Source organism: Enterobacter cloacae complex sp. ECL72 (genome assembly GCF_019056635.1).
Taxonomy (GTDB): domain Bacteria; phylum Pseudomonadota; class Gammaproteobacteria; order Enterobacterales; family Enterobacteriaceae; genus Enterobacter; species Enterobacter hormaechei_C.
The window spans coordinates 1,320,810-1,430,227 of record NZ_CP077659.1 but is presented as its reverse complement, the minus strand read 5'-3'; the positions used below and the strand labels follow the sequence as shown (position 1 = coordinate 1,430,227).

Annotated in this window: 130 protein-coding genes and 4 pseudogenes (1 of these 134 only partly in view); 40 read left to right on the top strand and 94 right to left on the bottom strand. The window is 53.3% G+C overall.

The window, feature by feature from the left end; all coding sequences use genetic code 11:
• The 3 genes from KTH07_RS06925 to KTH07_RS06915 form a co-directional block, all read left to right on the top strand.
• A protein-coding gene (locus KTH07_RS06925) for a thiamine ABC transporter permease (protein WP_075606906.1) crosses the window boundary here: on the top strand, positions 1-565 show its end. It extends 965 nt beyond the left edge of the window; only the last 565 of its 1,530 coding nucleotides appear in the window; its start codon lies off the left edge, out of view; the stop codon is at positions 563-565.
• Positions 565-1,185, top strand: coding sequence for an ATP-binding cassette domain-containing protein (locus tag KTH07_RS06920; RefSeq protein WP_015570760.1), 621 nt, complete (start codon positions 565-567; stop codon positions 1,183-1,185). The genes KTH07_RS06925 and KTH07_RS06920 overlap by 1 nt, the downstream gene beginning before the upstream one ends.
• A 73-nt stretch (positions 1,186-1,258) precedes the next feature.
• Positions 1,259-2,566, top strand: coding sequence for a sulfurtransferase (locus tag KTH07_RS06915; RefSeq protein ID WP_032620353.1), 1,308 nt, complete (start codon positions 1,259-1,261; stop codon positions 2,564-2,566).
• Here KTH07_RS06915 and KTH07_RS06910 read toward each other — a convergent pair.
• Both KTH07_RS06910 and KTH07_RS06905 read right to left on the bottom strand, forming a co-directional pair.
• Positions 2,563-3,180: a CDP-alcohol phosphatidyltransferase family protein gene (locus KTH07_RS06910; protein ID WP_017693605.1), complete on the bottom strand. Its 618-nt coding sequence runs from the start codon at positions 3,178-3,180 to the stop codon at positions 2,563-2,565. The two genes, KTH07_RS06915 and KTH07_RS06910, sit on opposite strands and share 4 nt — an antisense overlap.
• On the bottom strand, positions 3,170-3,742 hold the full coding sequence (locus KTH07_RS06905) for a carboxymuconolactone decarboxylase family protein (RefSeq protein ID WP_023303511.1): 573 nt from the start codon (positions 3,740-3,742) through the stop codon (positions 3,170-3,172). The genes KTH07_RS06910 and KTH07_RS06905 overlap by 11 nt, the downstream gene beginning before the upstream one ends.
• Positions 3,743-3,817: 75 nt before the next feature.
• Here KTH07_RS06905 and KTH07_RS06900 point away from each other — a divergent pair, with 75 nt between their 5' ends.
• A complete protein-coding gene (locus tag KTH07_RS06900; RefSeq protein WP_017384679.1) occupies positions 3,818-4,234 on the top strand; it encodes a pyrimidine (deoxy)nucleoside triphosphate diphosphatase in 417 nt (138 codons plus the stop codon).
• Here the strand turns inward: KTH07_RS06900 and KTH07_RS06895 are convergent.
• Positions 4,194-4,466 (bottom strand): YnjH family protein, encoded by a 273-nt coding sequence (locus tag KTH07_RS06895; protein ID WP_003857857.1) that lies wholly within the window; start codon positions 4,464-4,466, stop codon positions 4,194-4,196. The genes KTH07_RS06900 and KTH07_RS06895 overlap by 41 nt on opposite strands.
• 225 nt (positions 4,467-4,691) lie before the next feature.
• On the opposite strand from KTH07_RS06895, the gene gdhA reads away from it, so the two are divergent.
• Entirely contained in the window at positions 4,692-6,035 is a 1,344-nt protein-coding gene (gene gdhA, locus KTH07_RS06890) for an NADP-specific glutamate dehydrogenase (RefSeq protein WP_023303510.1), read from the top strand.
• A gap of 92 nt (positions 6,036-6,127) precedes the next feature.
• On the opposite strand, the gene KTH07_RS06885 is transcribed toward gdhA, so the two are convergent.
• From KTH07_RS06885 to KTH07_RS06875, 3 genes are all read right to left on the bottom strand, one after another.
• The gene (locus KTH07_RS06885) at positions 6,128-8,050 is read right to left on the bottom strand and encodes a DNA topoisomerase III (protein ID WP_032619841.1); all 1,923 of its coding nucleotides are present in this window, start codon (positions 8,048-8,050) and stop codon (positions 6,128-6,130) included.
• A gap of 4 nt (positions 8,051-8,054) precedes the next feature.
• Positions 8,055-9,098: a selenide, water dikinase SelD gene (gene selD / locus KTH07_RS06880; protein ID WP_015570773.1), complete on the bottom strand. Its 1,044-nt coding sequence runs from the start codon at positions 9,096-9,098 to the stop codon at positions 8,055-8,057.
• Between the two features lie 116 nt (positions 9,099-9,214).
• Complete coding sequence (locus KTH07_RS06875; protein WP_023303509.1) at positions 9,215-9,766, bottom strand: NAD(P)H nitroreductase; 552 nt, start codon at positions 9,764-9,766, stop codon at positions 9,215-9,217.
• Between the two features lie 167 nt (positions 9,767-9,933).
• On the opposite strand from KTH07_RS06875, the gene sppA reads away from it, so the two are divergent.
• The 4 genes and pseudogenes from sppA (at position 9,934) to KTH07_RS06855 (ending at position 14,994) form a co-directional block, all read left to right on the top strand.
• On the top strand, positions 9,934-11,790 hold the full coding sequence (sppA, locus tag KTH07_RS06870) for a signal peptide peptidase SppA (RefSeq protein WP_023303508.1): 1,857 nt from the start codon (positions 9,934-9,936) through the stop codon (positions 11,788-11,790).
• A gap of 62 nt (positions 11,791-11,852) precedes the next feature.
• Positions 11,853-12,869 (top strand): asparaginase, encoded by a 1,017-nt coding sequence (gene ansA, locus KTH07_RS06865; RefSeq protein ID WP_023303507.1) that lies wholly within the window; start codon positions 11,853-11,855, stop codon positions 12,867-12,869.
• A gap of 9 nt (positions 12,870-12,878) precedes the next feature.
• Positions 12,879-13,520: a bifunctional nicotinamidase/pyrazinamidase gene (pncA, locus tag KTH07_RS06860; RefSeq protein WP_017384686.1), complete on the top strand. Its 642-nt coding sequence runs from the start codon at positions 12,879-12,881 to the stop codon at positions 13,518-13,520.
• 219 nt (positions 13,521-13,739) lie between these two features.
• Positions 13,740-14,994 (top strand): annotated as a pseudogene (locus tag KTH07_RS06855) (glycoside hydrolase family 18 protein).
• Between the two features lie 50 nt (positions 14,995-15,044).
• On the opposite strand, the gene KTH07_RS06850 reads toward KTH07_RS06855, so the two are convergent.
• Both KTH07_RS06850 and msrB read right to left on the bottom strand, forming a co-directional pair.
• On the bottom strand, positions 15,045-15,317 hold the full coding sequence (locus KTH07_RS06850; protein WP_017384688.1) for a YeaC family protein: 273 nt from the start codon (positions 15,315-15,317) through the stop codon (positions 15,045-15,047).
• A gap of 41 nt (positions 15,318-15,358) precedes the next feature.
• On the bottom strand, positions 15,359-15,772 hold the full coding sequence (gene msrB / locus KTH07_RS06845) for a peptide-methionine (R)-S-oxide reductase MsrB (protein ID WP_017384689.1): 414 nt from the start codon (positions 15,770-15,772) through the stop codon (positions 15,359-15,361).
• A gap of 341 nt (positions 15,773-16,113) precedes the next feature.
• Here msrB and gapA point away from each other — a divergent pair, with 341 nt between their 5' ends.
• Together gapA and KTH07_RS06835 are read left to right on the top strand one after the other, a co-directional pair.
• Entirely contained in the window at positions 16,114-17,109 is a 996-nt protein-coding gene (gapA, locus tag KTH07_RS06840; RefSeq protein ID WP_006809136.1) for a glyceraldehyde-3-phosphate dehydrogenase, read from the top strand.
• Between the two features lie 74 nt (positions 17,110-17,183).
• Positions 17,184-18,068, top strand: coding sequence for a D-hexose-6-phosphate mutarotase (locus KTH07_RS06835; protein ID WP_015570781.1), 885 nt, complete (start codon positions 17,184-17,186; stop codon positions 18,066-18,068).
• A 67-nt stretch (positions 18,069-18,135) separates the two neighbouring features.
• On the opposite strand, the gene KTH07_RS06830 is transcribed toward KTH07_RS06835, so the two are convergent.
• Positions 18,136-18,882: a MipA/OmpV family protein gene (locus tag KTH07_RS06830; protein WP_017384691.1), complete on the bottom strand. Its 747-nt coding sequence runs from the start codon at positions 18,880-18,882 to the stop codon at positions 18,136-18,138.
• 432 nt (positions 18,883-19,314) lie between these two features.
• On the opposite strand from KTH07_RS06830, the gene yeaG reads away from it, so the two are divergent.
• Positions 19,315-21,249, top strand: a complete 1,935-nt coding sequence (yeaG, locus tag KTH07_RS06825) for a protein kinase YeaG (RefSeq protein ID WP_032619842.1) — start codon at positions 19,315-19,317, stop codon at positions 21,247-21,249.
• 89 nt (positions 21,250-21,338) lie between these two features.
• Positions 21,339-22,622, top strand: coding sequence for a YeaH/YhbH family protein (locus tag KTH07_RS06820; RefSeq protein WP_045325006.1), 1,284 nt, complete (start codon positions 21,339-21,341; stop codon positions 22,620-22,622).
• Positions 22,623-22,882: 260 nt separating this feature from the next.
• On the opposite strand, the gene KTH07_RS06815 is transcribed toward KTH07_RS06820, so the two are convergent.
• The 25 genes and pseudogenes from KTH07_RS06815 to KTH07_RS06695 form a co-directional block, all read right to left on the bottom strand.
• Positions 22,883-23,203, bottom strand: coding sequence for a hypothetical protein (locus tag KTH07_RS06815; protein WP_022650865.1), 321 nt, complete (start codon positions 23,201-23,203; stop codon positions 22,883-22,885).
• Positions 23,203-23,442, bottom strand: coding sequence for a hypothetical protein (locus KTH07_RS23450; protein WP_022650864.1), 240 nt, complete (start codon positions 23,440-23,442; stop codon positions 23,203-23,205). Before KTH07_RS23450 ends, KTH07_RS06815 begins: the two co-directional genes overlap by 1 nt.
• Before the next feature lie 82 nt (positions 23,443-23,524).
• Positions 23,525-24,838, bottom strand: a complete 1,314-nt coding sequence (locus tag KTH07_RS06805) for a hypothetical protein (RefSeq protein ID WP_075606905.1) — start codon at positions 24,836-24,838, stop codon at positions 23,525-23,527.
• Positions 24,839-24,897: 59 nt separating this feature from the next.
• Positions 24,898-25,818 carry a DUF6453 family protein gene (locus KTH07_RS06800; RefSeq protein WP_234834302.1) on the bottom strand — a complete coding sequence of 307 codons (921 nt, stop codon included), beginning with the start codon at positions 25,816-25,818 and terminating at the stop codon, positions 24,898-24,900.
• 46 nt (positions 25,819-25,864) lie between these two features.
• On the bottom strand, positions 25,865-29,746 hold the full coding sequence (locus KTH07_RS06795) for a DUF1983 domain-containing protein (RefSeq protein WP_214580933.1): 3,882 nt from the start codon (positions 29,744-29,746) through the stop codon (positions 25,865-25,867).
• Positions 29,747-29,798: 52 nt separating this feature from the next.
• Positions 29,799-30,386, bottom strand: coding sequence for a tail assembly protein (locus KTH07_RS06790; RefSeq protein ID WP_077022318.1), 588 nt, complete (start codon positions 30,384-30,386; stop codon positions 29,799-29,801).
• Positions 30,386-31,096, bottom strand: a complete 711-nt coding sequence (locus KTH07_RS06785) for a C40 family peptidase (RefSeq protein WP_022648880.1) — start codon at positions 31,094-31,096, stop codon at positions 30,386-30,388. The genes KTH07_RS06790 and KTH07_RS06785 overlap by 1 nt, the downstream gene beginning before the upstream one ends.
• Positions 31,097-31,098: 2 nt before the next feature.
• On the bottom strand, positions 31,099-31,857 hold the full coding sequence (locus KTH07_RS06780) for a phage minor tail protein L (protein WP_126530069.1): 759 nt from the start codon (positions 31,855-31,857) through the stop codon (positions 31,099-31,101).
• The gene (locus KTH07_RS06775) at positions 31,854-32,192 is read right to left on the bottom strand and encodes a phage tail protein (RefSeq protein WP_022648882.1); all 339 of its coding nucleotides are present in this window, start codon (positions 32,190-32,192) and stop codon (positions 31,854-31,856) included. Before KTH07_RS06775 ends, KTH07_RS06780 begins: the two co-directional genes overlap by 4 nt.
• A gap of 2 nt (positions 32,193-32,194) precedes the next feature.
• A complete protein-coding gene (locus KTH07_RS06770) occupies positions 32,195-35,686 on the bottom strand; it encodes a phage tail tape measure protein (protein ID WP_045342757.1) in 3,492 nt (1,163 codons plus the stop codon).
• A gap of 58 nt (positions 35,687-35,744) precedes the next feature.
• Positions 35,745-36,086: a hypothetical protein gene (locus KTH07_RS06765; protein WP_072049625.1), complete on the bottom strand. Its 342-nt coding sequence runs from the start codon at positions 36,084-36,086 to the stop codon at positions 35,745-35,747.
• Positions 36,087-36,172: 86 nt separating this feature from the next.
• The gene (locus KTH07_RS06760; RefSeq protein WP_045342758.1) at positions 36,173-36,457 is read right to left on the bottom strand and encodes a DUF4035 domain-containing protein; all 285 of its coding nucleotides are present in this window, start codon (positions 36,455-36,457) and stop codon (positions 36,173-36,175) included.
• A gap of 8 nt (positions 36,458-36,465) precedes the next feature.
• Positions 36,466-36,849: a phage tail assembly chaperone gene (locus KTH07_RS06755; protein WP_045342760.1), complete on the bottom strand. Its 384-nt coding sequence runs from the start codon at positions 36,847-36,849 to the stop codon at positions 36,466-36,468.
• A 32-nt stretch (positions 36,850-36,881) separates the two neighbouring features.
• Positions 36,882-37,301: pseudogene (locus KTH07_RS06750) on the bottom strand (phage tail tube protein); the annotation flags it as partial.
• Positions 37,302-37,359: 58 nt separating this feature from the next.
• Positions 37,360-37,707: a DUF3168 domain-containing protein gene (locus tag KTH07_RS06745; RefSeq protein ID WP_045342761.1), complete on the bottom strand. Its 348-nt coding sequence runs from the start codon at positions 37,705-37,707 to the stop codon at positions 37,360-37,362.
• Complete coding sequence (locus KTH07_RS06740; protein WP_045342762.1) at positions 37,704-38,153, bottom strand: HK97-gp10 family putative phage morphogenesis protein; 450 nt, start codon at positions 38,151-38,153, stop codon at positions 37,704-37,706. The genes KTH07_RS06745 and KTH07_RS06740 overlap by 4 nt, the downstream gene beginning before the upstream one ends.
• The gene (locus KTH07_RS06735) at positions 38,150-38,488 is read right to left on the bottom strand and encodes a phage head closure protein (RefSeq protein WP_045342763.1); all 339 of its coding nucleotides are present in this window, start codon (positions 38,486-38,488) and stop codon (positions 38,150-38,152) included. The genes KTH07_RS06740 and KTH07_RS06735 overlap by 4 nt, the downstream gene beginning before the upstream one ends.
• An 8-nt stretch (positions 38,489-38,496) precedes the next feature.
• Positions 38,497-38,823, bottom strand: a complete 327-nt coding sequence (locus KTH07_RS06730; protein WP_032665373.1) for a head-tail connector protein — start codon at positions 38,821-38,823, stop codon at positions 38,497-38,499.
• A gap of 43 nt (positions 38,824-38,866) precedes the next feature.
• A complete protein-coding gene (locus KTH07_RS06725; protein ID WP_023296252.1) occupies positions 38,867-40,078 on the bottom strand; it encodes a phage major capsid protein in 1,212 nt (403 codons plus the stop codon).
• A gap of 9 nt (positions 40,079-40,087) precedes the next feature.
• A complete protein-coding gene (locus KTH07_RS06720; protein WP_045342764.1) occupies positions 40,088-40,936 on the bottom strand; it encodes a head maturation protease, ClpP-related in 849 nt (282 codons plus the stop codon).
• A gap of 13 nt (positions 40,937-40,949) precedes the next feature.
• Positions 40,950-42,254: a phage portal protein gene (locus KTH07_RS06715; protein WP_045342765.1), complete on the bottom strand. Its 1,305-nt coding sequence runs from the start codon at positions 42,252-42,254 to the stop codon at positions 40,950-40,952.
• Positions 42,254-43,990, bottom strand: a complete 1,737-nt coding sequence (locus KTH07_RS06710) for a terminase large subunit (protein ID WP_045342766.1) — start codon at positions 43,988-43,990, stop codon at positions 42,254-42,256. Before KTH07_RS06710 ends, KTH07_RS06715 begins: the two co-directional genes overlap by 1 nt.
• Positions 43,990-44,487: a phage terminase small subunit P27 family gene (locus KTH07_RS06705; protein ID WP_045326830.1), complete on the bottom strand. Its 498-nt coding sequence runs from the start codon at positions 44,485-44,487 to the stop codon at positions 43,990-43,992. Before KTH07_RS06705 ends, KTH07_RS06710 begins: the two co-directional genes overlap by 1 nt.
• Before the next feature lie 157 nt (positions 44,488-44,644).
• A complete protein-coding gene (locus KTH07_RS06700; protein WP_044703918.1) occupies positions 44,645-44,995 on the bottom strand; it encodes an HNH endonuclease in 351 nt (116 codons plus the stop codon).
• The gene (locus KTH07_RS06695) at positions 44,995-45,582 is read right to left on the bottom strand and encodes a hypothetical protein (RefSeq protein WP_371822106.1); all 588 of its coding nucleotides are present in this window, start codon (positions 45,580-45,582) and stop codon (positions 44,995-44,997) included. Before KTH07_RS06695 ends, KTH07_RS06700 begins: the two co-directional genes overlap by 1 nt.
• A gap of 167 nt (positions 45,583-45,749) precedes the next feature.
• Here KTH07_RS06695 and KTH07_RS06690 point away from each other — a divergent pair, with 167 nt between their 5' ends.
• On the top strand, positions 45,750-45,983 hold the full coding sequence (locus tag KTH07_RS06690) for a hypothetical protein (protein ID WP_045332655.1): 234 nt from the start codon (positions 45,750-45,752) through the stop codon (positions 45,981-45,983).
• Between the two features lie 137 nt (positions 45,984-46,120).
• Here the strand turns inward: KTH07_RS06690 and KTH07_RS06685 are convergent, their stop codons facing one another.
• The 16 genes from KTH07_RS06685 to KTH07_RS06610 form a co-directional block, all read right to left on the bottom strand.
• Positions 46,121-47,578 (bottom strand): glycosyltransferase family 2 protein, encoded by a 1,458-nt coding sequence (locus KTH07_RS06685; RefSeq protein ID WP_075606901.1) that lies wholly within the window; start codon positions 47,576-47,578, stop codon positions 46,121-46,123.
• A 192-nt stretch (positions 47,579-47,770) separates the two neighbouring features.
• Positions 47,771-48,637, bottom strand: a complete 867-nt coding sequence (locus tag KTH07_RS06680) for a DUF6236 family protein (RefSeq protein ID WP_045350166.1) — start codon at positions 48,635-48,637, stop codon at positions 47,771-47,773.
• A gap of 277 nt (positions 48,638-48,914) precedes the next feature.
• The gene (locus KTH07_RS06675) at positions 48,915-49,064 is read right to left on the bottom strand and encodes a hypothetical protein (protein ID WP_250369565.1); all 150 of its coding nucleotides are present in this window, start codon (positions 49,062-49,064) and stop codon (positions 48,915-48,917) included.
• 1 nt (position 49,065) lies between these two features.
• Entirely contained in the window at positions 49,066-49,335 is a 270-nt protein-coding gene (locus KTH07_RS06670; RefSeq protein ID WP_047717865.1) for a hypothetical protein, read from the bottom strand.
• Positions 49,336-49,342: 7 nt separating this feature from the next.
• Complete coding sequence (locus tag KTH07_RS06665; protein WP_058681854.1) at positions 49,343-49,972, bottom strand: glycoside hydrolase family 19 protein; 630 nt, start codon at positions 49,970-49,972, stop codon at positions 49,343-49,345.
• Positions 49,972-50,253 carry a phage holin family protein gene (locus KTH07_RS06660; protein ID WP_022648766.1) on the bottom strand — a complete coding sequence of 94 codons (282 nt, stop codon included), beginning with the start codon at positions 50,251-50,253 and terminating at the stop codon, positions 49,972-49,974. Before KTH07_RS06660 ends, KTH07_RS06665 begins: the two co-directional genes overlap by 1 nt.
• Complete coding sequence (locus KTH07_RS06655) at positions 50,240-50,635, bottom strand: phage holin family protein (protein WP_022648767.1); 396 nt, start codon at positions 50,633-50,635, stop codon at positions 50,240-50,242. Before KTH07_RS06655 ends, KTH07_RS06660 begins: the two co-directional genes overlap by 14 nt.
• A 155-nt stretch (positions 50,636-50,790) precedes the next feature.
• Positions 50,791-51,369, bottom strand: coding sequence for a DUF1133 family protein (locus tag KTH07_RS06650; protein ID WP_075606899.1), 579 nt, complete (start codon positions 51,367-51,369; stop codon positions 50,791-50,793).
• A gap of 12 nt (positions 51,370-51,381) precedes the next feature.
• Entirely contained in the window at positions 51,382-52,371 is a 990-nt protein-coding gene (locus tag KTH07_RS06645) for a DUF968 domain-containing protein (RefSeq protein WP_075606898.1), read from the bottom strand.
• Positions 52,368-53,024 (bottom strand): phage antirepressor KilAC domain-containing protein, encoded by a 657-nt coding sequence (locus KTH07_RS06640; RefSeq protein WP_371822105.1) that lies wholly within the window; start codon positions 53,022-53,024, stop codon positions 52,368-52,370. The genes KTH07_RS06645 and KTH07_RS06640 overlap by 4 nt, the downstream gene beginning before the upstream one ends.
• An 84-nt stretch (positions 53,025-53,108) precedes the next feature.
• Positions 53,109-53,498 (bottom strand): RusA family crossover junction endodeoxyribonuclease, encoded by a 390-nt coding sequence (locus KTH07_RS06635; protein WP_045326198.1) that lies wholly within the window; start codon positions 53,496-53,498, stop codon positions 53,109-53,111.
• The gene (locus tag KTH07_RS06630; RefSeq protein ID WP_075606896.1) at positions 53,495-53,815 is read right to left on the bottom strand and encodes a LexA family transcriptional regulator; all 321 of its coding nucleotides are present in this window, start codon (positions 53,813-53,815) and stop codon (positions 53,495-53,497) included. Before KTH07_RS06630 ends, KTH07_RS06635 begins: the two co-directional genes overlap by 4 nt.
• Positions 53,812-54,765, bottom strand: a complete 954-nt coding sequence (locus KTH07_RS06625; RefSeq protein WP_075606895.1) for a conserved phage C-terminal domain-containing protein — start codon at positions 54,763-54,765, stop codon at positions 53,812-53,814. The genes KTH07_RS06630 and KTH07_RS06625 overlap by 4 nt, the downstream gene beginning before the upstream one ends.
• Positions 54,749-54,934 (bottom strand): DUF4222 domain-containing protein, encoded by a 186-nt coding sequence (locus KTH07_RS06620; protein ID WP_032673528.1) that lies wholly within the window; start codon positions 54,932-54,934, stop codon positions 54,749-54,751. Before KTH07_RS06620 ends, KTH07_RS06625 begins: the two co-directional genes overlap by 17 nt.
• Before the next feature lie 163 nt (positions 54,935-55,097).
• On the bottom strand, positions 55,098-55,658 hold the full coding sequence (locus KTH07_RS06615) for a YmfL family putative regulatory protein (protein ID WP_006809184.1): 561 nt from the start codon (positions 55,656-55,658) through the stop codon (positions 55,098-55,100).
• Between the two features lie 22 nt (positions 55,659-55,680).
• Positions 55,681-55,932: a hypothetical protein gene (locus tag KTH07_RS06610; RefSeq protein ID WP_071842884.1), complete on the bottom strand. Its 252-nt coding sequence runs from the start codon at positions 55,930-55,932 to the stop codon at positions 55,681-55,683.
• Between the two features lie 34 nt (positions 55,933-55,966).
• On the opposite strand from KTH07_RS06610, the gene KTH07_RS06605 reads away from it, so the two are divergent.
• The 3 genes from KTH07_RS06605 to KTH07_RS06595 are packed head-to-tail and all read left to right on the top strand — an operon-like array spanning position 55,967 to position 57,510.
• Positions 55,967-56,719 carry a S24 family peptidase gene (locus tag KTH07_RS06605; protein ID WP_032103837.1) on the top strand — a complete coding sequence of 251 codons (753 nt, stop codon included), beginning with the start codon at positions 55,967-55,969 and terminating at the stop codon, positions 56,717-56,719.
• A gap of 47 nt (positions 56,720-56,766) precedes the next feature.
• On the top strand, positions 56,767-57,201 hold the full coding sequence (locus KTH07_RS06600) for a hypothetical protein (RefSeq protein ID WP_063161758.1): 435 nt from the start codon (positions 56,767-56,769) through the stop codon (positions 57,199-57,201).
• Entirely contained in the window at positions 57,202-57,510 is a 309-nt protein-coding gene (locus KTH07_RS06595; protein WP_234834305.1) for a hypothetical protein, read from the top strand.
• A 27-nt stretch (positions 57,511-57,537) separates the two neighbouring features.
• On the opposite strand, the gene KTH07_RS06590 is transcribed toward KTH07_RS06595, so the two are convergent.
• Positions 57,538-57,747 (bottom strand): hypothetical protein, encoded by a 210-nt coding sequence (locus KTH07_RS06590; RefSeq protein ID WP_032103842.1) that lies wholly within the window; start codon positions 57,745-57,747, stop codon positions 57,538-57,540.
• A gap of 1,206 nt (positions 57,748-58,953) precedes the next feature.
• On the opposite strand from KTH07_RS06590, the gene KTH07_RS06585 reads away from it, so the two are divergent.
• From KTH07_RS06585 to KTH07_RS06535, 11 genes are all read left to right on the top strand, one after another.
• Complete coding sequence (locus KTH07_RS06585) at positions 58,954-59,313, top strand: hypothetical protein (RefSeq protein ID WP_045345726.1); 360 nt, start codon at positions 58,954-58,956, stop codon at positions 59,311-59,313.
• Entirely contained in the window at positions 59,313-60,335 is a 1,023-nt protein-coding gene (locus KTH07_RS06580) for a chromosome partitioning protein ParB (protein ID WP_217310900.1), read from the top strand. The genes KTH07_RS06585 and KTH07_RS06580 overlap by 1 nt, the downstream gene beginning before the upstream one ends.
• A complete protein-coding gene (locus KTH07_RS06575) occupies positions 60,322-60,792 on the top strand; it encodes a hypothetical protein (RefSeq protein ID WP_217310899.1) in 471 nt (156 codons plus the stop codon). Before KTH07_RS06580 ends, KTH07_RS06575 begins: the two co-directional genes overlap by 14 nt.
• Positions 60,789-60,983 carry a hypothetical protein gene (locus KTH07_RS06570; RefSeq protein ID WP_126543104.1) on the top strand — a complete coding sequence of 65 codons (195 nt, stop codon included), beginning with the start codon at positions 60,789-60,791 and terminating at the stop codon, positions 60,981-60,983. The genes KTH07_RS06575 and KTH07_RS06570 overlap by 4 nt, the downstream gene beginning before the upstream one ends.
• Complete coding sequence (locus tag KTH07_RS23590; protein ID WP_126543105.1) at positions 60,980-61,183, top strand: Lar family restriction alleviation protein; 204 nt, start codon at positions 60,980-60,982, stop codon at positions 61,181-61,183. Before KTH07_RS06570 ends, KTH07_RS23590 begins: the two co-directional genes overlap by 4 nt.
• A complete protein-coding gene (locus KTH07_RS23445) occupies positions 61,180-61,518 on the top strand; it encodes an ead/Ea22-like family protein (protein ID WP_234704207.1) in 339 nt (112 codons plus the stop codon). Before KTH07_RS23590 ends, KTH07_RS23445 begins: the two co-directional genes overlap by 4 nt.
• A gap of 1 nt (position 61,519) precedes the next feature.
• On the top strand, positions 61,520-61,942 hold the full coding sequence (locus KTH07_RS06555; RefSeq protein ID WP_039268806.1) for an HNH endonuclease: 423 nt from the start codon (positions 61,520-61,522) through the stop codon (positions 61,940-61,942).
• Positions 61,939-62,715: a DUF551 domain-containing protein gene (locus KTH07_RS06550; protein WP_071882635.1), complete on the top strand. Its 777-nt coding sequence runs from the start codon at positions 61,939-61,941 to the stop codon at positions 62,713-62,715. The genes KTH07_RS06555 and KTH07_RS06550 overlap by 4 nt, the downstream gene beginning before the upstream one ends.
• A gap of 381 nt (positions 62,716-63,096) precedes the next feature.
• Positions 63,097-63,360, top strand: coding sequence for an excisionase (locus KTH07_RS06545; RefSeq protein WP_022650818.1), 264 nt, complete (start codon positions 63,097-63,099; stop codon positions 63,358-63,360).
• Positions 63,335-64,477, top strand: a complete 1,143-nt coding sequence (locus tag KTH07_RS06540) for a phage integrase Arm DNA-binding domain-containing protein (protein WP_032619909.1) — start codon at positions 63,335-63,337, stop codon at positions 64,475-64,477. The genes KTH07_RS06545 and KTH07_RS06540 overlap by 26 nt, the downstream gene beginning before the upstream one ends.
• Before the next feature lie 219 nt (positions 64,478-64,696).
• The gene (locus tag KTH07_RS06535) at positions 64,697-65,197 is read left to right on the top strand and encodes a YbaK/prolyl-tRNA synthetase associated domain-containing protein (RefSeq protein ID WP_015570783.1); all 501 of its coding nucleotides are present in this window, start codon (positions 64,697-64,699) and stop codon (positions 65,195-65,197) included.
• A 20-nt stretch (positions 65,198-65,217) separates the two neighbouring features.
• Here the strand turns inward: KTH07_RS06535 and yoaI are convergent, their stop codons facing one another.
• Complete coding sequence (gene yoaI / locus KTH07_RS23440; protein ID WP_017384693.1) at positions 65,218-65,319, bottom strand: small membrane protein YoaI; 102 nt, start codon at positions 65,317-65,319, stop codon at positions 65,218-65,220.
• A gap of 286 nt (positions 65,320-65,605) precedes the next feature.
• Between yoaI and KTH07_RS06530 the strand changes: the two genes are divergently transcribed.
• From KTH07_RS06530 to KTH07_RS06520, 3 genes and pseudogenes are all read left to right on the top strand, one after another.
• Positions 65,606-66,937: a glycoside-pentoside-hexuronide (GPH):cation symporter gene (locus tag KTH07_RS06530; protein WP_015570785.1), complete on the top strand. Its 1,332-nt coding sequence runs from the start codon at positions 65,606-65,608 to the stop codon at positions 66,935-66,937.
• A gap of 15 nt (positions 66,938-66,952) precedes the next feature.
• Positions 66,953-68,989: pseudogene (locus KTH07_RS06525) on the top strand (TIM-barrel domain-containing protein).
• A gap of 106 nt (positions 68,990-69,095) precedes the next feature.
• Positions 69,096-69,542 carry a DUF441 domain-containing protein gene (locus KTH07_RS06520; RefSeq protein ID WP_003857881.1) on the top strand — a complete coding sequence of 149 codons (447 nt, stop codon included), beginning with the start codon at positions 69,096-69,098 and terminating at the stop codon, positions 69,540-69,542.
• On the opposite strand, the gene KTH07_RS06515 is transcribed toward KTH07_RS06520, so the two are convergent.
• On the bottom strand, positions 69,526-70,317 hold the full coding sequence (locus KTH07_RS06515) for a helix-turn-helix transcriptional regulator (RefSeq protein WP_017384695.1): 792 nt from the start codon (positions 70,315-70,317) through the stop codon (positions 69,526-69,528). The two genes, KTH07_RS06520 and KTH07_RS06515, sit on opposite strands and share 17 nt — an antisense overlap.
• Before the next feature lie 99 nt (positions 70,318-70,416).
• Here KTH07_RS06515 and KTH07_RS06510 point away from each other — a divergent pair, with 99 nt between their 5' ends.
• A complete protein-coding gene (locus KTH07_RS06510) occupies positions 70,417-71,604 on the top strand; it encodes a CynX/NimT family MFS transporter (protein WP_017384696.1) in 1,188 nt (395 codons plus the stop codon).
• A 31-nt stretch (positions 71,605-71,635) separates the two neighbouring features.
• Here the strand turns inward: KTH07_RS06510 and KTH07_RS06505 are convergent, their stop codons facing one another.
• Complete coding sequence (locus tag KTH07_RS06505) at positions 71,636-72,343, bottom strand: CTP synthase (RefSeq protein WP_023296323.1); 708 nt, start codon at positions 72,341-72,343, stop codon at positions 71,636-71,638.
• A 151-nt stretch (positions 72,344-72,494) separates the two neighbouring features.
• Here KTH07_RS06505 and KTH07_RS06500 point away from each other — a divergent pair, with 151 nt between their 5' ends.
• A complete protein-coding gene (locus KTH07_RS06500) occupies positions 72,495-72,839 on the top strand; it encodes a DUF488 domain-containing protein (protein WP_015570789.1) in 345 nt (114 codons plus the stop codon).
• Here KTH07_RS06500 and KTH07_RS06495 read toward each other — a convergent pair whose 3' ends face one another.
• A complete protein-coding gene (locus KTH07_RS06495; RefSeq protein WP_015570790.1) occupies positions 72,840-73,145 on the bottom strand; it encodes a hypothetical protein in 306 nt (101 codons plus the stop codon).
• 80 nt (positions 73,146-73,225) lie between these two features.
• Positions 73,226-73,480, bottom strand: a complete 255-nt coding sequence (locus KTH07_RS06490; protein ID WP_015570791.1) for a DUF333 domain-containing protein — start codon at positions 73,478-73,480, stop codon at positions 73,226-73,228.
• Positions 73,481-73,791: 311 nt separating this feature from the next.
• On the opposite strand from KTH07_RS06490, the gene KTH07_RS06485 reads away from it, so the two are divergent.
• From KTH07_RS06485 to yoaJ, 3 genes are read left to right on the top strand one after another with little or no spacing between them, the layout of a single operon-like run.
• Positions 73,792-74,820, top strand: a complete 1,029-nt coding sequence (locus tag KTH07_RS06485) for a sensor domain-containing diguanylate cyclase (RefSeq protein ID WP_045331148.1) — start codon at positions 73,792-73,794, stop codon at positions 74,818-74,820.
• 45 nt (positions 74,821-74,865) lie between these two features.
• Entirely contained in the window at positions 74,866-74,964 is a 99-nt protein-coding gene (locus KTH07_RS06480) for a YoaK family small membrane protein (protein WP_015570793.1), read from the top strand.
• Positions 74,965-75,039: a protein YoaJ gene (yoaJ, locus tag KTH07_RS23585; protein ID WP_015570794.1), complete on the top strand. Its 75-nt coding sequence runs from the start codon at positions 74,965-74,967 to the stop codon at positions 75,037-75,039. It abuts the gene before it with no gap.
• A 53-nt stretch (positions 75,040-75,092) separates the two neighbouring features.
• Here the strand turns inward: yoaJ and KTH07_RS06470 are convergent, their stop codons facing one another.
• Positions 75,093-75,341 carry a GlsB/YeaQ/YmgE family stress response membrane protein gene (locus KTH07_RS06470; RefSeq protein WP_003857896.1) on the bottom strand — a complete coding sequence of 83 codons (249 nt, stop codon included), beginning with the start codon at positions 75,339-75,341 and terminating at the stop codon, positions 75,093-75,095.
• A gap of 369 nt (positions 75,342-75,710) precedes the next feature.
• Between KTH07_RS06470 and yncL the strand changes: the two genes are divergently transcribed.
• The gene (yncL, locus tag KTH07_RS06465; protein ID WP_071524166.1) at positions 75,711-75,803 is read left to right on the top strand and encodes a stress response membrane protein YncL; all 93 of its coding nucleotides are present in this window, start codon (positions 75,711-75,713) and stop codon (positions 75,801-75,803) included.
• Positions 75,804-75,927: 124 nt separating this feature from the next.
• The gene (locus tag KTH07_RS06460; RefSeq protein WP_023296321.1) at positions 75,928-77,427 is read left to right on the top strand and encodes a cyclic diguanylate phosphodiesterase; all 1,500 of its coding nucleotides are present in this window, start codon (positions 75,928-75,930) and stop codon (positions 77,425-77,427) included.
• A gap of 4 nt (positions 77,428-77,431) precedes the next feature.
• Here the strand turns inward: KTH07_RS06460 and KTH07_RS06455 are convergent, their stop codons facing one another.
• The 5 genes and pseudogenes from KTH07_RS06455 to KTH07_RS06435 all read right to left on the bottom strand — a co-directional run bounded on the left by KTH07_RS06455 (position 77,432) and on the right by KTH07_RS06435 (position 82,210).
• The gene (locus KTH07_RS06455) at positions 77,432-77,677 is read right to left on the bottom strand and encodes a YmjA family protein (RefSeq protein WP_015570796.1); all 246 of its coding nucleotides are present in this window, start codon (positions 77,675-77,677) and stop codon (positions 77,432-77,434) included.
• A gap of 75 nt (positions 77,678-77,752) precedes the next feature.
• Positions 77,753-77,923, bottom strand: a pseudogene (locus tag KTH07_RS06450) (NADP-dependent isocitrate dehydrogenase); the annotation flags it as partial.
• Between the two features lie 165 nt (positions 77,924-78,088).
• A complete protein-coding gene (locus KTH07_RS06445) occupies positions 78,089-79,387 on the bottom strand; it encodes a DUF2254 domain-containing protein (RefSeq protein WP_075606894.1) in 1,299 nt (432 codons plus the stop codon).
• Positions 79,388-79,452: 65 nt separating this feature from the next.
• Positions 79,453-81,450, bottom strand: a complete 1,998-nt coding sequence (locus KTH07_RS06440; RefSeq protein ID WP_042863324.1) for a choline BCCT transporter BetT — start codon at positions 81,448-81,450, stop codon at positions 79,453-79,455.
• 202 nt (positions 81,451-81,652) lie between these two features.
• Entirely contained in the window at positions 81,653-82,210 is a 558-nt protein-coding gene (locus KTH07_RS06435) for a recombinase family protein (RefSeq protein ID WP_058663376.1), read from the bottom strand.
• A gap of 190 nt (positions 82,211-82,400) precedes the next feature.
• Here KTH07_RS06435 and KTH07_RS06430 point away from each other — a divergent pair, with 190 nt between their 5' ends.
• Positions 82,401-83,081, top strand: coding sequence for a phage tail protein (locus KTH07_RS06430; RefSeq protein ID WP_227456055.1), 681 nt, complete (start codon positions 82,401-82,403; stop codon positions 83,079-83,081).
• Here KTH07_RS06430 and KTH07_RS23435 read toward each other — a convergent pair.
• The 25 genes from KTH07_RS23435 to KTH07_RS06300 all read right to left on the bottom strand — a co-directional run bounded on the left by KTH07_RS23435 (position 83,047) and on the right by KTH07_RS06300 (position 104,128).
• Positions 83,047-84,153, bottom strand: coding sequence for a tail fiber domain-containing protein (locus KTH07_RS23435; RefSeq protein ID WP_230861112.1), 1,107 nt, complete (start codon positions 84,151-84,153; stop codon positions 83,047-83,049). The genes KTH07_RS06430 and KTH07_RS23435 overlap by 35 nt on opposite strands.
• 59 nt (positions 84,154-84,212) lie before the next feature.
• On the bottom strand, positions 84,213-84,446 hold the full coding sequence (locus KTH07_RS06415) for a hypothetical protein (protein ID WP_010429924.1): 234 nt from the start codon (positions 84,444-84,446) through the stop codon (positions 84,213-84,215).
• Between the two features lie 107 nt (positions 84,447-84,553).
• The gene (locus KTH07_RS06410) at positions 84,554-85,225 is read right to left on the bottom strand and encodes a hypothetical protein (RefSeq protein ID WP_042863329.1); all 672 of its coding nucleotides are present in this window, start codon (positions 85,223-85,225) and stop codon (positions 84,554-84,556) included.
• Positions 85,226-85,540 (bottom strand): hypothetical protein, encoded by a 315-nt coding sequence (locus tag KTH07_RS06405; protein WP_042863330.1) that lies wholly within the window; start codon positions 85,538-85,540, stop codon positions 85,226-85,228.
• A gap of 41 nt (positions 85,541-85,581) precedes the next feature.
• Positions 85,582-89,124, bottom strand: coding sequence for a host specificity protein J (locus KTH07_RS06400; RefSeq protein WP_075606893.1), 3,543 nt, complete (start codon positions 89,122-89,124; stop codon positions 85,582-85,584).
• A 64-nt stretch (positions 89,125-89,188) separates the two neighbouring features.
• Positions 89,189-89,791, bottom strand: a complete 603-nt coding sequence (locus KTH07_RS06395) for a tail assembly protein (RefSeq protein WP_042863333.1) — start codon at positions 89,789-89,791, stop codon at positions 89,189-89,191.
• Positions 89,772-90,488, bottom strand: coding sequence for a C40 family peptidase (locus tag KTH07_RS06390; protein ID WP_217310898.1), 717 nt, complete (start codon positions 90,486-90,488; stop codon positions 89,772-89,774). The genes KTH07_RS06395 and KTH07_RS06390 overlap by 20 nt, the downstream gene beginning before the upstream one ends.
• A gap of 2 nt (positions 90,489-90,490) precedes the next feature.
• A complete protein-coding gene (locus tag KTH07_RS06385; RefSeq protein WP_058663338.1) occupies positions 90,491-91,240 on the bottom strand; it encodes a phage minor tail protein L in 750 nt (249 codons plus the stop codon).
• Between the two features lie 82 nt (positions 91,241-91,322).
• Positions 91,323-91,679, bottom strand: coding sequence for a phage tail protein (locus tag KTH07_RS06380; RefSeq protein ID WP_042863336.1), 357 nt, complete (start codon positions 91,677-91,679; stop codon positions 91,323-91,325).
• Entirely contained in the window at positions 91,679-94,651 is a 2,973-nt protein-coding gene (locus KTH07_RS06375) for a phage tail tape measure C-terminal domain-containing protein (RefSeq protein WP_075606892.1), read from the bottom strand. The genes KTH07_RS06380 and KTH07_RS06375 overlap by 1 nt, the downstream gene beginning before the upstream one ends.
• Positions 94,641-94,850, bottom strand: coding sequence for a hypothetical protein (locus KTH07_RS06370; protein ID WP_050861122.1), 210 nt, complete (start codon positions 94,848-94,850; stop codon positions 94,641-94,643). Before KTH07_RS06370 ends, KTH07_RS06375 begins: the two co-directional genes overlap by 11 nt.
• A gap of 29 nt (positions 94,851-94,879) precedes the next feature.
• Complete coding sequence (locus tag KTH07_RS06365) at positions 94,880-95,224, bottom strand: hypothetical protein (RefSeq protein ID WP_010433126.1); 345 nt, start codon at positions 95,222-95,224, stop codon at positions 94,880-94,882.
• A 58-nt stretch (positions 95,225-95,282) separates the two neighbouring features.
• Positions 95,283-95,756, bottom strand: coding sequence for a hypothetical protein (locus KTH07_RS06360; protein WP_042863340.1), 474 nt, complete (start codon positions 95,754-95,756; stop codon positions 95,283-95,285).
• Between the two features lie 17 nt (positions 95,757-95,773).
• On the bottom strand, positions 95,774-96,184 hold the full coding sequence (locus KTH07_RS06355) for an HK97-gp10 family putative phage morphogenesis protein (protein WP_080317436.1): 411 nt from the start codon (positions 96,182-96,184) through the stop codon (positions 95,774-95,776).
• A gap of 5 nt (positions 96,185-96,189) precedes the next feature.
• Complete coding sequence (locus tag KTH07_RS06350; protein ID WP_042863341.1) at positions 96,190-96,570, bottom strand: hypothetical protein; 381 nt, start codon at positions 96,568-96,570, stop codon at positions 96,190-96,192.
• A complete protein-coding gene (locus KTH07_RS06345; protein ID WP_042863343.1) occupies positions 96,551-96,892 on the bottom strand; it encodes a head-tail adaptor protein in 342 nt (113 codons plus the stop codon). The genes KTH07_RS06350 and KTH07_RS06345 overlap by 20 nt, the downstream gene beginning before the upstream one ends.
• Positions 96,889-97,212 carry a head-tail connector protein gene (locus KTH07_RS06340; protein ID WP_042863344.1) on the bottom strand — a complete coding sequence of 108 codons (324 nt, stop codon included), beginning with the start codon at positions 97,210-97,212 and terminating at the stop codon, positions 96,889-96,891. The genes KTH07_RS06345 and KTH07_RS06340 overlap by 4 nt, the downstream gene beginning before the upstream one ends.
• Entirely contained in the window at positions 97,193-97,645 is a 453-nt protein-coding gene (locus KTH07_RS06335; RefSeq protein ID WP_080496805.1) for a hypothetical protein, read from the bottom strand. Before KTH07_RS06335 ends, KTH07_RS06340 begins: the two co-directional genes overlap by 20 nt.
• Before the next feature lie 59 nt (positions 97,646-97,704).
• The gene (locus KTH07_RS06330) at positions 97,705-99,000 is read right to left on the bottom strand and encodes a phage major capsid protein (protein ID WP_042863346.1); all 1,296 of its coding nucleotides are present in this window, start codon (positions 98,998-99,000) and stop codon (positions 97,705-97,707) included.
• A 68-nt stretch (positions 99,001-99,068) separates the two neighbouring features.
• Complete coding sequence (locus tag KTH07_RS06325) at positions 99,069-99,983, bottom strand: S49 family peptidase (RefSeq protein ID WP_075606891.1); 915 nt, start codon at positions 99,981-99,983, stop codon at positions 99,069-99,071.
• Between the two features lie 33 nt (positions 99,984-100,016).
• Entirely contained in the window at positions 100,017-101,276 is a 1,260-nt protein-coding gene (locus tag KTH07_RS06320; RefSeq protein WP_050861117.1) for a phage portal protein, read from the bottom strand.
• Entirely contained in the window at positions 101,276-101,455 is a 180-nt protein-coding gene (locus KTH07_RS06315) for a hypothetical protein (protein WP_010433111.1), read from the bottom strand. Before KTH07_RS06315 ends, KTH07_RS06320 begins: the two co-directional genes overlap by 1 nt.
• Positions 101,449-103,164, bottom strand: coding sequence for a terminase large subunit (locus tag KTH07_RS06310; protein ID WP_075606890.1), 1,716 nt, complete (start codon positions 103,162-103,164; stop codon positions 101,449-101,451). Before KTH07_RS06310 ends, KTH07_RS06315 begins: the two co-directional genes overlap by 7 nt.
• Positions 103,165-103,198: 34 nt before the next feature.
• Positions 103,199-103,633 (bottom strand): P27 family phage terminase small subunit, encoded by a 435-nt coding sequence (locus KTH07_RS06305; protein WP_042863351.1) that lies wholly within the window; start codon positions 103,631-103,633, stop codon positions 103,199-103,201.
• A 135-nt stretch (positions 103,634-103,768) separates the two neighbouring features.
• Positions 103,769-104,128, bottom strand: coding sequence for an HNH endonuclease (locus tag KTH07_RS06300; protein ID WP_075606889.1), 360 nt, complete (start codon positions 104,126-104,128; stop codon positions 103,769-103,771).
• A 374-nt stretch (positions 104,129-104,502) separates the two neighbouring features.
• On the opposite strand from KTH07_RS06300, the gene KTH07_RS06295 reads away from it, so the two are divergent.
• Complete coding sequence (locus KTH07_RS06295) at positions 104,503-104,823, top strand: hypothetical protein (protein WP_045351067.1); 321 nt, start codon at positions 104,503-104,505, stop codon at positions 104,821-104,823.
• Between the two features lie 472 nt (positions 104,824-105,295).
• On the opposite strand, the gene KTH07_RS06290 is transcribed toward KTH07_RS06295, so the two are convergent.
• From KTH07_RS06290 to KTH07_RS06260, 7 genes are all read right to left on the bottom strand, one after another.
• Positions 105,296-105,733 (bottom strand): hypothetical protein, encoded by a 438-nt coding sequence (locus KTH07_RS06290; protein WP_052686676.1) that lies wholly within the window; start codon positions 105,731-105,733, stop codon positions 105,296-105,298.
• A gap of 134 nt (positions 105,734-105,867) precedes the next feature.
• The gene (locus tag KTH07_RS06285) at positions 105,868-106,305 is read right to left on the bottom strand and encodes a hypothetical protein (protein ID WP_075606888.1); all 438 of its coding nucleotides are present in this window, start codon (positions 106,303-106,305) and stop codon (positions 105,868-105,870) included.
• A 328-nt stretch (positions 106,306-106,633) separates the two neighbouring features.
• The gene (locus tag KTH07_RS06280; RefSeq protein ID WP_075606887.1) at positions 106,634-107,173 is read right to left on the bottom strand and encodes a hypothetical protein; all 540 of its coding nucleotides are present in this window, start codon (positions 107,171-107,173) and stop codon (positions 106,634-106,636) included.
• A complete protein-coding gene (locus KTH07_RS06275; protein ID WP_100249784.1) occupies positions 107,170-107,706 on the bottom strand; it encodes a lysozyme in 537 nt (178 codons plus the stop codon). The genes KTH07_RS06280 and KTH07_RS06275 overlap by 4 nt, the downstream gene beginning before the upstream one ends.
• Positions 107,706-107,921, bottom strand: a complete 216-nt coding sequence (locus tag KTH07_RS06270) for a class II holin family protein (protein ID WP_010433101.1) — start codon at positions 107,919-107,921, stop codon at positions 107,706-107,708. The genes KTH07_RS06275 and KTH07_RS06270 overlap by 1 nt, the downstream gene beginning before the upstream one ends.
• Positions 107,922-107,991: 70 nt before the next feature.
• On the bottom strand, positions 107,992-109,044 hold the full coding sequence (locus tag KTH07_RS06265) for a site-specific DNA-methyltransferase (protein WP_075606885.1): 1,053 nt from the start codon (positions 109,042-109,044) through the stop codon (positions 107,992-107,994).
• Between the two features lie 149 nt (positions 109,045-109,193).
• Positions 109,194-109,385 carry a hypothetical protein gene (locus KTH07_RS06260; protein WP_010433097.1) on the bottom strand — a complete coding sequence of 64 codons (192 nt, stop codon included), beginning with the start codon at positions 109,383-109,385 and terminating at the stop codon, positions 109,194-109,196.
• Positions 109,386-109,418: the final 33 nt, after the last annotated feature.

Genomic DNA, 109,418 nt, shown 5'->3' with positions numbered 1-109,418 from the left:
GTCCAGCCTGACAGCGCTGGCCATCCTCATGCTCTGGCTTGAGTGGGGACCCCAGCGCGGCGCGGTGTGGGTCTGGCTGCCGCTCGCCCTCCCGGCGCTGCCCCTCGTGTCCGGGCAATATGCCGTGGCGCTGTGGCTGGGCATCGACGGCCAGTACGCTGCGGTGCTCTGGAGCCATATGCTCTGGGTTCTCCCGTGGATGCTCCTGGTGCTGCAACCGGCCTGGCGCAGGCTCGATCCCCGGCTTATCTTCACCGCCAGAACGCTGGGCTGGCGACAGGCGAAAATTTTCTGGTTCGTGAAATGCCCCCTGATGATTCGTCCGGCCCTGCTGGCCTTTGCCACCGGCTTTTCCGTGAGCATGGCCCAGTACATGCCGACCCTCTGGCTGGGAGCGGGACGTTTCACCACCCTGACGACGGAGGCGGTCGCCCTCAGCAGCGGCGGCAGCATTCCGATCCTCGCCAGCCGGGCGCTGGGTCTGTTGCTGTTGACCAGCAGCGTATTTGCCCTTGCCGCGCTGCTCTCCCGGCTCGTGGGCCGTCACAGACAAGGATTACGTTAATGCTGAACGTGAAAAATCTCACCATTGCGCCACTCTTCCGTGAGGTCAACTTCCGCGTCCCGGCGGGGGAGATTGTCACGCTGATGGGGCCCTCCGGGAGCGGGAAATCGACCCTTTTCGCCTGGATGGTGGGGGCGTTATCCGCTGATTTTAAGGCGCACGGCGAGCTGTGGCTGAACGATCGCCGCTGCGATATGCTTCCCGTGGAAACGCGCGGGATCGGCATTCTGTTTCAGGATGCCCTGCTGTTTGACGCCTTCAGCGTGGGGCAAAACCTGATGCTGGCGCTGCCGGCGCACATCGTCGGGCGCGCCCGCCGCAACGCGGTAGAACAGGCCCTGGACACTGCCGGGCTGGCAAACCACTACGCCAGCGATCCGGCGACCCTGTCCGGCGGCGAGCGCGCCCGGGTCAGCCTGTTGCGCGCTCTTCTCGCCCAGCCGCAGGCATTGCTGCTCGACGAGCCGTTCAGTCGACTGGATAAAACGCTGCGCGCCTCATTCCGGGCGTGGGTATTCGAGGTTACTCGCCAGCGCAGGATCCCGGTGGTGCTGGTCACGCATGATGAGGACGATATTCCGCCCGGCGGCGAGGTGATTGAGATTTCTCGCTGGCAATAATGTGCTAACGCAATGTTTTTGGCTTCAGGAGAGACGACAATGCCCCCCTCTTTTAATGACGTCAGGTTTTTCGATGAAACGTGTTTCTCAACTGACCGTGCTGGCCCTGATCTGCGGCCTCGCCTCACTCTCCTCCACGGCGGCTGATATGCCCCACTCCCTCACGCTGGACCAGCTCCAGGCGCAAAACGGCGCGGTAATTGATACGCGCGTCAGTGCGTTCTATAACGGCTGGCCGCAGACCCTGAGCGGAACGTCCGGGCATGAACCCGCCGCGCTTAATCTCTCTGCCAGCTGGCTTGGGGCAATGAGCGATGAACAGCTCAGCGGCTGGGCAAAACAACATCGGCTTACGCCAGACATGCCGGTCGCGCTCTATGGCAACGATGATGACAACCAGACCGTCAAAGCGCGGCTGGAGAAAGCGGGCTTTACCCACGTCTCCACCCTGAGCGATGCCCTGCAACAATCCGACCGTCTGCAACGTCTGGCACATTTCGAACAGCTGGTTTATCCGCAGTGGATCCGCCAGTTGCAGCAGGGCAAACCCGTTACCGCCGCACCAGCCGGAGAATGGAAGGTGATCGAGGCTGGCTGGGGTGCGCCGAAGCTTTATCTCCTGAGCCACATTCCCGGTGCGGGCTATATCGACACCAATGAAGTGGAAAGCGAACCGCTGTGGAATAAGGTCTCTGACGAAAAGCTGAAAGCGATGCTGGCGAAGCACGGGATCCGTCACGATACCACCGTCATTCTGTACGGTCGCGACGTGTATGCCGCCGCGCGCGTGGCGCAGATCATGCTCTACGCGGGCGTGAAGGATGTGCGAATTCTGGATGGCGGCTGGAAGGCGTGGTCCGACGCCAGCCTGCCCGTTGAGCGCGGAACGCCTGCAAAGGTGAAGCCAGCCCCTGATTTTGGCGCGCCGATCCCGAGCCAGCCCCGGCTGATGGTGGATATGGAGCAGGCCCGGGGAATGCTGCACCGTCAGGACGCCTCGCTGGTGAGCATTCGTTCCTGGCCAGAGTTTATCGGTGAAACCAGCGGCTACAGCTATATCAAGCCAAAAGGTGAGATTGCCGGTGCGCGCTGGGGCCATGCGGGCAGCGACGCGACCCACATGGAAGATTTCCACAATCCGGATGGCACCATGCGCAGCGCCGATGATATTGCCGCCATGTGGAAAACATGGAATATCCTGCCGGAGCAGCACGTTGCGTTTTACTGTGGTACCGGCTGGCGCGCGTCTGAAGCCTTTATGTACGCCCGCGCGATGGGCTGGCAGAACGTTGCCGTCTACGACGGCGGCTGGTACGAATGGAGCAGCCATCCGCAGAACCCGGTCTCCACCGGGGAGCGCGGACCGGAAAGCGCACGCTAGCGGGGAAGTGATTTCAGCGTGATATAACCGCTCCAGATGCGCGTTGTGGTGGTCAGCCAGCACAACGCGCCAAATGTCCAGGCAAACAGCGCGAAATGCGCCGGAAACAGGCAGCACAGCACAAACAGCGCGATGGTCTCCGTTCCTTCCGTTAATCCTCCAATGTAATAAAGCGACTTGTGCGCATAGCCGGGATTGTCGATATCATGCTTCCCCGCCAGCGCGGCAAAGGCCAGGAAGCTGCTGCCCGTCCCCATAAACGCGAACAGCAGCCAGGCGGCGGCGATCGCGTTATCAGCCGGAGCGGCCAGCGCAAAGCCAAACGGCACCAGGGCGTAGAACAGGAAGTCGAGGGCGATATCAAGAAATCCTCCCGCGTCCGTCAGGCCACGGCGACGCGCCAGCGCGCCGTCCAGACCATCCAGCAGCCGGTTCAGCACAATGGCGATCAGCGCCGCCGGATACCAGCCCAGAGCCAGAAACGGTAACGCCAGCACGCCAATCGCAAACCCGGCGAGCGTTAAGCCATCAGGCGTGATAAACGGTTTATCCAGCGTGGCGGCCAGCTGATTTAACCCGGGTTTCAGTCGGGGGTGCAGATGTTTATCCAGCATGCGGTTTACCTTTAAACTTGGCGCACAGCCCCTGAGCCGGGATATCCAGCGCGGCGTTAAAGCGGGCGGAAAGATTCTGAAAGGCAATCAGAGCCGTCATTTCGGTGATGGTCTCTTCCGTAAAGTGGCGCTTCAGCAGACTTTTGATATTTTCATCCACCTGAGGTGGCGTGGCGGTGACCGCTTCCGCATAGGCCAGCGCCGCGCGCTCCTCTTCGCTGAACAGGGTGGAATTTTGCCAGTCGCTGACGGCCTGCACTTTATCCAGCGCCCCGCTCCGCTCGGCCAGACGCAGGCTGTTGGCATCAATACAAAATGCGCAGTGGCAGATCTGCGAGACCCGCGTCATTAGTAGCGATCGCAGAACCGGCGTCAAACGCGCCTTGCGCCGCTCCAGATAGCCGACAAACAGCGCCACCAGCCAGAAAAGACGCGGCATGCGCCCCCACCAGCGCGTGGGGTTCAGCACCGCGCCGAAGTGTTTTTTCTGCATGGCGGCGATGGGGCTGAGGCTGACGGGAAGGGTTTCCATGGGCGCAACCCAGGCGGATGTCTCTTTCACCTGATTCTCCTGATGACTGGACTCTTTGGAAGGGCACGATAATATGTCGTTTTTCGCTATTAATTATTGACGAACATGCTGAAAACACTCGATGTGGTTGCGGCCATCCTCGAAAAAGAGGGCAAGATTTTGCTGGCGCAGCGTCCCGAACATGCCGATCAGCCAGGAATGTGGGAATTTGCAGGCGGGAAGGTTGAAGCCGGTGAGACCCAGCCGGAAGCGCTGATCCGCGAACTGCGCGAAGAACTCGGCATTGAAGCCGTGCCCGCGCGGTATGTGGCAAGCCACCAGCGGGAGGTGTCGCAGCGGCTGATTCACCTCCACGCCTGGCATGTGCCTGAATTTAGCGGTCAGCTGAAGGCGCATTATCACTCGGCGCTGGTATGGTGCACGCCAGAAGACGCGTTCACGTATGCTTTAGCCCCGGCGGATATACCGCTGCTGGAAGCGTTTATTCTTTTACGCGACGCCAGACCAGCGGATTTGTACTGAGGGTGCGTTCATCACGCTGGCACTGCAACAGCACGCCATCTGCCCTGACTACTGCGCCTTCGGAATAGTTTTGATCCTGATAGATACAGCACTGATTACACGGCTGCGCACGCTGGCCGCCAGCGCTAAAAACCTCTGGCGGCACGTTGACCTCGACATCCGGGCGAATGCGGTCAGCCTGTGCCCCGGCGGACACCATCAAACATAACGCGGCCATTGCGTAACGGTTCATAGACTTTATTTCCTTTGCATCGTTTATATCTATAACGGTCGATCCGGACGGGATCTTTAATTTATCTCGTCATCGCTTTTGGTTATGACGCGCGCCCTGTCATTAATTTCCCTTGCGGCATAAATTTCTGCTTGCCTCTCAAAGCGGTGCGGGTGGTATAGTCAAAAAAACGACACAAAACATCTACGCCACACGCATAAATTATTATAAGAGGTTATTATATCTATGGATCAGACACGCTCTCTGGAAAGCTTTCTTGCCCATGTTCAGCAGCGCGACCCGCACCAAAGCGAGTTTGCCCAGGCCGTTCGTGAAGTCATGACCGCCCTGTGGCCCTTCCTTGAGGAAAATCCGCGTTACCGTCAGATGGCGCTGCTTGAACGTCTGGTAGAGCCGGAGCGCGTCATCCAGTTCCGCGTGGCGTGGGTGGACGACCGCAATCAGGTGCAGGTCAACCGCGCGTGGCGCGTGCAGTTTAACTCCGCCATTGGGCCGTTTAAGGGCGGGATGCGCTTCCACCCCTCGGTGAACCTGTCGATTCTGAAATTCCTCGGCTTCGAGCAGACCTTTAAAAATGCGCTCACTACCCTGCCGATGGGCGGCGGTAAAGGCGGGAGTGATTTCGATCCGAAAGGCAAGAGCGAAGGCGAAGTGATGCGCTTCTGCCAGGCGCTGGTCACTGAGCTCTATCGCCACCTTGGGCCGGACACCGACGTTCCTGCCGGGGATATCGGCGTGGGGGGGCGTGAAGTGGGCTTTATGGCCGGGATGATGAAAAAGCTCTCCAACAACAGCGCCTGCGTCTTTACCGGCAAAGGTCTGTCGTTTGGCGGTAGCCTGATTCGCCCGGAAGCGACGGGTTATGGTCTGGTCTATTTCACCGAAGCGATGCTTAAGCGTCACGGGCTGAGCTTCGAGGGGATGCGCGTGGCGGTCTCCGGCTCCGGCAACGTGGCGCAGTACGCTATCGAGAAAGCGATGGCGTTTGGCGCGCGCGTGGTGACCGCCTCCGATTCCAGCGGTACCGTGGTGGATGAAGCTGGCTTTACGGCAGAAAAACTGGCGCGTATGTGCGAAATCAAAGCCAGCCGTGACGGTCGGGTAGCGGATTATGCCCGTGAATTTGGCCTGACCTATCTGGAAGGTAAACAGCCGTGGGGCGTGCCGGTGGATATCGCCCTGCCGTGCGCGACGCAAAACGAACTGGACGTGGATGCCGCCCGGACGCTGATTAGCAATGGCGTGAAAGCGGTAGCGGAAGGGGCAAATATGCCCACCACCATTGAAGCGACCGACCTGTTCCTGGATGCGGGCGTACTGTTTGCGCCAGGCAAGGCGGCGAACGCTGGCGGCGTGGCAACATCCGGTCTGGAAATGGCGCAAAACGCCGCGAGAATGGGCTGGAAGGCAGAGAAAGTGGATGCCCGTCTGCACCACATCATGCTCGATATTCATCACGCCTGCGTGGAGTACGGCGGCGAGGCTTCGCAAACTAACTACGTGCGCGGGGCGAATATCGCCGGGTTCGTGAAGGTGGCCGATGCGATGATCGGACAGGGTGTGATTTAGTTTCGCTGCATTCTCGCCCTTGTAGGCCCGGTAAGCGTTAGCGCCACCGGGCTTTTCGCCGGGTGGCGGCTTCGCCTTACCCGGCCTACGGTTTAAGCGGTTGTATTTTTGGCTGCGCTTTTCTTCTTTTTGAACGGTTTCTTCGCCCCGCCGCCCGGGGCGAACATTCCCCGGAATCGCTTCACTGGCGTACTGCGCGCCTGGTCAATCAGCTGATAAAGCGTCCCTACCAGCGGCTGCATAAAGTCCTGATAACGGCACTGCTTTTCGCTGATCTGCGTCAGCACCGACTCCCAGTGCGCGGTCATGTCCGGCCTGGCGGCCAGCTCCGGCAGCGAATGAATTAGCGCCCGGCCCGGTTCTGTTGAATGGATGTAACGTCCCTTTTTCTCCAGGAAGCCGCGCTTAAAGAGCAGTTCGATGATCCCCGCGCGGGTCGCCTCCGTCCCCAGACCGTCGGTGGCGCGCAGGATCTTCTTCAGATCTTTATCCTGCACAAAACGGGCGATGCCGGTCATGGCCGACAGCAGCGTCGCGTCGGTGAAATGGCGCGGCGGCTGGGTTTGTCGTTCAACCACTTCGCCCTTCTCGCACAGCAGTTCGTCGCCTTTGGCCACGACCGGCAGCGGCGTGCCGTCGTTCTCTTCGTCACGCTCTTTGTTGCCGAGCAGCGTGCGCCAGCCCGCTTCCGCGAGGAAACGCGCTTTGGCGATAAATTTGCCTTTGGCAATCTCCAGTTCAATAACGCACTTGCGGAACACCGCGTCCGGGCAGAACTGCATCAGATACTGACGTGCGATCAGGTTATAGACCTTTGCTTCGTTGTCGGTCAGGTTGACGTTGCTGGTGCGCGCCGTCGGGATTATCGCGTGGTGAGCATCGACTTTTTTATCGTCCCAGCAGCGGTTATGGGTATCCGGGTTTACCGCCGGTTGCGGCAACAGATCCGGCGCATGGACGCCAATGGCATTCATCACCGAGTGGCGTCCGGCGAAGTGTTCTTCCGGCAGATAGCGGCTGTCCGAACGCGGATAGGTGATCAGCTTGTGGGTTTCGTAGAGCTTCTGGCAGATATCGAGCACGTTCTGTGCGCTAAGACCAAAGCGCTTAGCCGCCTCAATCTGCAACGCCGAAAGGGAGAACGGCAGCGGTGCGGGCTCCGTTTCCCGTTTGTCGTTATAGCTGGTGACGATTGCGGGCTGGCCGGTAATGCGGTTGACCACGTGCTCCGCCAGCGGGCGATGCAGCAGCCGTCCCTCTTCGTCCTGATATGACTCACAGGCATCGCTTGGCTGCCAGACGGCGGTAAAGCGTTCGTCTTTCGGCGTGACGATATGCGCTTTGACTTCGAAGAAGTCTTTGGCGACGAAATTTTCGATCTCTTCGTCGCGACGCACCACCAGCCCCAGCACCGGTGTCTGGACACGACCGACGGAGAGTACGCCCTGATAACCCGCGGTGCGCCCGAGAATGGTGTAGGCGCGGGTCATGTTGATCCCGTACAGCCAGTCCGCACGGGCACGCGCCAGCGCGGAGACACACAGGGGAATAAATTCGCTGTTGGCGCGCAGGCGTGAAATGGCCCGCTCTACCGCCTGAGGGTTGAGGTCGTTGATCAGGCAGCGCTGCACCTGCTGGCGCTTTTCCGGCGCCAGCTCCAGGTAGTCCAGCACTTCATCGACCAGCAGTTGCCCTTCCCTGTCCGGGTCACCCGCGTGGACCACTTCCGTCGCCTCATGCAGGAAGCGCTTAATGACGTTGAGCTGTTTGGTGACGGAAGGACGCGGTTGGAGACGCCATTTTTCCGGCACAATCGGTAGATCGTTGAGATTCCAGCGGGCGTAGCGGCTGTCGTAGACATCCGGCTGCGCCTGTTCAAGCAGGTGACCGATACACCAGGTGACCACCTGCCCGTTACCGCATTCGATAAAGCCGTCGCCTTTGCGATGCGGCCTGGGCAGCACATCGGCGATGGCACGCGCCAGACTCGGCTTTTCGGCAATAAACAACCGCATCGAATTAACGGATCTCAATCATCGGTCGACCACCGCGGGCGGTCACCAGCTCACCAATGGCCGTCAGGGTGATGCCAAACTCGGCAGCCGTCGCCTGAACGTCAGCTTCAGCTTCCGGCGTCACCGCCAGCAGCAGGCCGCCGGAGGTTTGCGGATCGCACAGCAGGTTACGCCACGCTTCCGGCATTTCGCCCATTAAATGGCCGTAGCTGGCGAAGTTGCGCTGCGTCCCGCCCGGCACTGCGCCCTGAGCAATGTACTCTTCCACGCCCGGCAGCTTAGGCACATCCTGATACCAGACCTGCGCCTGCACGCCCGCGCCCTGACAGACTTCAGAGAGGTGCCCCAGCAGACCAAAACCGGTCACGTCGGTCATGGCCTTCACGCCGTCGATATTGGCGAATGCCGCACCGGCGAGGTTCATCTGGCACATCACTTCCGTTGCCAGACCGATATGCTCGGGCTTCAGCAGGGATTTCTTCTCGGCAGTGGTCAGTACGCCAATGCCCAGCGGCTTGGTGAGGAACAATTTGCAGCCCGGTTGCGCCGTGCTGTTGCGCTTCACGCGCTCGGTCGGCACCACGCCGGTGACGGCCAGGCCGAAGATCGGCTCCGGCGCATCGATAGAGTGACCACCGGCCAGGGCAATACCCGCCTGCTGGCAGGCAAAGCGTCCGCCTTCGATCACGTCGCGGGCAATCTCCGGCGGGAGGGTGTTAATCGGCCAGCCCAGAATGGCGATCGCCATAATCGGTTTACCGCCCATCGCAAAGATATCGCTGATGGCGTTGGTGGCCGCAATGCGCCCGAAGTCGAACGGGTTGTCGACAATCGGCATAAAGAAGTCAGTAGTGCTGATAATGCTGGTGCCGTTACCCAGGTCATAAACCGCTGCATCGTCACGCGTTTCGTTACCGACAAGCAGGTTCGGGTCGACAAACTTCGCCTGTTCACTGTGCAGGATGGTCTCCAGCACTTTCGGGGAAATTTTACAACCGCAACCGGCTCCGTGGCTGTATTGCGTTAAACGAATGGTTTGCTCGCTCATGGACGTCTCCTGTCATCTCAATCGCGCTATGGTAGCGCTCATTCCATAAAGAGGTAAGTATGACTGTCTGAATTCTGCGGCGGATGCTCAGAATCCAGACAGTTTAGCGCGGGTGATTAAAAACGGCTGACGAAAGGTGTGGTGTCCGGCACGCTAATGGTGCTGGAGGCTTTAAGCTGCGGGGTGCCGAGATAGAGGAAGCCGACAATTTTATCATGTTCGCCGCAGGAGAAACCTTCCCGCACGGCGGCGCTCCCGGTCAGCGGCCCGGTACGCCAGATGCCGTTAAAGCCCTGCGCGACGGCGGCCATCTGCATTGCCATTACCGCGCAACCGGCAGACATCTCCTGCTCCCAGACCGGCACTTTATGATCGGCCTGACATTTTGCGACTACCGCGATGATCATCGGCGCACGGAACGGCGCGTTGCGGGCTTTATCAATCCCCTTCTCATCCTGGCCTGCGGCAACAGCCCCCTGCTCCAGCAGCTGGCTGAAGCGGTCGCGCCCTTCGCCTTCAATAATAAAGAAGTGCCACGGCTGCAATGTGCCATGGTCCGGCGCACGCATTCCGGCACGCAGAATGTTTTCCAGCTGCTCGCCGACGGGTGCCGGTTCGGCCAGGCGGGAAGCGCTACGACGGTTAACAAGCAGTTCAAGTGCGTCCATTGGTTAACTCCTTTCATGAAATTTACTCACAAAATTAACACGACAGCAGAATTTGTTACAGCGCGGCAGGCGATTCCTGCTGACAAGTGGCGGTTGGGTCATTACGATAACCGCACATTACCGTCCCGTGGCGACGGAAACAGTCCTTTTCTGGTTAGGGAGAATACATGCGAACCCTTTGGCGAATCTTTGCCGGTTTCTTTAAATGGACGTGGCGACTGCTCAACTTCGTCCGCAACCTGGTGATGAACATCTTCTTCATCTTCCTGGTCCTGGTATGCGCAGGTATCTGGATGCATATCAGCAACGCAAACCAGTCGCAGCATTCGACGCGCGGCGCGCTGTTACTCGATATCACCGGGGTGATTGTTGATAAGCCATCGACCAGCAACCGTCTGGGCGTGATTGGCCGCCAGCTGTTCGGCGCAACGTCAGACCGTCTTCAGGAAAACTCCCTGTTTGATATTGTCGACACCATTCGTCAGGCCAAAGACGATCGTAACATTACCGGTATCGTGCTGGACCTGAAAGATTTTGCCGGGGCCGATCAGCCGTCAATGCAGTACATCGGCAAAGCGCTGCGCGAATTCCGCGACAGCGGTAAACCGGTTATTGCCATTGGCGACAGCTACACCCAGGGACAATATTATCTGGCGAGCTTTGCCAATAAGATCTGGCTTTCGCCACAGGGCACGGTCGATCTGCATGGCTTCGCCACTAACGGTCTGTACTACAAATCGCTGCTCGACAAGCTGAAGGTCACCACCCACGTCTTCCGCGTCGGGACCTATAAATCCGCCGTGGAGCCGTTTATCCGCGATGATATGTCCCCTGCCGCCCGTGAAGCGGACAGCCGCTGGATTGGCGAGCTGTGGCAGAACTACCTCGGCACCATTGCCGCTAACCGTCAGATTACCGCTGAGCAGGTCTTCCCGGGCGCGCGCGGCGTGCTGGACGGCCTGCGCAAGGTGGACGGCGATACAGCGAAATACGCGCTTGATAACAAACTGGTCGATCAGCTGGGTTCCAGCGCTGAAATTGAAAAAGCGCTGACCAAACAGTTCGGCTGGAGTAAAGAGGATAAAAACTACAGCGCCATCAGCATGTATGACTACGCCGCGAAAAAGCCGGACGACAGTGGTGACAGCATCGCCGTGGTGTTTGCTAACGGGGCCATTATGGATGGCGAAGAAACGCCGGGGAACGTCGGCGGGGACACCACCGCGTCGCAGATCCGCGATGCGCGCCTGGATCCGAAAGTGAAGGCGATTGTCCTGCGGGTGAACAGCCCTGGAGGCAGCGTCAGCGCCTCTGAAGTGATCCGTGCTGAACTGGCCGCCGCGCGCGCCGCGGGCAAGCCGGTAGTGGTCTCGATGGGCGGCATGGCGGCTTCCGGGGGCTACTGGATCTCGACGCCAGCCAACTACATTGTGGCTAACCCAAGCACGCTGACCGGCTCGATTGGCATCTTCGGCGTGATCAACACCGTAGAGAACAGCCTGGATTATCTCGGCGTCCACACCGACGGCGTTTCCACCTCGCCGCTGGCGGATGTGTCCGTCACCAAATCCCTGCCGCCTGAGGTGTCTGAGATGATGCAGCTCAGCATTGAGAGTGGCTATAAACGTTTCATCACGCTGGTTGCGGACTCCCGTAAAAAGACGCCCGATCAGATTGACCAGATCGCTCAGGGCCACGTCTGGACCGGCCAGGACGCGAAGAGCAACGGCCTGGTAGACAGTCTGGGTGACTTCGACGACGCCGTGAAGAAAGCAGCGGAGCTGGCGAAGCTCAAGCAGTGGCACGTGGACTATTATCAGGACGAACCAACGTTCTTCGATATGGTCGTGGACAGCATGTCCGGCTCCGTTCGTGCCATGCTGCCGGACGCGCTTCAGGCTTATCTGCCGGCGCCGGTGGCGACCGCGGCGAAAGCCATGAAAGCGGAGAGCGACAAGCTCGCAGCCTTTAATGATCCACAAAGCCGCTACGCGTTTTGCCTGACCTGTGCGAACGTGCGTTAAAAACCGTCCCCTCTTCCCGTGAAGAGGGAATTTTTTCTTTTGAAGAACAAGAACTCATTACCATGCAGAAGAAATCAATTTATGTCGCCTATACCGGCGGCACCATCGGTATGCAGCGCTCAGAAAATGGCTATATCCCGGTTTCCGGCCACTTACAGCGCCAGCTGGCGCTGATGCCTGAATTCCACCGTCCGGAAATGCCGGACTTTACCATCCACGAATATGAGCCGCTGATGGACTCCTCCGACATGACGCCGGAAGACTGGCAGCATATTGCGGACGATATTAAAGCTCATTACGACCAGTACGACGGCTTCGTGATCCTGCACGGCACCGACACCATGGCGTTCACCGCCTCGGCGCTCTCCTTCATGCTGGAGAACCTGAGCAAGCCCGTCATCGTGACCGGCTCGCAGATCCCGCTGGCGGAACTGCGTTCAGACGGGCAGATCAACCTGCTTAACTCCCTGTACGTGGCCGCTAATTACCCGATCAACGAGGTAACGCTGTTCTTCAACAACCGGCTGTACCGCGGGAACCGTACCACTAAAGCACACGCCGATGGCTTTGACGCTTTTGCCTCACCTAACCTGCAACCGCTGCTGGAAGCGGGGATCCATATCCGTCGTCTGGGCACGCCGCCCGCGCCAAATACCGCAGGCGAGCTGATCGTTCACCCCATCACCCCGCAGCCGATCGGCGTGGTGACGATTTATCCGGGTATTTCCGCTGACGTGGTGCGCAACTTCCTGCGCCAGCCGGTGAAGGCGCTGATCCTGCGCTCCTATGGTGTGGGTAACGCCCCGCAGAACGGTGAATTCCTGAAAGAGCTTCAGGAGGCGAGCGATCGCGGGATTGTGGTGGTCAACCTCACCCAGTGTATGTCCGGCAAAGTCAATATGGGCGGCTACGCCACCGGTAATGCCCTGGCGCACGCTGGCGTGATCAGTGGTTTCGATATGACCGTTGAGGCAACGCTGACTAAACTTCACTATTTACTGAGTCAGGATCTGGATATTGATTCCATTCGCCGCGCCATGATGCAAAACCTGCGCGGTGAACTGACGCCGGACGAATAAGGAGGTCCCATGAAGCAACGCGCCCTGTTACTGGTCGATTTGCAAAATGATTTCTGTGCGGGCGGTGCGCTGGCCGTTGCCGAAGGCGACAGCACCGTAGACGTCGCGAATTCGCTGATTGAGTGGTGTAAAGCTCGTGGTGAAGCGGTGGTGGCGAGTCAGGACTGGCATCCGGCAAACCACGGCAGCTTTGCCAGCCAGCACAACGTTGAGCCTTACAGCCAGGGCGAACTGGACGGGCTGGCGCAAACCTTCTGGCCCGATCACTGCGTGCAGCAGACGGAAGGCGCTGAGCTGCATCCGCTGCTGAACCAGAAGGCCATCGACGCGGTGTTCCACAAAGGTGAAAACCCAACCATCGACAGCTACAGCGCGTTCTTTGATAACGGTCATCGTCAGAAGACGGCGCTGGACGCGTGGTTGCGCCACCATGAGATCACCGAGCTGATTGTGCTGGGCCTGGCGACGGATTACTGCGTGAAGTTCACCGTGCTGGATGCGCTCCAGTTGGGCTATACCGTGAATGTCATCACCGACGGCTGTCGCGGGGTGAATATTCAGCCGCATGACAGCGCTCAGGCGTTTATGGATATGGCCGCAGAAGGCGCAACGCTGTATACGCTGGCTGACTGGATGGAGACGCAGGCGTAAGCTTTTTAGCCGGGTGACGGCTTAGCCTTACCCGGCCTACTTTCTCTGGTTTTGTAGACCGGGTAAGCGTCAGCGCCACCCGGCATTTCTTCCCCAATCCCCATAAAGTGAACTCCCTCGCATCACAAGCGAAACGGCGATGCTATTCTCTTCAGGCTGTTTTTTCGCCACGCCTTTTCTGTGGCGTGGTTATTTTTATTCAGTCAAAGAGGAAATTATATGAAACGTTTGCCCTTGCTGGCAGCATTACCCTTGCTTTGCGCGTCACTGGCTTCCGCCGCGCCCCTGATGTCCGTGGGTTACTTCAATGGGGGTGGCGATGTTACCGCCGGACCGGGTGGCGATATTAATAAACTCGACGTCCGCCAGATCACCCACCTCAACTACTCGTTTGGTCTGGTCTATAACAACGAGAAAGACGAAACCAACGCCGCGCTGAAAGATCCGGCAAAACTGCATCAAATCTGGTTATCACCTAAGGTGGCATCCGATCTGGCGTTACTTCCTCAGCTTCGTAAACAAAACCCGAACCTGAAAGTCCTGCTTTCCGTTGGCGGCTGGGGCGCGCGTGGTTTTTCTGGCGCAGCGGCAACCAAAGAGAGTCGCGCGGTATTTATTCGCTCCGCGCAGGAGATCGTCAGTAAATACGGCCTGGACGGGATCGACCTGGACTGGGAATATCCGGTCAACGGCGCGTGGGGACTGGTCGAGAGCACCCCTGCCGACCGGGATAATTTCACCGCGCTGTTAAAAGAGATGCGTGACGCGTTTGGTAAGAAAAAGCTGGTCACGATTGCGGTGGGCGCGAATGCGGAAAGTCCGAAAAGCTGGGTGGATGTGAAAGCCATTGCCCCCCCTGCTCGATTACATCAACCTGATGACCTACGACATGGCGTACGGTACTCAGTATTTTAACGCGAATCTGTATGACTCCAGCGCCTGGCCAACGGTGGCTGCCGCAGACAAGTACAGCGTCGATTTTGTGGTGAATAACTATCTGGCCGCCGGGCTGAAGCCGCAGCAGATGAACCTCGGAATTGGTTTCTATGGGCGCGTGCCGAAGCGCGCCGTTGAACCGGGTATCGACTGGAGCAAATCGGACGCGCAGAACAATCCGGTGACGCAGCCCTACTTCGGGCCGCAGGAACTGGGCCTGTTCAAATCGCTTGGCTATGATCTGACCAAAGATACCTATGTGAAATACAACGATATCGTCCGCAAGCTGCTGAACGATCCGCAGAAACGCTTTACCGAGCACTGGGACGAACAGGCGAAGGTGCCGTGGCTGTCGGTGAAATCCGCCGACGGGAAGGCGCTGTTTGCGATTTCCTATGAGAACCCGCGCTCCGTGGCGATCAAAGCGGATTACATTAAGGAGAAAGGTCTGGCTGGCGCCATGTTCTGGGAGTACGGTGCTGACGACGAAAACCAGCTCGCGAAACAGCTGGCGGAGTCGCTTGGGATCCCGCACTAAGATGTAGTGTGCCGGGTGGCGCTAGCGCTTACCCGGCCTACATGGGAGCTTTATTTGAAGGTCGCAATCGGCTTCGGCGCGATGCCGAACTCTTCTTTCAGCTCGCGCTTGCTTTTCATCACCATCTGACCGTTAGTGTCGATGGTCATGTGCTGGGCGTCGGTATTGTGACGCGCCTGCCACAGCATCACCAGCTGCAAACTGTTCTCTTTTTGCTCAGGTGTGAGCGCCACACCGTCCGGCCATTTTCCCAGCTCAACGGCCGTTACCAGACGCTGATAAACCTCCGGGGTCATACCTGCAATCATGTCATCAATATTCATGATCTCTCCCTTTCAAAGGAATAATTTGCTGAATCGTTTTTTCAACCCTTGGTATGGTCGCCGTTTTCATCATCGGTAAAGCTCATGGAAGCCGAATTTACACAGAAACGCTCCCCCGTCGGCTGCGGGCCATCCGGGAAGACATGCCCGAGATGGGCGTCACAGTTCCCGCAGCGAATTTCGGTGCGCACCATGCCGTGCGAGGTGTCCGTCAGGTAGCGGATCGCATCATCGCTGACAGGCTCGTAAAAGCTCGGCCAGCCGCAGCCAGAATCGTACTTCGTCTGGGAGTTAAACAGCGGTGCATCACACACCAGGCAGTGGTAGACGCCTTCCCGTTTATTGTGCAGCAAACGCCCGGAAAACGGCGGTTCTGTGCCGTGATTTTGCGTCACGTAAAACTGCATCTCTGTAAGGTTTTTTTTCAAATCGTCGGGGTTACGTTGGTTCGACATATGCTTACATCTCGCTGTTGAAACAGACATCTTTTAACCCAGATTCTAACAAAACATTAACACCCGCGCGTGCACTTTTGTTCTAAACTTATGTGTCGCGAAAAGGCGGTCAGGCAATTGTGATCAATTTCACATTTTAATCCTGCGAGGCCTTTAAAATTCCGGGCGCAGCCCCCATGTGGTTGCTAGCTCAAAGGGAAAGTGAGGCGAGTCAGTCGCACAAACGTTAGTCACAGGATTGATTTGTCGCAATGATTGACACGATTCCGCTTGACGCTGCGTAAGGTTTTTGTAATTTTACAGGCAACCTTTTATTCACTAACAAATAGCTGGTGGAATATATGACTATCAAAGTAGGTATCAACGGTTTTGGCCGTATCGGCCGTATTGTTTTCCGTGCTGCTCAGAAACGTTCTGACATCGAAATCGTTGGTATCAACGATCTCCTGGACGCTGAATACATGGCGTACATGCTGAAGTACGACTCAACTCACGGTCGTTTCGACGGCACCGTTGAAGTGAAAGACGGCCACCTGGTTGTTAATGGCAAAACCATCCGCGTTACTGCTGAGAAAGACCCAGCTAACCTGAAATGGAACGAAATCGGTGTTGACGTTGTAGCTGAAGCTACCGGTATCTTCCTGACCGACGAAACTGCACGTAAACACATCACTGCGGGTGCGAAGAAAGTTGTTCTGACTGGTCCTTCCAAAGACAACACCCCAATGTTCGTTCGCGGTGCAAACTTCGAAACTTACGCTGGCCAGGACATCGTTTCCAACGCATCCTGCACCACCAACTGCCTGGCACCGCTGGCTAAAGTTATCAACGACAACTTCGGCATCATCGAAGGTCTGATGACTACCGTTCACGCAACCACCGCTACTCAGAAAACCGTTGATGGCCCGTCTCACAAAGACTGGCGCGGCGGCCGTGGCGCGGCTCAGAACATCATCCCATCTTCTACCGGTGCTGCTAAAGCAGTAGGTAAAGTACTGCCAGAACTGAATGGCAAACTGACTGGTATGGCGTTCCGCGTTCCAACTCCTAACGTATCCGTTGTTGACCTGACCGTTCGTCTGGAAAAAGCTGCTTCTTATGAAGAAATTAAGAAAGCAATCAAAGCTGCTTCCGAAGGCCCAATGAAAGGCGTTCTGGGTTACACCGAAGACGACGTTGTATCTACCGATTTCAACGGCGAAGTGTGCACTTCCGTGTTCGATGCTAAAGCAGGTATCGCACTGAACGACAACTTCGTGAAACTGGTTTCCTGGTACGACAACGAAACTGGCTACTCTAACAAAGTACTGGACCTGATCGCTCACATCTCCAAATAAGTTGAGATGAGTGCTTGATCCTAAAAGGCGACTTCGGTCGCCTTTTTTATTGTTTTTAGACAGAGGATTGCTTAATGATTAATAAAATTTTTGCACTTCCGGTAGTCGAACAACTTACCCCTGTGCTCTCCCGCCGTCAGATCTACGGTGCTGATATCATCGTCGTTGATCATCCGCGCGTTAAAGCCTCCGTAGCGCTCAATGGTGCCCACCTGCTCTCCTGGAAACCAGAAGGTGAAGAAGAAGGCCTGTGGCTGAGCGAGGCCACCTCGTTCAAAAAAGGGGCGGCGATCCGCGGCGGCGTACCGATCTGCTGGCCATGGTTTGGCCCGTCAGCGCAGCAGGGTTTACCCTCACACGGTTTCGCCCGTAACCAGCAGTGGACGCTGAAAGCCCACAACGAAGATGAAAACGGTGCGGTGTTGACCTTTGAACTCCAGGCGAATGATGAAACGCGTGCCCTGTGGCCACACGAGTTCACCCTGTATGCCCGCTTCAAGCTGGGTAAAACCTGCGAAATTGAACTGGAAGCGCACGGCGAATTCGAAACAACGTCCGCCCTGCACACCTATTTCAACGTAGGCGACATTCAGGCCGTTAAGGTGAGCGGACTTGGCGATACCTTTATCGACAAAGTGGATAACGCGAAAGAAGGCAAGCTGGACGACGGCGTGCAGACTTTCCCGGATCGTACCGACCGCGTGTATCTGCACCCGGAAGCCTGTAGCGTCATCCACGACAGCGCGCTGAACCGCGGTATTGATGTGGTTCATCACCACCACAGCAACGTGGTGGGCTGGAACCCGGGCCCTGCCCTTTCCGTCAGCATGGCGGATATCCCGGATGACGGTTACAAGACCTTCGTGTGCGTGGAAACCGCGTGCGTGACCGCGCCGCAGAAAACCAGCGAAGAAAAACCGTCCCGCTTAGGCCAGACGATCAAGATTGTGAAGCGCTAATATTGTTCAGGCATCATAAAAAAACAAACGGGGCGCTAGCGCCCCGTTTTAATGCATCACGTTCTGGTCAGAACTTGTAGGTCACACCCACGGAGAAGATGCCAGACCAGGACTTGTCGACCATCGGGCTGTCTTTCACTTCATCGCTCAGACGAATGTAACGGCCAGTACCGTACACATTCCAGTCACCGAGGAAGTTATACGAGGCGGTGAGTTCCAGGTACGGGTCCCAGCCATCATCCGCGCTGTAGCTCTTCAGACCACTGCGGCGAGACTCCGCTTTAGACACGCCATAGTAGTAGTCGTTGTAATTCTCGCTGCTGTACTGCACACCGATACCCGGCGTCAGCGTCACTGCGCCGTTGGTATAGCGATAAAGCCACGCCAGATCCCAGATGAAGCCGTTGCTGTTGTCCAGGGTATCGCCCGCCAGCGCAGTGCGCAGGAAGCCATACTCGGTATTATGGACGTAAGAAAGCCCCGCCATCAGTGAGCTTCTGCGTTTGTCCAGCTGACGAAGCGCATTGCTGTCGCTGTCGCCTGGTTTAAAGTGCGTTGGATCGTAATAGGCCATGATGGAGAGCTTATCGGCCGTATCGTTCCACAGATAGTAGCCACCGCCCAACCCACGGAACCAGAAGTTATCGCCTTCATAGGTGACAACGGGGACAGGATAAACGTCGCGGTCATACTGCTTGTACGGGCTGTTAATCACGCCAGCACCCGCGCCAACAGTCCACTGGCTCTCAGCCTGTACGGTGCTCGCTGCGGTAGCGGCAAGGATGCCCAATGCCAGAAGTTTGAGTTTGGTCACAATCCATTCTTTCCTGTAGTCAAATAATCAGCGGGTGAAGTGTAACCGCCATTCCCGTACATCCCAAAATTTTTTGCGCGCTAATCCGTTTGATTAACCCGTTATTTTTCATTTTTCAGATGACATCCCGCTTTCATTTATGTGACCGATAAATGAAAAACCCACTTTTCGCTTATAACCGCAGTGGAAATTTTTGGATGAGTTATTGATATGTCATTGAAAGTAGATTTTATCCGTATGCAAGTTTTGCAATTGCCATCTAAGCTTTAATTTAAGAAGAGGTTTTGCTGAACACCCTGCGGTTCATAGCCTTCGACCTGGCACACAGGTTGCTGCTCTGGCAGTGAGGTGCGAAAAATTCTCTTCCGGGAGCCTCCACTACTCATACGAACGGCTCTTATCCTGTGCTAAAAAACGAAAGGACGGCATGCCATGAATATATTCGATCACTATCGCCAGCGCTACGAAGCTGCCAAGGACGAAGAGTTCACACTGCAGGAGTTTCTTACCATTTGTCGGCAAGATCGCAGTGCCTATGCCAATGCGGCAGAACGGCTATTGATGGCTATTGGTGAGCCAAACATGGTTGATACTGCCCTGGAGCCACGGCTTTCCCGTCTATTTTCGAATCGGGTGGTCGCCCGATACCCGGCGTTTGAAGAGTTCTATGGCATGGAAGACGCCATTGAGCAGATCGTCTCCTACCTGAAGCATGCCGCTCAGGGGCTGGAAGAGAAGAAACAGATCCTTTACCTGCTGGGTCCTGTCGGTGGGGGTAAATCCTCCCTGGCTGAACGGCTGAAAGCGCTGATGCAGCGCGTGCCGATCTATGTGCTGAGCGCCAACGGCGAACGCAGCCCGGTCAATGACCATCCGCTGTGCCTGTTTAATCCGCAAGAGGATGCGCAAATTCTGGAAAAAGAGTTTGGCATTCCGCATCGCTATCTCGGTACGATCATGTCGCCGTGGGCGGCAAAACGTCTGCACGAGTTTGGCGGGGACATCACCAAGTTCCGCGTCGTGAAAGTGTGGCCGTCTATCCTCGAGCAGATCGCCATCGCTAAAACTGAACCCGGTGACGAGAACAACCAGGATATCTCGGCGCTGGTGGGTAAAGTCGATATCCGTAAGCTGGAGCATCACGCGCAAAACGACCCGGATGCCTACGGTTATTCCGGTGCGCTGTGCCGCGCCAACCAGGGGATTATGGAATTTGTCGAGATGTTTAAAGCACCGATCAAAGTGCTGCATCCGCTACTGACCGCCACCCAGGAGGGGAACTACAACGGGACAGAAGGTATTTCCGCCCTGCCGTTTAACGGGATTATCCTTGCCCACTCTAACGAATCTGAATGGGTGACCTTCCGTAACAACAAAAACAATGAGGCGTTCCTTGACCGTGTGTATATCGTCAAAGTGCCTTATTGCCTGCGGATCTCCGAGGAGATCAAGATTTACGAAAAACTGCTCAACCACAGTGAGCTGGTTCATGCCCCTTGCGCACCGGGAACGCTGGAAACACTGTCGCGCTTCTCGATCCTGTCGCGCCTGAAAGAGCCGGAAAACTCCAGCATCTACTCAAAAATGCGCGTGTATGACGGCGAAAGCCTGAAGGATACCGACCCGAAAGCGAAATCGTACCAGGAATACCGCGATTACGCCGGGGTCGACGAAGGGATGAACGGTCTGTCGACGCGTTTCGCGTTTAAGATCCTCTCCCGCGTCTTTAACTTCGACCACGCGGAGGTGGCCGCCAACCCGGTACATCTGTTCTACGTGCTGGAACAGCAAATTGAACGTGAACAGTTCCCACAGGAGCAGGCTGAACGCTACCTGGAGTTCCTGAAAGGCTACCTGATCCCGAAATACGCCGAGTTTATCGGCAAAGAGATCCAGACCGCCTACCTGGAATCCTATTCCGAATACGGCCAGAACATCTTCGACCGGTACGTCACCTACGCTGACTTCTGGATCCAGGATCAGGAGTATCGCGACCCGGATACCGGCCAGCTGTTTGACCGTGAATCCCTGAACGCGGAACTTGAAAAAATCGAGAAACCAGCCGGGATCAGCAACCCGAAAGACTTCCGAAACGAGATTGTGAACTTCGTGCTGCGCGCCAGAGCGCATAACAACGGCCGCAATCCGAACTGGACCAGCTACGAAAAACTGCGCACGGTTATAGAGAAGAAAATGTTCTCTAACACGGAAGAGCTGTTGCCGGTCATCTCGTTCAACGCCAAAACCTCAACCGACGAGCAGAAAAAGCACGACGAGTTTGTCGACCGTATGATGGAAAAAGGCTATACCCGCAAACAGGTCCGCCTGCTCTGTGAATGGTATCTGCGCGTGCGTAAATCGTCTTAAAACAAGTGCCCGGTAACGCGCTTACCGGGCCAACAAAATGTCCGTTATTTACGGACGCTGCAAGTTGGCAAATGCAGTACGGGGGATATATGACCTGGTTTATTGACCGGCGTCTTAACGGCAAAAACAAGAGCACGGTGAACCGCCAGCGCTTCTTGCGCCGTTATAAAGCGCAAATTAAACAGTCGATCTCCGAGGCCATCAACAAACGCTCGGTGACCGACGTCGACAGCGGCGAATCCGTCTCCATCCCTAACGATGACATCAGCGAACCGATGTTTCATCAGGGGCGTGGCGGCCTTCGCCATCGCGTGCACCCAGGTAATGACCACTTCGTCCAGAATGACAGAATCGAGCGGCCCCAAGGCGGAGGCGGCGGTTCTGGCAGCGGTCAGGGGCAGGCCAGCCAGGACGGTGAAGGCCAGGACGAGTTCGTCTTTCAGATTTCAAAAGACGAATATCTCGACCTGCTGTTTGAGGATCTGGCCCTGCCGAATCTGAGAAAGAATCAGCACCGTCAGCTCAACGAATACAAAACCCATCGCGCGGGTTATACCGCAAACGGGGTGCCCGCCAACATCAGCGTGGTGCGTTCACTGCAAAACTCACTGGCGCGACGCACGGCGATGACGGCAGGCAAACGGCGCGAACTGCGCGAGCTGGAAACCAGCCTGAAAGTGGTGGAAAACACGGAACCCGCGCAACTGCTGGAAGAGGAGCGCCTGCGAAAAGAGATCGCCGAACTGCGGGCGAAGATCGACCGGGTGCCGTTTATCGACACGTTCGACCTGCGCTACAAGAACTACGAAAAACGGCCGGAGCCTTCCAGTCAGGCGGTGATGTTCTGCCTGATGGACGTATCAGGTTCAATGGATCAGGCCACCAAGGATATGGCTAAGCGTTTTTATATTCTGCTCTATCTGTTCCTGAGCAGAACGTATAAGAACGTGGAGGTGGTCTACATCCGCCATCACACTCAGGCGAAAGAGGTGGATGAACATGAGTTCTTCTACTCGCAGGAGACCGGCGGCACCATCGTGTCGAGCGCCCTGAAGCTGATGGACGAGGTGGTGAAGGAGCGCTACGATCCGGCGCAGTGGAATATCTACGCCGCGCAGGCATCGGATGGCGATAACTGGGCGGATGACTCGCCGCTGTGTCATGAAATTCTGGCGAAGAAGATCCTGCCGGTGGTGCGTTACTACAGCTACATTGAAATTACCCGTCGCGCCCACCAGACGCTGTGGCGTGAGTATGAGCATCTGCAAGCGATGTTCGATAACTTTGCGATGCAGCACATTCGTGACCAGGATGACATCTACCCGGTCTTCCGGGAACTGTTCCAGAAGCAGAGTGCGACAACCTCCAATTAAATGTTATTAATCAGCCAGTTAACTTTGTTTTTCTGGCTGATTTTATTGCATTTTCATCCTCATTTTTCTCCATGTTTTTCATTCACTTAAATTTTATTTTGGGGAATGCGATTTTGAAGAAGTGATTATGCAAAACTTCCTTTGAGCTTTAGGATGCCATCATGGTATGGAGGTTAAAATTCTCTCGTTCCGACCAAACCACACAAAAAAACCAGCCGCTTATGGCTGGTTATTCGTCAGTGAAGCATGGGGAACTTTATCTATATTGCAGGGCAATCATCATCTAATGCACGATTGATGAAGAACGTCACTCTGCCCAACACTTCCACCTCTTCCAGAGCGGTTCCTTCTATTGCCTCGCCATCATCCGTGATCAATGACTTACCCATCAGTTTTGCAAACTGCGTGTGGCCGTCGCACAAAATTAACAATACATCTCCTGGCCTTTTTTTCGTGGCTGGCTCAATGACTGCAAACCCAACATCTGTTTCAAGCACCCTGCTTTCGGCCCCTATGTTGCACAGAACGGATGGAGAAAGTTGGCGTTCGACGTAATCGGTAGCAGGTGATGCAAATCCCATCAGAGGACCCTCCCCATGTTTCTCAGGATCCAGTACCGGTTATCGCTACCGTCTGTCGTCTTGTCAGCGAAGCCTGGCTGATTGCGCTCTATCCATGCATTGGCGTCGGCTCGGGTGAAGTGCCAGTTAAAACCACGCAACTTTTCTATAAAGCTGTCTGTTCTCAGGTAGCGGTAGCCCTTTGGGTTAAGCTCTATGGCCGCAATAAAGGCGGCCTGAATATCTGAAATTCGGGGCATAATCTGCACTCCCTTTATTACTGTTTTTGTATACAGTAGTTTCAAATGGAATGCAGATCAATTTGGGTTCGCCTATCAATTTCTAAGGCTGAATGTCCATAGGCTGCTCTGTCAGTTCTAGAGGAGCGTCAGAAATAGCGCCACGCTGATTCCAGATACTGTTTTGTGGCATCTCTACACGAACGCTAACATACTGATCGGCCGGAATGTCGACCGGGTCTCCATCCACTAAACCTTCCCGTGAGTTCCTCGCAAATATCGGTGCTGTCGGGTATTCCCGGTGATAAGTTTTTATCAGCACAGATCCGTCGGCATTAACCTCATAGTCCAGCCAGATTAGGGCCTGCCCATTGCGATCTTTAGGGATATCGAACCCGCCATCAATGCCGCACCACGCCGCATCCGAGTTCATGCCCATGCATCCCTCGATCAGATACTCTCCGGCTTTCATACGAGTTACGCTACAGCCTTCTGATTCGCCATTAGTTTCAAACGAACCGTCTGCAAACAGCTTGACTACTGGGGAAGCAGCTTTAAGAGTACCGTCAGATGAAACAGTGGTGTTTGCTGCGGTGTACACTTTATACCACCGATATTGCCCGCCCTGCACATGCCCTTGCTGTATCCACGCCTGCCCTGCTAAGTCCCATACGAACCAAGTTGTGTTTGGATACCCATCCCACTGGAGCTGGAGACCAACACCATTGCCGCCAGGAGAGTTTGCTGTGCTTGTGGTAAACCGCCCAAAGCCAAGAATAGTAGTGTCAGAAAAATTCTCTATATGTCGTGCGTTCCCAAATCCGAGAGCTCCCAGAGTTGGAACGGTGCCGCCCCCCGCATTAGGGGCGATCTTATCGCTCGTGACTCCCCTTGTGGCCGCATCTCCCAAACCGAGGTTTGTGCGGGCGTCAGCAGCATTCTTTGCACCTGTTCCGCCCTGACTGATACTGAGTGCGGTAGTCAGGCCGCTTAGGCTGGTTATATCGCTGTTAGCCCCTTTCTTCGCCAGTGATTTCTGGCCCGGCACGGTAACGGCCACACCGTTAATCGTGATAGTGACGTCTGTAGTACCGTTCATCACATCAGCGAACCCGCTCATGTAGCGCTGGTACATCGTGAAGGTTTCAGCGATATCCTGCGCCAGCCCATCCACGCTCAGACTGTCACTCAGAAGAATGGCAAATCGGGTTCCAGCGGGAACAGTTGGGTTAGCTGCTGGCGTTACGGTGAGACTTGTTGCGCTGCCGATGGTGGTAATCTGAAATACCTGCACAGGGCTGGTCATTGCAAAAACGGTACAGCCGTTACGAATAAGAGAACCAGCAGCAGTGAAGTTTGTGCCGGTACCTGTAAGGGTGTTTCCGCTGATGGCGATAGTGCCAGTACTATAAATCATGTTTTCTCCAGGCAATAAAAAACCCCGCCGGAGCGAGGTTGATTAAAAAGACAGTTTATTCAGACGTACATATCGGGTAGAACGGGAAGGTTCAGTGGCGTTACCGTGTCATTACCAAAAATTGCATACCGCTCGCGCCCAAGATATTTCCCACCCTGAACTGAAGCACTGCCGTTCTGTATTTTTATTCCAAACATTCGATACACATACATGCCATTTACTTCATGGGCCATCAGCCCGAATCTGCCCAGCGGAACATAGCCGCTGCCGATGCTCACGGCATTTTTCGAAGGCGTCCAGAGTTGATTGAGGTAAACGAAAGGCCGCTTTGTAGTCGAAAACGTGCAAGCCCCGGCTGCATTGAGGATGTTTAGCCCCGTGCCCGGCTGCGGCGCCACACCACTGGCGAATATGACAATATCTATCGTGCCGGTTGTCGGAGCGTCATCGTTGGTGGATGGAGGGCTGAAGAACCTGACCGTGTTGCCATCGAAATCGACTGTGTTACCGCTATTGCAGCGCCCAAAGACGATATATTTGGACTTGTCGTATCCCGCTATTGTGGGAACAGCCCAGCCGCCAGTGGGAACATTGACGGAACCCTTCCAGATACACTGCCCTGACTGCGTGGCATTGGTAATCGCCAGGAAGTCAGTACTGTCATCAATAAGCAGGCCTTCTCCTTTACGCTGGCCAGGAGGAAAAATCTGCCAGATGCTTCCGGGGAACGTGTACGTACTCTCACGCTCACTGATACTTACATCCTTCATCGTGGAGTTCTGCGTCACGCGGCCACCGGATATGGTGACCGAGTTCATTTTATGAAGCAGCCCTGAATCAAGGTAAGCCGTCGCGTGAGGGATAAACAGCACCTGCGCCCCGGAAACATAACCGGCAACATCAGCGTACTTGGCTTTCTGGTAGCCACTGTCAAAGTTGGCCCCAAATGACGGGCATCGCAGGCCCGCAGTTATCTCCATGCGCTTTCCGCCGTCATTTAGTTCTATCAGTAGTCCTGTCGGCATTTTATGTCCACGTCCCCAGTACGATGCGGCCGCCACCCGGAATATTAATGGTTACGCCATTACCATTAATCACCGTTGTATTGCCGGAGCCATTGAAAGAAAAATTACCGTTTGTGGCGTAAATCGAGCCGCGAACGGTCACGTTGTTAAACGTCGCGTAGCCAGATTTGTTGATGTGCCAGCCAACGTTCCCGGTGCCGTCCCAGGTTGAAGATTGGATATAGCTGCCGATCTTGGCGTTTCCAATCGTCCCGTCTCCAATGACCGTGTCCCGGATTATGGTCTGCCCGTTCTGGATAACGAACGGAAGCGTAACGGTCGCTCCTGCCTGGTGAGTAACGGCGAAGCGGTCAGCCAGGAAGATAACCTGCGACTGCATGCCGGACGGCGTATTCTCCACGCCGATCCCCATCCCTGCCGCGTAATACTGACCATTGCTGGATAACCCGACCTTGATACTGTACATCGCCTTCAGGTCCCCGTTAACGTTCGCGATGGCCTGAGCGTTAGTAGTAATGGCTGACGTATGCCCGTTGATGGTCGCCGTAATGCCGTTTATCTGCGTGGCCGTGGCCTGCTGGTAATCGGAGAACGTCTGGTTCAGGCTGTTGATGGATGCCTTGTTGCCGTTCACGTCAGTCTGCAAACTCAGCAGCGAACGCGCCGTTGCCTCCCTGTCGCTTGCCATGACGTTATCAATACGATCGATGCCGGCCTTGCTGTCACCGTACTGCGCGCTGAGTCTCACCTGCTGATCAACCTGCGCCAGCGTACTCGTTATTAGCGCGATAGCGTTATTCTGGATGCCGCCGCTGGCAGTATCGGTTCTTGCTCCCAGCTCCTCCAGGCGGGATGCCATTGATGAAGTCGTGTCGGTGACAACCTGTCGCAACGTGGTGATATCAGCAGTGTTTTGTGAGCTGGCTTGTTCAGCTGCATCTGCCTTACCTGATGCAGCATCAGCTTTACTCGAAGCCGAATCAGCTTTATCAGAAATGACCTGAGTACTCGCAGTGAGCTGATCAACAGCAGTAGCCCTTGCCTGAGCTTCATCTGACAGAGCCTGCCTTACCTCGGTAATTCCCGCTACGTTCTGCGCTGTTTTTGCCTCAAGACGGGTAACATCCGTTACGCGTGCCTCCGTCTCAGTAGCGATCACCTCCCGGAGCTGTTCGAAAGTCGCAGAGTTAGCGCCCTGTTGGGCTGTCTGGCGCACGACAACATCGGCAATAGCCAGCGCGTTTCCGATGATTGCTTCAGCGGTCTGCTTGTTCGAGCCAACCGCAGCAGCAAGGCCGTCTGCGTTCTCTTTGATTGCATCAGCCAGTTCTGCCAGTTTTCCGCTGCTGTCCACCGCGTTCTCGATCAAGTCTTTGAACGTATCGGAGCCTTTCATGTCCTCCAGGATTGCATCGGTGATATCGGATACATCGATGCTGGCCTGCCCGCGCACCCATTCTGTGTAACCTGATTCGTTGCCGCTGCGGTCCACCAGCTGCGCGCGGTACCAGAAAATCTGCCCAGCCTTAAGGCCCATCTGCTGATATTTGCGCTGCGGGTAAGGCACATCGGCCAGCAGCATCGCATCGTCTTCCGTCCCGGTCAGGCTATACTGAATTTCCGTCTTCAGCGTGTCGTCGGTGTTCGCCGGGAATCCCCAGCTCAGCTCGATACCGAAAACCACATTATCAGAAGCGATGAAGCCGACCGGTTTCGGCGGATTGCCCACTTTACCCGTAAGATTTACTTCTGATGATGTCGCCCATACTGATGAAACGTCGCTGGCGTTCACCGCCCTGACACGGACCAGGTAGCGACCCGAGTAGATACCCTGCACTTCAAAGCCGAGAGAAGACGTTCGGGGCACACTAATCCAGTTGCCGCTGTCACGCCGCCATTCCGCCTCGTACGCAACTGCACCCTGAACAGAATCCCAGGCAACGCGCATAGTGGTAATCGCAATGTTCTGGTTAACCGTAGAGTAACTGTCTACGACAATATTTCCTGGGGGAGCCTGAACCCCCGGTGGAATGACACTGACTGGCCGCTCGTCCAGTCTTGCGCCGGTATCAACAGCGGAATAGATATCTGGGTTGTAAGTCGTCCCGGTGACCTCGAAAGTACCGTCGTTGTTGTCCCGCGTTCCCGTAACACGGAAAAGCGCTATAAACAGATCGTCAGAGTCCACACCCCAGTTACATTCAGCCTCCGGCGTTTCGCTGTAGGGTGTGGTGACAGTGACTGTGTTTCCGTTAACGGCCTGGACGGTTCTGGCCTGAGCTGTGCCTGACGGAAGATTCAAAAACAGCCGGTTCCCGGCCTTCACATCAGCGGCGCGATCGAGGGTTATGTTGCGGCCGTTAACCGCACTTACCCTGCCACCGATAGTTCTTCCGGCCAGCTCGTTAGCTGCCACGCCGATCACCTCACCAACGGGGGGAACGTCCATGCCCGTGCTGAAGGTCACCACCTCGCCGATACCGTTAGTGAGCAGCGCCCAGCGCCCCCGCCGGTTTGCCTCTGACTGCCTGGTGCAGCCGATCGCAGTCATTTCGAGCTGACGATAATCGAAGCGCATGGCCAGATCGTTATCGTAAACAGGCTCAGGCGTGTCTTTATAGTGATTGGCTGGGTCTGACCAGTTCACCAGCGCGGCAGTGTTTCGGGTGGTTTCACTCGGATCCGCAAAGGTAAATTTTCCTTCAACAACGCTGGCGTGGTTATAGATGTGCCACACATCCCGTGGCATATCAGCCAGGACATACATCTTATTGTCGCCCCAGTACGTCATGCCGCGAAATATACCCGCCAGATCACGAAGTACAGTCCAGGCGTCATTACGGTCCTGAATATAAACGTTGCAACGAAAACGAGGCTCCGTCCCGCTTCCGCCCTTGCCGTCTGGTACCTGCTGATCGCAATACTGGGCGATGCGATAAAGTTCCCATTTGTCTATCTGAGTCGCATCGATTCTTTGACCCAGCCCGAAGCGCTCGTTCAGAATGATGTCGTAATAAATCCAGGCAGGGTTATCCGTCCATGCCCATTTAAATACGCCCTCCCATGTACCAGAGTAAGTGCGGGTTTCGGGATCATAAGTATCAGGTACACGGATGATTCGCCCTTTCGGATTGCACACAACCTGAGGAATGCCATTAGGGAACTGCTTTGCGTCAAACTCTACATACAGCAGCGCTGTGTTAACGTAGCGAAGTTTGGCGTCAATAATTTCAGTAACGGCCACAACGCGCATGGTGTCGACGATATTCACGCTCGTGGAATCCGGCGTGATTCTGCGAACCCGCAACTGCCATCCAGTCGAGGCTTTCGGAAGATTGACGCGGTGACTGCGCTCATAAAGCGACGTGGTTTTGTCATCAACAGCACCGTTAACCACCGTTTCATACGGCCCGCCATCGACCGACAGATCGATAGCATACTCGACGCGGGTGCCGACTTTGTCGCCGTTGTTTTTCTGGAGTAAAAGAGTTGGCCATCCCAGGCGAATTCGCAGCGCAGAGAGCTGCGTGTTGGATACCGCGCGCACGTACGGCACAGCCTGTTTCAGCTCATATGAAACCTGAAGTTCGTTTTCAATGCCAGGGAAGCCCTGAATGTAGTCCTGGTCCTGAGTACCGGAACGGAACTCATATTTCACATTATTGAAGTTATAACTTCCGTCGGCGTTCTGAAGAGGCGTGTATGAAGATGAGTCACCAAGAAAAATATTTTTACCGTCAAGCCCGCCGGCGAACTCACCCTCCCCAAGAGCAATCAGCACCTTTGCCCTTGCAATGGACTGAATGCTGTCCGGTGCTTCAACGGGCGTTCGGGTCTGGTTGCTGCCACCTTTACCGCGGCCTTTGATGATTGTCGTCGTCATATCGCGTCCATAAAAAAGCCACCGTCAGGTGGCATGCAGTACGTGTTTTGGTTTATTGCTGATCTTCTGCATAAACCCCGGCGGATATAATTGCGCCGCCAATTTCCCGCTGCCCATAAAGCAGGGGGACGGGATTGCCAGATGCTGTCGTGTTAACGGGACCACCAAACGCATAGGAGGGTTTGTTATCAGGTTCCTGGCGCATTCGCAGACCTGAAACCTGAGGAGAGAGCATCTGCACTACACCGCCAACGGCCATAGAACCAGCTGCGGCATATAGTGCCATTTGTGTGCTTGCTGCCCATCCTATTGGGTTCCACCAGGTGAAGGCCGCAATTGCGGCGGCAGTGACAATTTGAAAGAGGCCCGCCCTTTTACTACCGCGTATGACAGGGATAATTCGGAGCTCATCGCCAGGCCCAAGAAGATCAAACTCTTCCTTGCCTATGTTTATTTGGTTTCGGAAGATGACAAAGTCCAGCCCTTTCGCTCTGGTCTCGCGCAGATAAGCATCAAAGCCGTCAATGGTGTTAGAAAGCGCCCTGAACACTTCGCTGGCCGATGTTAGTGCGCGGTGATGTGTCCTGCCAAATCGCTGAGCCATTGAGCCGCTGAGTTTGATAACGGTTTTTCTTTCCATTACATCAAATCCTTATAACGCAGAATTTTGATGGTACGGTCACGGTAATAGCCACCGTAGGGAATACGCTGGCTTAGCTGGCCATACATGTGATGCAGTAGCATGTTGCCATCAAGCAAAATCCCGGCATGGTTCGGGACGGTGGACTGAACCTGCATGATAACCATGTCACCTGGCTGAGCGGGACCGTCGTACTCACGAAAACCGCATTCCTGCCAGTTGTCCATATAGAGGTTTTCACCCTGCTCCCACCAGTGGCGATCTACGCTGTAGTTGGGCAGTTCAATGCCGTGTTCGATGCGGAAATAGTCCATGATGAGAGACCAGCAGTCTGCATATCCGAGAACAAACTGGCGCCCTGTGAGGGGTCGGTCTCCGCGAGGCATGACGGTGCGAATGTCGCCCTCCGGCCACGATGCAATAATCCACGGCAGTTCCGTGGCATCACACATCAGCATGTCGAGCTCGCTCGGTTGGGTTGTTGCCCCGTCGCCGGGGTGACTGTGGACGATCGCCACCACAGTTCCCTGCTCTTCGGCGGCCGCATAATCCTCATGATTGAGTTCAAATTGCTCAGTCGGCGACTCAGCATTATTTTTGCAGGGGATGTATTTCTCCACCCGCCCCTTCTGAATAACCACGCCACAGCACTCCTCGGGGAAGGATGCGGCGGCATGCGCCAGAATGGCGCTAACTGTTTTGTCGCGCATGATTATCCTCTCAGAAGTGAAGCCCCGGGGAACCCGCCATAATCCAGCTGCTCATTCTCTCCGAAACGAGGTTTGCAGCCCGTTGACAGCAGTCCGGAGCAAACATCCTGTGAAGGATCATCCACCCGGTTGCCGTCTTTATCGAACCAGCCGTTTTGCCCGGCGTAGGTGCAGCCATTCCCGGTTTTGTACCAGCCCCGCATGCACCACGTGCACATTGGCTGAATTTGCCGGGTCGGAATGAGTTGCCCGCGCAGATCGGCTGGACTGGAAAGCTCAAACCCTACGGTTTCATCGTCTGATCCTGATTTACGGTCGATGTAATAAACCTGTTTGCGCTCCTCGTTGGGATTCGCAGTCGGGTTCCCGTCAGGAAAATTTCTTACGTCCAGATAGTGGGCGAAGGTGTCATGGATGATCACCTTTGCTTTAGCCATCCCCTGAAATCTTCGGCACAGCGCGCCAATCGTGCCGCTGATGTTTGCAACGGTGAGAGACGGCCGTGAACTCTGGCCGTCACTGCTGACAGATATGCCGGTCAGTTCATACGGCCACGCGCCATACTCCTGCCCCTGCCACCACACCGACCTCGGCTCAAGTTTTGACTCGTCGCCGCCTGCGGCGATGATTTCCGCCTCGGTATGGGGGATTGTCTCGTTGTGAAAGCGAAGAATACCCGCACCGAACGCTGAGCCGTCCACCTCGATCAGGCGGACGCGCTTACCCGGTTCCAGTTTCTGGACATCAGATGAAATACTCATGGATGGTATGCCTGTATGAATGTGCTGCTGAGGGTGTATTTTTTGTTGCCGTGGGTAGATATCTGGAAGGATTCCGCGCGCCATAAACCTGAAGGCTCAAGCGGCGGCTTCCAGATAAATGACTTCCACCCTGTATGTCTGTTCAGAAAGTTTTTAATGGCCTGAATGTAAGCCTCGTCGCCGGTAAAGCTCACGCTCCACTGAGGTGTTACCGGGTTGATGCCGTCCCCGGCCACCTGTGTATAGCCATCGCCAAACTGCGCCTTTCGGGTACGAAAACTTGTATCAACCTGAGAGGCAACCTTTGGGCACCAGCTGAAGGTTTCGACTGCCATGGTTAAACTCCCTTGATTAATCGCCACAGAGGCGAGCCCGGCATGCTGGCCTGTTCGTTAATGGCGCCAGTGATGGCATCTTTCAGTTGTCTGCCAGCGGCGCCGGCAGTACCCTGACTGGACGCCTGTGGAGATCCGCCCTGAATATTGATATCGCCGAAGTTAACTGAAGGCACGCCGCCAGAGACCTGCGGCATCCCCACTGCGCGAACGGCAAGATCACCATTAGGTGCCCGCGTGAGGGGCATAATGGCTTCAGGACCTGCCTCGCCGAAAATCCCTGCGCCTTTAGCAAAAGCAAACAGCTGAGGCGTCTGAAAAACGCCATTGCTGTAAGCGCTCAGGGACGGAGAGTCGTAAACATTACCCTTCGCATTAAATGTGAAGTTCGCGCCAGCATTCTGAATAGCGGTACCGCTGCTGGCGGTTGCGGCTGACGAGGCACCAAAACTGAACAGTGATCCAATTGAGCTGACGCCATTAGCAACAGCCATGTTCACCAGAACGTTCTGGATGATCTTCAGTACGCTCACGCCCCAGTCCTTCCAGCTGTCAACGTTGACATTGAGCATGTCGGTGATCGTGGTGACCGCGCCACCCATGGCCTGCTTCATGCCGTCAGCGGCCATGGAAGAATAGTCAGTAGCTTCGTCCACCCAGTTCGCATAACCCTCAGACAGTCCCGTCATCCAGTCGTCACGCTGCGCATCAGAAGCTGCGTAATATCCCTCCTGGTCGCGCAGGCGCTCTTCGAGGTAGCGCTTATTAAGTGCCAGCCCCTGCTGATAGAACGTCTCGTCGATTTCACCAGCCTGACGCTGGCGGAGAAGATCGGTATTCTTCTGCTCAAACTCCTTACGCAGATTGAACTGCTCCTGAAGTCTTTCACGGAACCTGGTTCCCTGCCCGTAGCCCAGCAGTTGCGCTTCATTGGCTGCGCGGGCGCTGGCGTTACTGTCAGCAAGGTTGGCTTCGTAATTTCGCAGTTGCTCACGTAATTTAACCTGGTCAATCAGCGCAGCATTCTGCAATACCGTCTTTTTCTGGGCTTCTGTCAGAGAAGCAAGTTCGCCCTGGCTGACCTGGTATTTAACCTTCGCCAGTTCAGTATTCTGGCCTTGAAGAGCAATCTGCTCTTTTTGCTGCTTGATAAGGCGCTTATACACATCCTCGGTTTTCTCTCCTTCGGTTTTACCACCCTTCGCCTTAGGTTTGTTGGCCTCATTATTCCGCCATTCAGCAAGACCGTTATTAATCAACTCCTGACGGCCTGTCTGGAATTGCGGATCACTGGTTAACCCCAGGTCATCGGCTGCATAACTCAGACGCAGGCGCTCTTTGGCCTCACCCTTCAGGCGTGACAACTCCAGATCCCGGCGACTCTTTTCGAGGGCATCAGTTTGCTTTTTGTCGAGGTCTGCCTGCGGAAGTCTGAGCGGGACGTTAGCCAGTCCCTGACGCGCCATAAGGAGTTGGTTACCCAGGCCGAGTAATCGATTAAGTTCATCGTGCTGCCCATTCATCAACAGAAGTGATTGATAAGCCCGGTTCTGATTCGCTGCCTCCTCCCGAATTAGCGTCACACGCCGATGCTCAAGACCTTCAAGAACCTGTTGGATAGAGGCAGATTTCTCCTGCATCTGGGCAAGCCTTTCCTGCTCAACAGATAACTTTTCAGTGGCTGTAGCCAGTCCACGGGTCACGGTATCCAAAGATGTCAGGTGGTTAATCATGAAACCACCGCTGGTCGTTGGACCGGGATTACTGATCACTGACTGATAACCAGCTATCTGCTCTTTCAGATTTTCTATCTTGCTCTTTTGTTCATCTATCAGCCTGTTCTGCTCATTCAATGCTGCGCGCGTTTTCTCAGCATTGTCTGAAGCTTCAGGCAAAGACATTGCCTTCGACTTTTTACTCACTTCATCAATTGTGGTGGCGTATTCCTGCGCCGAACGACGGGCCTGCTCCTGATTTTGATAAACCGCATACCAGGCACCAGCACCCAACATGACCAAACCCGGTATTCCGCCGATGAGACCAAGTGCACCACTCATCAGGCGAGTACCAACTGATGTTACATTGTTGAGATTTCGCTGGGTTGAGACGCGATTTGCCAGATTCCTGTCTCTGGCTGCCTCCGCAGAAGCCAGTCGTCTTTCAGCAAGAGCCTGGGCGTCGGCATTTTTTGCAGCCACCAGCCCTGCCTGCGCACGCTCAAGCGCAGTTCTGGCCCTGACTTTTTCTGTGGCGGAGCCACTTGCAAGAGCAGTAGTTAGTCTGGCTTGAGCTGCTGTGACTTTTGCTTCCGCTGCCGCAATTTTTTCTTGCTGAGCGGCCTGAACATCTGCGCTTCGCGATCTCTGAACCGCTTGCTGAGCACGGTAAACTTCAGCCCTGGAAGCTGCTACAGCAGACTGAGCCGCTTTGTCCTGAGCGACAGCAAGGGCAACCTCTGATTTCGCAGCTGAAATTAGCGCACCTGTTGCGCTAGTGGCGCTGGTTACAACTCCGCTGAGGTATCTTGCCAACCCAACACCAACAAGCGCCCCAGCGACTGTTGTAATTGTTGACATGTTGTCAGCAACGTCATTCAGCGCGCCGCTCACTGCTGATGAAGTAAAAGAATCAAGCGTCTGGGCAACATTATCCAATCCGCCAGACAACGCATCAGTAGCACCGGTTGCCTGGTTTACACCGCCCACCCAGGCCATGAATGAGTTAGTTACTTTTTGAAGGGATCCAGAAACCGTTTGTGGCATGCTGGCAAATTCGCCCTGCAATGCTCCTAACTGGCTCATTAAAGCTGGGACAACCTTATCGATCGTAAGCTGTCCCTGGTCAGCCATGCTCTTGAGGTCTTTACGGGCTACACCCATTCCCGCAGCCAGAGCGCGGATTACCCGATCACCGGCTTCGTTAACGGCATTAAATTCTTCACCACGAAGAACGCCTTGTGCGAGCGCCTGGCTGAATTGAGTGATAACAGAACTCGCTTCCTGGGTGTTAGCCCCAGAAAGTTTGAGGCCGGTAGAGACAGCTTCTGTAATTTTCAGAACTTCGTCAGAGCTATAACCGTACTCGCGCATTGAGGCTGCTGCGCGGGAAAAAAGGTTTGCGTTATCTGAAAATGCCGTGCCGGTTCTTTGGCTGATTTCCATTAACTGACGCTGTGAAGCGGCAAAATCATCAGCAGAAGATGATGCCTGTTTAAGGCGAGCGTTTACGGAGTTCCACTCATCAGCAATCTGCACAATTTTACCCGTTGCAAAAGCTGCCGTAGCTGCGGCGGCAGCCCTTCCAGCAGATGCAAATCCGGCAGTCAAATCAGAGAGCGCCCTTTCGCTCTCTCTGGCAGCAGCAGCGGCCTGCCGACCACCATTCTGCATAGTGCGGTAATAATCCTGCCCCATTCGTGAGGCGCGGGAAATTTCCGTCTGGAATGATTGCGAGTTAGCGGAAATTTTAATAATCAATTCACGTAATGTTGCCATCACATTTCTCCAGGCGAAAAAAAACCCGCCGGAGCGGGTCTGTTTTATCTATGTTTTCTTATCTACAAGATAATACCGTTTTCTCATATGAGTCGGATGTCATTGAGGGCACTCTTTCGTAGAGCACGTAACTTGTTTTCCCATTATTTTCTGTTACGTCAAGAACTACGTCATAACCCCCCATTGCCTGAGGGACGAGTATGCTTATGCCATTTTCAAGCGGCAAGGAAGTTACTGGTGTTCCATTTCCAGCCCACTTCCCAGAGACACAAGATGAGAATGAGTTAACGCTCTTATCAGATTCCCCAATGTTTACAGGCTTTGTAGCCCTAACTGAGTCTAAAGATTTACATCCAGTAACTGCGAACATAACTAATAAAATACCAACTACCTTTTTCATTTTCACACCTCCAGAAGTAAGGAGGTTATTAAAATACATAAACGTGAGCAAAGGAAATTCGAAATTCTATTTTTTGACTTTAGCATTTAATTAGTTGCCGCTGCGTTTGATAAAGCAGCCTCAAGCCCTGCAAACGGGTCCTTCGGTTCTGATTGCTCATCGCCACCCCATCGCAGGATCGCATCGTCCAGCGGTACTTTTGCCCCCTGTGAGCCGTAGATGGCAGAGACGAGCTGGGCGGCCTGAATGTCGCCACGGATATCGCCAACCGGACTTTGCCTGTCGTACTCAATCCACATCAGAAGCTCGCTTGCCGTCATATTCTGCCGAAGCTCTGAGAGCGTGCGCCCCATCCGGAGCGCAAGCGACATCAGAAACTTTACTCCGGGGGTTGAGACTTTTCCCGCGCTTCGTCCGCGTTGTTGATCAGGTCAAGCGCCTGTTTGAGCAGGCGTGAATGGACGGGGCCGTAGATTTCACGCACCTGCTCTTCTTCGTCTACGCTGAATACCGGTTGCTTATCGGTGTCACACAGAACGTCAATGAAGAGCACCACGTCAGCGCAAAGATTACGGTGTGCCTTTTCCGATACCGACACATTTTCATCATCAGCACCCGCTTTAACCACTTCCTGCCAGCGCAGCCAGGCTTCACCAGACGGCTCACGCAGAACCACTTTGACGCCTTCCCACTCAGGAACGGCGACCGTCTTATGACGAAAACCCGACATCTTAGCCAGGGCGAGATTTTTAATATTCTTCATGCGACCTCTCAGGAGCCAGACTCGATGTTTTCAGGCTTACCTTTCAGGCGCAGGGAGAACGTTGCCGCCACTACGCCGTTGGTACCGGAAGACCAGGTGTGCTGGCGGATTTCAGCCAGGAACTTAAAGCCCTTGCCGGACGGGAAAATGACCTGGAAAGCGTAGGTCGTATCGTTGTCATACGCATCACGCAAGGCGTCCTGCGCCGGATTCTTGTAGAAGTTGCCGGACAGAGAGATTTCTGACGGAGAAGGCAGGCCGTTGATGTTCTCCTGCTCGGTAGAGCAAAGTGTTGTTACGTCGATATCCTGCTTCTGACCACCGGTGAACTGAATTTCTTTGATGGTGCAACTCAGATCGAGGAAGGTTGCGGAATCCATCGTTTCTTTGGTGGCTGGCAGGGAGGAAATAAGGATCTTCGTCAGCTGCGATTTTTCATAAAGTGCAGACATATCTGTCTCCTGGAAAAAGAAAACCCGCCATCAGGCGGGTTCGTGGGTGAATTAATTGTCAGGGGGTAACTTTAAAATCCAGGGTGGCACGGTAGAGCCGATAATCTGGCTCGTACCCGGGGATTTTTACCACCTCTGTAGGGGTTAACGGCTCAAGCGAAGCGAGCACCAAATCTCTCAGGGATCGTGATTCAGTGATCGTTGTGGAATACACATCGACCTGAACGGAAACCCTGCTCTCTGCCTGGCCACACAGCACGTCAGCGGAAACATCATCGACGATGGAAAAGATAATCCAGGGTGGAGAGACAGACGGTTTCCCGTCACTACCTAATGGCGCAACATAGGGGTATACCCGTCCTTCTGCCAGGGAAGAAAGCAAGGCGTAGATATTATCTTCATTCACTTGCTCAATACCTCATCAATAGCCTGATTCATCCTGGCAATGGCGACGCTGGCGGCCTCTTCCTCGCGAGTATCGTAAGCGGGTCGCACAAACGGATGTGCAGGCATGTTCGCGGTGCCCAGCTCAACGAATCGCCAGTAAAAGGCGTTTCTCGGGTTATTCGCCTTCATCGTGTTATCGCTGTTGCCGGTGCGCGGGTTAACGCCACGAATATGGACGCCGGAAGAAATTTCCCCGCGGCGGCGGCTTTTTTGGGTCACCACCACCACGTTTTTTTTCAGTTTTCCGGTGCGTACCGGTGCACGTGCGATCACTTCCTCCTTAAGCACTTCCGAGCCGGCGCGCGTGGCTTCACGCAGAACCTTATTGTTTTCAGCGCGGCTAAGCGCCTCCAGATCCTTTGCGATGTCATTCAGGCCGGAAAAATCGAGGCTCGTCTCAATCATTTTTCGATCCCCTGCTTACAAAGAATTTCGAGCTGAATACCACGAGAATCAGGGATTGGCGGACCAATGATATTCAAAATGGCACCCTTTAACGGGCCAGTCATAACCCTGAGTCTGGACGCAGCAGTTATATCGTTACGAAATCGTGTCCATACCCTGATAGTAGCGACTGCGGTTTCAGCGCCAGCGGCTACCAGTTCACGCCCACTGATGCCCTTTACTTCTGCCCAGGTTTCTGCGCCGTCATGCCAGGATTCAACTGGCTGACCGGAATCATCCCTTTCCGTAGTAATATTCTGTATTGTGATCCTGTCTCTCAGTCTTCCGGCCTGCATAACACCCCCTACAATCCATAAATCCGATAGGGCTGCAAAAGTGCTTCTACGGCGAAAGGAATTTCTGTCGTAATGTTTCCGATGTTTACCGCTTCCCGGTTTGCATACCAGTGACCGATAAGCAGTAGCATGGCTGCCTTGACATCATCATTGAGCAGTATCGGGTCCGGGTCGTCAGCGTAGCCAGGGCTGCTTTCCTTTTCATAGAGCGTTCGCCGTGTCCATGTCTGGACGTACCGGGCCGCCGCACCTGTGTAAATCTCCAGCAGAGCATCATCACCCGTAAAGTCGGTATCAATGCGGCAATGCTGTTTCACCACATTCTGATCAAGCATTTATTTGCCCCGAAAAAAAGCGGCCCGAAGGCCGCAATAGTTATCAGCTACCCGCGCCGGTGCTGAATGAACCGTAAACGAACGCCTCAGGACGTTTCACGGCCAGCGCCAGACGTTCTTCGCAGCGAATGGAGATCATGTTTTTCTCGAAGTCGTCGGCGTTTTCGGTGGAGATAACCACGTTGGCATCTTCACGATCGAACAGTTGAGCTGCGGCATTGAATGCGCCTGTCAGGAATTTGCCCTGGAAAGCTGCTGCCTCAGTAGCTACCACCGGAAGCCCCCAAAGCGTAGGGCCAGTCAGAGATGCCGGGTTAGCCAGGATATAGCGGCCCAGACTGTCTTTCGTGAGCTCAATTTTCGCCCAGTCGATGAAGTGCAGAACGTGGCCAGATGCAGGGAAACGAGCCAGTTGAGCCTGAAGCATTGCCAGGCGCAGATCATCAATCCCGTTCTGGCTCTCAACAGAAAATGCCGGGTCGAATGCTGAGGCCTGAGGAACGATGCCGTGCAGGTGCACACCAGTACCGTCGCCGAACAAGATTTCCTGTTCCTCAACATATTTCAGGCCGTAACGCATCTCAGCGTCAACCGTAGACTGGAGTTGAGCGAAATCGTCAAGGATCTGCTTGGATGCCTTAAACATGTGCGCGATGGTTGTCACCGGCGTGATTTTAGTTGCGAATTCAATATCGCTGTAAGGTTTGGCAGTCCCCTCTGCAACGACTTTCGCTGCATTGGTAAAGCCCGTTTGCTGCACCCAGAAAATAGCCGGTGAAGATGTGCGGCCAGGCGCAATCAGATCACGAATGAAGAGACGCTGTTTTGGTGCAGTGTCGATGCCAGGCAGTCGCTGTGGTTCAACCACGCCATCTGCAACATCTGTAGAAAGCAAGGCCGCGTGAACTGGGACGCTTACGCGCTTATTGCCTTCAACGCTCGCGGCAAAGGCCTTCAACGCCTCGCTATTAATCACCACCTGTCCAACAGTTTCGGTAACTTTAGCAGCGTTGTTCAATGGCATTTGGGCAACATGCTGTTCCAGCTCACCAAGGCTGGCCTTAAGGGTTTTTTCAGCTTCCTTAAGAGCATTGAGCTCTGTCGCCATTTTATCTACAACATCTTTGGTCTGAGCTGAGAGCTGACCATTCTTTTTCGCTTCGGTCAGTGCCTCTTCTGCTTTCGCGTTGAATTTGCTGGTTGCATCTTCAATGCTGGCAGTGACTTTTTTCAGAATTTCGTTTACTTCAGACATAAAGGGTCCTTATTTGACTAACGCCGCAAGAGCGCTTTCAAGTGAATTGAGGGTTTCAGGTTTGATCTCTTCGGCAGCGCCCGGCGTACCGTCGTTGGTGGTGACAGCGCCAGGCATGCCACCGGATAAGGCTTTAATGAGTTTTCTGCGCTCAGAGCGCGGGGTGTTGGTTTTAGCCAGCAGCGCATCAAGTTTTCGAAGCGCGGCCGCGGGTGATTCATCGCTATCACTGACCGCATCAGCAGAAAGAAGGCTGTCTGCCAGTCCCTTCGCCACAGCGTCACTGCCACCGATATAACTCTCGGCATCCATCAGTTTCTGAACAGCTGCCATATCAAGACCGGAACGCGCCGCGTAGATGTCTGCCATAGCGTTATCGAATGGCTCCAGAGACTGTGCCAGTTCCGCAAAGTCATGGCGGTTACCCATCGCGTAGACCCAGCAGTTGTGGATCATCAGAAATGCACCACGACCGATCTGAATATCATCCCCGGCCATCGCAATGACTGAGGCGGCACTGGCGGCAATTCCGAGCACCTTCACCGTCACACGGCCTTCGTATTCACGCAGAAGGTTGTAGATTGCCAGGCCTTCGAACATGTCACCGCCAGGGGAGTTGATATTGACCGTGACGTCGGCGCCATTCATCGCCCGTAGCGCACCGGCGATACGTTTGGCTGTTACGCCTTCACCCCAGTAGTCCTGTCCGATCACATCAAAAACAGAAATACTGTTGTCGTCGGTGGCCGCAGCTTTGATCCCGCCATCCCAGCGATCCAGGGCGGAGGGTAAAGTTTCACAGGTGACCCGCGCGCAGGGGCGACCCGCCGGTGCTGCCGGAAGTTGTTTTTTGCTCATCAGGAAAGTGCTCCTAAGCGGCCTGTTTCAGCGGAGATTGTTCAAAGGAAATGTCAGGGAATATGTGGTTATGCAGTTCTCTCAGGGCCAGAGCCTGCACAGCAGGATTGCTGCTTTCGAGATTTTTCAGTTGCGTCAGGTTGAGCTGAACGGTGTAAATGTCACCCCCTTCAATCGGTGGCATATTCTCAAGACGGCGCACGTCATTGCGGGACATCCACCCATTCTGGAGCGCGCTGGTATAGTACGCAGCACGGCCCGCGCTGTCGGCGCGCAGCAGTCCTTCTACAGAGAACTCCGCGAACACCTCATCATCGCTGTCCAGCAGGCACCGTCCTATTTCCTGTTCTATGTTCACCAACAGGGGTCGCAGGGTATGTGTCAGGAACTGGAGGTTCATGCCCTCCAGACTGGATGCCCAGCTGCTTTGCTTCGTGGTGTGACCGACCATGAAAGGCGGAACGCGAAACCAGCGACAGATTTCCTCAATACTGAAAGAGCGGCTTTCCAGCATCTGGGCGTCTTCGGGATTCATGGTGACGCCCTGGTACTTCAATCCGCCTTCAAGCACCATGATTTTCCCGGCGTTTTTTGAACCGGTAAATGCAGCCATGTAGCTGCGAAGTCTTTCACGTTGTTCGTCAGACAGCGCATTCTCAGCGGAGAGAAAACCTGAACTCTGAAGCCCCTGTTCAAATATCTTCGCAGCAGACTCCTCAACCGCCATTGCAGAACCGATCACATCCCGGCCTGTTTTCATCGGCATCATGCCGCAAACACCGTCAAGACCGAACCCGCGAATGTGCATGATGTTTTTGACGGGAATGACGCGCTCGTTACCGTTTTCAGTGTATTTGTATTCCAGCGCCCCGGTCGTGAGACGTTTAACCACCATGTTCTGCGGCAGCAAAGGCACCAGCGAAACCAGGCGGTTTGCGATGAATTTCTTCTCAATGAAGGCGTTCCCGCGCAGGCAAATACTGGCGACAACCATCAACATAAAGCGTGATGGTGTCATTTCTGAATTGGGTCGGCGGCACAGTATCGAATAGGCCGGATGATCGGTTGCCGCTTTACGAGAACCGTCAGGCTGTCGAACGTATATTTTCAGCGGAAGCGTTGAAATAGACTCGCTTAACAGTCTTACACATGCCCACACAGCCGATAGCTGGATGGCTTTATCGGCCGTTACCACCTTTCCGCTGCTGCTGGTACCAAACCATTCCTCCCAGAATGTGCCGGTAGTCAGGCTGATAGGCACACCAAGCCAGTTAAGCAGAGCACTTTTAACCCTGCCTGGCCGTTTGTTTTTTTTCATCAGAAACCTACCATGATGGGATTATTGAAGAATCCGGAGAGATCCTGCTGGTCGTTGCCACCGTTAACCAGAACGCGGCTCATTGCTGTGAATAAGGCCGCAGGGCCATCAATTTTGGCCTCTGGTGTGGACTTATTCGGGAAAATGTTCTCGTTCCGGTCAGGTTTGACGGTTACGTTGGACATCATCCAGTTCATCACCGGGTGATCGCTGTGATGGAAGCGGCCACCGTATACCAGCGCTTCGACCTCTTTCATCGCCTCAGAGAAATTGCGAACCGTCTGCGGCACTTCCACCAGCGGCAACCCTTCTTCTGCCAGCGCAAGGCTGAACTGCGTCGCACTCCACGGGTCGAATCCAATTTCTTTCAGGCTCTCGCCAGCTACCCACAGCTGTAGCTCTTCCTTAATCTGAGCATGGTCGATTACATCCCCGTCGGTAAGGATCAGCTTGTCTATCCCGGCCCACTTACGATAGAGCTCTGCCATCTGGCGTGAACATTTCTCAAGGCGTCCTTCCGGTAGCCAGAATTTGAAATCAGCATGAACGTGGCCATCTGGCGCGCGCCAGACTTTAGCGGCCGCACAGATATCAATTTTGTTTGACAGGTCAACGCCCACCCAGGAGGGATAGGTTTTAAGTTCGTGCTGCGGGGCGATAAACTCGCATTTCTCCCATTTCATCATGTCCATCCAGGCTGACTCAGCGGTAACCCAGATATTCATGTGCTTGGTGAAAAAGTTGATTCTGGCCGAAACCTGCTCTTTCGCCTTTTTAGCCAGGCGGCGCAGGTCATCCCAGCGCTTACAGATACCCAGCCCCGGATTCGCCTTCTGCCAGACTTTTTCATCGAAAGGATCGTCACCTTCATCTAAGGTGTAGATGATGGCAAAAAACGTATCGTCTTTTACCAGCCCACGCAGCACCTTGATGGCGTAATCACGCAGTTCGTAGCAGATACCTTCTTTGTTGAAACCGGCTGTGGTGATACCGAAAAGCAGCGATTGCAGACGCGCGCCGGTTGCTGTCTCCAGAACGTCCCAGACGTCACGGGTTTTGTGAGCATGCAGCTCGTCAACGATGGCGCAGTGGATGTTCAGACCATCGAGGTTGTTCGCATCTGATGATAATGGCTCGAACTTAGACGCCGTTTGCTCCTGGTAAATAGCGAGCTTGTTGAATTCGAAGATCCGCCCAAGTGTGGCTTTCGCCTTCTTGACCATATTCTTCGCGTCTTCAAAAACAATTCTCGCCTGGTCTCGGGTGGTTGCAGCGGAATAAACCTCCGCACCGCCCTCGCCGTCGGCACCAGCCATATAAAGGCCCACGCCGGAGCAAAGCGTTGATTTGGCATTTTTACGGGCCACCTCAACATCTGCTGTACGGAAACGCCGGACCATCACCGGCCGACCGCTGCCGTCGTTACGCAGGACGGTTTCTCCCGTTTCTTCGTTAACCAGCGGGATAACGAAACCAAAAATATTAATCAGGATGAAAACGTGCCAGTCCATCAGCTCAATAGGCTGGCCTGCTAGCGCGCCTTTGACGTGAGGCACAAAATTATAGAAATTCAGAATGTGTTGCGCGCGCGGCTCACTGAAGAAAATACCGCGCTCTTCGCCGTGTGCCAGATCGTCAAGAAAACGCTGACAGGCAAGGCGCACATACTCACAGGCAATAATTTCCCCCGCCACCACCCTCTCGGCATAGCGGATGCCTTCTGCAACCTTAGCCATTAATCCCTCGCTTTCATAAACTCGGCCAGCGGATCAACCGCATCAGGACCTTTTGCATTAACTTTAGAGCGGCTGGCTGGCGTCATGCCGAACTCACCGAGCATGGCGCGCAGACGTTTCCAGGCATCAGCTTTCATAATGGCGGCCGGGTGAGCCTTGATCATGCGAATCTCTCGCTCTTTGCCTTCGTCTGGCTCTTCGTCGCTATAAACGGCGTAGGTGTAGCCTTCTCTCTCCAGCGTATCGCAGTGATGCCGGTACTCGGTGTAAACCTCAACCAGAAGCTCAAGCGCTCTCGCGTCCAGCTGCGACATGACGCCAAGCGCATCGAGCTCTTCAGCCATACGCCTGAACCAGTATTTCCCCTGCTTGTCGAAATGCTTCGGCGTTGGGGGTACCCCAGCAGCGGGTTTTGGTTCATTCTCATTGATCGGGCGTTTAGATGGGTTACCCCTCACCAAACGTAGATGGGTCGGGGTTTTCGGTGGTCCAGACATAATCGAAAACTCCTATTAATCATCGAATGGGGGACCCCATAAAAAAGTTTTCTAACCTGCGGCGATGTGAAAAGAGGTTAGGCGGCGGTCCTTTGGCGCGTCGTTCCTGAACTTTCAACCCGCCCTTCCCCTCGGTCGATTCAAATGAGAATTGATGTCATTTGAGTCTTTCGACCGCTGTCTTCGCCCTGTGGCAAGGCTTGCAGAGGCTTTCGAGGTTGGACAGGTCATCGGTCCCCCCATTTGCTTTGGCGGTGATGTGGTCCACCGTCTCAGCGGGTGTATACCTTCCATTTCGCAGGCATTCCTGACAAAGGTGTTTGTCTCTATCGAGAACGATTGGGCGCAGCCTGTCCCATTTGCTGCCATAACCTCGCTGATGTCTGCTCTGTCCTCGCTGATGCTGCTGCCAGCCTTCGTTAAGGTGCTGGGGACAATAGCCTGAGCGGTCTGTTGTTGTGCCAGGACAGCCACGCTTGCGGCATGCTCTCGGTATTAACGCAGGCATCAGGCTAACTTCCACGCCCGACGGCGTTCTGTACGTGGCGCTGAGTCAGGGTGACGCTCAACCGGTTCACCATCTGCATGGTCCACCAGCGAGTAACACGGATAGATCACTGAGCCCCCCCATGCATCACCTACAGCGTAATCGGCGGGCTTGCTGTTATCCCAACGGGATAGCACGCGATGCACATGCTCAGGAGGGACGCTATAGCAAACGCCATGAATGAGTCTCGACAGCGTGATGCAATCAGCGCGTGTCTTATCAGCCACGATTAGCCGCTCAGCAATCTGCATTTGATACTGTGGAGGCCGCCCGGTACCGAGATAAAAGCTCAGCATGTCGTCAGGGAAACGAACCAGCCAGTCAGTTACCTTTTCGGTGAATCCATGTACCGGCAGCGCGTCATCTTCCAACACTACCACCCGGCATGTTTGCTCTGCTGCCCACTCAAGCGCACGCCGATGATTCCAGTTCGCGCCGTGGTTATCGTCATCAACCAGCAGATGAGCATGCAGCAGCGCAGCAAGACGTTGTGCATGTCCTAAGCGGGTATGATGGCCGACCACCACAAACTTAATCTCTTCAGCCACCAGCGAATCTCCAATAAAAAAGCCGCACGATGGCGACTACTGTCTGAATATCAGGGTGTTGCTTCGCTTTAACCCTGGTTAAGGTAAGCACTCAGCCCGTCAGTGGTGGGACACTGGCGTACATAATGCTGGAGCTATGGCTGAACACCTCTGGCTAAGGAAAAGAAATGCCTACTATCAAGCAAGATCAAATCGAGCTATATCGGAAGATTGAAGCACTTGAAGCAGCTTTAACTGTTACTTTGGCAGCCGTTTCCACGGCACTGCCATCCGTAAAAACGGATGTTGTGAAAAATCTCAGACTTTGGGCAAATAGCAACAAGCAAGTCGAAGGTGCACCACAGGCCTTCTCCTCACTGGCTGATAAAATCGAGCAGACCAACTTCAACGTTGAAAACTAATTTTTCCGAACAAGCGATTTTATTAATCCATTGCTAATATTACTTTCAGCGATCTGTTTAAGGGTCGCTGATTCCATCGCTTCAACCTTTTTCTCAAGAATTTTAAGGCGCTCTATGAGTGTCATGTTTGTCTCCATTTATTTATGTTTCCACCACGCTGACTCTTTACCAACACCATCAGTTTTGAACACTGTATGCACCAGAGGGCCGGTAACCAGCCTGTCAGCAAATGACTGCGCGACAATACCGAACGCCAGCATGTCACCTACCCCGGCGCCAGCCTGTTCTTTCTTCCAGAAACGATAACTCTCGATCCGGTAGTAAAGGCGAATAATTCCGTGGGCGAACGCCATCACATCAGCGCGGGTACCACCCAGCAGCCCAGCGTTTAGCATCACATCGTTGCGATGCTCTTCAATGAACTCTTGATAGATGCGCTCCGGATGATTCTGCTTTGCCCAGGTATCGGCGTAGGTCTTTGGTTCTGAACCGACGTACAACTTCCCTGGCTCCATTTCTTCCCACGGCGCGCGAAGCATTTCGACATCAGTACCATCGGTACACCAGACGAACCGGTATTCAGGGTGATCTCGCAGGTGCTGCCAGATGTGCAACCAGCGACGAAAGTAGACATTCATCTTCACGTCAGGAACGCGACATAGCTCAACATCTGTCGGAGCCGTCAGTAATTCATCTACCAGCGCTATACGCCCACACTGGCAAAGCGAGGCCGCCCATTTGCTCAGCATGTCAGGCGAGGCCGCCATTTTCGTGCCGCGCTGCGGGTCAGGCTGACTGGTGAGCAGCGTTGTGATTACCACGTCACGCTGCTGGCGGTATTCAACGTAACCAGTAAAACCTGCATCACGCCGTTCGTTGTGGATCTTCACGTTACGTTCCACCAGCGCCTGTCGGTCGGGACGCGGTACCGAACGCTCTACGGCTTCATGCTCATCGAGAGAATGGATTAGCTTTTCTGAACCGACCACATCACCGTAAGCCCACGTCGTCAGGCCAGCGTTATGGATACGTAGCGCGAGGTCACTGTGTTCGTACATGCCGCGTCCGTAAACCGGATCGAAACCGCCAACCTTCTCGATAGCGCTGCGGTGGTAATACAGCATCACGCCGCGCTGCCCGGTGTAAGCCACATGCTGATCGTCACGGTAAAGCTCAGAAAGGTCATTCAGCTTGTTCGTGCCAGCAAGATCCAGAAACTGGTAAGCCAGGTGCGGTTCGGGTGATTCGATGTATGGCAAGTGCCAGTTATCAGCAATCGGAAAAGCATCATCGTCCCAAAGGAAAAGATGTTCACACCCGGCGTCCATCAGCGCTGTTAAACTGGCGTTCTTCGAAGCAACAATGCCAAGTGATGTTTCATGGCGACGCAGCTGCACGCAGTCAGGTACTACGGCGGCAGGTTTAGAGCCGTCGTCGATAACCACCACCAGCGCCCCAGCGGGCAGATGTTTCACGTGCTGCTCAATAGCGCGTTTTAAAACGTCTGGCCGGTTGTGGGTAGTAATGGCAATGCCAATCCGTGACGCTGAAGCGCAGGCAGGCACAAACGGAACACCATCAATAGTGACCTGCATTTGATTTTCCTTTTAGACGTGAGCCTGTCGCACGGCAAAGCCGCCGAAAGTTAACGGTTTGCCCAGGCTCACAGCTGAAAGACTTTCTTTAATGTGCGCGTGCGATGCGCAATAAAAAAGCCATAACAATTCAATTATGGCTTTTTACTAATAAGCAAGGCTAATCCTAAATGTTAATTTTCACCTATTTTTTTACTTTTCAAGTATGCCTTCTCTAGTAGCGTTAGTGAGATATGCCAATTTAGGATCGCCATTTTTGAGAACATTTTGAAGTTGAGGCTTAACTTTGATAAAACCGCCTAGTAATGTAACAACCGCACCGACACTTAACACTTCAAGTGGTCGTGATGAGTTTAAGGCTGCATAAGCGGTTGCACCTCCACTAATTACCTGGTTCAAATCAAATTCAAAAGCTGTAGAAAGATTGAATTTTAATGGGCTTCTCCAACCTTGGCTATTTAACTTATTAAGATCTTCAAGAGACGCCCTCAGGCCTGAAAGGGCATTGGCTCGTTGTAAATTAAAGTCGCCCGAATTTAACACTTCCAAATAAAGTTCATCAAGATAACCATGTAGTGCTTGAAGTTCGTCGCTACGCCTTTCTTTGAATTCTAGTATCTCTTGTAGAGGTGTATCTTTTGGTGGAACTGGTAAAAGTTCAGCTAACTCGAATCTCACAACTTCTTTTTGTTGTGCAGCTTCCTGAGGAATTGAAACTTCGTTATTAAAAAAATGCATACGCCAATCAACTTCGCGCTCATTTTTTCTCATCATATTTAAAGCTTCTACATGGGTAAAAGCATGAAATTCTGTCATCCTAGCACCATCCATACCCCCTTGTTGGGTAAACTTTGGTCGGTAAAGGACTCCACAATTTTCCAGTTCCTCTTCATTTGCTAAACTAATATGGATAATATTATTAGTTGGAGAAACAAGTTTATCCCAGTACAACATCAAATAATTAAGTTCTTCTGTAGAAATACCTCTACCCGTAGTGAATCCTTTTCCACCATTAACTTTCAGAAGCTCGCGTACCGTGAAAACAACACCTCTTTTCATAGCCATTCCCCAGCGACATTTCGTGGGGTCAATTTAGCATTTTTACGCGGATACAGCTAATGAAGCCCACACTCTCGCAGTGGGCTCGCTCATACCATTGAGTTGCTGTCGCTTCATCGCCGCTTATAACCGGTGCGCGTCTGGCGTTCGCGCTGCTTTACCGGAGCTTGTTTTGATATAGAACCCTTGACCCATCACTACACAGGCTCACACACTGGCGACTCAGGGCAGCATCATGACTGCTGCATTGCCTTTCGGCTGCGGTCTTACCGCTCTGCTACTTCAAATCGCCTTTCTCCTTATGGCAGTTCGCCTGCCACGCTTTGTTATGCGCCAGGATGTCTTTCTTCGTCTGGTGGTCCAGTACATCCCAGTCGTGCGCTGTGCCGTAGATGGGTTTAACCCAGTCGCAAGCCGTGTCCACCACCTCAACCCTTACGGGTCCAGTTGTCCCGCAGCTCGCGATCAACATCGTCGCCAGGCATATGGTTAACAGTCTGCTGTACATTGCTGGCCTCTTTCGTTGCTTCAACACGGCGCTCTGCTACTGCTTCAGTGGCGGCGGCCTTCTCTTCAGTGCGTTGCTGATCGGCTTTAGCTTCCGCTTTGCTGGTACCGCGGATATGGCCCAGGCCAAAAGCGCCTGCAATGGCGGAAATGACCAGTGCGGCCAGCCCTATTATCGTTTCGATACCCACATTCACCTCACACCAGAACTGATTTCGCCAGGTTAAACAGCGCGCGGCGTTTATCCAACCCGTTTCTGCCGCCATTTATAAGGAGTGTCACGCGCTCCACGTCACCGGAATGAAGCAGGCAACCGCGAGAGACATAGAACCATGCGGCTGAGCGCGCGGCGTATTCATCCTGTTCAAGCAATTCAGGCTGGGTTACAAGGTCCAGCTTCAGCGCGTGGCCACAGTTGCGATAATTGCTGAGCCCGGTGATTTGCTTCAGGCCGCGACCGCGATATTTCCATCCATCACCGGCAACCTGATTGCCCAGGTGTTCTTTTCCCCACTCACCACCGTATACCAGATTGGCGATCGCTCTCTGATTAGCCGGGTGCTCTGCCGTTCTGCCAAGTGCGGCGGCCTGCTGTGGAGTGATGCGGTGGCTGCCGAACGTCGGTACCAGGTTTTCAGCAGCGTAATTCAGGTTTTCCACCAGCCGGGTGAATCTGGTGCTTTCATGCCCCATCTGGGCAATAAACATCGCCTGATCAAGCGGTGTGGTTATGCCGTATTCCTTCATAGCGGCGTCGATATGCGGAAACCAGCGCGCAGCTAACCCGGCGCTGATACCAGCCGCCCTCTGAAATTGTGATTGGTTCATTAGTGCCTCAGTGCATCAACCAGACGTGCTACGTTTCCCCGAGCCCAGAGAACGGCAGCACAAATCAGGACGTTCACCAACACCACAAACCAGTGGGATTCATGGTACAGGCCGAACAAATAACGGAAAGGGACACTGGCGTATACCAGCACCGTGAAATAAGCCATCAGCGATATCAGAGGGCGATGTCTCGCCCCGCCACGCTGGTAGAACATCAGTGCAATAACGATAACAGCAGAGATAATTGCGTTTGCCATTGCACTCGGATCACTTGTTACCATTGCTGGCCCCTCCACCACGTAAACGCGAGAGAATTCCAAACAGGCTACCCAAATCCTGACTGTTGACGAACGTCAGCAGCTTAATAGCAATAGCGGCTACGATTACCGCGCCAAGCGCATCAAGTGGCCTGTCGCTATACCCCGTCCATTTGGAGAAGTAAGAGCCAAGAAGTGGAGCGCCAATAACGCCGAAGATGAATGAGGTGATGAAGTAGCCCACCAGCTTAAGGCGGCTGATATTAACCGCCGTAGCGACATAGAACACTGCACCAGCGAATGCGCCAAACACCACACCATAATCAATGCCGGTTGCCAGGCCGAACATGCTGGCCCCCATCAGACCACCAGCCGCTACCGTAGTGCCAGAAACAGGATCGGACATTTAGCCCCCTCTTATTGCCGTGAGTCCTCTCAGAACGAGGGGAAACAAAAAAGGCCACCCGGAGGCAGCCCTTAAATTAAAAAACCCGCGGCAGTGGCGGGTTTATGTTTTGATTTGTTGCTCAGTACGCTTTACTGTCCCGAGCCTACCACAATTTAAGCACTTTCCTGCTCACTCTGCAACTTAAATCTGTCGCTATTTGTGCCGAATGCGTCACAAAGTGGTGCGTAAAGCATCGATTCTGCAAGACTAACCCATGTATCAATGCGACGACGGCATGTGATGAGGGTCCAGTCGGGGTGTTTTGAATTAAGCTCTTTAGCCATCTGGAGTTTGCTTTTACGCAGACGATGACGATCAACAATCACGCCATACAGCCCACGGTATTCTTCGTTCATTAATACCGCAGCAATAACGCCGTCAATCTTTAGCCCCTCCTCGTCTGAGCAGAACGCCAGGCCAGTTTTGTTTTTACTGTCGAGGATTTCACGCAGGTATGCTTCCAGCTCGGGTTTAGTGATGCCGGATTTCTTCATGCGGCGCAGCGCATCGTTGATGGCGGATTTGGTTATTTTCCCGGATGCCAGCAGCTGGTTGAACATGTTTCCGCCCGAGCCACCACCAATATAAGACCAACGGCCCCACATGCGGAGCTTTCCCTGTACCCAGATACTTTCGAGAGTGCGAAGGCGAACCAACTCGCCGGATTTGCCTACTTCTGAAGGATTGATCATTTGCGTCTCCACTTACGCCAGTACGCCGATTGCCAGCGCACGATCTAAAAACCGAAACAGCAGCGTTAACTGGTCACCGTATTTCGCTTCAAATGCCACAGGATCAGCGTGCAACTCATCGTGATGCGCTCTGCACAGCGGTATCACAAACAGGTCGTGCGCTTTGGTACCCATTCCACCCTGCCCGTGGCCTATCAGGTGGTGGGGGTCGTCTGCCGGGTTATTGCAGCAACTGCACTGCTGCGACTTAACCCAGCGGGTGTACTTATCGTTCTCCCAGCGGCGGCGCTTTGGCCTCAGCATGAAAGATTCCGGTGATTCAGGATCGACTTTCACCGAGACTATCTTTTTAACCTTCTCCTGGAGGATTTCAGTCGCCGGTAATGACGGAACAATGTCGCTTTCCCGCATTACTGAAGTGTGCGATTCAGGCTTAATCCTGAGGGCTTTGCTCGCCACTGATTCAGGAACAAGGTCAGCAAGATCGTTACGTACCATCCACCAGCAGAACTCAGGAAGCGAAAGAGTGTGGTCAGCGCTGAAACCTAAATCAATATTCACCCTTTCCAGAAGCCATTTTACCAGGTTCTGCATGGCAATTCCTGCCAGTCTTTCAGTGGTTTGCTCACGTAAATGGTTATCACATGACCAACAAAGACGAATGCTCCCCGGAGCGTGGCGCATAACCGTAAAGTCACTGGCATGCCAGTCAGTGTGAGGCCATTGGCATTCAAATTTTCTCTCCAGCCAGGCATCAAGGCTACTCAATCCACCAGCTCGCTGAATGACCCTCTCGTTAACGAAAATAGCCTGCATGTTGGCATCGTCAGTCAGGGGCTGGTGGGCTTCAGGGATTAATCCAGATGGCAGATGCTGGATGGCTTCGGATGGTGGCTCAATAACTACCCTTCCCTGACGGAATAGCCAGAGCAGTTCGTTACCAGGGCGGAACAGAACCACCCCGGACATCGGCGCAATTTCAGGCGTCAGTATGGCTCTCACGCAATTTGCCCCTTCGCGACATGCTCTGCCCAAAGTCCACCTATCCAGCGCACCCCTTTCGCCGTGAAACGAGACTGATTGAACGCATAGTTGGTCTGGTTGGTGGTCCCGGTCTTAACTTCAAATCGGCCTGCTTCGATGTGTTTACTCTTCGGAGTAAGCACGCGGTTCAGGCGGTACATGATGCCGTTCTCAATGAGGAACATCGCGAACTCGGGTTCTTTGGCGTTAAGGAGCTTGGCAACCTGCCGGAATGTCATTGACCCGGTGGCTTTGACGTAGCGATCAACAAATTCAGCCTTCGGTGCGGCAATTGCCAGTTCTTCACTCAGACGTTGCTTCTGTTCAGCAAGATCAGCGGCGAGCCGGAGCGCTTCAGGGAGTGTTTCTGGAACAACCATCCCGGCCCCGCTCTCCAGTTCCTGCCAGCGATCAACCAGACGGGCAGTAAACTCCGGGCACAGCTGCGCGACGATCACATAGCTGTCTCGCTTGTTAACTTCGTAGTAATGGTAAGTCTGCTGGTTCTGAGGATGGGTGTACTGCATTGCAGCATACCCCCCAATAACGCCGGATTTCATCAGTCGCTCGATGGTTACGCAGACATTGCTGTGACGGGAATCGACCAGCTTCGCAATTTCACGACTGGACATCGTTATCTGCTGACCTATCGCGGCGGCATGGTGCGTAGGACACGTTACGGTGATGTTCATCTGATTCATGCTCTTCTCCACTTATCAGGCGGCTGCACCCGCCAGAGGTTCATGTTTCTTGATGGATATTTCTACACGTCCACCCGGTACCTTCGGCCCCCACTCCACCAGCATTCTCTGCACCTGGCTGTCATCCTCCCAAATGCCTGCGTGCGTGAGCGCGTCAAACAACGCCTTGTTGTAGTTGTCGATGTCGCGGCGGCGTTCGTCTGGTGGGTACAATATAATTTCGACGGCAGCAGGTGCTGTTGATGGCTTTGGAAGGAAGCGAAGCTGCTCGACAATGGCGACACAGGCCGCGCTTTGATATGCCCTGCCTTTGGCGCTGATTAAATGGCGGCCCTTTAACGGCCCCTTATTTGGGGCTCGCCAGTATGTGTTTACGCTCGGTGGGAACGGGAGCACCAGTTTCATAACGTCACTCCCTGTTTTTTCAGCCATTCAACAGCGTTATCTCTGGCCTTATCTCCACCGGATAGCAGGTCTTTGATGATCGTCACTGGATCTGCATCCCATTCCGTTTTGACGACGGTAATGCCCCTGGCTGCGCCAGGAGCAACTGTGATGTAACCCTTTTTCTTAAGTGACTTCACGTGCGCTACAGCAGCGTTCGGTGATGCGCATCCAATTAATCCGGCAAGCTCCAGCATCGTAGGTGGGAAGCCAGCCTTTTCGATATGAACCTTGATAGCTTCGAACACTTCATTCTGACGCGGCGTTAATTCCATCATTTGTTCGCTCCTCTGAAGCCATCGGGGATTTTGCTGTAGTCGGTATTCTGGAAGCTTGATTTGAAGATTCCATCCTCACGCTCCCACTTCCCGTTAACACGCGCTGGCCTTCCGGCATTCGCCCAGTTGGTAGCGGACTTCAGGTAAGCTGGAAACTTTGTTGGCTGGAAAAGCGTTTGTGGGCGCAGGTAGGCCGCCATTGTTAAATCGTCGCTCCACTTGGCGTTGCAGTAGTCCACTACCAGCGACAGCTCTTCAACGGTGAAGCCCTCCCCGATTCGGGCGCGAATGTTTTGCAGCGAGGTTGTTGAAACCTGATAACGCGAACTGGTCACCTGGTTCAGATGGGTTAAAACCTGTTTAGCCTGATCGGTGATCAACACATCACCGTCTGGTTGCGGCGCAACCGGACAAATAGGTTTATTAGTCTGCTTGTTTAACTCTGTATTAAAGTCTGTATAGAGATAGGATTCCGTACTTTCGCGGCTCCAAAGATTCCTGTCATTCGCGGATTGAGAAACGCAGCTTCGCGGTTTTGATTCCGCATCTTCACGTTTTCCATTACGTACTTTTGCGGAATCGTTATTTTCTGGAAAGATTAATGAGATTAGAGCATCGCCGTCGATGCGATAATGCTTGGTTGGCGTACCATTGACCTTTCGAGAGCAGGTCTCGATCACGCCAGGCAGATACTTGTTTACCAACTTTTTAACCAGCCGCTCTGTCTGGTCTTCAGTTAATTCGCCCGCCTCAGCTCCAAGCTCCTTGTGAGTTTTATAGAACCATCCGTCTTCATCCCCAAATGCTGACCAGAAAACGAGGTTATTAAGAACTGCTGCCAGCGCATGAGCCTGCTGGTCTTCTTTAAAGAACAGCAGGTACGGCCTGGGAAGAACAATGACGTTCTTCTGGCCTGACATTGACTGGACGATGTCAAAGATTCTGCTCATGGTCGTCCTTTAACTCTGTAAATTTACGCTGGAATTGCTCAAGGGGGCTGAAGCACTCATGATCGTACCCTTCGCGGAGGTATATAACGCGTCGAGTCTCGGGCTCCCATCTGATGACCCGCACCGGGACGCCATAGTGATCTCTGAAACGGCGGTTAAGTTCTCGCATAGCGCTCTCCCCTTCCGACGCCAGACACCCACAATCGCCATAGCCCTGCTGTGGTTACATGGAACCCAGCGGCCTGATACCATCCGCTCATACCGAAACGACGAGGTTCCAATAACGGGAATACCACGTAGTTGCGGGAGACGGTTGTTTACCGTTACACTGTTCATGCGTTAGTTTCTCCACTGATACGACACGCCAAGGGGCCCGGAGCTGCACACTCGCGGGCCTCACCCATTTCTGGGAGGCAATAAACACGGGAAATAAGGTTCAGGAACGTCATGAGAGTGACCCTGAACTGATATGCGATATCGTTAAGACTTTGCCACTCGCTCCGGTCAACTACACCATCTTCAATGTAATGACGGTAAGCATTGACCAGCTCACCAAGTCTCCCCACCAGCTCGGCCAGTTTCAGGCCAATCTCTTCGTTTTCATCATCAGGCACGGCGCCGGGAACGTGTATTCCGTTATCGGTTTCACGTGAGAACGCGTCAGCGATGTAACTTACGCCAGCGGCGCTCTGAAGCACCATTGCCCAGCCCATCGGAAAGATCTGGTCGCCACCAGCACGAAGGCGGTTAAAGAGTGAGTTCTGGGTTTCGTCCAGAATCTCCGCCGCTTCAGCGTATCCGCCTGGCAAAGCGGCAATTGTCTTCCTGATTGCAGCCACCAGCCATGCGGGCTGCTTCTCAACTTTCCATTCAGGTTCTATACCCACGGTCATATCCTCTTTTCTGTGGTTTCTATCAAACCGCTGAATCTGTAGGCTTTTGGGGACGACTAATCGCCTTGATCAATTCCTTTGAGAATTTTCCCTCGGAGGCTAAAGCGATTTTTTCCGCATAGTTAGTCTCGCCAGTAAAATCTGTACGAGGCAGACATCCTTTTTTCATCCACTTATAGATGGAACGAGCACTACATCCGCAAGCAGAAGAAATGGTAATTACACCAATCTCCTTAATTGCTTCGGTAAGAGTTGGGAGTTTTTTCTCTTGCATATGAACCTCACTTTATGAACTTAAAGTACATATTATGACGGAACTGATAGTTCACGCAAGTACACCTATTATTGAACTCATGGTTCAGGAAGAAAGAGCGCGACAAGACTTCTCCAAAAGGCTAGCGCTGGCCTGTGAAAAAGCTGGTTTACAGATTCATGGTCGACAGGCAGAAATTGCTAAGAAAATGAAGCTAACACCTAAAGCTGTGAGCAAATGGTTTAACGGGGAAGCAATACCAAGGCGCGGAAAGTTGCAGGAATTAGCAGCTTATCTTGGCACGTCTGCCACTTACCTGTTAGGTGACTCTTCTGAGGATGGGATTATCAAAAGACAAGCCAGTATTGCCAATGACGTTTACCGCGTCGACGTTCTCGACCTGACTGTCAGTGCGGGGCCAGGCTCGTTCATGATTTCTGAGTTTGTAGAAGTTCTGCATGCTATTGAGTTCACAGGTGAACATGCGCGCTCCCTCTTTGGTAACCGACCTCAGCACGATGTGAAGGTCATGACTGTAGACGGTGACAGCATGTGCCCAACGATTCAATCTGGTGACCGCCTCTTCTTTGATGTGTCAGTGAGGAACTTCAAGGTTGACGGAGTTTATGCATTTGTTTTCGGGCAACACTTTCATGTCAAACGTCTGCAAATGCAGGGATTACAGTTAGCCGTGCTTTCAGATAACCCGGCATACAAAGACTGGTACGTAACTGAAGAGAATCAGGACCAGCTATACATCATGGGCAAAGCCCTCATCCATGAGTCAATAGCGTATAACAAGCTGTAGAGACGAAGCTGCGGCTGGTTTAAGTTCCTTTCTGCGGAATTAAGATTATGATTTATGAAAAGGTTTTATTTGTTTATACCACTTTATTGCAGGAAGGAATGGCGGCTGCCGGTTTTAACACTCCAAACGTGGTTCTTTTTGATGTTGACCCACTTAAGATCTATTCATTAGTTGTGACGTGCGGATTTTTAACAGATACATCTAAAATTTACTGGAACGAGATTGACGTAACTTTTAATGATAAATCTGTTATTGATCCTACATTCGATGGTGAAAGCACTTTCAACGTATTAGGCAGTGGATACCCAAACAAAGATCACTACTCCTCCGTTTCTTCTTTCTACCTGAAAGGCATAAGGTTAACAAACCCAGGTTTATACACTGCGAAGGTTTCCCTCTATGACAGCGGGGCAGACGGGAATAAAGGAAATCTAATTGATATTAAGGAAAGTCACTTTATCGTAGCGGGGGATTTTGAGTAGATGGGAGAGCTTTTTAAATTAAATAGTCCTAACCTTGAAAACACAAATTATGCACCTCATAATACTGAGCATGGTAGCGGCAGTGGCGGAGGTGACGATATGCTTCAGAGAGTGAAAGAGCTTGAAACAAAAGTCGCAACCCTTGTAATCGATGTTGCAATCATCAAAGACAAGCTAGCTTCAAAAGAAGATATTCAGTCAGTAAAGACAGAGCTACATAAAGAGTTGAATGCTCAAACATGGAAAATCATTACAGCTCTAGTCATAACTGTGCTTTTAGCTGTCTTTTCTAAATACTTTATCAAATGACCCGGGCGCCAGGCCGGGTTTTAATGCTTACTTCACAGCCTTACTACCTTTCCTCACTATCTCCGCAGCATCCCTGTTAACTCCCTTGCCGATCACATTGCCCGTTTCTCTGCGATACTGTTCCAGCTTCTTGATGATAGCTTCCTGGGTCAATGGCTGGCCTGAGAGCGACAAATCCATAACCGCCCTGCCCATGGCATGAACAATCATACTTACCCTTTCATCGTCCAAATCCATTAATGCGCCCCTTTCTGATGTTTATTTAATCATAACATCATTATCTGATAAAAATAAATAACCCGAAAAATCAGTACATTATTGCATTGCAATCATTAAATGTACTTTTGGTACTTTACATAATTGAACTATTGGTACATATTGATTTCATTAGCTACTAACAGTTAGCAGTACGGCATATGGCACATGTGCCGCAGCGGTCCGGGGATTCCTTTCAGTATCCAGATCCAGCGGGTAGCCGGAATGTGCAAGCCAGTTGTGTACGACAGCCAGAGACGTTTCACCAGCGTGGCGATCAGGTGTGACACCTCGGAAGAGACGAGGATGCAACGATGAGAGCACTATCTGTGAATAAGCACACCAGGCAAATGCCACGTGATGCCCAACCGATAGCTGTTTAGAAGCATCATTTAGTGCTCTCTTCAATGTGTCTTAGCTGCCTGGCTGGCAACCTACTGCCGTAAACACAGCTTTCCCTGTATGAGAGGCTAACTGCAGGGCGCGGACTCGACGCGTAGTACAGGTGTAACCCGCAACACGAAGTTCGAGTGACGTCCGTCTGGTAAGTGGCTTAGGCCTGAAACTGGATGAAGCGTCAAGGGTGACTGCCGGAGAGACGGCGGTATGTCCACTTCCTTAAGCTGGAACGGTGACTACTACTGATTATGTAGAGGCTTAGCCAATGAGCCATATCAAGCAAGCTGACAGTCGGAAATGAGCGACGGACACCCGGGAAAGACCAGGAGCCCAGACGATATCTGAGTGGCTTAAAAAACAGATGGGAGCCGGTGGAATCCCGGCACACAACATGAAAGCGCACTCCATTAACTATCGGTTGTGGATGACAGGTAAGTAAACGAACGGAGTGCGCTTCCAGTTGTGTAAACCGTAGTAGCTGTACCTGATGCTGTGTGTAGTCTTGGCGGTCGGCAGTTTGAAATCCCTTAATGTCGACCGCCCCTTTTCACAACTGAAAGCGCGTTCAGCCGGTTCCTTGAGAGGCCTCAGTCGTTAAATCAACTCAGGGGAACGCGCTCCCAATTGTGGAGAAGCTAACTGGCGGTGGCAGCCGCCCGTTTCACTAAGTGCCCTAGTTGGGTACTTACTAAAACGAACCCCCTTTATTTTTTGTCGCCACCAGGCGAGGGATTCGTGCAACCAAAAATCAGCGCTGTGCAGAGCGCTTATAACACGGAGAAACTATCCATGACGAACACACAGAACGTCACCGAGTTACAACCACGCATGACCAGAGAGCAGCTTATCGACGCAGCTCGTAAGGCCGCCCCTCTTCTTCCGCCAGCTTATCGCGGAATTATGACCGAACTGGCTAACCGCCTGGACTATACCAGCGTCGCGCTTTGTGAAGCGATGGCGCAGCGTAAAGAACTGGCTGTTCAGAACGCAACTCTGCGTGAAGATGTCGCAAGCTGGGCCAAAGAGTGTGACTGCATTGTTGAACGCCACACGAAGACCAGAACCAATATTCATTTACTGGAAGCCCAGCGAGAATTGCGTGAGCTGTCACCCATCGTCATTTCCCAAAATAACGAGGTGGCTCTCTGATGGCTAACTCATTCAAGCAAATGACACGTGACGGGACCATCAAGCGCACCGACACCGGGATGTTTATCTGTCTTGATCAAATCCATGTGCGGGAAGGTTTCAACAAACGAGAAGATGATGAACGTACCCGCCAGGCAGATGATGACCTCTTCAACTATCTGATGAACGGTGGCTCCGTTCCCCCGCTGGAGGTTATCGCCCGTGATGAAGGTGGAGTGTGGGTTGTTGAAGGCCACCGTCGGTGTCGCTGCTATGCGCGCTGTGCAGAAGCTGGTAAGCCAGTAGACCGCATCCACATCATGCCGTTCAACGGTAGCGATGTTCAGCGCCTGGCGCGCATCATGACCAGTAACAACCAGCTCCCGCTATCCGATATGGAACAGGCTGCTGTTATTCAGGAGCTTCATAACGCCTTCAACCAGACCACCAGCGAGATAGCAAAGCTGGTGAATAAGTCTGTGGCCACCGTCGAAAAGCTGCTGCTCCTCAGCACGGCGAACCATGACGTTCAGCAGGAGGTTAAATCCGGCGCTGTGTCAGTCGATGTCGCGGTTGATCGCGTTATGGAGTATGGCGAACAGGCCGGGAAAGTTCTCCAACATGATAAAGCTGTAGCGGCTGCCCAGGGTAAATCGAAAGTAACCCGTAGCTCTATCGCGCCGGAGCTTAGTGTAAAGAACGCACGCCGTTTCGTTGAGCTGATGGCTCAGGCCACGATCAGTGATGAAGGCGTCTTCACTCTTGAAGGGACTGCCCTAGCCGAGGCGCTGTCGATTATGGACGAACATAAAGCGATTGCCGAAGCGCGTGAAACTTACCGCCTGTCACAACCAGTCCCTGAAACTGAGATCAAAGGGAAAACTCTTTACGTCAGACTTGAAGGTACAGAGATCGGGACTGCGCAAATCTATCGCGGTAAGAACGTCATCCTTAATGGGATTGTCACCAGCCAGTCAAAGGCAGTAGCCCACTTCGTTAAGCAACACAAATTGCAGCAGGAGCAAAATCATGACAGCCAATAAACCAATGACCGGCGAACAGCTGGATGAACTGATGACTATTGCTGTCAACATGCAACGAGACAGTGAAAAGGTGAGTGAACGCCCTGCTGCTATGTTCGCTTATGCAGTGCAGGTAGCTGTTCTGGAACTGCGTAAGGTTCGTAATGAAGCTGCGGCTCTGGCTGCGGAGAATGCTCAGATGCTGCGCCTGCTGACTGACATCAGCGAGAACCATGACGAGTACGTTAACCAGGATGAGTACCTGTACGCTGGAATTCCAATGGATTACGTATCTGAAATCAATTCCTACGTTTCACGCGATGTTGAAGCAGAAAACCCATTCAAGGCTACCGACGCTTTCATGGCTGAAGTGCGGGCGCAAGCAGTGGAGATGTTCGCCAAAGAGATGCATGCAGATATCAGCGGTGATGATGCCCGCGAGTTCGCCGCCCAGCTTCGTAAAGGAGTGCAGTCATGAGCAACAAAATCGTAGCGTTCGTAAAGCGTATGGAAGAGCAAGGGCGCACTCTGGAAGTGAATGGAAACTTTGTTGTGGTTACCCCTGCTGCCGGTATGACTATCACAGACATGCTTGAGATGCAGAGTCTCAATAAGAAAGGTGAGTTGGCGGATTACATCACAAAAAATCACCAAGGAGCCGCCAAGTGAGCACTCAAATCAAACCTTGCCCTTTCTGCGGCAGCAAAGACGTAGAGGCGTTCGCGCAGGATAAAGATGACTGCCATTTCCGGTCTGCAATAGTTCGCTGCCATTCCTGCGACGCGCAGTCTGCTCAGATGGTTGGCGCCAACAAAATAAACATGGCTATAGCTGCATGGAATAAACGAGTCGGGGAGGCCGCCCAATGAGCAACATCGACAAACAGGCGCTGCGCAATCTTGCTGTAGCAGCAAAATTAGCCCCTTCATGGTATGCGGTTGGCGAATTCGGTGATGTTGTCGATCCAGCCAAGCCAGAATGGAAGCCAGTACACGAGTTCTGCAAAACATTCACGGCTGAGAGAGTTCTGGCGCTGCTGGATGAGCTGGAAGCCAAAGACAAGCGCATCGAAAGTGCCTTGTCACTCCTGAGTGATGTCACCACGGAAAACGTCTGGGAAATCATCGGTCGCCTGAATGTTGTCATCTGTGGCGATTATCGCAGTGAAGATGAAATCGCAGCCGCAGCCGGTAAAGGAGAGTGATATGGCACTGACGAAAAACCAGCGCGCAGAGCTGCGAATGAAGTTCGGCGGCCGCTGTGCTTACTGTGGGTGCGAGCTACCGGAAAAAGGCTGGCACGCTGACCACGTTGAAGCGGTACTGCGCAAATCAGAGCAGTGTATGAAGGCGGCTGCGAAAGGCATCTTCAAACTGAAGGCGACTGGTGAATTCTACAGACCAGGGGCGGATAGGCTGGAAAACCTATTCCCGGCATGTGCGCCCTGCAACTTACTGAAAACGTCCTACTCGCTGGAAATGTTCAGAAAGCAGGTATCTCTTCAGGTCGAGCGAGGGCGCAAGAGCAGCATGAACTTCCGAACGGCAGAGCGTTTCGGCCTTATCGAGGCAGTGGAGAAGCCAGTGGTGTTCTGGTTCGAACAGTATCAGGAAGGAGCAGCATCATGATTTCCCTTACCAAAGAATGGCTCCAGCAGACAATCGCGGAGCTTGAAGAAGAGCGCGATGCAACTCCCGGAGCAGTAAACGAAGATGCGGCGATGGCGCTCGCTGCGATGAAGCTGGCGCTGGCATCGATCGAAGCGGAGCCTGTGGCGTGGATAGTTCACGCCCGCACTGGTGACCAATTAACCACCGACGGCGGCTATGTCGCAAATGCTGAGGGGATATTAGGCCTGCATTCGACGCCTCTCTACACTGCCCCGCCAGCGCCGGAGAGTGTGCCCGATGGCGTGCTTAAAAGCCTCTTACCGGATGCTGAGAAGTCCGAGTTCTGGTTTGAGCATAATGGAAAAATCTTGTTTGAAGGTGTGAAGTTTAACAATGCGGTGTTTGACGCCTGCCGCGCCGCCATGCTTCAGGGTGCCGAACCTGTAACGACGGCTTACAAGTTGCCATTCGAGCAGTGGCTTTCGCAACAGACAGGCACCATTGACGTCGAATGTGGGTGCGTGATGACGGAGGTGTTTTTTCACTGGTTGCGCGTTGCTTATGAGGCTGGAAACTCTCCGGTGACTCCCGGTGGTTGGGTGGCTTGCAGTGAGCGGATGCCTGTGGATTTTGAAACGGTTCTTGTTTGTCAGGACGGTGGCGTAATTTTTTGTGCGGAATATGAAGATGGTGACTTCTATCCTGATGAATTCCCCAACGTACCAAAACAGGGTTGCGAAATCACCCACTGGATGCCACTGCCAGCAGCACCGCAGCAGGAGGTGAAGTGATGCCTCCAGTCAAAGTGGTTGTTATCACGGCGGTGATGTTCGCTATCTGCCAGCTCATATCCATGACCGGGTATGGCATATGGTGAGCAAACTTAAACAGCGGCGCCTGCGCCGCCTTAAATCCGATGTTGCCTGGTGGAAAGGTGAAGCATCGGACCTGTACGCCAGAGTCATGGAGCAGGCAGACGAAATAGCCGAACTCCGCAGGCTGGTTATCCGCGTTCCGATGCCAGTAATTATTTCAAAGGAGATGGCCAACCAGCTTTATAACAACGAAACGAAAAGATGTCGTACCTGCAATGATGGCCTCCGTGGTGGGTGCTCATCATGCATTTTCTATAAAAGATAGCCGGGTGCAGCCGGTAAAGTGGAGAGAAACGCATGGGGCAGTTAGTAACACTTCATGAGTGGGCATCTGGTCCTAATGGATTCAAATATCCATTAAGCAACTCAGCATTAAACAAAATAGCAAAGACCAAACAGACTTATCCGCCAGCCTTAAAGCAAGGTCGACGCTGGGTTATAGATGAAGATGCTCGTTTTGTTGGCATGGTTGGCAGTGTTGATATTTCGTCATCATTATCAGACAAGGCCCGCCAGTTAGTGGAGAAAGCAATAAATGGCAGCTCGCCCCAGAAAACATAATGTCAAAATACCCAACCTTTACTGTAAGTTAGATAAGCGTACTTCAAAAATTTATTGGCAATATCGCCACCCTGTAACAGGTTCATTTATTGGATTCGGAACAGATGATGAAGCGGCAAAAGCTGCTGCAATCGAGATGAACCGTATAACCGCAGAACAAGAAACTCAGCAATCTTATGCTCTGATTGATATGGCAATGAAGAGCTCAGGGAAAAAGGATCAAGGTATACGTGTTTCTGAGTGGATTAAAAAATACATCGAAATTCAGATGGAAAGGTTGCGTGACGGTGAGATAAAAAAACCTACTGTAAAATCCAGACGATTATGTTCTCAGATTCTCGCAGATAGAGTGCCAAATCTTCGCCTGAAGGATGTTGATACAAGACTCATTGCAAAAATTATTGATGAATATAAGGCAGAGGGAAAGCACAGAATGGGCCAACTGATAAGAAGCGTACTAAACGACGTGTTCAAAGAGGCGCAGCATGCTGGCGAGGTTGACCCTGGCTACAACCCAGCCTTAGCTGTAAAAAATCCAATAGCCAAAGTGAAACGAAGCAGACTTAGCATTGAACAATGGAAATTGATTTTTGAAAGCGCAGGTTCTTTGCCGCCTTGCGCTCAAAATTCTATGCTTTTGGCTTTAGTCACCGGGCAAAGGATAGGTGACATAGTCGAGATGAAGTTTAGTGACATTTGGGATAATCACCTTCATGTTACCCAAAATAAAACCGGAATGAAGTTAGCTATCCCCTTAAATTTAAGGTGCGATGCAATCGGGTTGACTCTGGCTGATGTTATTAGTAAGTGTCGCGATAGAGTAGTAAGCCCTTATCTGATCCACCATGTTAAGCATCACGCTTACGGTAAGGCGGGATCTCACGTTCCAGAAAAAACGATATCAAGATATTTTAAGGAGGCAAGAGATAAAGCAAATATTAGCTGGCCTAAGGATTGCACTGCCCTTCCGCCGTTTCATGAACAGCGCTCGCTTTCATCAAGAACATACAAAGCTCAGGGTATAGATGTCAAAACTCTTTTAGGGCATAAAACCGAAGCAATGAGCGTAATGTATGGAGATGATCGTGGTCTAGAATGGAAAAAAGTTGTGATTTAAACAGGGAGTTTTGGGGAATTATTTTGGGGATGTTTTGGGGAAAGAGTTTTATAAATTAAATTCAGTCACTTAGATTTTAGCGAATTGCTCCAGAAACAGTCGTCCACCAGCAACGCATGACCCAACAGCCAGCGCACCCGCTGGCTGTTTTCTTTCAGCCCTCTCCGTCCCGTGCTAATGTAGCAAGCTACGTATTGGCAAATCACAGGTGAAATCGTTATGTCTGATGACGTGATCGGGACGACGACCCATCAGCGGCTAATCAGCTTATTAACCGAGCAGGAGGCGCGCTTTCGCGTGGTGGCGCATGAGGCCGTTGGGAAATGCGAAGCGGTCAGTGAAATTCGCGGGACCGATCTCCGGCAGGGTGCAAAAGCACTGGTCTGCAAGGTAAAAGGCAACGGTGTTAAGAAACATATTCTGGCAATCCTCGCCGCCGATCGGCAGGCCGATCTGAGCCTGCTGGCCAGTCATTTCGGTGGGCTAAAGGCCTCTCTCGCCAGTCCGGCTGAAGTGGATGCGCTTACCGGCTGCGTCTTCGGCGCCATTCCCCCCTTCAGCTTTCATCCGGATCTGACGCTGGTCGCCGATCCGCTGCTGTTTGAGCGCTTCGATGAGATCGCCTTTAACGCCGGCCTGCTGGAAAAGTCGGTGATTATGGACACCCAGGACTATCTGCGTATCGCCCGTCCTGAACTGGTGACGTTCCGTAAACAATAAATACTGCGGCTGGCTAACGGTCAGCCGTTTTCCAGCAGCAGCACGGAAGCAATCAAAATAATCGCGATAATAAAAAACGATGAGGAGATAATCAGCGTTTCGACAAACATAGGATCGTTCATGATGCCCTCTGCTTTGCCCGTTTGCCTCTTTTTTACCCCCGCACAATGACAGTTAAATGACAATGACGCGTCCATGAAATAACTATTTTTTCGCTGAAACGATTCGCTGTTAACTATCCTCCCCCGTATAAAGTCACTGTTTAAATACTTTATTTGTTACCGGTATCACGAAAAGAAATTTACGTAACCCCGATGCCAGATCTCGCAATTGTTAACCTTTTCATCATGGTTAACCCTGTTTACGGAGCACCTCAAAAATAAACCTTACACTGGCAAGGTGAATACAATGACCGAAATAATTACCCGTAAAGAAAAGATCAGTTATGGGTTAGGCGATATGGCGAGCCATATTGGGCTGGATAACGTCATTATTTTTCTGACGTTTTACTATACGGACGTGGTGGGGCTACCTGCCGCATTCGTGGGCACCATGTTTCTTCTGGCGAGAACCGCCGATGCCATAATAGACCCGGCGATGGGCTATATCGCAGACAGGACGCGCACGCGCTGGGGCAAATTCCGCCCCTGGATGCTGTGGCTGGCGCTGCCCTTTGGCGCAAGTTGTCTGCTGACCTACGCCGTTCCGGCGTCGCTCGATCTGCACGGTAAAATGATTTTCGCCACCGTCAGCTATACCCTGATGATGCTGATGTATACCGCAATCAATATTCCCTATTGCTCCATGGGCGCGGTGATCACGCCCGACAACGATGCGCGAATTTCCCTCCAGTCCTATCGTTTTTTCCTGGCCACGCTGGGTGGCGCGCTGTCGACATTCTTTATGATGCCGCTCGCAGAGTTTTTAGGCGGCGATGATAAATTACTGGGCTACCGCTGGGCGATGGCCATTATGGCGACCATCGCGGTCATCATGTTCTGGATCTGCTTCGCCAATACGCGTGAACGTATTAAGGCTCCCGCTACCCACAATAATTATCTTGCGGAACTGCGGGATTTATTACGAAACGACCAATGGCGGGTTGTCGCCGTCCTGGTATTAACCAACATTGGTTTTGGCGTTATTCGCCTTGGCGCAATGATGTATTTCGTCACTTATTATCTCGGTAGCGCAAGCTATTTTATGTGGATGCTCGGGGCGCATATTCTCGGGAAAGCCGCAGGCAGCGCGCTGGCCAAACGTCTGACGCAGAACGTCAGCAAAGTACAGATGTTTGGATACTGTTCCGTACTGGCGGGGGTACTCAGCATCGCCCTGTTCTTTGCGCCTAAGTCAGTGCTTATTCTGGTGCCCATGACGTTTATCGTCTCCACCCTTTACCAGGCCACCACCACGCTGATGTGGGTAATGATGGCGGACGTCGCCGATTACGGCGAATGGAAACAGGGCAAACGGATGGACGGCGTGATCTTCTCCACCTTCCTCGCCGTACTCAAGCTGGGGATGGCGATCAGCGGCGCGATTGTTGGCTGGACGCTGGGCTTAAGCGGCTATGTCGCCAATGCCCCGGAACAGACCACCACGGCCATGTACTGCATCATCGCCCTCTTCACCGTCGTGCCTGGCGTCTTGTCACTCTGCGCGTTTGCCACGCTGCGCTGGTACAAGCTCGACGACAGCACAATGCAATCCATCCATCTTGCCAAACACCCTGTTTAGAAGGACGCGTTTTCCATGAGTGAGCTGATCCAACATTCCAACAGTATCGAATGGCGTTTTGAACGCCAGATCCTGCGTATTGAACCGTGGGGTGAAAACAGCCTGCGCGTCAGGGCCACCTGCTCCCCGACTTTTGATGACGCCTTACAGGCACTGTTGCCCGCCGCCCCTTGCCAGGCTGAGATTGTCGCCGAAGCGGAAAGCCTGACGCTGCGCAACGGCAATATTACCGCGACGCTGAACCTTAAAGGTCAGCTGGCCTTCTACAATCAGCGCGGCGAACTGCTGCTGGAAGAGATGTGGCGCCAGCGTTCAACGGTGGGTATCGGTGCCAGCGAGAAGAGCCAGGATAAATATGTCAGCGCCCTGAAGCTGGATGGCCGCGAATTTAAGCCGCTAATGGGGGGGAAATATCAGCTCACCGTCCGGTTTGAATCGCGTCCGGATGAACGCATCTATGGCATGGGTCAGTATCAACAGCCGTGGCTGGATCTGAAAGGCTGTACGCTGGAACTGGCACAGCGCAACTCCCAGGCCAGCGTGCCCTTTATGCAGTCCAGCCTTGGCTATGGCCTGCTGTGGAACAACCCGGCGATTGGTGAAGCCAGCTTTGCAAAAAATCAGACGGAATGGCGCGCCCGCGTCACAGGAGAAATGGACTACTGGATCACCGCCGCCGACACGGTGGCGGATATCACCCGCCAGTATGTGAAAGCCACCGGTACTCCGCCCTCCGCCCCGGCGTTTATCAGCGGGCTGTGGCAGTGCAAATTACGCTACCGCACCCAGCAGGAGGTGCTGGAGGTTGCGCGGGAGTATCGCCGCCGTAATCTGCCGCTGTCGGTGATGGTCATCGACTTTTTCCACTGGCCGAATCAGGGCACCTGGTGCTTCGACCCCGTAGACTGGCCCGATCCTGAAGGGATGGTCGACGAGCTGCGCGAAATGGGTATTGCGCTGATGGTGTCGGTGTGGCCAACGGTAGAGGCGCGCAGCCCTCTCTACCCGCTGATGAAAGCCAAAGGCTGGCTGGTCAGCAGTGAACGTGGCGTGCAGGTCAACCTCGATTTTATGGGCAATACCACCTTCTTTGATGCGACCCATCCTGAGGCGCGGAAATTCGTCTGGGATACGGTGAAGAAAAATTACTACGACATGGGCATTAAGCTGTTCTGGCTGGACGAAGCCGAACCGGAATACCGCGCCTATGATTTTGACAACTATCGCTACCACGCCGGTCCGGTGCTGTAAGTGGGTAATCGCTACCCGCGTGACTTTGCGCAGGGCTTTTACGATGGGCTCCAGGCAAATGGTGAAACCGACATTGTTAACCTGGTACGCTGCGCCTGGGCAGGCAGCCAGCGCTTCGGCGTGCTGGCGTGGTCGGGTGATGTCCACTCCTCGTTCCATGCTTTTCGCAATCAACTCGCCGCGGGACTGAATATGGGGCTGGCGGGGATCCCATGGTGGACAACCGATATCGGTGGCTTCCAGGGAGGGAACGTTAACGACCCGGCGTTCCACGAATTGCTGATCCGTTGGTTCCAGTGGGCGGTGTTTACACCGGTTCTGCGCATGCACGGCTATCGCGAACCGCAGATCCAGCCCCCGGAGCGCTACCGTGACGGCATTCCTCAGTGTAACAGCGGTTCGCCTAATGAGCTGTGGAGTTACGGAGAAGAGAATTACGCCATCATGCAGCACTGGCTTACCGTGCGCGAAACCCTGCGCCCGTATATTGACGCGTTGTACCAGCAGGCTCATCTGCACGGAGACCCGCTCATGCGTCCGCTGTTCTGGCACTATCCGCAGGATAAGCAGAGCTGGGCGTGTGAAGATCAGTATCTGTTTGGCGAAGATCTTCTGGTGGCGCCGGTTATGCAGGCCGGTCAGCGTGAGCGCGATGTCTGGCTGCCGACGGGCAATAGCTGGATCGCTCTCAACGGTGAGCGCTACGCCGGTGGGGAGCATATCCGGGTGCCTGCGGCGCTGGAAACCATCCCGGTGTTTATCCGCGAAGGAAGTCCACTTATCCAGCAGCTGGTGGACTGACGTCAGGCAAGTGCCCAAAAATAGACAATTTTTTCAGTAAAGCCTGCCTGCCGTCGCGTTTGCGCGTAAAGTAAGCAGGCTTACTATTTTTGGCAAGGATCCCGTCATGTTCGACCCTACACTGCTCATACTTTTGGCCCTGGCTGCTCTGGGTTTTGTCAGCCACAACACCACCGTCGCGATTTCCATTCTGGTCCTGATCATCGTTCGCGTCACACCATTGAATACCTTCTTCCCGTGGATAGAAAAACAGGGGCTTACCATCGGGATCATTATTTTGACCATCGGCGTGATGGCCCCGATTGCCAGCGGAACGCTACCGGCCTCAACGCTGCTGCACTCCTTTGTAAACTGGAAATCGCTGGTGGCGATTGCGGTGGGCGTTTTTGTCTCATGGCTTGGCGGGCGCGGCGTGACGCTGATGAGCAGCCAGCCTTCACTGGTGGCCGGGCTGCTGGTGGGCACCGTGTTAGGCGTGGCGCTGTTTCGTGGCGTGCCGGTTGGCCCGCTGATTGCTGCCGGACTGGTTTCGCTGTTTATCGGGAAGTCGTAGTCAGGCTGGCGATATAGCGGGCGGGCGTCTGTCCCAGTCCTTTCTTAAACATGGTGATGAAGGCGGTGGTGGAGTCATACCCCAGCGCCTGCGCCGCCTGCTGAACCGACTTTCCGCCGATCAAAAACTGCAATGCGACAATCAGCTGGAGCTGGTGCCGCCAGCGGCGAAAGCTTAAGCCGGTCTCTTTCACCACCAGCCGCGCCAGATTGCGTTCGCTCATGGCAAAGTGGCTTGCCCACTGCGCCAGCGTCTGCCAGGCGGCAGGTTCGTTTGCCATGGTCTCGCTCATCAGGCGAATTTTTGGATGCGGAGATACCGGCAGCTGTAGATGCTCCTGCGGTTGCAGGGGCAGTTCATCAAACAGGACGTCAACCAGCCTTCCGGTAGCGGGAAGAGGCAGTTCCTCCCGTGACCTGTCCGCAAGCGCCAGCACCAACTCCCGCACCAGGGGCGATATTTTCAGCGTACAGGTACGCGTCGGCAATTCGAGCGCACCGGGTTCAATAAACAGCAGACAGAGCTGCGCGCCGGGCGTCGCCTTGTTGCTGTGCGGCGTTTGTCCCGGGATCCACACCGCATACTGGGGCGGCACCATCAGCATCGCGTTCTCCACTTCACAGGTGATCGCTCCCCCCAGCGCCATAATCAGCTGCCCTTTGCGGTGCTGATGCAGCGGAATATATTGTTCCTGTGCCACCACGCGGATGCGAAAGGCCACCGCCGCGTCGTGCTGGCTATCGGGATCGTAGCCATCGAGCCCCAGTCCGTACATAAAGTTGTCCGATATTAGCGATAAACTGTCATTTTAGCCTGATTTCAACCACGACTTAAATCGGTATGGTATGCGCTCGCCTGAACGTAAGAGACAATAATGACTACTGCTATTCAACCTTCCGGGAAACAGGGTGCGCTGCTGATTGCAGGCATCCTGATGATTGCCACGACGCTGCGCGTCACCTTTACCGGTGTCGCCCCCCTGCTCGATACCATCCGACAGGACTATGGTTTAAGCACGGCGCAAACCGGCCTGCTCACGACGCTGCCTCTGCTGGCCTTCGCCTTTATCTCTCCCCTTGCCGCAGGCGTCGCCCGGCGCCTGGGCATGGAGCGCAGCCTTTTTATCGCTCTGCTGCTGATTTGCATCGGGATTGGCGTACGTTCGCTGCCGTCGGCCTCGCTGCTGTTTATCGGTACGGCGATCGTGGGCTGTGGGATTGCGCTGGGCAATGTCCTGTTACCTGGCTTAATCAAACGTGATTTTCCGGGCCAGGTCGCAAAACTGACGGGGGCTTATTCGCTGACGATGGGAGCCGCTGCTGCCGCAGGGTCGGCGCTGATCGTCCCGCTGTCGCTGGGGAGTGGTGGCTGGCACGGGGCGCTGTTGATGCTGATGTTCTTCCCGCTGGTGGCGCTGCTGCTGTGGTTACCGCAATGGCGCCAGAAGCCGGCCGCCACCCTGACCGGAGCGGGCGCGTTGCACAATCGGGCTATCTGGCGCTCGGCGCTCGCCTGGCAGGTGACGCTTTTTCTGGGCATTAACTCGCTGATTTACTACGTCATTATCGGCTGGTTACCCGCGATTTTGCTTAGCCATGGCTACAGCGAAACGCAGGCTGGCTCCATGCACGGGCTTCTCCAGCTGGCAACCGCGGTTCCCGGTCTCGCCATTCCGCTGATCCTGCACCGTCTTAACGATCAGCGTGGCATTGCCGGGCTAGTCGCCCTGATGTGCGCCGTCAGCGCGGCCGGGTTCTGGTTCGCGCCGGGGCTGGCCGTCGTCTGGACGCTGGTGTTTGGGTTTGGATCCGGCGCCACCATGATCCTCGGCCTGACGTTTATCGGGCTGCGCGCCAGCTCGGCCCATCAGGCCGCGGCGCTCTCCGGCATGGCACAGTCGATTGGCTATCTTCTGGCGGCCTGTGGCCCACCGCTGATGGGGAAAATTCACGATACCGCCGGAGACTGGCGCATTCCGCTGCTCGCCTGCGCGCTGGCCGCGGTGGTGATGGCGTTATGCGGTATGCTTGCCGGGCGTGACCGGGAGATCACACCCCGCTGACATTCAAGGCAGACCCGGAGGTCTGCTTTTTTTAACCCTGCGCCGCCCGCATCATGGCCTGTACCAGCACGACCGGGCGCCCTTGTAGCGCGGCCCGCTCATGCTGGAACAGGGTGAGGACAAAGAAAGGATGGGTTACCAGCTCTGCCGCGCGGATCTCGCCCTGCTCGTCCCAGCCCGTTACGCGCATGTCGCCCCGCTCAAGCTGGTCGGCAAACTCAGGTGAGACGCCGTAATTGCAGTGATACCCCTCCTGAATTTCCGGCTTGCCATACGCTTTAGCAATCAGCGTGTTATTTCGCAGCTCGATCGCGTCGGTTTTTTCCACCAGCGAGCAGGTCAGCGGCGCAATTACCATCCTTCCCTCGGTGTCGGTTTCGGCATGGCCTGCATCGTGCCAGCCCAGTACATTACGCGCATACTCAATCAGCGCATGCTGGAACCCGCCGCAGGTGCCGAGAAAGGGGATGCTGTTCTCACGCGCGTATCGGGCCGCAATAAACGCCGCCTCGGTGTTTTTATACGGGCTTGCCGGTACCAGCCAGATGGCATCGTACCCGACCAGGTCTTCGGGGCTGGTCAGCTCAGGCGTGGCGAGCCAGTCATAATCAGCGGTGAGCTCCAGAACCGCAGCGGCGTCGTCAATCGCCAGCGGGATCGCCTGGTGCGCAATAACATCGGGATTGTAATCACCAACCAGCGCAATGCGCAGCGTCGTTTTAACCGGGGAGAGTTCCATCAGAGATTCCTTATGCCGGAGGATTTTCAGATAACATAAGGAACCTCAGACTACCGATCTTTTGCAATTATCACAATACCTTAAATTGGGTGGATAAAAGCCGGGTGCTATAGTGTTCTTGCAGAACGTCGTAAGGAAATGAGGAGGACCCATGATTCAATGTAAACGCGTGTATGAGCAGGCGACCTCAAAAGACGGTTACCGGATCCTGGTCGACAGACTCTGGCCGCGAGGGATAAAAAAGACCGACCTCGCCTGTGACGAGTGGTGTAAAGCGCTAACGCCGTCCAGCGAACTGCGAAAAGCTTTTCACAGTGAAACGATAGATTTCACCGCGTTCAGTGAAGCCTATCGTAAAGAGCTGGCGCAGCATCCGGATGAAGGCAAACGCCTGGCGGCTCTCGCCAAACAGCAGACCGTGACGCTACTCTATGGGGCGAAAAATACGGAGCAGAATCACGCGCAGGTACTGGCGGACTGGCTGCGTAAACTGTGATTAACCGATCGCCAGCTCATCCACGTTGTGTGGCATCTCGTCGGGAGTAAGCGGCATCAGATGTTCCGGGCGAACAAACGCAAAACCGTGCTGATTATCAAAGGCGTAAACATCACCGGTGACCAGCCACAGCGCACGCGCTGACGTGGCGGGTAATTGCGTCATGACGCCGTTAACCGGGTTCACAAAACGCTGGCCCGGCTGACAAAGTCCAAACAGCTCGACGGATTTACCGATATTTCGACGGCCTGCCGCCGTACGCGCACCCACGATCATCGCCATGCTGCCCGGTTTTAACTGAAACATACTTCTTCTCGCAAAAGTACTGCCAGAAACTGGCTAAGAATAATCCTAAAGAGAAGTGTATCGCAGTTTTATTGCCGTTGTCATCTGGTCGGTTGCGGGTGATCGCGGCGGTAGAGATCCCATTCATCGATCACTTCCCCGCCGGGCAATTTGCACTCGGTACGTACGCCCTGCGGGCTTTGAACAGGGATTTGCTCTCCCCCTTTCTCCAGACAGTACACTGACGCCGGGTTTGCCATACCAATAGCGTGCGGCGGTTGAGGCGCATCAGGAGGGGTTGTCTTTGTTGAGCAGGCGGCCAGCGGTAAAACCAGCGCCAGGAGAAGATATTTCATTATCATGATCCTTCAGGGTGTAAAAATGTCAGAGTAACGGGTCATCGCCGTTTTCTCCATGATTTCTCCATTAAACCTGCACGATTCCCCCTTATAGTGATGCCTGTTCTCACACTGACCAGAGAACATCATTCCGTAATCAAGATGTTTTGCCCCGATCTCAACATCGGGGCTTTTTTTAGTCTTCCCCTCATCTGCCTTCAGAAGAATCTATAAAATTAATCCTGTTCATGTTTTACTATGACCGGAGTCTATATTTTCAGCATAACATGCAGATACAGAGGTCTTCTGCATGGGAGTCATCCTGCCTCATGTCAGATATCATTCTTGCCCGTGTTTCAGAAACCCTCTCCACTGAGCAATCTCTCGACAGTCTGGTGCGTCAGCTACTGGAAATGCTGGAAATTGTGACGGATATGGAATCAACCTACCTGACGAAAGTCGATATCAATGCGCGTTTGCAGCACATTTTATATGCCCGTAACAGCAAGCAAATGCAGATCCCGGAAGGGTTCAGCGTGCCCTGGGACGAAACACTGTGTAAGCGCGCCATCGACAGCGACACGTTGTTCAGTAACGAGGTGCCCGACCGCTGGCCGGAGTGTGAAGCGGCCAAAGCACTGGGCATTACAACCTATATGAGCGTGCCGGTTCACCTGGCTGACGGTTCTCTGTATGGCACGCTTTGCGCTGCCAGCACCGCACAGAAACAGTTCAGCGAGCGTGGCGAGCAGGTGATCAGACTCTTTGCCGGTTTAATTGGTCAGTACATTCAGAAAGAGTCGCTTGTGCTTCAGCTTCGCGTAGCAAATGCGGCGCTCATTGCTCACTCTTACACCGACGCCCTCACCGGCCTGCCGAATCGTCGCGCCATTTTTGAAAACCTTACCACCCTGTTCTCACTGGCGCGCCATCTTAACCGCAACGTCATGATGGCTTTTATTGACCTCGATGATTTCAAGCGAATCAATGACCAGTACGGGCATGAGGCGGGCGATCGCTTCCTCGTACAGGTCGGCAAGCGGCTGACTCACGAGCAAACGCAGGATGAGATTATTGGCCGGCTCGGCGGCGATGAATTTCTGGTTGCCAGCCTGAGTCACAGCGATGATGGCGACGCCAGTACAGAGGTCAACGCAATCAAAACCCGCCTCAATGGTCTTATTGCGGGCGAATACGGGTTAGGCAATGCCACTATTCTTTATCCCGGCGCAAGCCTTGGCGTCGTTATTGTTGATCCTCACAGCACGGATGAAGATAGCGCCCTGCGCACCGCAGACCTCGCGATGTATCAGGATAAAAAAGGAAAAAGCAAAACAGGCTTTGTCGCGTTAGATTAAAACCGTACACTCTACGGCCTTATACAAACTCAAACAGGTGATGGCATGAGAATAGGGATCCTCTTTCCGGTGGTTATTTTTATCACAGCGGTGGTGTTTTTAGGCTGGTTTTTCCTTGGCGGTTACGCCGCGCCGGGGGCTTAAATGAGAAAAACGACCATCATCATGTTGATTGTCGCCATCGTGGCCGTCGCCGGTACGCAGTTAGGCTGGTGGTAACGCCCAAAGTAAAAAGGCCGCCGTCAGGCAGCCTTTTTTAACACAGGTCAGATTTAGCTTTTGATTTTTCTGTAGATAAACAGAACAACCAGCGCGCCAATCACCGCGACGACAAAGCTGCCGAAGTTGAAGCCATCAACTCTGCCAAAGCCGAACAGGGTACTGATCCAGCCACCGACGACTGCACCCACAATCCCCAGAATGATCGTGACGATGAAACCGCCGCCATCTTTGCCCGGCATAATCCACTTCGCCAGGATCCCCGCAATCAGCCCAAAGATAATCCAGGATAAAATTCCCATAGCTTTCCTCTCTGTATGGTTTTTGTCATTAAATCAACGACACAGAAAAGGATAGCACAGGATCTGAGAAAGGAAATTTGTGATAAGAATCACACGGTTCGTTTGATTAAAATATGAGCAGTAAAAAAATGCCGTTCCACACTCATCGTGGGGTTGCATCTTTTACTGAGAAAGATTATCTTTCTCATTACTGAATAGTTGAGCAAATCACTCAGGTATTCAGTACGACATTGCTCACATTGCTTCCAGTATTTCTTGCCCACTCTTGAGTGGGCTTTTTTTTGCCCGAACCCACCAAAATCTGGCGTTTCTTCAGTGGAGGTGAAACGCTATTCTCTGTGGCTACTGAACAACAAAAACGTTGATAACATGAACGTATCAAGCAAGTTTGTCATCTGCCTTAATCTTGTTTCTGCCAGTACGTTACTGCTACTGCTCTCAACACGGTTTGAGTGGTTCTGAGATGAAAGGAGCCTGGCATGGTGGCTTTCCTTTCGATTCCGTGCAGCCTCAACTCTCGTACTTGTAGCTTTTATGACCTGTGTTAAGATCCCTGCACCTCAGGACGTGGTGGGACAACAGGAAAATGAAGAAGGCCATTGCCGTTGCTATCATCTCAACCTTTATGGTCGTCCTGTCGCTGTATGCGGTTAACGCCATTATCGCTGAGCAGCAAAAGAACCGGCAGAGGGAGATCTCCCACACGCTCTTAAGCTATTCTGAAGAGTTAACGCAAAATATCGCCAGTACGCTTAAAAATACCTCCGCGCAGGGATGCGATAGCGCCAGTCTGAACGTCTACCGAAAATTAAAGATGCGAAGTCTCTATTTCGCCGATGTGGGGTTTATTGAAAAGGGGAAAATCACCTGCACCGCGTTTTGGGGCAAGCTGGCAAATCCCATCGCCCTTCCCTCTGAGCTGCATAATACCCAGAACGGATTCAGCCTGGCGCAGTTTTCGCAGAAAGATTTCTTTGTCGGCAATGCGACAATCTATAACCACCTTATTATCTTCACCTCCCGTTCAGCCTACGATAAATTTGCCCCCGTTACCGCCAACTATTCGCTTCGTTCTTCCACTAAAGATTTCGGCCGCACCTTTTTCACCGTTACGCCGCCATCAGAAAACTTCAGCCGCTTACAGTCTCTGTTATTTACGCTGGCTGTGACAGAGTGCAGTACACGCTGGGATTTGTGCGTTACCGTCACACACCATGATGCCGGACTGGCTTCGCTCTCCCACGTAGTGATGGTGCTTCTGTGCTTGTTTTTATACTTTATCTGGGTATCCCTGACGCTGTTTTCTCTTCGACTTTATGAAGACCGACGTTCTCTGGAACGAACGCTGGTCAAAGCGGTAAAAGCGAATACCATCAGCGTTCATTTTCAGCCTGTTATTCGGGTTGCTGATAAGAAAATCGTCGGGGTTGAAGTGTTATCAAGATGGCAGGATAACAATCACAAAGAGGTTTCTCCTGAGCTGTTTATCCCGTTAATTAAAAAAATTGGCCTGTATAACGTTTATTATCAGAACATGATAAAGAAATCCCTGGCGGAAATTGCCGCGCTGGCCGCTGAACATCAGTTAATGATTTCACTGAACGTTGGCCGGACGGAAATTGAAGACGGCAAATTCCTGGCGGTATTACGTCATGAATGCTCAGAGAACGCGATTCCCTTATCGTTAATCAAAGTTGAGTTATCCGAGAATGGCGTTTCCACCGCGGCCATCCTTGAAGAGTTTTGTGAGGAGCTTAAATCGGCAGGCGTCAAAATTTCAATAGACGATTTTGGTGTGCAAAACTCTAATCTGGCCAGGCTATCAAATCTCAAATATGACGAAATCAAGGTGGATAAGTCGTTAGTGGACGGCATCAGCGAGCACTATAAACAGGATATCCTGGTGATCTTCAGCGACGCGCTAGCTAAACTGCACAAAACCCTTGTTTTTGAAGGGGTTGAAAGCGAAACGCAATATCAGTTCATCGCGCAGAGATACCCCGATGCCCTCGTACAAGGCTGGTACTTTTCGAAGTCGCTAACCCGGCACGACCTCGCCAGGCTGCTGGCAGACTCAGCGCGATGACGCGTTATTCATTGCCCCACTGATTCAGGAAGTTCGCAATATCGTCAATGCGCGCTTCGTCTATCTCCGCCTGGACAGCCATCTCCCGCTGCGCCTCTTCACTGATTTCCTCATTGTTGTATAAGCGAGTGAGCAGCAGCTGGAAATAGTGTGCCAGCGGCGTACGTTCTGCCTCTTCTACCGGTTTCGCCGTTTCAGTCGCATACTCGTCGACGATGTCATAATACTTGAGCGGGATATCATGGTTCATAGCGTTGTTTCCGTCTTGTGTGCATAAAAAACGGGAACCCTCAGGCTCCCGTTGTCATTTAACCCAGCGAGTGGATTACATGTTCGCGATAATCGCGTCGCCAAACTCTGAGCATTTCAGCAGTTTAGCGCCTTCCATCAGACGTTCAAAGTCATAGGTGACGGTTTTCGCGTTAATCGCGCCTTCCATACCCTTAACGATTAGGTCTGCGGCTTCGAACCATTCCATATGACGCAGCAGTATTTCAACAAGGCGAAAGTAATTCATTGAATTTTAGAGGAATCTATCATAATTGGAGTTCTAGTCAAGCTTTTTAAACCTTTACCTAACCCATTGATTAATTTCGATGAAGTTTGGGTTTTGATAACCTCTTTTAGGCAATCCTCAATTATGAAACGCATCCCAAACCCATTAGTTCTTCTTGCCGGTTTTAACATTGATAGTTTTTGATTGTATGTCGGAAAATAAACGTTCATAGACTAATTGAATCCGAGCCTTATCGGAATCGGTGTGAGCTGCACGATTTACATACTCTAAAATTTCACGTGCCAAAATATGTGCAGCATCTTCAAACTCGCGCGGCCAACTACTTCCTAACATTGATAGCCCTTTGAGCACTCTCCTTTGGATCTCACTCATACCGGCACCATCACGGGCAATAGGTAAGAAAAAGTCTTCCAGTAGTTCCCTGTTCTGAAGTGGCGCAACATGTATTGAAGGATATATCACTTCAGTTTCATCAGATTTATTCTGCGCATAAGCGGATAGTACTCGTACACCTCTGCCAATGACATCAATTGCGGTGCCAGGATCGTTCACTGCCGGTGAAAGGGCCCTGCAGGCTATTTCAGCCATAACGCTAAGACAAAATCGGGGATCCTGAGAAAATGAACGTACATCTGAGACGATGATTGTATCAAGCAGGTCTTTACTGATTAATGGCCCCTGCCCCTGACTCAGATACAAAACTGGCATCGAGGGGTGTATGAAGCTGCCTGGCTGTGCTACAAGATATACATGTCGAGGATCCTCAGTTAGCAACCTGCTGAGTTTCAGCATATCAATATATTCAACATAGCCAATTATCTCTGGATAAACTGCAACCGTTCCGTTTGGTTGTTCATTGTTCTCAAGCCATGGATATCCGCCCAGATATGGACTTTTAGCTCTTTCAACAAATGTTTCGATTGCTGCCTGTTCCACCTTTGCTGTCGTCTCACCAACCCTTCCCAGGGAGGTCAAATGCTGTATCCAACGAAGCAATGTGATGAGAATTAAACCAATGACCACCAGTGTGACGACGAATAAAATGACTCTCCCCCTTTCTCCGTAGGCTCCCATATTAAGAGCAATGATCCCTACCAGGCTGAAGAGAAATGAACCGATGAATGTGGCCAGTACATTTTGTGTGGTTACGTCTTCAACAACTAATCGTGTAGCTCTTGGTGTCACATTAGTTGTAGCTGATCCGTACGCTGTGACCATGATACTAAGCGAAAATGTGGTAACTGCTAGCATACTCGATGCCAGTATATTTAGTATGTTATCCACAGCTTCTGCGCCAACCTTCACCGATACCGACTCAGGGATCATTGATTTAAACAGAGTTGATAAAAGAGCCGTCATTATCGCTACAATTGCGAATAATCCAGCCCTGAACCATAACTTTTTAAATACCTGCTTCAGAATCCATTGCCAGCGTGAGATCATTTGCATTCCCTCGTATTATGGCCAAGATAAATTAATGCCGCCCTGGAGGGCGGCATTTGATTGTATTAACGAACCAGGTGCAGGAAGTGCAGATGTTTTTCGTACTGGTCCAGTATGTCATTAATCAACTGTTCCTGGTTCCAGCCCATCACATCATAATTTTGACCGCCTTCTTTGAGATAAACCTCTGCGCGATAATATCGATGTTGCTCAGCCTGCTGCTCATCATTATCCATAGCAGCAAGGGCGAAGGTTGGCGAGTTATACCCGCGAAGCCTCACTTCATAAATATAGTTCAATTCGTTACCCAGATCGACTTCAAGGCGAATACGATCGTCGGCAGCGTCATTAATGTGGCTAATCGTTCCCTGCTTGTTGAGCTCTTCCTGAACCAGCGTCATGGCGGGCTGGATAACGTCGTCCATAAAGCGTTTCACAAGAGAACGCTTAGGCAGATAGGCGATATTACGCAACCTTCTCTGCCAGGGAATCGGGTTACGTGCAGCCGTCGGCGCAATAGTTGCCATGCTCAGGCTTTCACGCTTCGTCAAATCCCGTCTCAGGGCTTTTAACAGTCCGTATATGGATACCAGTAAGATCACTGAGAAGGGTAATGCACTCGCTATTGTCACCGTTTGCAGCGCGCTTAGCCCACCCGCAATCAGAAGTGCAATTGCTACAATGCCCATGAGCGACGCCCAGAAGATACGCTGCCAGACAGGGGTGTTTGCCATCCCACCTGATGCCAGCGTATCCACAACCATTGCCCCCGAGTCAGCAGACGTGACGAAGAAGACGATGACCATCGCCATTGCAATGAATGACAGTACGGAGGAGAACGGGAAATGCTCCAGGAAATTAAACAGGGCCAGCGCGACATCCTGCTGAACGGTATTGGCGAGGTCAGTCGCCCCCTGGTTCATAATGAGATAGATTGCGCTGTTACCAAACACCGTCATCCACATGAGCGTAAAGCCAGCGGGAACAAACAGCACGCCGGTAACAAACTCGCGAATGGTTCGACCGCGAGAGACCCTTGCGATGAACATCCCCACAAACGGCGACCATGAAAGCCACCATCCCCAGTACAATAATGTCCAGCCCCCCAGCCAGTTGCTCGACTTAGGTTCATACGCGTAAAGGTTGAACGTTTTACTCACCAGTTCCGAAAGATAACCGCCCGTATTTTCCACAAATGACTTCAGCAGAAGCACGGTTGGTCCCAGACACAGGACCAGAGCCAGCAGCAGCACCGCCAGGCCCAGGTTGAGTTCGGACAGGATGCGTATTCCCTTGTCCAGGCCAGACACCACCGAAATCGTCGCTAGTCCCGTGATGACAACGATCAGAATGACCTGCACCGTTTCATTGATGGGCACCCCGAAAAGATGATTCAAACCAGCATTCACCTGCAAAACACCGTACCCCAGCGATGTCGCAACGCCAAAGACCGTGCCGATAACGGCGAAAATATCTACCGCATGGCCTATAGGCCCATATATGCGATCGCCAATAATGGGATAGAGTGCGGAACGCAGCGTTAATGGCAGACCGTGACGGTAACTGAAGAAGGCCAAGATCAACGCCACGATGGCATAGATTGCCCATGCATGCAGGCCCCAGTGGAAGAACGTCAGGCGCATTGCTTCCTTCGCTGCCGCAACTGTCTCTGGGGTGCCAACGGGAGGTGAAAGATAATGCATCACCGGTTCAGCAACGCCAAAGAACATCAGGCCGATCCCCATCCCTGCCGAGAAAAGCATCGCAAACCAGGAGTGATAGCTGAAATCAGGCTGCGCATGGTCCGGGCCCAGCTTAATATCACCGTAGCGTGAGAGTCCCAGGAAGGTGACGCTCAGTAAAATGAGGGCCACCGCAAGGATGTAGAACCAGCTGGCATTCGTGAAGATTTGCTGCTGTAGAAGTTTAAAATTTTTGTCGGCAATATCCGGGAATACAGCGGCAAAGGCGACAAGAAGGAAAATTAACAAAGCAGATGTAAAGAATACCGCTTTGTTAATCTGGCTTTTGGACTGCTTTGGGATTGTATCATTTTCACTCATAATTATTCATTCCATTAACTTAGATCCACTTAAGATGACAGGCATTGCCTCTCATAGACTAGCAAAAACTAGCAGTAAATGGGGCATATAATCAGAAGTCATGTTGTGGTTATATTCTCATATGCTTTCTCCGATTTGGTCTGCTGTAATACTTTCTCATCATAATTGTTGAAAGTCACAAGACTGAGGCACGTAGAAAGACTTAAATCAGCTTAGATACAGGAAATTTTTTATATAGCGTGCAAACTGCCACGTCATAAATTATTGCTACCTGCTTTCTTTCAACACCATTTGAAATGAGCCGCCCGGCCTGCGCCCATTGTTCAGCAGTTAACTTCGGACGCCTGCCGCCTATCCGCCCCTTTTCCCTCGCAACCGCCAAACCCGCCCGAGTGCGTTCCACTATCAACTCCCTCTCCATTTCTGCTAGAGCTGACATAATATGAAAAATGAAACGCCCCATCGGACTTGATGTATCTATACTGTCGGTGAGGCTCTTAAAGTGGATACCGCGCTGCCGAAGCTCGTCCACCAACAGCATCAGATTACGCATGCTGCGCCCAAGGCGATCCAGCTTCCAGACCACCAGCGTATCCCCCTCGTTTAATGCCTTGAGAAGTTTTTTTAGTGCTGGCCTGTTCGCTACCGTTCCGCTCATTTTTTCTTCGTAAATCTGTTCACATCCTGCGCGTTCGAGTGCTTGCCGCTGAAGATCCGTATTCTGGTCATTTGTTGACACCCTTACATAGCCAATTTGCATATTTTTCATCCAGTTATTTCTGCTAAAAAATCTGGTGAAGTTATCGGCCAGGCTGCTCGAGAGCAATCTATAAAACGTCGGTTTAGGAAGTAGCGCGACGAAGGACGTCGGAACCGCCGCAAATAACGTGATGCAGGTAGGCGCATTCGGTATTGGGTCTATCCACGGCGACGGACCACTACTGGACGCTATGGATGCATTCACATCTACCTGTTTCACCTCTCACTCCAATGATGGTCTTACCCAGCTTGGGTTAACTGCAAATACGGGTATTACGTCAATAGTCGTCAACCGGGGAAGCCGTCCGACACGCATTCATCAGGCTTACATTCTGAGGAGAACGTGGTTTTCGTACTACGGCGGTTCGTCTTGGTCATATCAGGAGGCTTACACCACGGGCAATACCACAAAGGCCAGCGATGGCACCCTAAAGGCTGCGTCTCCGGTTGCCCGTATCGTAGCGAGCCAGGAAGCCTGCCAGCGCGCCGATATAGCGGAGGATGGCTTCTCCTGGTGCGGCTGTGGGACGGGGAACGCTGAGGCGGAGGGAATAACCATTTCTCGCTTCGAGGTGGGCGTTTACGTGCTGGCTGGTTCGGCAGGCCTGGCGTCCGAGGGATGGCAACTACTGCCACCGATGGACCCCGGCGGCATGGGAGAACTTGGCGTGGTTGAGGTTGAGCAGACGGAAAGCGGAGGCCTGACAATCCGTCTTTTCAAGCGAAAATACATCCTGAGCGATGAAGGTGAGATCATCAAAACTAAAGGTGAACCGATGGACGTGCCGGCGAACAGCTGGATCGATGTTCGCCTAGATATGCCCGCAGATTCACTTTTTAACCAGCGAATGAGCCAGGAGCGGGAGGCTTAGCGTCTCCCTCTAATGCGCTTACGCGGATTGCCAGCGCTTTGATTGCCGCCAGCGCATCGAGCACCAGAGGATTGAGGTCTAGTGTCATTTTTCCCGACTCCTCAGCCGAGTGAACATATTGCGGATCTATCTTTTCCAACTCCTGAGCAATAACGCCGCGCCGAATGGCTTTCTCTTCATCAGCAAGGTAGTAGAAGGTCTTGAAATCCATTGCCTCGATGTTTGACAGCGATTCGTTTAGATCCAGATCCCCGGTCACTTTCTTAAAGTTAATGTCCGATGTTCCTGCTGACTGAAATACCGTCCACGGAGCATCTGTTTTTGTAGTTTGAGGATTCGTGTTTAACAGAAAACGGCAATAGCCAGCTCCGCCAGTGGTAACCCACATTTGCGCTATGCGCTGAGTGTTATAAGAGCTTTGGTAGCCACAGCCATTGGCAGGAGCCCAACTGGTGTTACCGTCAGCATCACTGATAAACGATGAGTTTGCATCATTTGGCCTTGGAGCCTGGTATGTTCCAACCCCAAAAGCCCCTACTTGCATGATGTTCCCGGCAGCCGTTCCGACGTCCTTTGTCGCGCTACTTCCCAAACCGAGGTTTGAGCGAGCGTCTGCTGCAGTCGTTGCCCCGGTCCCGCCCTGTGCAATCGGGATGGCTCCGTTACTCCCTTTCTGCGCCAGTTTGCCGATGCCGGGGATCGTTACAGGGGTGCCGTTGATGGTAACTGTGATGCTCTGGTTTGCTGAGGTAGTGGCAAACGTCTCCCACGCGCCAATGTTCTCGTCGTACTCTTTAATGAGCTGAGACATGGCCTGTGCCAGCCCATCAACCGAGATAATGTCCGACACAAGAATTCCATACTTCTGGCCACTCAGCACCGGGGAAGCAGCTGGCGTAACCGTCATTGACGTGGCGCTGTTCACGGATGAAATCTGAAACAGCTGCACCGGGTTAGACATGACGATAATCGTCTGGCCAGCGCGAACCTGGCTGGCGGGTGCCGTCCAGTTCGTGCCGGTGCCGGTTGCGGTATTTCCGTTAATTGCGATGGTGCCGGTGTTATAAAGCATATTTTCTCCAGTCAATAAAAAACCTCGCCGGAGCGAGGTTTTTTTTGAAACAGAATGAGTTATTGGCAGGTGGTGCTGATGAACGTGTTGGCACTAACCCAGGTCCAGTTAAAGGGATAACCGGCGCGGTACTGGGTCTGATTGTTTTGTTTACGCACTCCGTAAATCTGGACACTGTTTTCCTGCCCGCCGATAAGGGCTGTACCAGAACAAACAGGTTGCTGTTTCTCAATAACGCCAGCGCAACCGGAGAGCAAAACCGCCACCGCCAGGCAAAGAATCATGTTTTTCATAGTGGTTATATCCCAGGGCATTCACAAGGTTACACAATAACAATGTGAATCAATGGGATATAATTGATTTGGTAGATCAATTATCCAAAATTGATCGTTGAAAACGATCAATCATAGTTGGCGCAGTTAATGGCCATGATGACGTTTCTCATGTTTGAGTACGCGACGTTTTGCAGACTCCCGGTTGGGGTTGTCTGAGGTCTGGCAAATATCCGCGTATTGCTCCCCTCAAGTTTCGCCATGCTCTTGTATATTGCCGAATAAGGCTGCGGCTGACCGCCCGCTGAAATAACCCCTGTAATCAGGCCGAGCATAACAGGCATGCAGGCCCACTTCCCCACCCTGGTTGTGTTGATGTTGTAGCCTGAGCTAGCATCCACTCCGGCAGTGCCTATGGTAACGACATCGCCGAGCGTGCGCGTCTCGTGGGTTAAAATCAGGGTCCCCGATGCATCCCACACGGCCATCCCGTAATCTGGCTTTGTCTGGGGGAAAATAGAGAAAAAATAAACGTACGCTGTGCCGGTTGCATTAGGTCTGAGAAAATCAATCGTGATGGTGTTTCCGCTTACCGTCTGAGTGATTTCCACCTCAACCGTGCAATGAACGAAGGCCACAACGGGCTGACCTGAGGGAAAAGTGTGCGTCACCCTGGTATTGAAACCCGATGTTCCCTGCAGTGCCGCTGTCTTTCGCGCCTGTAATGCAATTGGCGAGCTGTTGGCGGTAACCCATACCTCACCGCTCGTCGTCGTCAGTAAACCGCCGTACTGCGCCATTCATGCCCTCTCGATCTGGAAAATGAGAAAAGCTGCAACAGCGGGTTCAGTCCCTGCTGAGTAATCGGTATCCCCCACTGAGGAAACTGTTGCAGTACCGCCGGAGATGGTGATCTTCCTTCTTCCAGTTCCCCACTTATCATCGTTCATGACCTGAAAGTAGGTCAGTTTGCAACCCGGAGGAAGGGTAACGGAATAAGAGCCTGTTTTCTGGTTAACGGCCAGTTGCAGATAGCCGCAAACGCTGACTGGCTTAATTCCATAGTTGTTAACCTTGCCTGATGCGTCCCATGTTTGAACACCGTATTCCGCCATCATATCTCCTGAAAAAAAAGAGGCCCGCAAGAGGCCTCCCGTCACCATGTACCAGTGATTCTCCCAATCTGCACCCTCAACACATTATTGGAGTCCCGTACACTGATTGTCTGGTTGGTCTGTTTCATGGCCCCCTCGCCAGCTGTCGAACCGTAGTTCTCAAGCGTGCCCGTTCTAAAGTTTATGGACAGGCCAGCCTGGTTCTGAACGTAGTTAACCGAGCTGATTGTTTCAGCCAGTTTCGCTCGCGTGATAGTGGCATCGCCTATTACCGTATCTCTGATAATTACCTGCCCGTTCTGGATAATGAACGGAAGCGTAACGGTCGCTCCGGCCTGGTGAGTAACAGCGAAGCGGTCAGCCAGGAAGATAACCTGCGACTGCATGCCGGATGGCGTATTCTCCACGCCGATACCCATCCCCGCGGCGTAATACTGCCCGTTGCTTGAGACGCCAACTTTGATGTTGTACATCGCGCTGAGGTCGCCGTTTACGTTCGCTATGGCCTGAGCGTTGGTGGTGATGGCTGAGGTATGCCCGTTCACCGTCGCCGTGATGCTGTTTACCTGCGTGGCCATAGCCTGCTGGTAATCGGAGAACGTCTGATTGAGGCTGTTGATGGATGCTTTGTTGCCGTTAACGTCCGTCTGCAGGCTCAGCAGCGAGCGCGCCGTTGCTTCCTTCTCGTTAACGATAACCTCGTCAATACGGTCCAGCTGAGCGCTGTTACCGGCGACCGAAGCCGACAACGATTTACGCGTGGCCACCTGCGCCAGCCCGTTCTGGATAATGGCGATGGCTGAGTTCTTCACTCCACCCGTCATGCCGTCCATGGATACGCTGATGCTGTCGATTCGCTGGCCCAGGGCGGTATCAGCCGTCGCAACGGTCTGCTCAAGCTGACTGAGTGAAGACGAAACATTCCCGACCGTGCTGGAAAGCTCATTAACGCTGGTCTGTACCTTCCCGACGTCCTGGGCATTTTTGGCGATATCCTTCGCCTGCAGCTCCAGTTCGTCATTAGCCTGTTTGATGTCATTAACCATGCCAGTAATTTTTTCATTGCTGTCGACGGCATTCTCAACCACATCCTTCAGTAGACCTGTTTCCTCCATCTCCTTGAGAATGGAATCGGTGATATCAGATACGTCCGTGCTCGACTGGCCAAATACCCACTCGGTCCAGACACTCTGATTGCCGAGGCGATCAACGAGCCTTGCCCGGTACCAGAACGATTTTCCGGCGAGCAGCCCCATTTGCTGGTAGGACGATGAGGGATAAGGCACGTCTGCCAGCAGTAACGGAGAATCACCGTTCGCCGTGGCGCTGTAGTGGATTTCTGTCTTTTGCGTGTCCTGCGCCCCGGATGGAAATCCCCAGGAAATGCCGATCCCGAACACCAACGGCTGCGTGGCGAGATTCACGGGCATAGGTGGTTTTCCGACCTTACCCGTAAGCTCCGTCTCAGCTGACGTTGCCCAGAGGGATGCGATATCGAGCGCGTTAACCGCGCGGATTCGGACCACGTAGCGCCCGGCATAAATCCCGTCGACCTCAAAGCGCGTGTTGCCGGTGCGCGGAACGTTAATCCAGTCACCGTTGTTCTGACGCCACAGCGCCTCATAGGCAACGGCATTTTTCACGGTATCCCACGTAACAACCATCGTGGTGATGCCTATCCCCTGTTCAACACGGTACAAGCTGGAGAGAGTGATATTTTCCGGCATCCCCTGTCCGCGCGGCGGCACAACGCTGACGGGCCTGTCTTCAATCACCGCGCCGTCATCAACGCGCGGAAACTTGTTCGGATTGTAAGGCAGGCCGTTAATGGTGACCGTGTTATCGGAATTAACCATAAGCCGCTTAACGCGGAACAGCTGAATGGCTAAATCAGACTGGTCAAGCACCCACGCTGATTCAGCATTTGGGGTTACGCTGTACGCTGTCTCAACGGTCACGGCGCGTCCGGAGATGCTTTTCACCTTCCTGCCTTCGGATTTGCCAGTGGGCAGGTTAACGATAAGCGTGTCCCCCGCTTTAGCAGTCGTAATACGGTCAAGCGTGACCTTCGTTCCGGAGGCTGCAGCTACGCGACCGCCGTTCTCGCGACCAGCCAGCGGGGCGTTACTGATGCCGACCACCTTGCCTATACGCGGGATGCGCCCTTCCATCCCAGTTTTAAACTCCACGCCATTGTCATCGCGGTTGGTTTCAATGGCGTAAAGCCCGTGCCGCTGCGCTTCTGATTCCCGCGTACACCCGATACGGGACAGCTCTATGGTGTTAAAGCCGAACCGGTTAGAGACTTCCGGCACCCAGGCGCTGGCCTGATCGTCCTGATAGCCGTTGGCCGGGTTGCTGTAGGTGACGATTGCTGACGAGTAGTTCGTCTTTTCCGATGTGCTGGAGAAGTTAAACGCGCCCACGATATTCGACTTGTTGAACACAAAATCGGGGTCCAGCTCGCGGGGCATATCGGCGTCAACGGACAGAAGATTGTTGGACCAGCTGATCATCCCCCGGAAGATGTTCGCTAAATCCATCAGCACGGTCCATGCATCGGTACGCTGGGAAATGTACAAATCGCAGAGGTACCGCGCCTCTTTCCCGCCTGCACCGTCCGAAACCTGCGCATCGCAGTACTGTGCAATCTGGTACAGGGTCCATTTATCGACTAAATCTGCGGTGATCCGTTTTCCCAGACCGTATCGTTTGTTCAGCACCAGATCGTAAAAAATCCAGGCGGGGTTGTTTGTCCAGGCCCACTTAAAGATTCCGTCCCAGGTTCCACTGTAGGTGCGGGTAACAGGATCGTAGTTCTCCGGTACGCGAACAATTATCCCCTTCATTTCCACGGTGACGTTTGGCGTTCTGCCGTCAAACAGCTTCGAATCAAACTGGATGAACAGCAGCGACGTGTGCGGATAGCGCAGCTTGGCATCGACAATATCGGTCATTGATTCAATGCGCGAAGTATCCGCATGCCGACCATCAGTGGTATTTTCCGTCAGGCGCCGGACGCGGATTTGCCAGCCGGATGTCGCTGCCGGCAGGTCAATTCGATAGCTCCGCTCATAGCCGGCTGCGGCAATGCCGTCCGCCTCATCCGTGCCGTATTCAACGTAGGAACCGCCATCGGTTGAAATATCAATAGCGAACGCTATCCGGTAGCCATCCTTCCCGCCGCTGTCGCGCAGTTTATAAACGCCGTTAGGAAATTTAAGCCGCAGGCGTACTGCAGAAAGCTGGGTGTTGTTAATGGATTTAACCCACGGCGTCCCGTATTTCAGCTCCGTGCCAACGCTGGTTTCATTCTCTACTGCCGGGAAGCCAGCAATATAATCCTGATCCACCGTGCCGCTGCGCCACTCCCACGTCACGCCAGGGAAGTTTTCGTTGCCAGCATCATCAAGCAGTGGCGTGCCATCGAGATAAATATCTTTTCCGGTAAAGTCTCCTGCAGCTTCCCCCTCGGTCAGCGCCAGCAGAATTTTCATGTACGCTACGGAGGCGATCTCGGTACCGCGATTGCCGCCTTTATCACCGCCGCCACCGCCCCCTTTCGAACCCCTGATTACTGCCATATGCAAACTCCGGGCAAAAAAATCCCGCCTGAGCGGGAGAATTAAACATGTTGCGAGATAAGCGTTATTGCTGTTCTTCTGCGTAGATGCCGCCGCTGATAAGAACACCGGCGACAAGACGCTTACCGAAGAGAAGATTGACGCCGTTCCCCGCTGCAGACTGGTTGATTGGGGAGCCAAACGAATAGCTTTTCCGGGAATCGCCGGAGTCCATCGTCATGCCCTGAGTGCCGCTGGGCGTGAGCATCTGGACAACGCCCCCAAGCATCATCGCCGCCCCCATTTTGTAGAGGAACGGCGAGGCCACTGCTGCTGGCGTAAAGCTCAGCGCAAAGCCAACAGCTACCAGCACAGCGCCGAAGATGGTCTGGAACACTCCCGCCTTTTTACTGCCGATAATGACCGGTGCAATCCTGATAACTTCATGCACACCGTTCAGGTGCAGCTCTTCTGCAGTCACGTTGCGGGAGCCGTTAAACACGCTGTAGGTCACGCCGCGTCCTTCACTCGTATCGAGCCAGCGCTCAAAGCCGGGGAGCATGATACAAAGCGCCCTGATAGCCTCCCGCACCGAGGAAACGGAAAGGCGGTGCTCACGTCCAAATAAAGTGCCGAGCTTGCCATAGAGCCGCACAAGCACGATTTTCTCAACTGTGTTCATCGCCATTCTGGTACCTCAGTGTCAACATTGTTCTCTCGCGCCACATGCCGCCGTAGGGAACGACTTCGCTCAGTTTGCCGTACATGTGGTGCAGCATTTTCCCGTCGCCCAGATAGATGCCTGCATGGTTGATTTCTTCTGCCTTGTACTGCATCAGGATCACATCCCCTACCTGCAGTTCGTCGGCGTGAGAATAAAATCCCGCTTCGGCATAGTGTTTTACGTAAAGGTTTTCGCCGCGCGTCCACCAGTTGTCGTCACGGTGAAAATCAGGCAATTCGATGCCCCGCTCCTGCTGATACCAGTCCCGGATGAGCCCGTAGCAATCCCAGCTGCCGTGTATAAAGGGCCGCTTGAGAATCGGTGGTGTATCTGCCGGTGTTGTCACCGTGTACTCACCGCCTGGCCACGACATGATCACCCAGGGCAATCCGGAGTCATGGCACGACTTCAGGTCGTCGGAGGAAGCGTGCGGCCCCGCATCCGGATGTGAATGAACGATGGCCAGCACCTCCCCCATATCCTCCGCATCGGCCCAGGCCTGCGCAGATATCATGAAGTGCTCAGAGGAATTTTTGTGTGAATTACTGCAGGGGATGTACCGGCGCTGGCGAGTGGCACGAATAATCAGGCCACAGCATTCATGGGGATAGGCTGCAGCAGCGTGTTTTTCAATGGCGCTAATAAGTCGCTGGCTCAGCATGATTAAATCCTCGTGATCGCAATCGCCGGAAAGCCGCCAAACGGCAGCTGCTCATCTTCCCCCCAGCGCAGCTTGCAGCCTGCGACCGTTCCGGAGCAGACATCATCTGCAGGGTTATCAACCGGGTTGCCGAACTTGTCGAAATACTTCGTGCCGGTGTAACCGCAGTCCGCACCCCGATACTGGCCCTGCAGGCACCAGGCGCAGCGGCTGGTCATTTGCCTAGCCGGAACCTTCTGCCCGGTCACGTCGACAGGCGAGCTCAGCTTGAACTGAACGTCCGTTTCGTTATCTGCAGTTTTGCTGTCGATGTAAAACACCTCCAGCTGCTCGGCTGTCGGATCGGCCTGGGAGTTCCCGTCCGGAAAGTTGCTGGCATCGAGGTAATGCGCATACGTTCGGTGGATGGTGACCTTTGCCTGCTTCATATCCTGAAAAAGGTGGCACAGCGCGGAGATCGAACCGTCCAGATTACCAACGGATAATTTTGGCGACACAGGCGTTCCGTCACCGTTGGCTTCAATATCCTCAATCTGGCATGGCCAGAGATCGTATCTGATGCCCTGCCAGTAAATCGGCTTACCCGGTAGCTTCGATTCATCATCACCGGCAGCGAGAACTTCTTCTTCCGTGTACGCTACTGCGTGATTGTGGAAATAGAGAACATCGGCACCGAAGGCGGTGCCGTCAACTTCGAACAGGGTGATCTGATTGCCGGGCTCGAGTTTTTGATCGTCAGCAGTAATGCTCATCGCTTCCTCACGTAAAGGACACTACACCAATAAAAAACCCCGTAATCCGGGGTTTCATATGAATGGATGAATAATTAATTGGTTAGCTTTGCACTATTGGCTCGGCCCGATATGCCGTTGAGAAAGTGACTGATATAGTCATTCGCGCAAAATCAAGAACTGTGACTTTCAGTTGTGATGCGCGGTAGAGACCAAGTTCACCCAACGGGTTGGTCCATTTGAATGCTTTGACTTCGCCATGCTCGCGCAAAAACTTGAGCACCGGCTTCATATCCTCATTCATACCGGTGAACGTTAATGGCCATGATTGCGTCTCCGGGTTAATGCCCTCTCCGGTTACTGCCTCATAGCCATCGCCGTATTGTACGCTGCTGGTTCGGTACTTAAAGTCTCCCACGGGGCCATTACGCGGAGACCAGGTAAACGTCTGCAATGCCATCAGGCCGTCCTCATTTTGGTGTCAATCATGCCTCCGTTGGCCAGTTCGCGATCAAGCGTTTCAATAACAAACTGCTTAAGTCGGGCTTTGGTCTCGCTGGTCAGAAGCTCCTGGCTTTTTGAGGAAGGTTCCTGGCTCCCGCCGCCCTGCTGAATGACCTGCAGCGGAATAGTTAAAGAGAAATGCAGGTTGCCCTGGCCAGCAGAGGGCTGCGAATACGAGTCTCCGGATGGTTTTGCCACGCCGCCACCGACCAGACCCCCTTCGGCGTAGCCGTTGCCGTAAGTAAGCTGATTCAGGAAACTGAGCATGCCAGGCTTCTTGACCACAGATTGCGGAACCACCCATTCGCCACGGTGAACCACACCGGCGACGTCATGCTTGCCGCCGTCGCCGGTATAACCCCCGTCAGCCCAACCGAACCAGCTGCTCACACCCAGCGCTGAAGCACCGGATTTGATAGCGTTCAGCATCAGCATCTTCGTGATCATCTTGCCAATATCGTCGATAACGGATACGGCCAGCGATTTGAACTCTCCCTTTCCCTTCGACGCAACATTCCAGAGGGCAGTACCCATGCCATCCATCGCGTTTATGGCAATGTCGCGAACTTGGGTGAACTGGTTTTCAGCGTTAAATCGCCAGTCCGTCAGCCCTTTTTTCATCCCGTCAAACGATGACCCTTCTACCTGCTTTTTCCGCTCTGCACCGCTACGGACAATTTCCAGCTGCTTCTGCTCTTCATCCCTCAGCACCTCAGTTTGTTTTCGGTACAGTTCGGAACTGTGATCGGAAATCGTTTTATCCTGCTCTTCCCGGAGCTTTGCAAAACGCTCCCGTACCTGCTGCTCTGCTACCATCTGGTCATAGGCATCGGAGCTCATGGTCATCTGGGCGACACTGTTAGCATATTCCTGCTGCAGCTGCAGCGTTGAGCGATAAAGCTCCTGGTTCTGCTCCTGAATCTGAAGGCCGAGTTTGCGCTGCTGGTTGGCTTTATCCAGGCTGGCGTTAATCTCCAGCTGGTGACGCAGCTCCGTTTCCTGCGCCAGAATGCTGCGCTGGCCAGCGGTCAGGATACGCTTCTCCTTGAGGTCAGCGATTTCCTGGTTGAACTGCGCCAGTTTCTTTTCCGACTGCGTCAGCGTCTGGGTCTGTTCGTTCTGGGACCGCAGCGCGGCCTCTTCCTGGCGAAGCTGATTCAGGCGCGTGGTCGCAGCATCGTCGCTGTACGCCTTCTCGCGGGATTTTTTCTGCTCGACATACATTTTGTCGATGCCGCGCATTGCCTGCGTGTATTCAGCCGTTCCTTTGGTGAAATTGGCATTAACAAGCGCAACGGCATCGGCCCGCTCTTTTTCACGCGATGTCCCGGCTTTTAGCAGCCCTGAAAGCGTGTTTTCGTCCTTCAGACGCTTCGAAATTTCTTCACGCTGCTTTTTCTGTGCCTGATATTGCTTTTCCGCCTCTTCACGCTGCTTGATTGCCGGGTCAGGAGTGGTATCGAGATCAACACCTGCACCCGCAGCCATCGCCTGCGCGGTGGCTATGTGCGCGTCTCCCATCGTTTTAAACGCATCTGCGACAAAATCTTTCAGCGATTTCCACGCGCTTTTCAGCCCACCTACGTTCGATTCCTGCTCCTTGAGTTTGGTATCAAGGTCATTCATCGCCGCCTGCTGCAGCAGCGCCGTTGCTTCAGAGGTTTTCCCCTGGCGCTCGAGCGTGACTATCTGGTCTATCATGCTGCCGTTGAGCAAAATCCCCTGGTCGGTCAGCTTTTGAAGCGCCTGCAGCGGATCGCCTTTCAGGCTCGACAGCAGCGACACGAGATCGTCGGAGCTCTGCCCGATTTCCTCCATTCGCGTGCCGAGGCTGGCGACCTGCTCCAGCATATTGCCACCGAAACCCGCCGACACGGATGCCGTAACCGCCTTAACGGCGCGATCTGAATCACCGAGGCTGGAGGTCAGGTTCTGCAGATACATCACCGACATAACGGACTGCTGGCCGGATTTCTGTAACGCCTGCGTATACCCTTTAATGACCGCTTCGCTGTTGGAGTAGGCCGAGTAAATCGCGGTCACCGCACCGGCGACGGCAATAACGGCCAGCCCGACAGGACCGCCGACCATCGCCATTGCGCCGCGCAGCAGGCCTGCACTGGCTGCAGCAGCTCGCTGGCCAAGAGATAACTCCTGGCTGGCCACGGCGAGCTGGCGCGTTGAGGTGGCCAGCTGCTGCTTCCCGGCAGACTCGGCGATATCAGCCGCCAGCACCGTTTTCGTCGCTTCTGCAAGGCTACCCTTCGCCTTCGCTTCAGCAAGATTCGCCTCCTGAATGGTTCTGGCATTTTTAACGTGCTCGGCCTCATAGCTGACGGCCAGCCCATACTGCTTGTTCACCTCGGCCTGTTTGGCAAAATGCTCATCGAGCGCAAAGGCGCGCTCGCGGTCGGCACGGGCGGCTTCAATGGTCTTAACCGCGATATTCTGCTTCTCGATAGCTTCAGCACGCAGCTGCCTGGCGTTCTCTATCGAGCCCTGCGCGGCGCTTATCTGCGCCTGGGTAAACTCAATCTGGGCCTGTCGCTGTGATTTCAGGCCCGTAATACTGTTATCCAGCGCGGTGCTCATACCCTCGCTGAGGGCCGAAACCAGCGCCGTCGTGATAGAACTTCCGGCAACCGTGCTGCCAGCTGAAATGTTGGCCAGCAGACCGCGCATTTCATCCAGCCCGGTCAGCCGTTTGTCGACCGTTTTGCCAAGCTTGTTAAAGTCGGCGTCCAGCCCGGTAATCCCCTTGCCCAGCCCTTCAAACGACTGCCGGGTTTTCTGATTGTCCGTCTGGACTTTCCTGTTAAATTGCTGGGCGCTGCTGTCCGCCGTTCGCATAGCATCAGCAAACTGTGATTTAAAGCTGGCGGAGTTGAGATGCAGCGCGACAGCCAACGACGCAACGTCAGCAGCCATGTCCTAATATCCTGAAGCAGTCAGCGAACTGCTGGTCGCTTTCAGATTGCGCAGCAGTCACCGGAGGAGAATGCACCGGCGCTGACGTTTCGGCCTCCGTTCTCAGGAGATCAAAATAGGCCTGCCAGTGGGTCAGTATGTTCGCCGGAAGTTCGGCTATTTTGCGGGGGTCCGGCTCGTCCCATCGGTCTGCCAGCATGAACAGCAGCCTGAGATGGGACGAGTCGGTTAGTTTTTTGTGGCTTCCTCCAGCGTGCCGTAAGAATGGCGCTGAACGAGCGTGACCGCGTCGAGAAGATCGGCGTTCGCGTGGGCGGCCATCAGCTGGTCTGCGGTGGGCAGTTCGCTGGCTTTGGGCTTGCTGCCGTCTTCATTGACCAGCGCTGCCAGAAACAGGTTTACCCCCATCGCGGACAGCTCTCGCGACGGAAGCCTGGCCTGGCGTCCGGCTTCAACTTTGTCGTTATAGTCATCCAGCTCGGCGCTGGTCAGGCGGCGAAGATACACCTTCTGGCCGAGGAGCGTTTTTTCAACGGTGGTATTCAGTGGGTTGATAAGGGATTTGTAGTTCATGTTTTTTATCCTGTTTCATCAGTAAAGAGCCCCGCGACCGGCGCGGGGAAATAGAAGGTTACTCGCCGCCACCGGCTGGCTGCTCAACGGACCATTTAACGCTGTTCTGCTTGCCGTAGACCTCAACCTGCAGCACTTTGCCTTTCGGCGTATCAACGGCCTGCAGGCTCCAGCCAGCCAGCACCAGTTCGACTTCTGAAATGCGCTTGTTGGGGAACTTCATGAAGAAGACCACCGTTTTTTTCGCATCGGCGTCGCTCAGCAGCGCTTCCTGCACGGTATCGGATGGATCATCAATGAAGACGAGCGTTTTATCCTCGCCCTCACCCATGTCGGCCATGTATTTTGGCTCTTTGTCGATGAGGCGTGTCACTTCGAGGAAGGTGCCTTTTTTCCCCGTTGCCCCAATCCCCATCGCGCTCTGCAGAAGCGCGGCGGTGGTAATGGTTGCGCCCTTCTGACCGTAGCGAACCTCGGTACCCGCAGGGAGTACCGCGTACTCTGACGGGGATTTGATTTCTGGATCTGCCATTTACTCTCTCCTGATTTCTAACGCCCTTCGAGGCCCAGCCGGATTTCTGCGGCCAGCACTTTAAGGATTTTTTGAACGTTGTAGTCCATCGCCGGACGAATGAAGGGGTCGGCGACCTGTTTGACGGTGCCGAACTCCTGCGCCACCGCTTTCATGTGGTGAATTTTGCTGGGACCGACGCGCAGCGTAACGATGGTGTTATAGCGCGAGGTCTCTGCCACGTTGGTGCTGCGGATTTTGATGGAGTCGCGCATGTGCGGCCCGATGCTTTCCTCATCAAAACCGGCGTGCTGCCGCATATCCTGCTCAACGACCGCAAGCGCGGCGCGTCCGGCATCACGCAGGAGTTTCACCCCGACTTTCTTGTCGATGCTTTCCAGCAGCCGGTCAAACTCCTTCCCGGTGGGGAATTTAATGTCCATCTGCATGGCGTTTACTCCGGAACGGTGAAGATGAAGTCGCGCACCAGCCGGTACTGGATGCGGTTGTTGGGAAGCGTGGTTTTCCCCTGCTGTATACCTCCGCGCTCAACGTACTGGACGGGCTGACCTTCCAGCTGGCCATGAACAATTTCCTTCCATTCAGCCCAGAGCGCCCCGTCGAACTGAAGCAGCGACGTGTACCGGTCGACAACATAAAGCGAAAGCTGTATCCGTACCTCGGACAACCCGGTCCGCCTCAGTCCGTCACCGACCTGCGGGTCGGAAATACGCTGGAACGTCGCGCCTTCCTGCACCGCATCCGGAAGCAGCAGCGGGTACGTATCCAGCCCGGTAATCCGCTCCACAGCGGTTTTAATTGCTGACTCGATCATGGCGTGAATCCGCCTCTCCGGTGATGATTATCCGATCCGTCAGGCGCTCGACGTTGCGAACGGTATATACCCGGTCCGCTGTCGATACCTTCCAGTCCACGTCAACCTTACGCGGGTACAGCGTGAAGAGGCACGTTTCGACGACCTGCTGCTGGTCCAGCGTCCGGACCTTCCGACCGGAGACCAGCTCCTTTTTGGACCAGGCCTTTCCGGCGCTCACCTCACGGGCCGGAAGCGTCTCGCCGAGCTCGCCGCGTTCTGTTTCCACGTAGCTGAGTGTTATCCGGCAGTTCAGCTCGCCGGGGCGCAGGGGGTCACTCATACGGTATGCTCCATTAGCGGGAACAGCAGGTACTCAACGCCCAAATCGGACGGCGAACCTTCTGCCGTGCCGGTGGGATTCAGATACCACTGCGAGACCATCATCTTCGCGGCCAGCTTGATATCTTCATCAATGATGTAACCCGTCTCACCGTCAGGCAGTGCGTCAAGCTGCGCCTGGTTCTCTACCAGCCTGCAGTAGTAGCTGCGCTCGATGCTGCGCTGAGCCGCGTCAATCAGGCTGGTCAGCAGGCTGTCGTGCTCATCAAAATCCAGCTCGAGGCGCAGCTGGGTTTTGGCTTCAGCCAATGTCAGTATCATGCGCGTCATCGTCCTTATTCGGTTGAAGGGCGCGTTCTGCATCTTTTGCCCAGACGGCGATATTTCGGTCCACCATGTCCTGAGCGACGGCGCTGTCAAAGCAGGCTACATCGCCACGGCTGTAGCGGCTAAACGGACCAAGGAACGTCACCGCGACGCGCCCGTTTTGTACCGAAGCGACTTTTCCAGTCAGTTTTGACATGCGTTCCTCTGGGGTTTCGTCCTGTTTTGCATCACCACCTGAATCCGTATCGTCGCCGTCCGGACCGGGTTCGGTACCATCACCGTCACCACCGGCTTCGCCTGCAGAACCGGCGTTAACGTCTGGTGTCGGTGCTGAAGTATCAGCTGCAGCTGCAGTCGTTACCGCTGGCTCGGCGTTGGTGTCGGTGGCGGTATCGTCTTTCTGAGTGTTTTTGGTTTTAGGAACCATGATGTTCACCTGTAAAAAAGCCCACGCGGGGCGGGCTGTTAATCACGATTGTCGGAGTATTACCAGGTAACGCCGGTACCCAGCGCCAGGCCTTCGATATGGCGGAAGCCGATATCGTGCTCCATGATGACGCGGATCAGGGACTGGTTACGCGCGAACGCGGAAACGGTGTTACCATCTGCATCGATGTAGGTCGCCTCGCGGGAGAAATCGACCACCATTGCGCCGTCTTCACCAATCAGTACATCGTTGAAGTCAGCAAAGTAAATCTCAGACTCCTTGCCGCCCGTGCCCAGGTTCGCTGGAATAGCCGAGGTGCGCTCAATCGGATAGCCTTTCAGCATACCCGCTGCCATTTCCGGATAAACCTTGTTGCCGTTCCCGTCGCGCAGACCGAAGAGCTTCATGTAGGTGCGGTTGGACATACCCCAGCCGCACTTCAGCATGTTGCTGTTACCGTCCATCGCCATGAGGATCAGCGCATCAAGGTAGGTATCGATGGTCTGCAGGTTCACTTCGTCATCTGCAACCCACGCATGCGTGCGGCTACCCGCCGTGGCCACGGCCTTCATCCCTTTCGGGGTGTCGTTGGTGCCGTCATCGCGGAGGAACGCCTTATCTTCACGGGTGGAAATGCCGCTGATGATGTCGTCTAAAATCAGCTGCTCGACGTTGAAGCCGCCGCGTCCAATCAGCTGGTTGGAAATTGGCACCATGGTGATCAGCGTTTTGGCGTTCAGTTTGACGTCATCGAAGGTCGCACCGCTCGCCTTCACATCCTTGCCTTCACCGACATAGCTTGCCGTTGAGCCGCTGGCCAGTCGCGGGATCGCCAGATTACCGTTCGGCAGCGGGATGCTTCGCGCCCCGAGCTTACGCACGATGGTGCGGTCGCGCAGGAGCTCAATCACCTCGTTCTGCATGTTCTGCGGAACGAGCGCGCCGCCGGAATTGGCAGCTGTGCTGATCGCCATCGACAGCCCCTGATCGTTCAGGTCTTCCGCAGCGAACGCGGCGGCCTGCTGCAGGTCGCCCTTACCTGCCGCGATGGCCATCACCATGCGGGTCATGCCTGCACCTTTATACTGTGGCGGTTCGGCTTTCGCATGCACTGCCGGTGCGTTACGACCGTTCTGCGCAGCCTTCACCGGAACCGCCGTGGTGGCAGCGAGGCGTTCTGCCGCTTCCAGACGCTGAATGGACGCCGAAAGCTCATCAAACTGAGCCTGCAGGCCAGTGAATTGCTCCAGCTGCTCCGCGCTCAGCGTGCCACCGTCCATTTCAATCTGTGCCAGGGCCTGAACCTGAGTGTTAATACCCGCACGCTGGCGACGCAGTTCTTCGATTTTGTTCATCGTTTTTCTCTCTTTTACGCATAAAAAAAGCAGCCATCTGGCTGCTTACGGTGACGCTTCGCGTCGGGTTACATACGGGCCTGCTGATCCATAACAGCAGCACGTAACTGGATACTGGATTGCTGGGACGAGGGTTTGTATTTCGCGGCAATCGCGTTGATGGCTGACTGAGGATCGGACATCTCATCTGCCAGCCCTGCCGCTATGGCGTTCTGCCCGAAATACAGCGCGGCCTGGGTGCCGATAACGGCGTCGATATCTATGCCGCGATACTGCGCGACGGAGGATGTGAACGTCTGGTATGCACCGTCGATCATCGCCTGTATCTGGGACGTGGCCAGCTCCGTCAGCGGTTCATGTGGGGATCCGTTGTTCTTGTTATCGCCGCGCGAGAACGTGGTAAATTTCAGCCCCACGCTCTCCTCCCATTTCGATGCTTCCATGTGCTCCAGGATGACCCCGATGGAGCCCACGCCGCTGGTTTCGCTGACGATAATTTTGCTGCAGGCCGACGCGATAAAGTACGCCGCAGAGAACGCGCTGAAGTTCACGATGGCCGTAATGGGCTTCACGCTGCGCGACTGGTAAATGTAGTCAGCCAGCTCCTTACAGCCCGATACCGCGCCGCCGCCCGAGTTAATATCGAGCACGATTTCTTTAATGCCCGGGTCGTTCAGAAGGGAAGCCAGCTGGCCGCGAATACGCTCGTAGCTGTTCAGCTCCGTACACATATTCACGATCTGGCCACGCCGGGGGACCAGGATGCCGTGGACAGGAATAACGCCCACGCCGCCGCTTTGCTGAGGTTCATTCGTTTCCTGTAACTCATCCGGCCCCAGGGCCATTTCCAGCGGGGCCACATTCATGCCCTGCAGGCGGGGAACCAGGATCGACTTCACCGAGTCCATGATTTGCCGCGTGGCGTAGTGAGGCACCCCGAACACCTGGTCAGCCAGGTGCGGCAGGTTGATTAATTTCGACATTGTGTATACCTGTGAGAGCCTGATAATCAGGTTTTATGCAGTTCGCTGCAGGATTGCGCTGATTTCGCTTATCTGCGCGGGGGTGGCTTTATCCAGCCCGTGAACGGTGCTGGTATCGACCATATTCAGTGGCGTCAGATACTTGTCGCCGCCCTCTACCGGGGCCATGTTCTCCATGCGCCGGATATCGTTTACCGACAGCCAGCCCCACTGGCGGCCCAGCGCGTAGGACTCGTAACGCGATTTCTGATCGCCGCGCAGCAGCGACGAGACGTTGAACTCGATATAAAAGTCGCGACGCTCGCTGGGTAACAACAAATCGCGCATCATCGCCGCTTCATGGCGCTTCAGCCAGGCCAGCAGCGTGTACATCACGTACTGAAGCCCCTGGTGCTCGATGTTGTTGTTGGTCGATTTGTCGAGAAGCTGAATCATGTGCGGCGGGATTTTGTAAAGCCGACACACCTCGTTTACCGTCCACTGCCGCGACTGCAGCAGCTGCGCTTTTTCGTTGTCCTGCGACAGCTGCTTATAGCTCATGCCCTCCTGCAGCAGCGCCACGCTGAAGGCGTTTCGCACACCGGAATAGCGGTCCGTCCATTTGGCCAGAAGCTTGTCAATTGACGCCTGGCTCTTGATGGCTCCCGCCTCTTTGGGGCGCTCAATCACGCCGGACATCGTGGTGCCACGGGCGAACACCTGCGCGGCGTGCTGCTCAACCGCCATGCCCAGCCCGAGAACGTCCGCGTTTGTCTGAATCGGTGAGGTGCCGATGTATCCGTCGAGCGAGAAATACTTGATGTGGTGCATCATGCGCATCGGCACCGTTTCACCCAGCTCAGGCAGCTCGTAATACGGCATCCCGTCCGGCCCTTTCAGGACGATAACCTTTTTGGGGTTAATCGGTATCAGTTCAGCGATATCGCCGTTGCCGTGCCGGTCAATCAGGGAATAGCTGTTCCCTTCAAGCCCCAGCACGCCCTGCTGCTGTTCGTAATATTCAAAGCTGGTGTCCTTTCTGTTTGGCTGCGAATGGATCACATCGTACAGGGGATGATCCGTTGCCCTGCGCCGACCGCCTTTTTCGTCGCGCTGATAAAGCTCGACGGGCAGCTGGGCGATGGATTCGGCAAGGAGCGTTACGCAGGCGCGTATGGCCCCAATCCCCATTGCCGTTTCCGGCGTAACCAGCATGCCCGATGAACTCTTGCTGGCGCTGACGCTCCCGAGAACCGTTGTCCAGTTACTTCCTCCCGGACGCGACCTGCCCCGGAAGAACTGAGGAATGAACATCAGTTACCCCCTGGAGAATCATTCGCAGGCGCAGCGGCTCTGGCAGCAAAATAGGATGCCAGAAGGCAAAACACGCCTGCAGCAATAACGCCTGCAGGCGGAAACACCATCCACGCGCCAAACGAGATAAGCGCCGCGCCGAACAGGCCGATCATAAAGGTAATAATTGCCGTTAACATGCGACGTCTTCCTCATCATAAACGGATTGATTGCTGGCCCGACCGTTCAGCATTGCACGGCCTATAGCCATAAACAGCGCTGTCGCGCCGTCGATTTTTGACTGCTTGTCGCCCTTCGTCGGTCGGACGATATCGTCGCTTCCGGGGACATTTTTTCCGATAACGTTGCTGATACACCATGACAGGACCGGGTTCCCGTCATGGTGGAAACGACCGCCAGCGAGCGCCGCTTCCAGCTCCTTCATCGGCGGCGACATATTGGTGTAGTCCTGCCGGATAGAAATGGGCTCAAACCCGTGGTCCTGCAGCTCGTGGCTGAGCGCCGTGGCTCCGCTAGGGTCGATGGGGATTTCGCTGACGCGGACCTTATCAATTTCCTGAAGGTCGATAATGCTGGCCAGGATTTCGCGATAGTCCGCCTCTGCCCCATCTGTCGCTTCAAGCGCCCCCATTTCGACGAACTTCACATACCGGTCTGCAGTTTTGGCAATTTTCGGGTCCGTGCTCCGGACCGTGTCCTCCGGTACCCAGAATTTCGGCCTGATGCAGTAGTAGTGTTTCTTACCCTCAATTTCGCGGACGAAAACGCCAACACCGGCGTTAAGATCCAGGCGCTGGGCAAGGTCCAGACCGAGGTAATAATCCTCGCCGGCAAAGTCCTCGTAGCGCAGGGATTTATCGGCGGCGGCATGCCATTGCGTCATGTTGTAGAACGCTGCTTTACCGGATACCCAGATATTCAGACGCTTCGTTTTAAAGGCGTTGACCTTACGCGGAACCTGTTTAGCGACCTCCATCTCCGCCAGCAGATCGTCATACGATATCGATACGTCGAGGTTCGGGTTCGCTTTAATGAAGTTGGTCGGGTCAGTCCAGTCGTCCCCCTCATCGAGCTCATAAATAAGGCCAAACAGGCGGTCGTTAGGCACATGCCCGTTGAGCATCTCCTTGACCTGCTTATCCTTGTCGTAGCATGGCGATTCCAGCGACGTACCTGCCGTGGTGATGATAAGCGTCAGCGGCTGCGAACGTGCGCCCATACCCAGCGTCATGGCTTCATACATGTGATCCGTATCGTGCTCATGATATTCATCAATAATTGCGCAGTGTGGGCTGTCACCGTCGCCAGGCTTCCCGGCGATGGGCGCGAACAGCGAACCGTCCGGACGGGTCAGGCTGTCAACCCAGACCGAAATATTGAATTTAGAGCGGAGCGACGGAAGGCGGTCTGCCATCTGCCTTGCTGGGGTGAAGACCTTTTTCGCCTGCGCCATCGTGGTGGCACCACAGTACACTTCGGCACTGTTTTCTCCGTCAGCGCAGAACATGTACGTGCCTATGCCTGCTGCGAAAAACGATTTCCCGTTTTTCCTGGCCACCCGGATATACGCTTCACGAAATTGGCGCTTTTTGGTCTTTTTCGTAACCCAGCCGAAAATCGAGCTGAATGCAAACGCCTGCCAGGGTTCCAGCTTAAGTTTTTGACCGGCTAAGTCACCGCTGGAGTGCGGTAATAGCTGAACGAAACGACAGGCGCGTTCCGCCAGTTCGCGGTCGAATCGGTAGGGATAATCCTTATCGAGAGAAATTTTCAGATCATTAAAATGGCGCTGGCATGCCAGCTGGATGCTCTTGCAGGCGAGTATTTTCCCGTTCAGCACATCCCGCGCATACTGGTTCGCCATATTGACGCTCGGGTACGCGGCCATAATAAGTCCCTAAGAATTGGGAACATCGCCCCAATCAAAATTCGTCAAATTCATTGCCGGATTTACTTTCCTCGCCCGACGCGCGTTTTCTGGCTCTGCTGTTGGGATCAAGTTTCAGAACTACGCTAAGACGGATAAGCTGTGAGATATACTTATCCCGCGCCTTTACTGCGGCTCCCATTTTCTGCCCACCGGCAGCAGTTTCATCCCCAATCCCATTAGCCTTTATTTCCTGGTTCGCGTCGTAAAGGAGTTGCACCGTGTTGCAATATTCCACCAGTAGATAGCAGTCCTCCATTTCGAACGAACCACGGTTAATCAGAATTTTGCAGGTACGTTTCCAGGCATCGATCGCCATCTCACCCAGCAGTTCATCCGGCGGTGAAACTGCACGAGTCAGAGAACTGACCTGCGTTCCGGTCTTCTTCGGCTTACGACCTCCCCCCGGCGATCTCACTCCGGTACTCATAGCGAATCACCTCAAAAATCATCAAAAAAAAATTCTTATTTCTCACGCGCAAAAAACTACCGGGAGCGGCAGTCCTTAAAAGCGAAAGGGGTTAAGGATTTGATCCCCCCTCCCCATGCGCTGACCGGCCGAGTTTCACCGGAGACGCTCCCTTGCAGTCTTGGCTCGATGGCATGGCCAACACAATGCCTCCAGATTGAAATCATCGTCCGTTCCTCCGTGAGCCTTGGCAAGGATATGGTCGACGGTATTTGCACGTGTTGCGATGCCAGAGCGTCGACACTCCTGGCATATATGTTTATCTCGCAGAAGGATACGTGCACGCCTGACTTCCCAGGGACGCCCATAACCACGCTCTTGTCGGCTTTTACCGTTCTGATAGTTGCGCCATCCTTCACTGGCATGTTTTTGATGGAGATCACAGTAGCCAAATGAATCATTCACTACCGCTGAGCACCCCATATGGCGACAAGGTCTTTTAATACGAGGGGGCATAGCTAATTGTCTTAATATTGATGAGTTTGAGCATTAACCTCACTCCATTATAAATGTTGTCATTCATGCTTAATAATTCCCCCACTTAATTACATTGGCGAGTTATAAGAACCATGATGACTTGCAATCCCAACTTATAAAAATGAGATCAAGCTAAAAATTATACATTATAAAGCCCACATATTAACCACATCCAACATGAACTGAATTTTATTAAGTTCACCCCCACAAATTAAGGGTTTAAGTTGGTAGTTTCATGGTTCATTCATCTAACTCGCACCTTCCTTCGCTAGCCCCCTACTATTAATTGGAGGTAATAAATACCAGCTAATTCATTTATTATACTTTGCTTAAATCTTTTAAGGTATATACATATGACAACTAATCAGCAACTCAGCACCTTCGCAATTACATCACAGAAAAAACCGCATCATCCAAGTGACAACAAAACATGCATGGTGCTAATGATTGCCTTTATTTTCAGCATTCCCTACGCCGCCGCGCTTAATGCTGCGCTGTTGGAAGAAAATAATTTAAAAGTTTCTTTAGCGTGGATTGGTATAGCCTTCGCTGTCATATGGATTGGATACGACTTGAGTAAGCTAAAAGAAAAAACTAAGTTCCATGTGATTTTTACAATCGCCGCCAAAGCTATACCTGCGATTTTGGCTTTAATTGGACTTAAGTTTTCCTAACCTCATTATTTTTTTATTTAAAAAACAATGAATTAAACAATCCACTACTGAGTTACCCCCTTATGAGGTTCGCACTATGGTATCTAAGCAACGTTAAAAACTGATCGAGCTGGTCCTTGTAGGCGGAATCAGCATTGCCCGGTACGCGACGCGCCCCCCCACGCGAGTTATCACACGTTTAAGAAGCTGGCGCCGGGGGAATGGTTTAACTCGGTTTCAGTTTCCCGCTATATCGAACTCTATGAGCACGAGATACTGGCGAAGCTGAATCCGGAACAGACCTGGAATGAGCTGCATCTGTTGGCAAGATGTGAGCCTGTACTGCTGTGCTGGGAGCCGCCGGGAGAGTTTTGCCATCGACAGTTGGTCGCGCGGTGGTTCAGAAAGGAGTTGGGAATTGCTGTTGATGAGTACAATCCCCACGCCACACCGCAGTTGGATATGTTCTAAAGCAAAGCCGGGAAAACCCGGCTTACTTCTTGTTAATTGGCTTGGTGACTATATTAGCGCAGTGCGTATGAATTTCATGATAGGAAATCTCGCCATCCACATATCGAATATGATTGTCATTGATGAAAAGCCAAGATTCCGTCACATGCTTATTGTCCACCAACGAACCCTCCAAGCTAAACCAAGCAAAAGCGGCTTCAGCCAATAAATCAGTCAGCTCATCAATCTTCGCTGGATTATCCCTTGTGGTTCCCGGAGGGCTCAAATGGCTTGGAAGCGCAACCAGGCAATAGGCGTATTTGGCGACGGCTGATTTAAAATTTACCTTCGCCTTAAACTGCTCCTGTTTTTTCCATTCTTTCATCGCGCAAAACGCAATACCTACGGTTGCAGCTGTAAATATTGCAGATATTGCAGCCCAAATTGTTGCCCACGGCCAAGCGTAGATTGTTTGCCACATGAAAACCTCCTTGAGTTAAGTAGATTATTCTACCCTGGTAAACGCATAAACTGGGGATTGCTGTTGATGAATACGATCCCCGTGCTACACCGCAGATGGATATGTTCTGAAGCAGAGCCGGGGAAACCCGGCTTTCACTTAAAGACGAATCTTATCTTCAGAATGCTGTCACACGCATTATGCAGAACAGTGCTACCGTCCTCTCCTTTAAGAAAAGATGAATGATGCGAGTAAATATTATTCCAGTGAGCCAGAACATCGGTCTCCTTATCAAGCAAACCTTCGCAATAAAGAAAAGTATTACGGCATTGATTAAATTTTGAAATCAAACTCATCCTTAAGTCGTAATAATCGGCGTATGCCTTCTCATCACTTAAGTCATCAGGAAGAAGGAGTAAGGCGTAAAGGTAATCTGCAATAGCTTGTTTAAAAGCCATCTTAGCCTTCAACTCATCTTGTTTTTTCCAACGTAACAGTGCCAACCCAGCAACAATAACTGCCAATAATGTAAAAATTGCCGAAATCGATGCCCAGATGTTTGCCCAACTTGCTCCCAAAATCGCCTGCAACATAAAGCCTCCATGATTTAAGGAGGTTATTCTACCCTGGTAGGTATCTAACTTCCGATAGCGAGCATCCCATCAAAGTTGATTTTTTCGGATATTAAGCGCTGCCTTGAGTGCTAAGCGAGTGAAGCAGGTCTGATGAGTAAGGCATTATCGCAGGTACTCAAGGAATGCCTGCTGTAATGCTCTCGGCTCTTTTCTCAACATAGCCCCTTGCTATGCACCAGACGCTCTCTCAGGATCACCAGCTGAGAAATAGACGGGCTAACATCGGGCCAGCCCTCTTCCCCGCAGCTATCGAGCCATATAGCTAGGAGGATAAACAGAATCAGCATTATTGATTCCAGGTCAGTGAACTGGATTGACGCTGAAACTCAATCTCACGAACACCAGCAAAGTTATTGTTACCTTTCTCAATAACTGCCAGCAGCGGCTTAATCCACAGGACAGCCTGGCAATAGGTCATTGAGCTGGCGGCAGCGGTACGATCATCGGCTTGGTTAGGTCTGCCGGTATCGGTGTACATGGCGCTGGCACGTAAACTGTGCGCGTATTCGAGCAGCCCACCAGCAATGTCAGCAGGAACAGGCAAATCACAGGTTTTTTCACGGCGGAGAATCTCCCGGTATTCGATTACGGTTTCTTCGGTGCTGGTGTCGACCAGGGAGTTAAGCCTGTTGGCTTGTTCTGCAACCTGATTGAATCGATTGAAGTTGAATGCCTGTGTAGCAATCACCTGCCCCTGCAAAGCGTTGTCACTTCGCAGAACGTCGTTATCGCTCTGGAGGCTACTGGCGTTTGAGCAACTCTTAGCGAGAGCGACCGAAAGGCCAGCAATAACGACAACGCAGATAAGAGCCGGATTAATTTTCATTGGTCGAGCCCCCAGCACGTCAACGCACTTTCCTGTTCGCGACGCTCAACCTGCCCATAACAGCCATTCTTTTGGCCTTTAGTCAGGCGGCAATCACGTCCACCGTCCTTAATCCACCAGCGGATTGCTTCGCATGCCCCTTTACGGTCACCTGCGTTGATCCGCTTATAGAAGGTCGAAGGGAAACATTTACCCGGGCCAATGTTGTACGGGCAGAAGGATGCTATACCGACCTTCTGCGGCTCTGTCAGAGGCACTTTGATATTGCGATCAACCCAGGCTAATGCCTTATCGCGTTCAATAGAGTTAACTTTCTGGCATTGCTCATTTGTGGCCGTCATGCCTTTAACAACACGCCTGCCATCGATGACGGTCACGCCGTGACATAAAGACCAGACCCCACCCGGATCAACTACGGCCACCAGCGCATTGCCTTCTTTCTCTCTGATAAACTGGTCGAAAATGAGTGGCGCAGATGCACCTGATGCGATTAGTGCCAGCACTGCTGCGCTGAGTTTCGATTTATTAGACATCATTTACCTCGCGCAGCTCTTCGACGGTCTGCTTTGATTTGGAAATAGAGGTTAGTGAGAAAGGTGAGCAAGCCGAACAGTAAACTACCGATCACACCTATAGCCGCCCACTGTTCGGGGGAGTAACCATCAAGAAGTCTTCTAAACCAGTAAATAGCACTTCCTCCCGATGCGCCGTAGGAAATGCCAGTAGTTATTTTGTCCATTCGATACATGCTCTCACCTCGCTACGTTGCGGGTGTCCTGTTGAGGTAATAAAAAGGGCCGCGATAGCGACCCAAGCTTTTATTCCCCTGCCAGCTGCCTTACCTCACTTACCGTCTGGTTGAAACGTTCCTCTTCCAGTTCTACGCCGATAGCATGGCGGCCCAGTTCAATGGCTGCTTTAACTGTTGATCCCGAGCCCATAAAGAAATCAGCTACCACATCGCCGGGCCTGCTGCTGGCGTTGATGATTTGCCGCAACATATCAGCGGGTTTTTCGCACGGGTGTTTACCTGGATAGAACTGGACGGGTTTATGGGTCCAGACGTCGGTATAGGGCACGGCTACTGTCACAGAGAAATGCCGCCGAAGAGATTTGTACTCTTTCAGCAAATCAAGGTATTTGCGGTTCAACGAATGCCACGTGGCCACCAGCTGGTGATGCGGTGCTTTGAGTTCAGAGGCGCGGTGCTTCTCAATGGCGGTCTGAGTGAACAATTCCTGCAGCTTTTCATAATCCTGCTGGTTCGGTAGTTGCCACTGACTGGCCCCGAACCAGTGGGACGCCATATTTTTCTTTCCGGTGGCGTCAGCTATTTGCCTGGACGTGACACCCAGTTCAGCTCTTGCATCCCGAAAGTAGGTGATTAACGGGGCCATGACGTGCTGTTTGACCTCGTTGCTTTTCTCAGCATACCCGTCGCTTTTCGGCTTATATGGCCCCTGATAATGCTCAGCGAAAAGGATGCGTTCAGTCGCGGGGAAGTAAGAGCGCAGGCTTTCCTTATTGCATCCGTTCCAGCGCCCTGATGGCTTCGCCCAGATAATGTGGTTCATGACGTTGAAGCGTTCACGCATCATGATCTCAATGTCCGATGCAAGTCGGTGCCCAGAGAATAAATACAAGCTGCCGGCAGGCTTAAGGACTCGCCAGAATTGGGCAAGGCACATATCAAGCCAGCGAAGATAATCTGCGTCGCCGTTCCACTGGTTATCCCAGCCATTCGGCTTCACCTTGAAATATGGTGGGTCGGTAACAATGAGGTCTACTGAGTCATCTGGAAGATGAGCAAGATACTGAAGGCAATCGGTGTTTACCAATTGAGAACTGGATATTTTTACAGTATTTTTCATAGATCAGTAAGCGGGTCTCTGGTAGGCTCAACATGCTTTAGCGCTAAAGCGGTGGGCCTTGGTTCGCTTGTGACCTTCTACATGAGCAAATGGCTGGCCGGGTGCTACAACACCCACCAGCCGCCCATTCCACAAAAAAAAAGCCCCCATCACTGGAGGCGTTTGTAACAGCCGAATTGATAATCTGATAACCCCGCCATTGCCAGCTGCGTAAGTATGAGCTGGCATTTTTCACGGCTAAGGTGAGTATTCTGCGCAATTTCCCCAACTGTCGCTGGTGACGCGCTTAATTCGTTTAAGACCGCCTTTGCTTCAGCAGTCATATATGGCTGATTTTGCATGTCTTTTTCCTGTCTGGAAGAGTGTGACATACA

Bases quoted from the DNA above. Each gene is read 5' to 3' on its own strand.
- KTH07_RS06920 (WP_015570760.1), top strand. From the start codon at position 565: ATGCTGAACGTGAAAAATCTCACCATTGCGCCACTCTTCCGTGAGGTC.
- KTH07_RS06915 (WP_032620353.1), top strand. From the start codon at position 1,259: ATGAAACGTGTTTCTCAACTGACCGTGCTGGCCCTGATCTGCGGCCTC.
- KTH07_RS06910 (WP_017693605.1), bottom strand. From the start codon at position 3,180: ATGCTGGATAAACATCTGCACCCCCGACTGAAACCCGGGTTAAATCAG.
- KTH07_RS06900 (WP_017384679.1), top strand. From the start codon at position 3,818: ATGCTGAAAACACTCGATGTGGTTGCGGCCATCCTCGAAAAAGAGGGC.
- KTH07_RS06895 (WP_003857857.1), bottom strand. From the start codon at position 4,466: ATGAACCGTTACGCAATGGCCGCGTTATGTTTGATGGTGTCCGCCGGG.
- gdhA (WP_023303510.1), top strand. From the start codon at position 4,692: ATGGATCAGACACGCTCTCTGGAAAGCTTTCTTGCCCATGTTCAGCAG.
- KTH07_RS06885 (WP_032619841.1), bottom strand. From the start codon at position 8,050: ATGCGGTTGTTTATTGCCGAAAAGCCGAGTCTGGCGCGTGCCATCGCC.
- selD (WP_015570773.1), bottom strand. From the start codon at position 9,098: ATGAGCGAGCAAACCATTCGTTTAACGCAATACAGCCACGGAGCCGGT.
- KTH07_RS06875 (WP_023303509.1), bottom strand. From the start codon at position 9,766: ATGGACGCACTTGAACTGCTTGTTAACCGTCGTAGCGCTTCCCGCCTG.
- sppA (WP_023303508.1), top strand. From the start codon at position 9,934: ATGCGAACCCTTTGGCGAATCTTTGCCGGTTTCTTTAAATGGACGTGG.
- ansA (WP_023303507.1), top strand. From the start codon at position 11,853: ATGCAGAAGAAATCAATTTATGTCGCCTATACCGGCGGCACCATCGGT.
- pncA (WP_017384686.1), top strand. From the start codon at position 12,879: ATGAAGCAACGCGCCCTGTTACTGGTCGATTTGCAAAATGATTTCTGT.
- KTH07_RS06850 (WP_017384688.1), bottom strand. From the start codon at position 15,317: ATGAATATTGATGACATGATTGCAGGTATGACCCCGGAGGTTTATCAG.
- msrB (WP_017384689.1), bottom strand. From the start codon at position 15,772: ATGTCGAACCAACGTAACCCCGACGATTTGAAAAAAAACCTTACAGAG.
- gapA (WP_006809136.1), top strand. From the start codon at position 16,114: ATGACTATCAAAGTAGGTATCAACGGTTTTGGCCGTATCGGCCGTATT.
- KTH07_RS06835 (WP_015570781.1), top strand. From the start codon at position 17,184: ATGATTAATAAAATTTTTGCACTTCCGGTAGTCGAACAACTTACCCCT.
- yeaG (WP_032619842.1), top strand. From the start codon at position 19,315: ATGAATATATTCGATCACTATCGCCAGCGCTACGAAGCTGCCAAGGAC.
- KTH07_RS06820 (WP_045325006.1), top strand. From the start codon at position 21,339: ATGACCTGGTTTATTGACCGGCGTCTTAACGGCAAAAACAAGAGCACG.
- KTH07_RS06815 (WP_022650865.1), bottom strand. From the start codon at position 23,203: ATGGGATTTGCATCACCTGCTACCGATTACGTCGAACGCCAACTTTCT.
- KTH07_RS23450 (WP_022650864.1), bottom strand. From the start codon at position 23,442: ATGCCCCGAATTTCAGATATTCAGGCCGCCTTTATTGCGGCCATAGAG.
- KTH07_RS06805 (WP_075606905.1), bottom strand. From the start codon at position 24,838: ATGATTTATAGTACTGGCACTATCGCCATCAGCGGAAACACCCTTACA.
- KTH07_RS06800 (WP_234834302.1), bottom strand. From the start codon at position 25,818: ATGGAGATAACTGCGGGCCTGCGATGCCCGTCATTTGGGGCCAACTTT.
- KTH07_RS06795 (WP_214580933.1), bottom strand. From the start codon at position 29,746: ATGACGACGACAATCATCAAAGGCCGCGGTAAAGGTGGCAGCAACCAG.
- KTH07_RS06790 (WP_077022318.1), bottom strand. From the start codon at position 30,386: ATGGAAAGAAAAACCGTTATCAAACTCAGCGGCTCAATGGCTCAGCGA.
- KTH07_RS06785 (WP_022648880.1), bottom strand. From the start codon at position 31,096: ATGCGCGACAAAACAGTTAGCGCCATTCTGGCGCATGCCGCCGCATCC.
- KTH07_RS06780 (WP_126530069.1), bottom strand. From the start codon at position 31,857: ATGAGTATTTCATCTGATGTCCAGAAACTGGAACCGGGTAAGCGCGTC.
- KTH07_RS06775 (WP_022648882.1), bottom strand. From the start codon at position 32,192: ATGGCAGTCGAAACCTTCAGCTGGTGCCCAAAGGTTGCCTCTCAGGTT.
- KTH07_RS06770 (WP_045342757.1), bottom strand. From the start codon at position 35,686: ATGGCAACATTACGTGAATTGATTATTAAAATTTCCGCTAACTCGCAA.
- KTH07_RS06765 (WP_072049625.1), bottom strand. From the start codon at position 36,086: ATGAAAAAGGTAGTTGGTATTTTATTAGTTATGTTCGCAGTTACTGGA.
- KTH07_RS06760 (WP_045342758.1), bottom strand. From the start codon at position 36,457: ATGTCGCTTGCGCTCCGGATGGGGCGCACGCTCTCAGAGCTTCGGCAG.
- KTH07_RS06755 (WP_045342760.1), bottom strand. From the start codon at position 36,849: ATGAAGAATATTAAAAATCTCGCCCTGGCTAAGATGTCGGGTTTTCGT.
- KTH07_RS06740 (WP_045342762.1), bottom strand. From the start codon at position 38,153: ATGATTGAGACGAGCCTCGATTTTTCCGGCCTGAATGACATCGCAAAG.
- KTH07_RS06735 (WP_045342763.1), bottom strand. From the start codon at position 38,488: ATGCAGGCCGGAAGACTGAGAGACAGGATCACAATACAGAATATTACT.
- KTH07_RS06730 (WP_032665373.1), bottom strand. From the start codon at position 38,823: ATGCTTGATCAGAATGTGGTGAAACAGCATTGCCGCATTGATACCGAC.
- KTH07_RS06725 (WP_023296252.1), bottom strand. From the start codon at position 40,078: ATGTCTGAAGTAAACGAAATTCTGAAAAAAGTCACTGCCAGCATTGAA.
- KTH07_RS06720 (WP_045342764.1), bottom strand. From the start codon at position 40,936: ATGAGCAAAAAACAACTTCCGGCAGCACCGGCGGGTCGCCCCTGCGCG.
- KTH07_RS06715 (WP_045342765.1), bottom strand. From the start codon at position 42,254: ATGAAAAAAAACAAACGGCCAGGCAGGGTTAAAAGTGCTCTGCTTAAC.
- KTH07_RS06710 (WP_045342766.1), bottom strand. From the start codon at position 43,990: ATGGCTAAGGTTGCAGAAGGCATCCGCTATGCCGAGAGGGTGGTGGCG.
- KTH07_RS06705 (WP_045326830.1), bottom strand. From the start codon at position 44,487: ATGTCTGGACCACCGAAAACCCCGACCCATCTACGTTTGGTGAGGGGT.
- KTH07_RS06700 (WP_044703918.1), bottom strand. From the start codon at position 44,995: ATGCCTGCGTTAATACCGAGAGCATGCCGCAAGCGTGGCTGTCCTGGC.
- KTH07_RS06690 (WP_045332655.1), top strand. From the start codon at position 45,750: ATGCCTACTATCAAGCAAGATCAAATCGAGCTATATCGGAAGATTGAA.
- KTH07_RS06685 (WP_075606901.1), bottom strand. From the start codon at position 47,578: ATGCAGGTCACTATTGATGGTGTTCCGTTTGTGCCTGCCTGCGCTTCA.
- KTH07_RS06680 (WP_045350166.1), bottom strand. From the start codon at position 48,637: ATGAAAAGAGGTGTTGTTTTCACGGTACGCGAGCTTCTGAAAGTTAAT.
- KTH07_RS06665 (WP_058681854.1), bottom strand. From the start codon at position 49,972: ATGAACCAATCACAATTTCAGAGGGCGGCTGGTATCAGCGCCGGGTTA.
- KTH07_RS06660 (WP_022648766.1), bottom strand. From the start codon at position 50,253: ATGGTAACAAGTGATCCGAGTGCAATGGCAAACGCAATTATCTCTGCT.
- KTH07_RS06655 (WP_022648767.1), bottom strand. From the start codon at position 50,635: ATGTCCGATCCTGTTTCTGGCACTACGGTAGCGGCTGGTGGTCTGATG.
- KTH07_RS06650 (WP_075606899.1), bottom strand. From the start codon at position 51,369: ATGATCAATCCTTCAGAAGTAGGCAAATCCGGCGAGTTGGTTCGCCTT.
- KTH07_RS06640 (WP_371822105.1), bottom strand. From the start codon at position 53,024: ATGTCCAGTCGTGAAATTGCGAAGCTGGTCGATTCCCGTCACAGCAAT.
- KTH07_RS06635 (WP_045326198.1), bottom strand. From the start codon at position 53,498: ATGAAACTGGTGCTCCCGTTCCCACCGAGCGTAAACACATACTGGCGA.
- KTH07_RS06630 (WP_075606896.1), bottom strand. From the start codon at position 53,815: ATGATGGAATTAACGCCGCGTCAGAATGAAGTGTTCGAAGCTATCAAG.
- KTH07_RS06625 (WP_075606895.1), bottom strand. From the start codon at position 54,765: ATGAGCAGAATCTTTGACATCGTCCAGTCAATGTCAGGCCAGAAGAAC.
- KTH07_RS06620 (WP_032673528.1), bottom strand. From the start codon at position 54,934: ATGCGAGAACTTAACCGCCGTTTCAGAGATCACTATGGCGTCCCGGTG.
- KTH07_RS06615 (WP_006809184.1), bottom strand. From the start codon at position 55,658: ATGACCGTGGGTATAGAACCTGAATGGAAAGTTGAGAAGCAGCCCGCA.
- KTH07_RS06610 (WP_071842884.1), bottom strand. From the start codon at position 55,932: ATGCAAGAGAAAAAACTCCCAACTCTTACCGAAGCAATTAAGGAGATT.
- KTH07_RS06605 (WP_032103837.1), top strand. From the start codon at position 55,967: ATGACGGAACTGATAGTTCACGCAAGTACACCTATTATTGAACTCATG.
- KTH07_RS06600 (WP_063161758.1), top strand. From the start codon at position 56,767: ATGATTTATGAAAAGGTTTTATTTGTTTATACCACTTTATTGCAGGAA.
- KTH07_RS06595 (WP_234834305.1), top strand. From the start codon at position 57,202: ATGGGAGAGCTTTTTAAATTAAATAGTCCTAACCTTGAAAACACAAAT.
- KTH07_RS06590 (WP_032103842.1), bottom strand. From the start codon at position 57,747: ATGGATTTGGACGATGAAAGGGTAAGTATGATTGTTCATGCCATGGGC.
- KTH07_RS06585 (WP_045345726.1), top strand. From the start codon at position 58,954: ATGACGAACACACAGAACGTCACCGAGTTACAACCACGCATGACCAGA.
- KTH07_RS06580 (WP_217310900.1), top strand. From the start codon at position 59,313: ATGGCTAACTCATTCAAGCAAATGACACGTGACGGGACCATCAAGCGC.
- KTH07_RS06575 (WP_217310899.1), top strand. From the start codon at position 60,322: ATGACAGCCAATAAACCAATGACCGGCGAACAGCTGGATGAACTGATG.
- KTH07_RS06570 (WP_126543104.1), top strand. From the start codon at position 60,789: ATGAGCAACAAAATCGTAGCGTTCGTAAAGCGTATGGAAGAGCAAGGG.
- KTH07_RS23445 (WP_234704207.1), top strand. From the start codon at position 61,180: ATGAGCAACATCGACAAACAGGCGCTGCGCAATCTTGCTGTAGCAGCA.
- KTH07_RS06555 (WP_039268806.1), top strand. From the start codon at position 61,520: ATGGCACTGACGAAAAACCAGCGCGCAGAGCTGCGAATGAAGTTCGGC.
- KTH07_RS06550 (WP_071882635.1), top strand. From the start codon at position 61,939: ATGATTTCCCTTACCAAAGAATGGCTCCAGCAGACAATCGCGGAGCTT.
- KTH07_RS06545 (WP_022650818.1), top strand. From the start codon at position 63,097: ATGGGGCAGTTAGTAACACTTCATGAGTGGGCATCTGGTCCTAATGGA.
- KTH07_RS06540 (WP_032619909.1), top strand. From the start codon at position 63,335: ATGGCAGCTCGCCCCAGAAAACATAATGTCAAAATACCCAACCTTTAC.
- KTH07_RS06535 (WP_015570783.1), top strand. From the start codon at position 64,697: ATGTCTGATGACGTGATCGGGACGACGACCCATCAGCGGCTAATCAGC.
- yoaI (WP_017384693.1), bottom strand. From the start codon at position 65,319: ATGAACGATCCTATGTTTGTCGAAACGCTGATTATCTCCTCATCGTTT.
- KTH07_RS06530 (WP_015570785.1), top strand. From the start codon at position 65,606: ATGACCGAAATAATTACCCGTAAAGAAAAGATCAGTTATGGGTTAGGC.
- KTH07_RS06520 (WP_003857881.1), top strand. From the start codon at position 69,096: ATGTTCGACCCTACACTGCTCATACTTTTGGCCCTGGCTGCTCTGGGT.
- KTH07_RS06515 (WP_017384695.1), bottom strand. From the start codon at position 70,317: ATGTACGGACTGGGGCTCGATGGCTACGATCCCGATAGCCAGCACGAC.
- KTH07_RS06510 (WP_017384696.1), top strand. From the start codon at position 70,417: ATGACTACTGCTATTCAACCTTCCGGGAAACAGGGTGCGCTGCTGATT.
- KTH07_RS06505 (WP_023296323.1), bottom strand. From the start codon at position 72,343: ATGGAACTCTCCCCGGTTAAAACGACGCTGCGCATTGCGCTGGTTGGT.
- KTH07_RS06500 (WP_015570789.1), top strand. From the start codon at position 72,495: ATGATTCAATGTAAACGCGTGTATGAGCAGGCGACCTCAAAAGACGGT.
- KTH07_RS06495 (WP_015570790.1), bottom strand. From the start codon at position 73,145: ATGTTTCAGTTAAAACCGGGCAGCATGGCGATGATCGTGGGTGCGCGT.
- KTH07_RS06490 (WP_015570791.1), bottom strand. From the start codon at position 73,480: ATGAAATATCTTCTCCTGGCGCTGGTTTTACCGCTGGCCGCCTGCTCA.
- KTH07_RS06485 (WP_045331148.1), top strand. From the start codon at position 73,792: ATGTCAGATATCATTCTTGCCCGTGTTTCAGAAACCCTCTCCACTGAG.
- KTH07_RS06480 (WP_015570793.1), top strand. From the start codon at position 74,866: ATGAGAATAGGGATCCTCTTTCCGGTGGTTATTTTTATCACAGCGGTG.
- KTH07_RS06470 (WP_003857896.1), bottom strand. From the start codon at position 75,341: ATGGGAATTTTATCCTGGATTATCTTTGGGCTGATTGCGGGGATCCTG.
- yncL (WP_071524166.1), top strand. From the start codon at position 75,711: ATGAACGTATCAAGCAAGTTTGTCATCTGCCTTAATCTTGTTTCTGCC.
- KTH07_RS06460 (WP_023296321.1), top strand. From the start codon at position 75,928: ATGAAGAAGGCCATTGCCGTTGCTATCATCTCAACCTTTATGGTCGTC.
- KTH07_RS06455 (WP_015570796.1), bottom strand. From the start codon at position 77,677: ATGAACCATGATATCCCGCTCAAGTATTATGACATCGTCGACGAGTAT.
- KTH07_RS06445 (WP_075606894.1), bottom strand. From the start codon at position 79,387: ATGATCTCACGCTGGCAATGGATTCTGAAGCAGGTATTTAAAAAGTTA.
- KTH07_RS06440 (WP_042863324.1), bottom strand. From the start codon at position 81,450: ATGAGTGAAAATGATACAATCCCAAAGCAGTCCAAAAGCCAGATTAAC.
- KTH07_RS06435 (WP_058663376.1), bottom strand. From the start codon at position 82,210: ATGCAAATTGGCTATGTAAGGGTGTCAACAAATGACCAGAATACGGAT.
- KTH07_RS06430 (WP_227456055.1), top strand. From the start codon at position 82,401: ATGGATGCATTCACATCTACCTGTTTCACCTCTCACTCCAATGATGGT.
- KTH07_RS23435 (WP_230861112.1), bottom strand. From the start codon at position 84,153: ATGCTTTATAACACCGGCACCATCGCAATTAACGGAAATACCGCAACC.
- KTH07_RS06415 (WP_010429924.1), bottom strand. From the start codon at position 84,446: ATGAAAAACATGATTCTTTGCCTGGCGGTGGCGGTTTTGCTCTCCGGT.
- KTH07_RS06410 (WP_042863329.1), bottom strand. From the start codon at position 85,225: ATGGCGCAGTACGGCGGTTTACTGACGACGACGAGCGGTGAGGTATGG.
- KTH07_RS06405 (WP_042863330.1), bottom strand. From the start codon at position 85,540: ATGGCGGAATACGGTGTTCAAACATGGGACGCATCAGGCAAGGTTAAC.
- KTH07_RS06400 (WP_075606893.1), bottom strand. From the start codon at position 89,124: ATGGCAGTAATCAGGGGTTCGAAAGGGGGCGGTGGCGGCGGTGATAAA.
- KTH07_RS06395 (WP_042863333.1), bottom strand. From the start codon at position 89,791: ATGGCGATGAACACAGTTGAGAAAATCGTGCTTGTGCGGCTCTATGGC.
- KTH07_RS06390 (WP_217310898.1), bottom strand. From the start codon at position 90,488: ATGCTGAGCCAGCGACTTATTAGCGCCATTGAAAAACACGCTGCTGCA.
- KTH07_RS06385 (WP_058663338.1), bottom strand. From the start codon at position 91,240: ATGAGCATTACTGCTGACGATCAAAAACTCGAGCCCGGCAATCAGATC.
- KTH07_RS06380 (WP_042863336.1), bottom strand. From the start codon at position 91,679: ATGGCATTGCAGACGTTTACCTGGTCTCCGCGTAATGGCCCCGTGGGA.
- KTH07_RS06375 (WP_075606892.1), bottom strand. From the start codon at position 94,651: ATGGCTGCTGACGTTGCGTCGTTGGCTGTCGCGCTGCATCTCAACTCC.
- KTH07_RS06370 (WP_050861122.1), bottom strand. From the start codon at position 94,850: ATGCTGGCAGACCGATGGGACGAGCCGGACCCCCGCAAAATAGCCGAA.
- KTH07_RS06365 (WP_010433126.1), bottom strand. From the start codon at position 95,224: ATGAACTACAAATCCCTTATCAACCCACTGAATACCACCGTTGAAAAA.
- KTH07_RS06360 (WP_042863340.1), bottom strand. From the start codon at position 95,756: ATGGCAGATCCAGAAATCAAATCCCCGTCAGAGTACGCGGTACTCCCT.
- KTH07_RS06355 (WP_080317436.1), bottom strand. From the start codon at position 96,184: ATGCAGATGGACATTAAATTCCCCACCGGGAAGGAGTTTGACCGGCTG.
- KTH07_RS06350 (WP_042863341.1), bottom strand. From the start codon at position 96,570: ATGATCGAGTCAGCAATTAAAACCGCTGTGGAGCGGATTACCGGGCTG.
- KTH07_RS06345 (WP_042863343.1), bottom strand. From the start codon at position 96,892: ATGAGTGACCCCCTGCGCCCCGGCGAGCTGAACTGCCGGATAACACTC.
- KTH07_RS06340 (WP_042863344.1), bottom strand. From the start codon at position 97,212: ATGATACTGACATTGGCTGAAGCCAAAACCCAGCTGCGCCTCGAGCTG.
- KTH07_RS06335 (WP_080496805.1), bottom strand. From the start codon at position 97,645: ATGGTTCCTAAAACCAAAAACACTCAGAAAGACGATACCGCCACCGAC.
- KTH07_RS06330 (WP_042863346.1), bottom strand. From the start codon at position 99,000: ATGAACAAAATCGAAGAACTGCGTCGCCAGCGTGCGGGTATTAACACT.
- KTH07_RS06325 (WP_075606891.1), bottom strand. From the start codon at position 99,983: ATGTCGAAATTAATCAACCTGCCGCACCTGGCTGACCAGGTGTTCGGG.
- KTH07_RS06320 (WP_050861117.1), bottom strand. From the start codon at position 101,276: ATGTTCATTCCTCAGTTCTTCCGGGGCAGGTCGCGTCCGGGAGGAAGT.
- KTH07_RS06315 (WP_010433111.1), bottom strand. From the start codon at position 101,455: ATGTTAACGGCAATTATTACCTTTATGATCGGCCTGTTCGGCGCGGCG.
- KTH07_RS06310 (WP_075606890.1), bottom strand. From the start codon at position 103,164: ATGGCCGCGTACCCGAGCGTCAATATGGCGAACCAGTATGCGCGGGAT.
- KTH07_RS06305 (WP_042863351.1), bottom strand. From the start codon at position 103,633: ATGAGTACCGGAGTGAGATCGCCGGGGGGAGGTCGTAAGCCGAAGAAG.
- KTH07_RS06300 (WP_075606889.1), bottom strand. From the start codon at position 104,128: ATGCCCCCTCGTATTAAAAGACCTTGTCGCCATATGGGGTGCTCAGCG.
- KTH07_RS06295 (WP_045351067.1), top strand. From the start codon at position 104,503: ATGACAACTAATCAGCAACTCAGCACCTTCGCAATTACATCACAGAAA.
- KTH07_RS06290 (WP_052686676.1), bottom strand. From the start codon at position 105,733: ATGTGGCAAACAATCTACGCTTGGCCGTGGGCAACAATTTGGGCTGCA.
- KTH07_RS06285 (WP_075606888.1), bottom strand. From the start codon at position 106,305: ATGTTGCAGGCGATTTTGGGAGCAAGTTGGGCAAACATCTGGGCATCG.
- KTH07_RS06280 (WP_075606887.1), bottom strand. From the start codon at position 107,173: ATGAAAATTAATCCGGCTCTTATCTGCGTTGTCGTTATTGCTGGCCTT.
- KTH07_RS06275 (WP_100249784.1), bottom strand. From the start codon at position 107,706: ATGTCTAATAAATCGAAACTCAGCGCAGCAGTGCTGGCACTAATCGCA.
- KTH07_RS06270 (WP_010433101.1), bottom strand. From the start codon at position 107,921: ATGTATCGAATGGACAAAATAACTACTGGCATTTCCTACGGCGCATCG.
- KTH07_RS06265 (WP_075606885.1), bottom strand. From the start codon at position 109,044: ATGAAAAATACTGTAAAAATATCCAGTTCTCAATTGGTAAACACCGAT.
- KTH07_RS06260 (WP_010433097.1), bottom strand. From the start codon at position 109,385: ATGCAAAATCAGCCATATATGACTGCTGAAGCAAAGGCGGTCTTAAAC.